Annotated in this window: 111 protein-coding genes and 6 pseudogenes (2 of these 117 cut by a window edge); 64 read left to right on the forward strand and 53 right to left on the reverse strand. The window is 61.1% G+C overall.

Translation table 11 applies throughout. From position 1 onward, the window contains the following. A protein-coding gene (locus tag BN1800_RS02870; protein ID WP_027508357.1) for an ABC transporter ATP-binding protein crosses the window boundary here: on the reverse strand, nucleotides 1–1418 show its 5' portion. The gene continues 472 nt to the left of window position 1, outside the view; the window shows 1418 of its 1890 coding nt (coding positions 1–1418); its start codon is at nucleotides 1416–1418; its stop codon lies off the left edge, out of view. A gap of 163 nt (nucleotides 1419–1581) precedes the next feature. Here BN1800_RS02870 and BN1800_RS02875 point away from each other — a divergent pair, with 163 nt between their 5' ends. Both BN1800_RS02875 and BN1800_RS02880 read left to right on the forward strand, forming a co-directional pair. Further along, nucleotides 1582–1806: a ribbon-helix-helix domain-containing protein gene (locus BN1800_RS02875; protein WP_027508356.1), complete on the forward strand. Its 225-nt coding sequence runs from the start codon at nucleotides 1582–1584 to the stop codon at nucleotides 1804–1806. Nucleotides 1807–1825: 19 nt separating this feature from the next. Further along, nucleotides 1826–1954: pseudogene (locus BN1800_RS02880) on the forward strand (IS3 family transposase); the annotation flags it as partial. Nucleotides 1955–2006: 52 nt separating this feature from the next. Here the strand turns inward: BN1800_RS02880 and BN1800_RS02885 are convergent. Further along, the gene (locus BN1800_RS02885) at nucleotides 2007–3863 is read right to left on the reverse strand and encodes an ABC transporter ATP-binding protein (RefSeq protein ID WP_027508355.1); all 1857 of its coding nucleotides are present in this window, start codon (nucleotides 3861–3863) and stop codon (nucleotides 2007–2009) included. A 382-nt stretch (nucleotides 3864–4245) separates the two neighbouring features. Between BN1800_RS02885 and BN1800_RS02895 the strand changes: the two genes are divergently transcribed. Both BN1800_RS02895 and BN1800_RS02900 read left to right on the forward strand, forming a co-directional pair. Next, nucleotides 4246–4707 (forward strand): tRNA (cytidine(34)-2'-O)-methyltransferase, encoded by a 462-nt coding sequence (locus tag BN1800_RS02895; protein WP_027508354.1) that lies wholly within the window; start codon nucleotides 4246–4248, stop codon nucleotides 4705–4707. 204 nt (nucleotides 4708–4911) lie between these two features. Next, entirely contained in the window at nucleotides 4912–6558 is a 1647-nt protein-coding gene (locus BN1800_RS02900; RefSeq protein ID WP_086994236.1) for a Na/Pi cotransporter family protein, read from the forward strand. A 3-nt stretch (nucleotides 6559–6561) separates the two neighbouring features. Here BN1800_RS02900 and BN1800_RS02905 read toward each other — a convergent pair whose 3' ends face one another. After that, nucleotides 6562–6822 carry a hypothetical protein gene (locus tag BN1800_RS02905; RefSeq protein ID WP_022714201.1) on the reverse strand — a complete coding sequence of 87 codons (261 nt, stop codon included), beginning with the start codon at nucleotides 6820–6822 and terminating at the stop codon, nucleotides 6562–6564. Nucleotides 6823–6993: 171 nt separating this feature from the next. On the opposite strand from BN1800_RS02905, the gene hemF reads away from it, so the two are divergent. From hemF to BN1800_RS02920, 3 genes are all read left to right on the forward strand, one after another. After that, nucleotides 6994–7908 (forward strand): oxygen-dependent coproporphyrinogen oxidase, encoded by a 915-nt coding sequence (gene hemF / locus BN1800_RS02910; RefSeq protein ID WP_086994498.1) that lies wholly within the window; start codon nucleotides 6994–6996, stop codon nucleotides 7906–7908. 116 nt (nucleotides 7909–8024) lie between these two features. Then, complete coding sequence (locus BN1800_RS02915) at nucleotides 8025–8306, forward strand: hypothetical protein (RefSeq protein ID WP_027508351.1); 282 nt, start codon at nucleotides 8025–8027, stop codon at nucleotides 8304–8306. 112 nt (nucleotides 8307–8418) lie between these two features. After that, on the forward strand, nucleotides 8419–8604 hold the full coding sequence (locus tag BN1800_RS02920; protein ID WP_086994240.1) for a DUF1059 domain-containing protein: 186 nt from the start codon (nucleotides 8419–8421) through the stop codon (nucleotides 8602–8604). On the opposite strand, the gene BN1800_RS02925 is transcribed toward BN1800_RS02920, so the two are convergent. From BN1800_RS02925 to BN1800_RS02935, 3 genes are read right to left on the reverse strand one after another with little or no spacing between them, the layout of a single operon-like run. Beyond that, entirely contained in the window at nucleotides 8605–9858 is a 1254-nt protein-coding gene (locus BN1800_RS02925) for a CCA tRNA nucleotidyltransferase (protein WP_086994243.1), read from the reverse strand. Continuing rightward, nucleotides 9855–10505 carry a CoA pyrophosphatase gene (locus BN1800_RS02930; RefSeq protein WP_027508348.1) on the reverse strand — a complete coding sequence of 217 codons (651 nt, stop codon included), beginning with the start codon at nucleotides 10503–10505 and terminating at the stop codon, nucleotides 9855–9857. The genes BN1800_RS02925 and BN1800_RS02930 overlap by 4 nt, the downstream gene beginning before the upstream one ends. Further along, a complete protein-coding gene (locus tag BN1800_RS02935) occupies nucleotides 10502–11125 on the reverse strand; it encodes a DUF1285 domain-containing protein (RefSeq protein ID WP_086994501.1) in 624 nt (207 codons plus the stop codon). The genes BN1800_RS02930 and BN1800_RS02935 overlap by 4 nt, the downstream gene beginning before the upstream one ends. Nucleotides 11126–11283: 158 nt before the next feature. On the opposite strand from BN1800_RS02935, the gene BN1800_RS02940 reads away from it, so the two are divergent. From BN1800_RS02940 to BN1800_RS02960, 5 genes and pseudogenes are all read left to right on the forward strand, one after another. Then, entirely contained in the window at nucleotides 11284–12294 is a 1011-nt protein-coding gene (locus BN1800_RS02940; protein WP_027508346.1) for an AAA family ATPase, read from the forward strand. 13 nt (nucleotides 12295–12307) lie between these two features. Then, the gene (locus BN1800_RS02945) at nucleotides 12308–13228 is read left to right on the forward strand and encodes a DUF58 domain-containing protein (protein WP_027508345.1); all 921 of its coding nucleotides are present in this window, start codon (nucleotides 12308–12310) and stop codon (nucleotides 13226–13228) included. Further along, complete coding sequence (locus BN1800_RS02950) at nucleotides 13225–16038, forward strand: DUF4159 domain-containing protein (RefSeq protein ID WP_086994246.1); 2814 nt, start codon at nucleotides 13225–13227, stop codon at nucleotides 16036–16038. The genes BN1800_RS02945 and BN1800_RS02950 overlap by 4 nt, the downstream gene beginning before the upstream one ends. Before the next feature lies 1 nt (nucleotide 16039). After that, nucleotides 16040–18109 (forward strand): membrane protein, encoded by a 2070-nt coding sequence (locus tag BN1800_RS02955; RefSeq protein WP_027508343.1) that lies wholly within the window; start codon nucleotides 16040–16042, stop codon nucleotides 18107–18109. Nucleotides 18110–18113: 4 nt separating this feature from the next. After that, a pseudogene (locus BN1800_RS02960) lies at nucleotides 18114–18534 on the forward strand (GNAT family N-acetyltransferase). Here the strand turns inward: BN1800_RS02960 and BN1800_RS02965 are convergent. Then, the gene (locus BN1800_RS02965; protein ID WP_086994248.1) at nucleotides 18531–19844 is read right to left on the reverse strand and encodes an MFS transporter; all 1314 of its coding nucleotides are present in this window, start codon (nucleotides 19842–19844) and stop codon (nucleotides 18531–18533) included. The pseudogene BN1800_RS02960 and the gene BN1800_RS02965 overlap by 4 nt on opposite strands. 73 nt (nucleotides 19845–19917) lie before the next feature. Then, on the reverse strand, nucleotides 19918–20418 hold the full coding sequence (locus BN1800_RS02970) for a GNAT family N-acetyltransferase (protein WP_086994252.1): 501 nt from the start codon (nucleotides 20416–20418) through the stop codon (nucleotides 19918–19920). Between the two features lie 275 nt (nucleotides 20419–20693). Between BN1800_RS02970 and BN1800_RS02975 the strand changes: the two genes are divergently transcribed. Further along, nucleotides 20694–21683 carry a glutathione S-transferase family protein gene (locus tag BN1800_RS02975; RefSeq protein WP_086994254.1) on the forward strand — a complete coding sequence of 330 codons (990 nt, stop codon included), beginning with the start codon at nucleotides 20694–20696 and terminating at the stop codon, nucleotides 21681–21683. Between the two features lie 3 nt (nucleotides 21684–21686). On the opposite strand, the gene BN1800_RS02980 is transcribed toward BN1800_RS02975, so the two are convergent. Then, nucleotides 21687–22166 carry an NUDIX domain-containing protein gene (locus BN1800_RS02980; RefSeq protein WP_027508338.1) on the reverse strand — a complete coding sequence of 160 codons (480 nt, stop codon included), beginning with the start codon at nucleotides 22164–22166 and terminating at the stop codon, nucleotides 21687–21689. Nucleotides 22167–22237: 71 nt separating this feature from the next. Between BN1800_RS02980 and BN1800_RS02985 the strand changes: the two genes are divergently transcribed. The 4 genes from BN1800_RS02985 to BN1800_RS03000 all read left to right on the forward strand — a co-directional run bounded on the left by BN1800_RS02985 (nucleotide 22238) and on the right by BN1800_RS03000 (nucleotide 25375). After that, nucleotides 22238–23146 carry a metallophosphoesterase family protein gene (locus BN1800_RS02985; protein WP_027508337.1) on the forward strand — a complete coding sequence of 303 codons (909 nt, stop codon included), beginning with the start codon at nucleotides 22238–22240 and terminating at the stop codon, nucleotides 23144–23146. 144 nt (nucleotides 23147–23290) lie between these two features. Continuing rightward, a complete protein-coding gene (locus tag BN1800_RS02990; protein WP_027508336.1) occupies nucleotides 23291–23851 on the forward strand; it encodes a tetratricopeptide repeat protein in 561 nt (186 codons plus the stop codon). 168 nt (nucleotides 23852–24019) lie between these two features. Next, a complete protein-coding gene (locus BN1800_RS02995; protein WP_086994257.1) occupies nucleotides 24020–24526 on the forward strand; it encodes an RNA polymerase sigma factor in 507 nt (168 codons plus the stop codon). Between the two features lie 3 nt (nucleotides 24527–24529). After that, on the forward strand, nucleotides 24530–25375 hold the full coding sequence (locus BN1800_RS03000) for an anti-sigma factor family protein (RefSeq protein WP_086994260.1): 846 nt from the start codon (nucleotides 24530–24532) through the stop codon (nucleotides 25373–25375). Nucleotides 25376–25377: 2 nt separating this feature from the next. On the opposite strand, the gene BN1800_RS03005 is transcribed toward BN1800_RS03000, so the two are convergent. After that, a complete protein-coding gene (locus tag BN1800_RS03005) occupies nucleotides 25378–26343 on the reverse strand; it encodes a quinone oxidoreductase family protein (RefSeq protein ID WP_086994263.1) in 966 nt (321 codons plus the stop codon). Nucleotides 26344–26345: 2 nt separating this feature from the next. On the opposite strand from BN1800_RS03005, the pseudogene BN1800_RS03010 reads away from it, so the two are divergent. Further along, nucleotides 26346–26829, forward strand: a pseudogene (locus BN1800_RS03010) (winged helix-turn-helix transcriptional regulator); the annotation flags it as partial. Nucleotides 26830–26873: 44 nt separating this feature from the next. Here the strand turns inward: BN1800_RS03010 and leuA are convergent. From leuA to BN1800_RS03025, 3 genes are all read right to left on the reverse strand, one after another. After that, nucleotides 26874–28589, reverse strand: coding sequence for a 2-isopropylmalate synthase (leuA, locus tag BN1800_RS03015; protein WP_086994269.1), 1716 nt, complete (start codon nucleotides 28587–28589; stop codon nucleotides 26874–26876). 325 nt (nucleotides 28590–28914) lie between these two features. Next, nucleotides 28915–30099 carry a benzoate/H(+) symporter BenE family transporter gene (locus BN1800_RS03020; protein ID WP_086994272.1) on the reverse strand — a complete coding sequence of 395 codons (1185 nt, stop codon included), beginning with the start codon at nucleotides 30097–30099 and terminating at the stop codon, nucleotides 28915–28917. A 253-nt stretch (nucleotides 30100–30352) separates the two neighbouring features. Then, nucleotides 30353–30940, reverse strand: coding sequence for an ATP-dependent Clp protease proteolytic subunit (locus tag BN1800_RS03025; protein WP_086994274.1), 588 nt, complete (start codon nucleotides 30938–30940; stop codon nucleotides 30353–30355). A gap of 157 nt (nucleotides 30941–31097) precedes the next feature. On the opposite strand from BN1800_RS03025, the gene BN1800_RS03030 reads away from it, so the two are divergent. Both BN1800_RS03030 and BN1800_RS03035 read left to right on the forward strand, forming a co-directional pair. Further along, a complete protein-coding gene (locus BN1800_RS03030) occupies nucleotides 31098–31820 on the forward strand; it encodes a hypothetical protein (RefSeq protein WP_086994277.1) in 723 nt (240 codons plus the stop codon). 105 nt (nucleotides 31821–31925) lie between these two features. Then, on the forward strand, nucleotides 31926–32684 hold the full coding sequence (locus BN1800_RS03035; RefSeq protein WP_086994280.1) for a DUF2076 domain-containing protein: 759 nt from the start codon (nucleotides 31926–31928) through the stop codon (nucleotides 32682–32684). A gap of 16 nt (nucleotides 32685–32700) precedes the next feature. Here BN1800_RS03035 and queF read toward each other — a convergent pair whose 3' ends face one another. Next, nucleotides 32701–33165 carry a preQ(1) synthase gene (queF, locus tag BN1800_RS03040; RefSeq protein ID WP_086994282.1) on the reverse strand — a complete coding sequence of 155 codons (465 nt, stop codon included), beginning with the start codon at nucleotides 33163–33165 and terminating at the stop codon, nucleotides 32701–32703. Beyond that, nucleotides 33165–34079, reverse strand: coding sequence for a CDF family cation efflux transporter EmfA (gene emfA / locus BN1800_RS03045; protein WP_027508325.1), 915 nt, complete (start codon nucleotides 34077–34079; stop codon nucleotides 33165–33167). Before emfA ends, queF begins: the two co-directional genes overlap by 1 nt. A gap of 214 nt (nucleotides 34080–34293) precedes the next feature. Here emfA and BN1800_RS03050 point away from each other — a divergent pair, with 214 nt between their 5' ends. Beyond that, the gene (locus tag BN1800_RS03050; RefSeq protein WP_027508324.1) at nucleotides 34294–34788 is read left to right on the forward strand and encodes a MarR family winged helix-turn-helix transcriptional regulator; all 495 of its coding nucleotides are present in this window, start codon (nucleotides 34294–34296) and stop codon (nucleotides 34786–34788) included. Further along, entirely contained in the window at nucleotides 34785–35465 is a 681-nt protein-coding gene (locus BN1800_RS03055; RefSeq protein ID WP_086994285.1) for a GNAT family N-acetyltransferase, read from the forward strand. The genes BN1800_RS03050 and BN1800_RS03055 overlap by 4 nt, the downstream gene beginning before the upstream one ends. Before the next feature lie 45 nt (nucleotides 35466–35510). Here BN1800_RS03055 and BN1800_RS03060 read toward each other — a convergent pair whose 3' ends face one another. Together BN1800_RS03060 and BN1800_RS03065 are read right to left on the reverse strand one after the other, a co-directional pair. After that, a complete protein-coding gene (locus BN1800_RS03060) occupies nucleotides 35511–37700 on the reverse strand; it encodes an anthranilate synthase (RefSeq protein ID WP_027508323.1) in 2190 nt (729 codons plus the stop codon). A gap of 261 nt (nucleotides 37701–37961) precedes the next feature. Next, the gene (locus BN1800_RS03065; protein WP_086994289.1) at nucleotides 37962–40097 is read right to left on the reverse strand and encodes a TonB-dependent receptor domain-containing protein; all 2136 of its coding nucleotides are present in this window, start codon (nucleotides 40095–40097) and stop codon (nucleotides 37962–37964) included. Between the two features lie 288 nt (nucleotides 40098–40385). Between BN1800_RS03065 and BN1800_RS03070 the strand changes: the two genes are divergently transcribed. From BN1800_RS03070 to BN1800_RS03080, 3 genes are all read left to right on the forward strand, one after another. Next, nucleotides 40386–41231: an extensin-like domain-containing protein gene (locus BN1800_RS03070; RefSeq protein ID WP_425298955.1), complete on the forward strand. Its 846-nt coding sequence runs from the start codon at nucleotides 40386–40388 to the stop codon at nucleotides 41229–41231. A 69-nt stretch (nucleotides 41232–41300) separates the two neighbouring features. Then, the gene (locus tag BN1800_RS03075; RefSeq protein ID WP_086994293.1) at nucleotides 41301–41579 is read left to right on the forward strand and encodes a CopG family ribbon-helix-helix protein; all 279 of its coding nucleotides are present in this window, start codon (nucleotides 41301–41303) and stop codon (nucleotides 41577–41579) included. Then, the gene (locus BN1800_RS03080) at nucleotides 41551–41796 is read left to right on the forward strand and encodes a type II toxin-antitoxin system RelE/ParE family toxin (protein ID WP_244564429.1); all 246 of its coding nucleotides are present in this window, start codon (nucleotides 41551–41553) and stop codon (nucleotides 41794–41796) included. The genes BN1800_RS03075 and BN1800_RS03080 overlap by 29 nt, the downstream gene beginning before the upstream one ends. A gap of 80 nt (nucleotides 41797–41876) precedes the next feature. Here BN1800_RS03080 and BN1800_RS03085 read toward each other — a convergent pair whose 3' ends face one another. The 3 genes from BN1800_RS03085 to putA form a co-directional block, all read right to left on the reverse strand. After that, nucleotides 41877–42113, reverse strand: a complete 237-nt coding sequence (locus BN1800_RS03085) for a hypothetical protein (RefSeq protein ID WP_037141036.1) — start codon at nucleotides 42111–42113, stop codon at nucleotides 41877–41879. A 23-nt stretch (nucleotides 42114–42136) separates the two neighbouring features. Then, a complete protein-coding gene (locus BN1800_RS03090; RefSeq protein WP_086994299.1) occupies nucleotides 42137–43813 on the reverse strand; it encodes a formate--tetrahydrofolate ligase in 1677 nt (558 codons plus the stop codon). A gap of 172 nt (nucleotides 43814–43985) precedes the next feature. After that, nucleotides 43986–47105: a bifunctional proline dehydrogenase/L-glutamate gamma-semialdehyde dehydrogenase PutA gene (gene putA, locus BN1800_RS03095; RefSeq protein WP_086994303.1), complete on the reverse strand. Its 3120-nt coding sequence runs from the start codon at nucleotides 47103–47105 to the stop codon at nucleotides 43986–43988. Between the two features lie 112 nt (nucleotides 47106–47217). On the opposite strand from putA, the gene BN1800_RS03100 reads away from it, so the two are divergent. The 3 genes and pseudogenes from BN1800_RS03100 to BN1800_RS03110 all read left to right on the forward strand — a co-directional run bounded on the left by BN1800_RS03100 (nucleotide 47218) and on the right by BN1800_RS03110 (nucleotide 49045). Beyond that, a complete protein-coding gene (locus BN1800_RS03100) occupies nucleotides 47218–47679 on the forward strand; it encodes an Lrp/AsnC ligand binding domain-containing protein (RefSeq protein WP_027508315.1) in 462 nt (153 codons plus the stop codon). Nucleotides 47680–47823: 144 nt separating this feature from the next. After that, nucleotides 47824–48549: a helix-turn-helix transcriptional regulator gene (locus tag BN1800_RS03105; RefSeq protein ID WP_027508314.1), complete on the forward strand. Its 726-nt coding sequence runs from the start codon at nucleotides 47824–47826 to the stop codon at nucleotides 48547–48549. A 45-nt stretch (nucleotides 48550–48594) separates the two neighbouring features. Further along, nucleotides 48595–49045: pseudogene (locus BN1800_RS03110) on the forward strand (PAS domain-containing protein). A 3-nt stretch (nucleotides 49046–49048) separates the two neighbouring features. Here the strand turns inward: BN1800_RS03110 and BN1800_RS03115 are convergent. From BN1800_RS03115 to BN1800_RS03125, 3 genes are all read right to left on the reverse strand, one after another. Then, entirely contained in the window at nucleotides 49049–50179 is a 1131-nt protein-coding gene (locus BN1800_RS03115) for a DUF2333 family protein (RefSeq protein ID WP_086994306.1), read from the reverse strand. 117 nt (nucleotides 50180–50296) lie between these two features. Next, nucleotides 50297–51367 carry a hypothetical protein gene (locus BN1800_RS03120; RefSeq protein ID WP_086994309.1) on the reverse strand — a complete coding sequence of 357 codons (1071 nt, stop codon included), beginning with the start codon at nucleotides 51365–51367 and terminating at the stop codon, nucleotides 50297–50299. 52 nt (nucleotides 51368–51419) lie between these two features. Beyond that, nucleotides 51420–52022, reverse strand: coding sequence for a thymidine kinase (locus BN1800_RS03125; protein ID WP_086994503.1), 603 nt, complete (start codon nucleotides 52020–52022; stop codon nucleotides 51420–51422). 234 nt (nucleotides 52023–52256) lie between these two features. On the opposite strand from BN1800_RS03125, the gene BN1800_RS03130 reads away from it, so the two are divergent. The 9 genes from BN1800_RS03130 to ade all read left to right on the forward strand — a co-directional run bounded on the left by BN1800_RS03130 (nucleotide 52257) and on the right by ade (nucleotide 62401). Further along, nucleotides 52257–53210 carry a choline ABC transporter substrate-binding protein gene (locus tag BN1800_RS03130; protein ID WP_027508309.1) on the forward strand — a complete coding sequence of 318 codons (954 nt, stop codon included), beginning with the start codon at nucleotides 52257–52259 and terminating at the stop codon, nucleotides 53208–53210. Between the two features lie 78 nt (nucleotides 53211–53288). Next, on the forward strand, nucleotides 53289–54134 hold the full coding sequence (gene choW / locus BN1800_RS03135) for a choline ABC transporter permease subunit (protein WP_027508308.1): 846 nt from the start codon (nucleotides 53289–53291) through the stop codon (nucleotides 54132–54134). Then, a complete protein-coding gene (choV, locus tag BN1800_RS03140) occupies nucleotides 54131–55180 on the forward strand; it encodes a choline ABC transporter ATP-binding protein (RefSeq protein ID WP_027508307.1) in 1050 nt (349 codons plus the stop codon). The genes choW and choV overlap by 4 nt, the downstream gene beginning before the upstream one ends. Nucleotides 55181–55212: 32 nt before the next feature. Next, nucleotides 55213–55968: a HugZ family pyridoxamine 5'-phosphate oxidase gene (locus tag BN1800_RS03145; RefSeq protein WP_086994506.1), complete on the forward strand. Its 756-nt coding sequence runs from the start codon at nucleotides 55213–55215 to the stop codon at nucleotides 55966–55968. 107 nt (nucleotides 55969–56075) lie between these two features. Beyond that, on the forward strand, nucleotides 56076–56393 hold the full coding sequence (locus BN1800_RS03150) for an ArsR/SmtB family transcription factor (RefSeq protein WP_022714154.1): 318 nt from the start codon (nucleotides 56076–56078) through the stop codon (nucleotides 56391–56393). Nucleotides 56394–56656: 263 nt separating this feature from the next. Further along, entirely contained in the window at nucleotides 56657–57982 is a 1326-nt protein-coding gene (gene aptA / locus BN1800_RS03155; RefSeq protein ID WP_086994313.1) for an omega-aminotransferase AptA, read from the forward strand. 150 nt (nucleotides 57983–58132) lie between these two features. Continuing rightward, nucleotides 58133–59194: an alpha/beta hydrolase family protein gene (locus BN1800_RS03160; protein WP_086994315.1), complete on the forward strand. Its 1062-nt coding sequence runs from the start codon at nucleotides 58133–58135 to the stop codon at nucleotides 59192–59194. Nucleotides 59195–59464: 270 nt separating this feature from the next. Then, on the forward strand, nucleotides 59465–60571 hold the full coding sequence (locus BN1800_RS03165) for a branched-chain amino acid ABC transporter substrate-binding protein (protein WP_027508303.1): 1107 nt from the start codon (nucleotides 59465–59467) through the stop codon (nucleotides 60569–60571). 132 nt (nucleotides 60572–60703) lie between these two features. Further along, complete coding sequence (ade, locus tag BN1800_RS03170) at nucleotides 60704–62401, forward strand: adenine deaminase (RefSeq protein WP_086994318.1); 1698 nt, start codon at nucleotides 60704–60706, stop codon at nucleotides 62399–62401. A gap of 6 nt (nucleotides 62402–62407) precedes the next feature. Here ade and BN1800_RS42190 read toward each other — a convergent pair whose 3' ends face one another. After that, nucleotides 62408–62542, reverse strand: a complete 135-nt coding sequence (locus BN1800_RS42190; protein ID WP_425298957.1) for a helix-turn-helix domain-containing transcriptional regulator — start codon at nucleotides 62540–62542, stop codon at nucleotides 62408–62410. Between the two features lie 9 nt (nucleotides 62543–62551). Beyond that, nucleotides 62552–64189, reverse strand: coding sequence for a beta-galactosidase BglA (bglA, locus tag BN1800_RS03180; protein ID WP_086994320.1), 1638 nt, complete (start codon nucleotides 64187–64189; stop codon nucleotides 62552–62554). Nucleotides 64190–64458: 269 nt separating this feature from the next. Between bglA and BN1800_RS03185 the strand changes: the two genes are divergently transcribed. From BN1800_RS03185 to BN1800_RS03235, 11 genes and pseudogenes are all read left to right on the forward strand, one after another. Continuing rightward, nucleotides 64459–66039, forward strand: coding sequence for a peptide ABC transporter substrate-binding protein (locus BN1800_RS03185; RefSeq protein WP_086994323.1), 1581 nt, complete (start codon nucleotides 64459–64461; stop codon nucleotides 66037–66039). Nucleotides 66040–66087: 48 nt separating this feature from the next. Continuing rightward, entirely contained in the window at nucleotides 66088–67011 is a 924-nt protein-coding gene (locus tag BN1800_RS03190; protein WP_086994326.1) for an ABC transporter permease subunit, read from the forward strand. After that, nucleotides 67008–67925, forward strand: coding sequence for an ABC transporter permease subunit (locus tag BN1800_RS03195; protein ID WP_086994329.1), 918 nt, complete (start codon nucleotides 67008–67010; stop codon nucleotides 67923–67925). Before BN1800_RS03190 ends, BN1800_RS03195 begins: the two co-directional genes overlap by 4 nt. Nucleotides 67926–67927: 2 nt before the next feature. Then, on the forward strand, nucleotides 67928–68920 hold the full coding sequence (locus BN1800_RS03200; RefSeq protein WP_086994332.1) for an ABC transporter ATP-binding protein: 993 nt from the start codon (nucleotides 67928–67930) through the stop codon (nucleotides 68918–68920). Next, entirely contained in the window at nucleotides 68913–69896 is a 984-nt protein-coding gene (locus BN1800_RS03205; RefSeq protein ID WP_086994335.1) for an ABC transporter ATP-binding protein, read from the forward strand. Before BN1800_RS03200 ends, BN1800_RS03205 begins: the two co-directional genes overlap by 8 nt. Nucleotides 69897–70036: 140 nt before the next feature. Further along, entirely contained in the window at nucleotides 70037–70372 is a 336-nt protein-coding gene (locus BN1800_RS03210; protein ID WP_086994337.1) for a hypothetical protein, read from the forward strand. A 160-nt stretch (nucleotides 70373–70532) separates the two neighbouring features. Next, entirely contained in the window at nucleotides 70533–70874 is a 342-nt protein-coding gene (locus BN1800_RS03215) for a hypothetical protein (RefSeq protein ID WP_027508293.1), read from the forward strand. 157 nt (nucleotides 70875–71031) lie between these two features. Next, complete coding sequence (locus BN1800_RS03220) at nucleotides 71032–71943, forward strand: sugar kinase (RefSeq protein WP_027508292.1); 912 nt, start codon at nucleotides 71032–71034, stop codon at nucleotides 71941–71943. Between the two features lie 164 nt (nucleotides 71944–72107). Then, the gene (locus BN1800_RS03225; protein ID WP_086994340.1) at nucleotides 72108–73286 is read left to right on the forward strand and encodes a glycosyltransferase family 4 protein; all 1179 of its coding nucleotides are present in this window, start codon (nucleotides 72108–72110) and stop codon (nucleotides 73284–73286) included. A gap of 65 nt (nucleotides 73287–73351) precedes the next feature. Next, a pseudogene (locus BN1800_RS42195) lies at nucleotides 73352–73642 on the forward strand (MarR family transcriptional regulator); the annotation flags it as partial. A gap of 279 nt (nucleotides 73643–73921) precedes the next feature. Next, entirely contained in the window at nucleotides 73922–74359 is a 438-nt protein-coding gene (locus tag BN1800_RS03235; protein WP_027508290.1) for a hypothetical protein, read from the forward strand. A 105-nt stretch (nucleotides 74360–74464) separates the two neighbouring features. Here the strand turns inward: BN1800_RS03235 and der are convergent, their stop codons facing one another. The 3 genes from der to BN1800_RS03250 all read right to left on the reverse strand — a co-directional run bounded on the left by der (nucleotide 74465) and on the right by BN1800_RS03250 (nucleotide 77268). Beyond that, the gene (der, locus tag BN1800_RS03240; RefSeq protein ID WP_027508289.1) at nucleotides 74465–75883 is read right to left on the reverse strand and encodes a ribosome biogenesis GTPase Der; all 1419 of its coding nucleotides are present in this window, start codon (nucleotides 75881–75883) and stop codon (nucleotides 74465–74467) included. Nucleotides 75884–75898: 15 nt separating this feature from the next. Beyond that, complete coding sequence (locus tag BN1800_RS03245; RefSeq protein ID WP_086994346.1) at nucleotides 75899–76582, reverse strand: tetratricopeptide repeat protein; 684 nt, start codon at nucleotides 76580–76582, stop codon at nucleotides 75899–75901. A 101-nt stretch (nucleotides 76583–76683) separates the two neighbouring features. Beyond that, entirely contained in the window at nucleotides 76684–77268 is a 585-nt protein-coding gene (locus BN1800_RS03250) for an NnrU family protein (protein ID WP_027508287.1), read from the reverse strand. Nucleotides 77269–77386: 118 nt separating this feature from the next. On the opposite strand from BN1800_RS03250, the gene BN1800_RS03255 reads away from it, so the two are divergent. Further along, complete coding sequence (locus BN1800_RS03255; protein WP_086994349.1) at nucleotides 77387–78385, forward strand: polysaccharide deacetylase family protein; 999 nt, start codon at nucleotides 77387–77389, stop codon at nucleotides 78383–78385. Nucleotides 78386–78663: 278 nt separating this feature from the next. On the opposite strand, the gene bacA is transcribed toward BN1800_RS03255, so the two are convergent. Further along, nucleotides 78664–79929: a bacteroid development protein BacA gene (bacA, locus tag BN1800_RS03260; RefSeq protein ID WP_027508285.1), complete on the reverse strand. Its 1266-nt coding sequence runs from the start codon at nucleotides 79927–79929 to the stop codon at nucleotides 78664–78666. Between the two features lie 122 nt (nucleotides 79930–80051). Next, on the reverse strand, nucleotides 80052–81233 hold the full coding sequence (locus tag BN1800_RS03265) for a YbfB/YjiJ family MFS transporter (RefSeq protein ID WP_027508284.1): 1182 nt from the start codon (nucleotides 81231–81233) through the stop codon (nucleotides 80052–80054). A gap of 157 nt (nucleotides 81234–81390) precedes the next feature. Here BN1800_RS03265 and BN1800_RS03270 point away from each other — a divergent pair, with 157 nt between their 5' ends. After that, entirely contained in the window at nucleotides 81391–81975 is a 585-nt protein-coding gene (locus tag BN1800_RS03270) for a PadR family transcriptional regulator (RefSeq protein WP_086994352.1), read from the forward strand. A gap of 234 nt (nucleotides 81976–82209) precedes the next feature. On the opposite strand, the gene map is transcribed toward BN1800_RS03270, so the two are convergent. From map to BN1800_RS03315, 8 genes are all read right to left on the reverse strand, one after another. Then, nucleotides 82210–82968 (reverse strand): type I methionyl aminopeptidase, encoded by a 759-nt coding sequence (map, locus tag BN1800_RS03275; protein WP_027508282.1) that lies wholly within the window; start codon nucleotides 82966–82968, stop codon nucleotides 82210–82212. 41 nt (nucleotides 82969–83009) lie between these two features. Further along, on the reverse strand, nucleotides 83010–84071 hold the full coding sequence (locus BN1800_RS03280) for an LLM class flavin-dependent oxidoreductase (RefSeq protein ID WP_086994355.1): 1062 nt from the start codon (nucleotides 84069–84071) through the stop codon (nucleotides 83010–83012). A gap of 178 nt (nucleotides 84072–84249) precedes the next feature. Next, entirely contained in the window at nucleotides 84250–84588 is a 339-nt protein-coding gene (locus BN1800_RS03285) for a PIN domain-containing protein (protein WP_244564425.1), read from the reverse strand. Nucleotides 84589–84903: 315 nt separating this feature from the next. Beyond that, nucleotides 84904–85371, reverse strand: coding sequence for an SRPBCC family protein (locus BN1800_RS03295; protein WP_027508280.1), 468 nt, complete (start codon nucleotides 85369–85371; stop codon nucleotides 84904–84906). A gap of 103 nt (nucleotides 85372–85474) precedes the next feature. Next, a complete protein-coding gene (locus tag BN1800_RS03300) occupies nucleotides 85475–86734 on the reverse strand; it encodes an RNA polymerase sigma factor (RefSeq protein WP_027508279.1) in 1260 nt (419 codons plus the stop codon). After that, nucleotides 86731–87105, reverse strand: coding sequence for a YciI family protein (locus BN1800_RS03305; RefSeq protein WP_027508278.1), 375 nt, complete (start codon nucleotides 87103–87105; stop codon nucleotides 86731–86733). Before BN1800_RS03305 ends, BN1800_RS03300 begins: the two co-directional genes overlap by 4 nt. Nucleotides 87106–87236: 131 nt before the next feature. Next, nucleotides 87237–87791, reverse strand: coding sequence for a TetR/AcrR family transcriptional regulator (locus BN1800_RS03310; RefSeq protein ID WP_086994359.1), 555 nt, complete (start codon nucleotides 87789–87791; stop codon nucleotides 87237–87239). A 16-nt stretch (nucleotides 87792–87807) separates the two neighbouring features. After that, entirely contained in the window at nucleotides 87808–88269 is a 462-nt protein-coding gene (locus BN1800_RS03315) for a nuclear transport factor 2 family protein (RefSeq protein ID WP_086994362.1), read from the reverse strand. 165 nt (nucleotides 88270–88434) lie between these two features. On the opposite strand from BN1800_RS03315, the gene BN1800_RS03320 reads away from it, so the two are divergent. Continuing rightward, nucleotides 88435–89457 (forward strand): acyltransferase family protein, encoded by a 1023-nt coding sequence (locus tag BN1800_RS03320; protein ID WP_086994365.1) that lies wholly within the window; start codon nucleotides 88435–88437, stop codon nucleotides 89455–89457. A 34-nt stretch (nucleotides 89458–89491) separates the two neighbouring features. On the opposite strand, the gene glpK is transcribed toward BN1800_RS03320, so the two are convergent. Then, the gene (gene glpK, locus BN1800_RS03325) at nucleotides 89492–90985 is read right to left on the reverse strand and encodes a glycerol kinase GlpK (RefSeq protein WP_027508274.1); all 1494 of its coding nucleotides are present in this window, start codon (nucleotides 90983–90985) and stop codon (nucleotides 89492–89494) included. Nucleotides 90986–91202: 217 nt separating this feature from the next. Here glpK and BN1800_RS03330 point away from each other — a divergent pair, with 217 nt between their 5' ends. The 4 genes from BN1800_RS03330 to xdhC all read left to right on the forward strand — a co-directional run bounded on the left by BN1800_RS03330 (nucleotide 91203) and on the right by xdhC (nucleotide 97226). Continuing rightward, the gene (locus BN1800_RS03330) at nucleotides 91203–91979 is read left to right on the forward strand and encodes a 3-hydroxybutyrate dehydrogenase (RefSeq protein ID WP_027508273.1); all 777 of its coding nucleotides are present in this window, start codon (nucleotides 91203–91205) and stop codon (nucleotides 91977–91979) included. Nucleotides 91980–92008: 29 nt separating this feature from the next. Beyond that, complete coding sequence (xdhA, locus tag BN1800_RS03335; protein ID WP_086994368.1) at nucleotides 92009–93475, forward strand: xanthine dehydrogenase small subunit; 1467 nt, start codon at nucleotides 92009–92011, stop codon at nucleotides 93473–93475. 354 nt (nucleotides 93476–93829) lie between these two features. Then, the gene (gene xdhB / locus BN1800_RS03345) at nucleotides 93830–96169 is read left to right on the forward strand and encodes a xanthine dehydrogenase molybdopterin binding subunit (RefSeq protein ID WP_086994375.1); all 2340 of its coding nucleotides are present in this window, start codon (nucleotides 93830–93832) and stop codon (nucleotides 96167–96169) included. A gap of 244 nt (nucleotides 96170–96413) precedes the next feature. Next, nucleotides 96414–97226: a xanthine dehydrogenase accessory protein XdhC gene (xdhC, locus tag BN1800_RS03350; RefSeq protein WP_027508269.1), complete on the forward strand. Its 813-nt coding sequence runs from the start codon at nucleotides 96414–96416 to the stop codon at nucleotides 97224–97226. On the opposite strand, the gene BN1800_RS03355 is transcribed toward xdhC, so the two are convergent. Continuing rightward, the gene (locus tag BN1800_RS03355; protein ID WP_027508268.1) at nucleotides 97202–97405 is read right to left on the reverse strand and encodes a hypothetical protein; all 204 of its coding nucleotides are present in this window, start codon (nucleotides 97403–97405) and stop codon (nucleotides 97202–97204) included. The two genes, xdhC and BN1800_RS03355, sit on opposite strands and share 25 nt — an antisense overlap. 102 nt (nucleotides 97406–97507) lie before the next feature. Here BN1800_RS03355 and BN1800_RS03360 point away from each other — a divergent pair, with 102 nt between their 5' ends. Further along, on the forward strand, nucleotides 97508–98404 hold the full coding sequence (locus BN1800_RS03360; protein ID WP_179213736.1) for a LysR substrate-binding domain-containing protein: 897 nt from the start codon (nucleotides 97508–97510) through the stop codon (nucleotides 98402–98404). 7 nt (nucleotides 98405–98411) lie between these two features. Here the strand turns inward: BN1800_RS03360 and BN1800_RS03365 are convergent, their stop codons facing one another. Continuing rightward, nucleotides 98412–98744 carry a hypothetical protein gene (locus BN1800_RS03365; RefSeq protein ID WP_027508266.1) on the reverse strand — a complete coding sequence of 111 codons (333 nt, stop codon included), beginning with the start codon at nucleotides 98742–98744 and terminating at the stop codon, nucleotides 98412–98414. A 267-nt stretch (nucleotides 98745–99011) separates the two neighbouring features. Here BN1800_RS03365 and BN1800_RS03370 point away from each other — a divergent pair, with 267 nt between their 5' ends. The 4 genes from BN1800_RS03370 to BN1800_RS03385 all read left to right on the forward strand — a co-directional run bounded on the left by BN1800_RS03370 (nucleotide 99012) and on the right by BN1800_RS03385 (nucleotide 102580). Then, nucleotides 99012–99452, forward strand: a complete 441-nt coding sequence (locus BN1800_RS03370) for a hypothetical protein (protein ID WP_143533875.1) — start codon at nucleotides 99012–99014, stop codon at nucleotides 99450–99452. A 69-nt stretch (nucleotides 99453–99521) separates the two neighbouring features. Next, the gene (locus tag BN1800_RS03375; RefSeq protein WP_086994384.1) at nucleotides 99522–100763 is read left to right on the forward strand and encodes a urate hydroxylase PuuD; all 1242 of its coding nucleotides are present in this window, start codon (nucleotides 99522–99524) and stop codon (nucleotides 100761–100763) included. Beyond that, on the forward strand, nucleotides 100760–102094 hold the full coding sequence (gene guaD, locus BN1800_RS03380; protein WP_086994387.1) for a guanine deaminase: 1335 nt from the start codon (nucleotides 100760–100762) through the stop codon (nucleotides 102092–102094). Before BN1800_RS03375 ends, guaD begins: the two co-directional genes overlap by 4 nt. A 96-nt stretch (nucleotides 102095–102190) precedes the next feature. Continuing rightward, nucleotides 102191–102580 carry a helix-turn-helix domain-containing protein gene (locus BN1800_RS03385; protein WP_244564426.1) on the forward strand — a complete coding sequence of 130 codons (390 nt, stop codon included), beginning with the start codon at nucleotides 102191–102193 and terminating at the stop codon, nucleotides 102578–102580. 4 nt (nucleotides 102581–102584) lie between these two features. On the opposite strand, the gene BN1800_RS03390 is transcribed toward BN1800_RS03385, so the two are convergent. Beyond that, nucleotides 102585–103433 (reverse strand): LysR family transcriptional regulator, encoded by an 849-nt coding sequence (locus BN1800_RS03390; protein WP_086994390.1) that lies wholly within the window; start codon nucleotides 103431–103433, stop codon nucleotides 102585–102587. A gap of 95 nt (nucleotides 103434–103528) precedes the next feature. Here BN1800_RS03390 and BN1800_RS03395 point away from each other — a divergent pair, with 95 nt between their 5' ends. From BN1800_RS03395 to BN1800_RS03410, 4 genes and pseudogenes are all read left to right on the forward strand, one after another. Beyond that, nucleotides 103529–104494 (forward strand): quinone oxidoreductase family protein, encoded by a 966-nt coding sequence (locus BN1800_RS03395; RefSeq protein WP_086994515.1) that lies wholly within the window; start codon nucleotides 103529–103531, stop codon nucleotides 104492–104494. Between the two features lie 76 nt (nucleotides 104495–104570). Continuing rightward, complete coding sequence (locus BN1800_RS03400; protein ID WP_086994393.1) at nucleotides 104571–105713, forward strand: alpha-hydroxy acid oxidase; 1143 nt, start codon at nucleotides 104571–104573, stop codon at nucleotides 105711–105713. A 45-nt stretch (nucleotides 105714–105758) separates the two neighbouring features. Beyond that, nucleotides 105759–105948: pseudogene (locus tag BN1800_RS03405) on the forward strand (type II toxin-antitoxin system HicA family toxin). A 2-nt stretch (nucleotides 105949–105950) separates the two neighbouring features. Continuing rightward, entirely contained in the window at nucleotides 105951–106355 is a 405-nt protein-coding gene (locus tag BN1800_RS03410) for a type II toxin-antitoxin system HicB family antitoxin (protein ID WP_086994396.1), read from the forward strand. Here the strand turns inward: BN1800_RS03410 and BN1800_RS03415 are convergent. The 11 genes from BN1800_RS03415 to BN1800_RS03465 form a co-directional block, all read right to left on the reverse strand. After that, a complete protein-coding gene (locus BN1800_RS03415; protein ID WP_086994399.1) occupies nucleotides 106352–107098 on the reverse strand; it encodes a metallophosphoesterase family protein in 747 nt (248 codons plus the stop codon). The two genes, BN1800_RS03410 and BN1800_RS03415, sit on opposite strands and share 4 nt — an antisense overlap. A gap of 3 nt (nucleotides 107099–107101) precedes the next feature. Further along, entirely contained in the window at nucleotides 107102–107458 is a 357-nt protein-coding gene (gene uraH, locus BN1800_RS03420) for a hydroxyisourate hydrolase (RefSeq protein WP_027508255.1), read from the reverse strand. Next, the gene (locus BN1800_RS03425; protein WP_027508254.1) at nucleotides 107455–107955 is read right to left on the reverse strand and encodes an ureidoglycolate lyase; all 501 of its coding nucleotides are present in this window, start codon (nucleotides 107953–107955) and stop codon (nucleotides 107455–107457) included. The genes uraH and BN1800_RS03425 overlap by 4 nt, the downstream gene beginning before the upstream one ends. A gap of 3 nt (nucleotides 107956–107958) precedes the next feature. Next, on the reverse strand, nucleotides 107959–108321 hold the full coding sequence (locus tag BN1800_RS03430; RefSeq protein ID WP_027508253.1) for a HepT-like ribonuclease domain-containing protein: 363 nt from the start codon (nucleotides 108319–108321) through the stop codon (nucleotides 107959–107961). Next, a complete protein-coding gene (locus tag BN1800_RS03435) occupies nucleotides 108318–108611 on the reverse strand; it encodes a nucleotidyltransferase family protein (RefSeq protein ID WP_086994518.1) in 294 nt (97 codons plus the stop codon). Before BN1800_RS03435 ends, BN1800_RS03430 begins: the two co-directional genes overlap by 4 nt. A 57-nt stretch (nucleotides 108612–108668) precedes the next feature. Then, a complete protein-coding gene (gene alc / locus BN1800_RS03440) occupies nucleotides 108669–109691 on the reverse strand; it encodes an allantoicase (protein ID WP_027508251.1) in 1023 nt (340 codons plus the stop codon). Then, nucleotides 109692–110189, reverse strand: coding sequence for a 2-oxo-4-hydroxy-4-carboxy-5-ureidoimidazoline decarboxylase (gene uraD, locus BN1800_RS03445; protein WP_027508250.1), 498 nt, complete (start codon nucleotides 110187–110189; stop codon nucleotides 109692–109694). It lies immediately after the preceding gene. Continuing rightward, on the reverse strand, nucleotides 110189–111112 hold the full coding sequence (puuE, locus tag BN1800_RS03450) for an allantoinase PuuE (RefSeq protein ID WP_086994402.1): 924 nt from the start codon (nucleotides 111110–111112) through the stop codon (nucleotides 110189–110191). The genes uraD and puuE overlap by 1 nt, the downstream gene beginning before the upstream one ends. A 115-nt stretch (nucleotides 111113–111227) precedes the next feature. Next, a complete protein-coding gene (locus BN1800_RS03455) occupies nucleotides 111228–111530 on the reverse strand; it encodes an AzlD family protein (protein WP_086994404.1) in 303 nt (100 codons plus the stop codon). After that, nucleotides 111527–112192: an AzlC family ABC transporter permease gene (locus BN1800_RS03460; RefSeq protein ID WP_051336453.1), complete on the reverse strand. Its 666-nt coding sequence runs from the start codon at nucleotides 112190–112192 to the stop codon at nucleotides 111527–111529. The genes BN1800_RS03455 and BN1800_RS03460 overlap by 4 nt, the downstream gene beginning before the upstream one ends. Nucleotides 112193–112297: 105 nt before the next feature. After that, a protein-coding gene (locus BN1800_RS03465; RefSeq protein ID WP_027508246.1) for an AraC family transcriptional regulator crosses the window boundary here: on the reverse strand, nucleotides 112298–112518 show its 3' portion. It continues 637 nt past the right edge of the window; 221 of the gene's 858 nt are visible here — the last part of the coding sequence; its start codon lies off the right edge, out of view; it ends in the stop codon at nucleotides 112298–112300.

Here is a 112518-nt window from a genome sequence, read left to right on the forward strand (position 1 = left end):
TCGCCCGCATCGGGCCGGCCGAAGAGGATGTTGTCCTTGACCGAGCGGTGCAGCAGCGACGTATCCTGGCTGACGACGCCTATCTGCATGCGCAGCGACTCCTGGCTGACGGCGGCGATATCCTGGCCATCGACAAGGATGCGTCCGCCTTCAAGGTCGTAAAGGCGCAGCAGGAGGTGGACCAGCGTCGATTTGCCGGCGCCGGAACGCCCGACGATCCCGACCTTCTCGCCGGCCGCGACGGTGAGCGAGAAATTCTCGATGACACCCTTGCCCCGGCCGTAATGGAAGGAGACGTTTTCGAAGCGGATGCCGGGCTCCCGGACGACGAGATCGGAAGCATTGGGCCGATCGACGAGGGCGAGTGGCTGCGAAATCAGCTCGGCGGCGTTCTGGATCGTGCCGAGATTGCGCATGATGCCGTTGAATTGCGTCATCAGACGCCCGAGGAGGAAGTTGAGGCGCAGGACCAGCGCCAGCGAAAAAGCCACCGAACCGGAACTCACCAACCCGCGCAGCCACAGATCGACGCTCAACCCGGCCATCGTCACGATCATTAGGCCGGAAAGCAGCGCCATCGAGGCGCGCACACCGGTGATGAACCGGGTAAAGCGCAGCACGGTATCCTGATAGATGTCGAAGCCCTGGCGCATGTAGCGGTCGGTCTCCTCGTGACGAGCGAAAAGCTTCAGCGTCTGGATGTTGCTGTAGGAATCGACCATGCGGCCGTTGAGCATCGAGGCGGCTTCCGCCGTTTCGCGTGAGTGATAGCGGATGCGCGGCACGAAATAGCGGGCAAGCACGCCGAAGGCGCAAAGCCAGAACAGCACCACGGCGGCAAGCGAAAGATCGAGCCGCGCGACCAGCACCAGTGTCGTCGCTGCGTAGATTCCGACGAACCAGACGCTCTCCATGAGAGAGGTGGTGAGATCGCCCACCGCCTGGCCGGCCGACCAGACCTTCGTCACGATCCGCCCGGAAAAATCGCTCTGGAAGAAGTGCAGCGACTGGCGCGACACATGCAGATAGGACTGCCAGCGTGCGAGATTATAGAAGCCCGGCGTGATCACCTGCTGATCGACCAGCGCGATGAGAAAGGCAACCACGAAACGAACGAGGCCGATCAGCGCCAGCATGCCGAACAATTCGCCGCCGTGCGCAGCAAGCAGTTCGCTCCAGCCAACGCCCGGCTTGACGGCGCCTAGTATATCGACCAGCCGTCCGACGAACCAGAAAAGCGCGGCCTCGATCGCCGCCGACATGCCGCCCAGAACGAGCATCGCGACGAACGGCCATTTTGCCTGGCCGATGTAAAACCAGATGAAGCCCGCGGTCGAACGCGGCGGCTGGATATTGCCGCGCGGTCGGAACGGATCGATCCAGTGTTCGAACAGATTGAGTATCGGGCGCAGGAGCATCATTGCGTTATAGTCCGGGACAACCCTGCGGCAAAGGCAATGGAGGAGGGGCAGAACCTTATATTTTGGCAATTTTCGGTAACATCGGCGGCATCCATGTTGAATGTCGCTGACCTCGTCACGATCTCAGAGTACAATCGCCGTTTAACGGAGAAATACCGTCATGGAAACGAGGGTGCTCGCGTCGCATATTCCGCTTCCGCTTGCGAAAAGACTCGATGAAACCGCAGCCCAACTCGGCATATCGCGCGACACCATCGTCAGCGAGGCCGTTGCCGCATGGCTCGACAACGAGGAAGAACGCCGCCTGACGGCACTCCGCACGATGGCGGGCGCCATCGTCGTGGTCGAACGTCATAGGGTACGGGATTGGGCGGACAGCCTGTGAACAGGCTCTTTTAGGATTCGTTCAGAGCCTGCAGTCCGCCATTACCGACTATACCCACTACTACAATCACGACAGGATCAAAATGAAACTCAAAGGGCCGAGCCCTGTACAGTACAGAACCCAGCCCTTAAATCTGCCGCGCCTTTAAACCGTCCACCTTAATGGGGTCAGTTCACTTTCACCGGGAGGGCCTTTTCGCCTTATTCCGCCGCTTCCTCGGCTTCTACCGAATGATCGGCGAGGAAGCCGCCGGACTGTCGGGTCCAGAGGTCGGCATATATGCCGCCCTGGCTGACGAGATCGGCGTGCGAACCAGCCTCGATGATCCGGCCTTTGTCGAGCACGATCAGGCGGTCCATCTCCGTCAGCGTCGACAGGCGATGGGCGATCGCGATCACCGTCTTGCCTTCCATCAGCGCAAATAGGTTCTCCTGGATCGCCGCTTCCACTTCGGAATCGAGCGCCGAGGTCGCCTCGTCGAGCACCAGGATCGGCGCGTCCTTCAGGAACACGCGCGCGATCGCAACGCGCTGGCGCTGGCCGCCGGAGAGCTTGACGCCGCGCTCGCCGACCTGCGCGTCGAGCCCCTTGCGGCCCTGCATGTCGACAAGCCCGTCGATGAATTCCCAGGCATTTGCCCGCTTCGCCGCCTCGATCACGTCCGTATCCGTCGCGTCCGGACGGCCGTAGGCAATGTTGTCGCGGATCGAGCGATGCAGCAACGACGTATCCTGCGTCACCACGCCGATCAGCGACCGGAGGCTTTCCTGCGACACTTGCGAGATATCCTGCCCGTCGATGGTGATGCGGCCGGCTTCCAGATCGTAAAAGCGCAGCAGCAGGTTCATCAGTGTCGTCTTGCCTGCCCCGGACCGGCCGACGAGGCCGACCTTCTCACCCGCCTTGATATCGAGCGAAAGGCTTTCGATGACGCCCTTGCCCTTGCCGTAGTGGAAGCGGATGCGGTCGTAGTGGATCGCACCTTTCTTCGCCTGCATCGGCGGTGCACCGGGCTTGTCGGTGATGTCGTGGCTCTTCGTCATCATTTCCATGCCGTCATAGACGGTACCGATGTTTTCGAAGAGCGCCGACACCTCCCACATGATCCACTGGGACATGCCGTTGACACGCATCGCAAGGCCGATCGCGATGGCGATCGCGCCGACCGAGATCTGGCCATTCAGCCAAAACCAGATCGACAGGCCCGAGATGACGAAGAGTGCCACGCAGTTGTTGATATAGACGCACACATGGAACAGCGTGACGCGGCGCATCTGCTGGTGCACCGTCTGCAGGAATTCGTCCATGCCGGCCTTGGCATAGCCTTCCTCCCTGCCCGCGTGCGAGAACAGCTTGACGGTCGCAATGTTCGTGTAGCTATCGACCACCCGGCCGGTCATCATTGAACGCGCATCGGCCTGACGTGCGGCGATCCTGCGAAGCCGCGGGACGAAATACGACACGATGCCGACATAGATGCCAAGCCAGACCAGGATCGGCATCATCAGCCGCCAGTCTGCCGCGGCGATTACGATGATCATCGTCAGGAAGTAGGTGACGACATAGACGAAGACGTCGAGGATCTTCATCGTTGTTTCACGAACTGCAAGCGAGGTCTGCATCACCTTGGTCGCAACGCGTCCGGCAAATTCGTTGGCGAAGAAGGTCATGCTGTGGCGCAGCAGGAAGCGGTGCATCTGCCAGCGCGCGCTCATCGGGTAGTTGCCGAGCAGAACCTGATGCATGATGAGCGAATCGAGCCCGGCCGCCAGCGGCAGGCCGATAAGGATCAAAGCCGCCATCCAGGCAAGCTTGTGCCACTCCGTCTGCAGGAACGTCGCCTTGTCAGCATTCGTCAGCCAGTCGACGACATCGCCGAGGAACTGGAAGAGTGCCACCTCGCCGATCGCAATCAGCGCCGTCAGCACCGCCATGGCCGCAAGCCAGGGCGCTGCAGGCTTCGTATAGTGCCAGCAGAAGGCAAAAAGGCCTTTCGGGGGAACGACGGGCTCCTCACTCGGAAAGGGGTTCAGTCGCTGTTCGAACCAGCTAAACATGAAAAGTGCTCCGGAACTTTGCCGTTCCGCCTCCCGGCCTGCGCAAAACGCACTGAGGCACATATGGGAACCGGACGTTCGAGGGGCGAGGCCACGACAGCCGCGCAATGGATCAAAAATGGGAATTTTAGGAAGTTTTGCGCTCAGGAGCGCGAGATCGCCACGCTTGGTATCACGGCTGGAAGGCGCGTAAGCATCAGAATATTCATGTCGGCCCTCCCTAGCTGGCGATTGAAGATGCGCACCAATAACGCGAAAATTGCGAAATTTCCAGTCCAAAATCGGCGGAAATTGAACAATTCAGGGCCAAGATGCGTCCTGTTGCACCGAAATCACAGTTGATCTAGGTCTCTTTGCCTTAAGCAGCAAAATGGTATTTCGGATGACCGATCTCAGACTGGCGCTCTATCAGCCCGACATCCCCGGCAATACCGGCACGATCCTGCGTCTCGCCGCCTGTCTCGGAATTGCCGTCGACATCATCGAGCCCGCCGGCTTCGACATTTCCGACCGCAACCTGAAACGCGCCGGCATGGACTATATCGCAGCCGTCGCGCTCACCCGTCATGTCAGTTGGGATCGCTTCGAGGAATGGCGGGCTCCGACGGGCCGCCGCATCGTGCTTGCCTCCACCAAGGCATCGGGCCGGTACACGGACTTCGCATTCCGACCGGACGACATTTTGCTGTTCGGCCGCGAAAGCGCGGGCGTTCCGGACCATGTTCACGAAAAAGCCGACGGGCGTATTCTGATCCCGATGGTCGAAGGCCAGCGGTCGATCAATGTCGCGGTCTCCGCCGCGATGATCGCCGGCGAGGCCATACGCCAGACCGTCTGGCGTTGATTTCGTCTCCGAGCGGCCGCGCGAAGCCTCGCCAAGATATGTCGCGAACGACGTTGTGATATCCCGAAACAGGCGTATTATATTTAGCCGGACAATCAAAGAAGCCAGAATCCAGGCCGCGATTTCAAAGAGATGGCAATGCGCTGAACGTCAGATTGCACAGCATTGCGCCGGCCGCGAACGAGAAGAAAAGACCCGCAGAGCATGAAATCCACGATCGTCATGATAAACCTGTTCGGCGCAGTAGCCCTGTTGCTGTTCGGTCTCGCGCAGGTGAAGGATGGCGTATCGCGGGCCTTCGGTGCACGGCTGCGGACGGGTCTTGCGACAGGCACGCGCGGCGGATTGCGCTCCTTCATTTCGGGCTTCGTCGCGACGCTGGCATTGCAAAGCTCCACGGCGACGGCGCTGATGGTCGCCTCCTTCGTCGAGCGCGAACTGGTGAAGCCGCGCATGGCGCAGATCGTCTTGCTCGGCGCCAATGTCGGCACGGCGGTCACGGCCTGGATCGTCGCGACCGGCATCGAGTGGCTGTCGCCGCTCGTCATCCTCGCGGGTATCATCCTCTATCGTAGCGGCTCGACCGCACGCCAGGGCGGCGGCACCGCCCTGATCGGCATCGGTCTCATGCTCCTGTCGCTGCACCTCCTGAGCGGCGCAACCGAGCCGATGCGCCAATCTCCTGCCCTCGCCGCCTTCATCGGCCTGCTCGACAACGCCTGGCTGGTGGCGCTTGCCTTTTCCGCCGGCATTGCCTTCATCTCCTCGTCGAGCCTCGCCGCCGTGGTGCTGATCCTTTCGTTGGCGTCAACCGGTATTCTTTCGGCCGGCCTCGTGATCGTGCTCGTTCTGGGCGCCAATCTTGGCGGCGCAATTCCGCCGGTTGTCGCTTCGCTTGCGGGGCCTGCCTCCGCAAAACGCGTTGCGCTGGGCAACCTGATCGTGCGCGCCACCGGCTGCGTGATCGCGCTGCCGCTTGCCGGCTATGGAGCTGAACTTCTGGAAATGCTGCCGCTTGCGCCCACCAAGCTGCCGGTCGACGCGCATCTCGGCTTTAACCTGATCCTCGCTGCTCTCGCCTGGCCGTTCTCGCGCCTCTTGTCGCAGCTGATGCTGCGCCTCGTTCCGGAGGAAACACAGACCGATAATGCGCCGAAATATCTCGACCAGCACGAGTTGTCGACGCCCGTCGTGGCGCTTGCGAGCGCCACTCGCGAAGTCCTCGGTGTCGGTGACATCATCGAACGTATGCTGATGCGCGCCTCTGACGCCTTCGAGCAGAACGACCTGACGAAGCTCAAGGAAATTCCCACGCTCGAAAAGCGGGTCGACAGCCTGCAGCAGGAAGTGAAGGTCTACCTTTCCAAGCTCGGTCGCAAGGGCCTGAGCGAGGAGAACGGCCGCCACTCGATCGTCATCATTGACTACGCCATCAACCTCGAGCATATCGGCGACATCATCGAAAAGGGCCTGCTGCCGCAGATAGGCAAGAAGGCTTCGCTCGGCCTGCGGTTCTCCGACGACGGCTACCAGGAGCTCAAGAAGCTCTTCCATCTGACGATCGACAACCTGCGGATCGCACAAACGATCTTCGTGACGCGCGACTTCAATCTCGCCAAGCAGATGATGGAAGTGAAGGTCGAGGTGCGCAGGATGGAGAAGCAATCCGCCGAACGCCACCTTGAACGCCTGCGCGAGGGCTACGCCGACAGTCTGCAGACGAGCTCGCTACATCTCGACATGCTGCGCGACCTGAAGCGCATCAACGCCCACATTGTCTCGGTGGCGCACCCGATCCTCGACGAGAGCGGATTGCTCATCGAGAGCCGGCTGCGCACGCCTGTGGAGTGACGGTCAGTCGGCGGAAGGAAGCCGGCGCATGGTGAATTCGATCTGGTCGTTGTCGAGCTGCCGCCAGCTTTCCACTTCGGTCCAGTAGGCCGCCTTCGGGTATTCGGCGAACCATTCGCGCGCCTTGGCCCGCGCGTCGAGCAGGCCAAGGCGGTATGTCTGGCGTACGAAATGGTCGCCCTTCCGGGCAGTGCCTTCCGCCCGATGCCGTTCGATCCTTCGCTTCAAGCCGTCAAACGACGGAGGTCCCGGGATTTTAGTCATGAAACCTACCTCTGACCGAAAAGGTAGTATTGAAAATTTCAATTTGCGAGTCGAATCTTTGCCGCCTCGACTGCGTCCTTCCGCCCGCTGGCAAGCCACCGATGCACCTGATACCACGAAGCCATAATTAGCGATGATCGAGTCGTGTTGTGTTGTAATGTGGGGGTAATGATGGAACGACCAGACCTGCCGGTCGGCCTGCCGGACGATATCGAAGACAAGAAAACCGCCGCCCGCACGTGGTTCGAAGGCTTGCGCGATACGATCTGCGCCTCCTTCGAAGCTCTGGAAGACGAGTTGACCGGCCCGCTTTCGGATCAGCAGCCAGGCCGTTTCGTCGGCAACGAATGGTCGCGTGAAAATGGTGCCGGCGGTGGGGGCTGCATGTCGATGATGCATGGCCGCGTCTTCGAAAAGGTCGGCGTGCATACCTCCACCGTCTACGGCGAATTCGCGCCCGATCTTCGTGCCCAGATGCCGGGCGCCAGCGAAGACCCGCGCTTCTGGGCCTCGGGGATTTCGCTGATCGCCCATCCGGTGAACCCCAACGTGCCCACAGTGCACATGAACACCCGCATGGTCGTCACCTCCAGCCGCTGGTTCGGTGGCGGTGCGGACCTGACGCCGGTGCTCGACCGGCGCCGTACGCAGGAAGACGACGACAGCCGCCTCTTCCACAAGGCGATGGAAATCGCCTGCCGCAGCCATTCAGGCGTCGCAGACTACGGTGCTTACAAGAAATGGTGCGACGAGTACTTCTTCTTGAAGCATCGCAACGAGCCGCGCGGCATCGGCGGCATCTTCTACGACTGGCTGCATTCGAGCGAGGAAGCTGGCGGCTGGGAGGCCGATTTTGCATTCACGCGCGATGTCGGCCGGGCCTTCGCCATGGTCTATCCGAAAATCGTCCGCTCCAACTTCAACAAGGAATGGACGGAGGCGGACCGTGACGAGCAATTGATCAGGCGCGGGCGCTATGTCGAGTTCAATTTGCTCTACGATCGCGGTACAATTTTCGGACTGAAGACAGGTGGCAATATCGAGTCAATTCTCTCATCGATGCCGCCGGTCGTCCGGTGGCCATGACCGTACGACAGCGTACGGGTAAAAATACATTACATGGCCTTCAAGAAGCGTGAGCGTGCGCTAAACTAACGTGCTAAACTGAGCTTGTGTTGCCTAACAATCGGAGGAGGATTGTCATGATGATACAGAGCGGTTCGCCGGCGCCTTCGGATGTTCGGGAGGCATCCCGTGCAATCGATACCCCGGACTTCCTGAACCGCATCGCCGAAGAAATGCGAGCAACGAGCGGCTCCGATCTGCCCCTGTCCTGCTTCATCGAACAGGTGAAGTTGCAGCTCGCTGCCGGAAAATCGCCCGAAGAACTGCGGGGACAGGCACGAGAAAGTGCAAATTCGAATGCCCCGTACCAGTCGTCCGAGTGCTTCCGTGCTTGGGCGATGCCGGAATATCGCAGGTGACTTGCCGGCCGATGTGCATCATCGGCCGGAACCTTCTCCCCGTTTAGCACATTGAAGAGAAACGCGTGTCAGCGCGATTATTCCGTCATGTTCCGGACAAAGGAGTTAGACAATGCGACTTTTCGAATGCGGTACGCTCGTACCGGGCTGCGCTTGGCATACACGCGCCGATGAAGACGCCGAGGTCGTCCGCCGCGTGGTCGAGCATTTGAAGTCCGCCCATGGTGAAACGGTCATTCGCGAGAACATGATCGACAACATCAAGGCCCGCATCCGCGACGAAGCGACCGCGGCCTGATCACTTCGAAAGTTCATTCAGCCGGGCGAGCAGCGCCGCCCGGTCGGCGGCAAAATTCTCGTCCACCCATTGGCTCTCGAGTTTCGCAAGCGTCTCGCCGACACGTGGACCTGCCGGGATTCCGGTGGAAATGACATCGCCGCCGCCGATCGGAAATTTCGGCTTCCTCCACGCGAGTGCCTGGGCCAGCAGCTTGCCGAGCCTGGCCGATCGGCTCATCTCCTCCATATTGCCTTCCGCCTTGCCGCGGGCAACGGCGAGCGCGAGCTTCAGGCGCGTGGCGATGCCTTCAGCTCCGTTGCGATAGAGCAGCCGGTCGAAGGCCGCGGCAGACATTTCGTCATCGACCGGGCGGGCCGCCGCCCAGGCCCTGAAATAGGCCGCTTCGGCATTCGAAAATCTCAGGCGGACTGCCATCCTCTCCAGCCGTTCGGCATCGGGCGGAACGATCGAAGCAAGCCGCAGGAGCGGGTCGGGCTTCCAGCTGAGCGCCTTTTCTGTCGCAACCAACGCCGGAATGGCGTCTATGCCCCATTTCTCGGTCTCCGGCAGAACCTCGCTGAGCACCGCGACCTGCCGCATCCAGAGCAGCGCCCTGCCCGGGTCTTCGGCAGCAAGCAGCTTGCGAAGTTCGGACCAGACCCTTTCGGATGAAAGGGTGCTGAGTTTCGAGCGTGCCGCCGAACAGGCCCGCAGTCCTTCCGCGTCAGGCCGGCCGGAGCCGTAATGAGCAAAAAAGCGGAAGAACCGCAGGATGCGCAGATAGTCTTCGGCGATCCGCGCGGTCGCATCGCCGATGAAACGGATATTGCGTTTCTCGATATCGGCAAGCCCGCCGACGAGATCGACCACTTCGCCCTTGGAATTCATGTAAAGCGCATTGATCGTAAAGTCGCGTCGCTCCGCATCCGCCTGCCAATTAGTACTGAAGGCGACCTTGGCGCGGCGCCCGTCAGTTTCGACGTCGGTGCGCAGCGTCGTCACTTCGAACGGCTTTCCTTCGATCACGAGCGTCACCGTGCCATGCTCGACGCCGGTCGGGATCGCCTTGATGCCGTCTGCTTTCGCCCGTTGCGTCACGGTGTCCGGCGTCAGCGTCGTCGCGACGTCGATATCGCTGACCGGGATCCCCATCAGGCTGTTGCGCACGGCGCCGCCTACGACGCGCCCTTCGCCGCCGTCCGCATTCAAGAGCGCGAAGACGCGCTGAAGGCGGAGATCTTGGAACCATGCTTCATCAGCAAGGCTGGTCATACATAAAGCCTCTCGTAAAGGGTGCGAACAATGCCCGCGGTGATGCCCCAGATCATCCAGCTTTCATAGGGCATGCGGTAAAAATGCCGGTCGATGCCTTCGACAACGCGCCTGTCGCGGGTGTGGTTGTCCGGATTCATCAGGAACGATAGCGGCACCTCGAAGACATCGTCGACTTCTCGCGGATTGAGCTTTAGCTCGAAACCCCGCTTAACGATGCCAAGCACCGGCGTGATGCGAAAGCCGGTGGCGGCGAGATAATGCGGCAGGCGGCCGACCGTCTCCACGAAGGAGCCGGCAATGCCGATCTCCTCCTGCGTTTCCCGTAGAGCTGCCATCTCCGGAGAAATGTCCGTAGAGTCGATCGCCCCGCCCGGAAAAGATATCTGCCCGGAATGCTTGCGCAGGTTTGTCGTGCGCTTGGTGAAGATCACCCGCGCCTGGTCGCCGTCGTCGACCACCGGCACGAGGACCGCGGCGTCGCGTAGACGGAAGCCCTCGACCATCGTGACGATATCCGGATTGAGGACGTGATCACCGTGATCCCGCCAGGAATGATCGACCGGCCCGCCGCTCTGATTGAGCGCCCGGCGGCGGAATTCGGCGGCGGAATAAAGTGGATAACGCTGGTTCAGGGTATTGCTCATCGGGAAAGCGCATCCAGTTCGTCGGCCGGCATGATGGGAAAGAGCGAACCGCCGGAGCGGACGCAGAACATCTCCTTGCCCTCCATGTCGGCAATCTCGCCGACGTCCGCCAGCTCGTACATCACGGCACGCGATACTAAGGCCTCGAGACGCCCGCGCACATGCAGATAGGGCTTCAGTTCGCGGTTTGCGCCATGGATCACGAAACGCAACGGATGCTCCTTGCCGGCTTCGACGACATCGCCGGTATTGGTGCGGAATGTCAGCACCTGCTGACCGCCGCGATTCGTAGCGATCATCTCGACTGCGACGAACGGCGCGTCGGCGACCTGGATCCCGACTTTTTCCACAGGAGTTACGAGATAGGTCTTTCCGTCCTCGTCCTTGCGCAGGACGGTCGAAAACAGGCGAACCAAGGGCGCGCGGCCGATCGGCGTTCCCATGTAGAACCAGGTGCCGTCGGCGCGGATTTCCATGTCGATATCGCCGCAAAACGGCGGATTCCATTTCTCGACGGGCGGAAGTCCGCGCTTTTTGCCTCCGTCTTCGCCCGCAGCACGCGAAATCAGCGCGGCAAGCCCTGCGGCATCTTCGCTCGCTCTTATCTCTTGCGCTGCCATTCTTCTGTCCCGGTTTGCTTTTAACGAAAGGGTAGTCACGAGATAGTCATTTGGAACGAACTTGTCAGCCCGCAACATCTCCATAACTCTATAGGGTACGGGCCAGAGGCGTAAATCCGCCGATTCGCGACGAATGATTCAGCCGTTGGAGATACCTGATGGGTATGATGAAGACCGAAGACAGCCTCGATGAACGGGAAGTCATCGCCGCTGCGGAAAAGGCGCTCGCCGATATCGCCCTTATTCGCGAAGAAGTCTCGAAGGTGATCTTCGGCCAGGAAAGCGTCGTCGAAAACACCCTGCTCGCCGTCCTTTCCGGTGGCCATGCGCTTCTGGTCGGCGTTCCCGGCCTTGCAAAGACCAAGCTGGTGACCACGCTCGGAGAAGTGCTGGGCCTCGGCGCCAACCGCATCCAGTTCACGCCGGACCTGATGCCGTCCGACATCTTGGGCTCCGAAGTGATGGACCAGGACGAGAACGGCCGCCGCTCCTTCCGCTTCGTCAAGGGCCCGGTCTTCGCCCAGCTGTTGATGGCCGACGAGATCAACCGCGCCTCGCCGCGCACGCAGTCGGCGCTGCTGCAGTCGATGCAGGAGTATCACGTCACCATCGCCGGCCAGCGCTACGACCTGCCGACGCCGTTCCACGTTCTCGCGACCCAGAACCCGCTGGAGCAGGAAGGTACCTACCCGTTGCCGGAAGCCCAGCTCGACCGCTTCCTGCTGCAGGTGGACGTGCACTATCCGGAGCTTGCCGCCGAACGCCAGATCCTGCTGGAAACGACCGGTATCAGCGAAACGAAGCCGCAAGCCGTCCTCGATGCCGGGCGGCTGATGGAAATCCAGAGGCTCATCCGCCAGATGCCGGTGAGCGACAAGGTGGTCGACGCGATCCTCGATCTCGTGCGCTCCGCCCGCCCTGGCCAGGGCAACGCCGCGACCGACAAGAATGTCGCCTGGGGGCCCGGCCCGCGCGCCGGCCAAGCCATGATGCTCTGCGCCCGCGCCCGTGCCCTCTACGAAGGTCGGCTCGCGCCGTCGCTCGATGATATCCATGCGCTTGCCGAACCCGTTCTCGAACACCGCATGGCGCTCACCTTCGCTGCCCGCGCCGAGGGCATGTCGGTCCGCGATGTCATCGCCGGCCTCGTCAAGCAGGCCAAAGGATAAGGAATCCGGACGCGTGGCATCTATCGGACAGATCGTCAATCCGACCCCTGGCAGCGATGCCCTTGCCCGCGCAAGGCAGCGGGCTTCCCTGGTGCCGGACTGCCTGGTCGAAGCCAAGCGCATCGCCAACAACGTGATTGCCGGCTGGCACGGCCGCCGCAAGCGCGGCATCGGTGAGAACTTCTGGCAATTCCGCCCCTATACCGAAGGGGAAAGCCTGTCGCGCATCGACTGGCGCCGTTCTGCCCGCGACGACCATACCTATGTCCGCGAGCGCGAATGGGAAGCCGCCCACACCATCTGGCTCTGGGCCGACATGTCGCCCTCGATGATGTACAAGTCGACCTTCGGCAGCGTCTCGAAGGAAGGCCGCGCGCTCGTCATCATGCTGGCGCTCGCTGAAATCCTGGCGCGCTCCGGCGAACGCATCGGCTGCCCCGGCGTCATGGAACCGGTCGCCGCCCGCAACGCCGCCGAGCGGCTTGCGACCGCGCTGATGCATGCGCCGCTGCCCGGCGGACTACCGGAAATCGCCATGATCCGCGGCTGGAGCGATCTCGTGCTCATCGGCGACTTCCTAGACGATGCACCGGCGATCATGGCCCGCATCACCCCGCTTGCCCGCCGCGGCCTTCGCGGCCATATGGTCGAGATCGCCGATCCCGCCGAGGAGCTTTTTCCTTACACCGGCCGCACCGAATTCACCGATCCGGAAACCGGTTCGAAGCTCGTGTCCGGCCGTGCGGAAAACATCCGCGAAGCCTATGGCCGCGCTTATCTGGCACGCCGGGACGATCTCGGCCAGTCGCTTCGCCACCTCGGCTGGACGTTCGTCACCCATCGCACCGATCACCTGGCATCCGAAGCGCTGGTCGCCGTGCACATGTATCTTTCCGGCATGCCGGCCAAGGCGACGCATGGAGGGCTGTTATGAGCACCCTTCCCTTTGCTTTCGCCTATCCTGCAATCCTCGGCGCGCTTGTCGCCCTGCCGGTCATCTGGTGGCTGCTGCGGCTCACGCCGCCGCGTCCGAAGTCCGAAGTCTTCCCGCCGCTGAAGATTCTGGCGGCCGTGCTGAAGCGTGAGGAAACACCTGCCCAAAGCCCTTGGTGGCTGACGCTGCTGCGTATGCTGCTGGCCGCTGCCGTGATCCTCGCCATTGCCGACCCGGTCTTCAATCCGCGTACCAGTTCGCTCGCCGCAGGCGGCCCGCTGGTGCTCTTCGTCGACAACGGCTGGGCGACGTCGCCGGATTGGGAACGCCGCGTGCAGACCGCCGAAGCGCTGATCGACGATGCCGAATCCGCGGGCACGCCCGTCGCGGTCGCCTTTGCGGCCGATCCGACCAACAATGCCGTGCCGGGCACCGCGACAGCAGCCCGCGATATGCTGCGCGCCGCCGAGCCGCAGCCGCTCGTTCCGGATCGCGAACGCGCCTTCGAGGCATTGCGCGCGGCCCTCAACGGCACGAAACCCGGCACCCTCGCCTTCCTTTCTGATGGCGTTGCCGCCAAGGAAGACGATGCCACCGTCCGCCAACTCGCCGACCTGCAGCCTGCCGAGCTCCGTCTCATCGAAGGCGATGCCACACGAACGGTCGCGATCACCGGTGCCACGAATGCCGCAGACGCCATGAGCGTGACAGCGACGCGCGTTGACAGCACGGGCGCTGCCTCGCTGCCGCTGACGGCGCAGGATGCCCAGGGCCGCGCGATTGCCGCAGGCACGGTCGATTTCCAGCCCGGACAGTCTGTTGCCTCAGGCTCGATTCCCGCCCCCTTCGAGATGCGCAACGATTTCGCGCGCGTCAGCATCGACAATCATGCCACGGCAGGCTCGGTCCATCTGCTCGACGATGGCTTCAAGCGCCGCCGCGTGGTGCTGCTTTCCGGCGAAGCGGGCGATGAATTCCAGCCGCTGCTTTCGCCTCTCTATTACATTCAGCGCGCATTGCAGCCTTATGCCGATCTGATCCAGCCGAATACACCGGATCTCGCGGCCTCCATTCCCGACCTGCTGTCGCAGAACCCGTCCGTCATCATCATGGCCGATATCGGCCGGCTGCCGCAGGAGACCTATGAGCCGATGCAGCGCTGGATCGCCAATGGCGGCACGCTGATCCGCTTCGCCGGTCCGCGCCTTGCCGCCGCGCCGGCGGATGACCCGCTGGTGCCGGTGACGTTGCGCCAGGGCGAGCGTGCGCTTGGCGGCGCGCTCTCCTGGGCCGAGCCGCAGCCGCTCGCGGATTTCCCGAATTTCGGTCCTTTCGCCGGCATGGCCAAACCGACAGATGTGACCGTCAAGCGCCAGGTTCTGGCCGAGCCGACGCCCGATCTTGCCGAGCGCACCTGGGCAAGCCTTGCCGACGGCACGCCGCTGGTAACGACCAAGCCGATCAATGCCGGCCGTATCGTGCTCTTCCATGTCAGCGCCGAGGCGACCTGGTCCAACCTGCCGATCTCCGGCAATTTCGTCGAGATGCTGCGTCGCATCGTTCAACTCTCCCGCTCGGGCGGCGTAACCTCCGAGGCCGGTGCTGCAACGACCGCCGAAGCCCTGCCGCCCTTCCGCCTGCTGACCGCGAAGGGCGTGCTGACGACGGAGACCGGCACTGCGCGGCCGCTGATCCCGAACGCAAAGGCCGAGCCCGTTTCCAATTTCGACAATCCGCCCGGACTCTATGGTTCAGAAGACGGCTTTACCGCATTGAACGTATTACCGAATAACGCCGAGCTGAGGCCGCTCGACACGGCTGGCATCAATGTCCTGCGCGAAGGCCTGATCGGCGGTGAAACCTGGTCCGCCAAGCCCACTCTCTTCCTCATCGCCTTCCTTTTGCTCCTGGCGGACAGCCTCATCGTGATGTTCATGGGCGGCGCCTTCTCCCGGTTGCGTTCGGCCGCGCGTCCTGCGGCGATCATCGCAGTTGCCGTCGGTGCGGCCTTCTTCCTGCAGCCGTCGCAATTGCGCGCCGACGATTCCAAGCCCGGCGACGACCAGATATTCCAGCGACTGGACAATACTCACCTCGCCTATGTCGTCACCGGCGAGCAGGACGTCGACAATATTTCCGAGCATGGCCTTGAAGGCCTGACCGAGTTCCTGACCTTCCGCACGACACTAGAACCGGCGCCACCCGTCGGCCTTGATCTGACGAAGGACGAGCTGTCCTTCTATCCGATCATCTATTGGCCGGTTTCGGCCTCCGCGCCGATGCCGTCTGCGGCTGCGATTAACCGCATCGACGCCTATATGCGCGCCGGCGGAACGGTACTTTTCGATACGCGAGACCAGTTCGCCTCGCTGGACAATAATGGCGGTGCGTCGAGCGCCAATGGCGAGCGTCTGCAGCAGATCCTCGCCAATCTCGACATCCCTCCACTGGAGCCGGTTCCTTCGGACCACGTGCTGACGAAGTCCTTCTACCTGCTCTCCAGCTTCCCGGGCCGCTATTCCGGAAGCCCTCTGTGGATCGAGTCGCGACAGGACGACCGCGCGTCGGACGCCAAATCCACCGCCTCGGCCGACGGCGTTTCGCCGATCCTGATCACCGGCAACGATTTGGCCGGGGCCTGGGCGGTCGATCAGAACGGTTCACCAATGCTGCCGACAGTTCCGCCGGATGAAATGCAGCGCGAATACTCCTATCGCGCCGGCGTCAACATCATGATGTATATGCTGACGGGCAACTACAAGACCGATCAGGTCCACATCCCCGCGCTCCTCGAACGGCTGGGACAGTGACATGACGGTTGATTTCTCGCCCTTCATTCCCTGGCCGGTTCTTGCGGCGCTTGCGGCCGTGGTCGCCGTTGTCGCCGCCTTCGCCATCTGGCGCGGCATCCGCGGCGCCTGGATCCGCACGCTCGCCGCCTTCGCATTGCTGGCAGCGCTCGCCAATCCGCTGCTCATGCAGGAAGACCGCGAGCAGCTTTCGACGGTCGTTCCCGTCATCGTCGACCGCAGCCAGAGCCAGCAGACGCCGGAACGCATCAAGATGACCGACGAGGCGCTGGCGCAGCTGAAGGATCGCCTCTCGCGCTTCCCGAACATCGAACCTCGCTATGTCGATGCGACCGAGCCGGAAGATTCTGATACGCCGTCCACACGCCTCTTCACCGCGCTTTCGGCTGCCGTTGCCGACGTGCCTCCTGCCCGCATCGGCGGCGCGATCATGCTGACGGACGGCGAAGTGCATGACGCGCCGGGCGTCACTCAGGCGCTCGGCTTCGAAGCGCCGGTCCACGGCCTGATTACCGGTAAGGCCAACGAATTCGACCGCCGCATCGAGGTGATCAAGGCGCCGCGCTTCGGCATCGTCAATGAAGAGCAGCAACTGGTCCTGCGCGTCTTCGACGACGGCCCGAGCCCCGGCAGCGCGGCCGATGTCACCGTGAAGCTGAACGGCGACGTGATCGCCACGATGCAGGCGACGCCGGGTCAGGATACGCCGTTTTCCTTCAGGGTCCCGCGCGGCGGCAGCAACGTGCTGGAATTCTCGGTGGCTGGTTTCCCCGGCGAAGTGACCGAGGCAAACAACCGCGCCGTTCATGTCATCGATGGTATCCGTGAGAACCTGCGCGTGCTTCTGGTCTCCGGCGAACCGCATGCCGGCGAGCGCGCCTGGCGCAATCTCCTGAAGTCCGACGCCTCGGTCGATCTCGTCCATTTCACCATTCTGCGCCCGCCCGAAAAGCAGGACGGCACGCCGATCAACGAGCTTTCGCTGATCGCCTTCCCGACGCGCGAGCTTTTCGTCGACAAGATCAAAGACTTCGACTTGATCATCTTCGATCGGTACCAGCACCGCGGCGTGCTGCCGATCCTTTACTACGACTACATCGCCCAATATGTCGAAAACGGCGGCGCGCTGCTGATCGCCGCGGGTCCCGAACATGCCGGCCAGGATTCGATCGCGCTGACGCCGCTTTCGGCCGTTCTTCCCGCCGAGCCGACCGGCCAGATGATCGACAAGGCCTTCTATCCCCGCCTTTCCGAGGAGGGCCGCAAGCATCCCGTCACCCGCGGCCTCGACGGCTCCGTTGATGAGCCGCCGCATTGGGGCCGCTGGTTCCGCAGCGTCGATGTCGCCTCTCCGCATGGCCAGACGGTGATGGTCGGCGCCGACAATCATCCGCTGCTGCTTTTGAACCGCGCCGGCCAGGGGCGCGTCGCCATGCTGCTCTCCGACCAGGGCTGGCTCTGGGCCCGCGGCTTCGAGGGCGGCGGCCCGCATGTCTCGCTCTACCGCCGCATCGCGCATTGGCTGATGAAGGAACCGGCGCTGGAGGAGGAAGCGCTGACGGCACGCGCCTCAGGCCGCACGCTGGAGGTTACCCGCCAGACGATCGGCGACAATCCGGGCGAGGCTACGGTCCGATATCCGTCAGGCAAGATGGAAAACCTTCCGCTGGCGCAATCCGAGCCCGGTCTCTTCAAGGCCGAGAAGAAGATGGATGAGATCGGCCTCTTCGAAATCCGCAACGGCGACCTGACGACGCTCGTCCATGTCGGTGCCGTCGATGCGCCCGAATTCAAGGCGATGATCTCGACGACGGACGTGCTGAAGCCGATTTCCGACAAGACACGCGGCCTTGTCACCCGCGTTTCAGATACTAATGGCGCTGTCGAGGTGCCGCCGATCCTGCCGGTTCGCGGCCAGATCCGCGTGGTCGACAACGATCGCATGCAGATCAAGCTGACTAACGAGACAGTTCTGAAGGGCATCAACACCTTGCCGCTCTTTGCCGGTTTTGCCGGCGTCGGCGTGCTGCTGCTCGCCTTTGGCGCCATGTGGTGGCGCGAAGGACGGTGACGCCATGCCGGAATTCGAGCTGACAGCATCGCCCTCCCCAGAAGACCTTGCCATCATCCAGGATGCGCTCAACGCCTTCAACACGGAGGATGTCGGCGCTTGGGAACGCAAGCCGCTCGCCGTCCTCATCCGCGATACCGACGGCAAGGTGACAGGTGGACTTTCGGGCTACACCGCATGGGGCTGGCTCTTTACGCAGACCCTCTACATTCCGGAAACCCAGCGCGGCAAAGGCATGGCCGGAAAGATCCTCGCTGCGGCAGAGGAAGAGGCAAAAGCCCCGCGGCTGCCACGGCGCATGGATCGATACGTTCAATCCGCAGGCGCTGCACACCTACCCGCAGGCGGGCTATGAAATCTTCGGCGAACTGCCGCAGTTTCCGAAAGGCCGGACACGGAGCTTCCTGCGCAAGAACCTTGGTTAGGCGAGCGAGACTCGCCGTGTTTCCGCATCGATCACCAGCGCTGCGATGGCAGCGATGACCAGCAGCGCTGCAAACAGCCCGATGGCGACGCCGAGCCCCAGCGACACGACGAATGCCATCAGCGACGGTGCGGCAAGCCCGCCGAGCCGGGCCATTGCGCCTGCGGCTCCCATCCCGGTGGCGCGCGATCCCGTCGGGTAAAGCTCCGGCGTATAGGCGTAGAGCGCGCCCCAGGTACCGAGCAGTGCGAAACTCATGATCAGCAGCGATGCACCGATCAACGTATCGTCCGGCGAAAGCACGAAGAGCAGGCATCCCGCCGCCGAAAGCAGGCAGAAGCCGATCAGCGTCGGCCGCCGTCCCCACTTTTCGACGCCATAGGCAGCAAGCGCATAGCCCGGTATTTGGGCGAGCGCCACGAAGACGAGAAAGCCGTAGCCGCGCACGAAACCGAAGCCCTCGCCGGCAAGCCTGGCGGGCATCCAGGTGAACACGCCGTAATAGGACACCGAGACGAGGAACCATATCGCCAGGATCATCAGGCTACGGCGGCGAAGCGAGGCGGAGAAGATGCCTTCCGAAGCCGCATGCGTAACCGGCACAATCTGCTCGGCGGCGGCAAGCTGCGGCCTGCCGTTGCGCTTTAGCATGCGGTTGACGATCGCCTTGGCTTCTTCCGTATGGCCGGTCCGCAACAGATAGAGCGGCGATTCCGGTACGAAGAAACGGAGCCCGATGCCAAGGATGGCAGGCAACGCCGTCACGGCGAAGATGTAGCGCCACGCATCGGCAACGCCGGCGACGCTCGCAGCCCATGCGGCAAGCGCGACGATCAGCGTGCCGACCGCCCAGAAGCCTTCGAGCACGACGAGCCAGCGGCCGCGGTTCTTTGCCGGCAGGAACTCCGCCATCATCGCATAATCGACCGGCAACGTGCCGCCAACCGCCATCCCCGTCAGGAAACGCAAAACGAGCAGGCTGGTGAAATCCGGCGCAAAGATCGAAAGCGTGCCGAACAAGGCATCGCAGCCGACCGTCAGGATCAGCACGGAGCGTCGACCCACCTTGTCGGCAAGCCGACCGAAAACGACGGCACCGATCAGCATGCCGAGGAAGAAAAGCGTGCCGGTCTGCAGCGCCTGCGGGACCGTCAGCTGGAACGTGGCGGCGATCGAAGCGGCCGTAAAGCCGACGGCGAGCACCTGCATGGCGTCGGCCGCCCATACAAGCCCAAAAATCGCCATCAGCCCCCGCTGAAAGGCGCCTGTCCCGGCGCGATCCAGCGCCTCGTCCATCGAAATTCCACTCATATCGCCCTCCACCAAGCTGCCGAAATCTCGCGCCAAGTGAGGTTCCGGGGTAATCAGCGATAGAACATATGGCCTATGCACGCCAGCCGATTATACCCTTGAGACGCTGATGCGCATCTTCGGCAATCGGAACGGCGAGAACGCGGGCGGGATCGACCGGACCCGGAAAGGCGAGCGCGTTGTAGGCGACCCTCTCGAAGCCGAGCGGGCGATAGTAAGGCGGATCGCCGACGAGGATGACGGCCTCGGAGCCCTTGCTCCTTGCCGCCTCCACCGCGATCCGCACGAGTTCGCGCCCGATGCCCATATTCTTGTGCGATGGCCGGACAGCGAGCGGCCCGAGCAGGTGCCCCTTCACCTCGCCCGCCATGACCGGCGTCATTCTGACGGAAGCGATCGTTTCGCCATCATCGGTGCAGATGAAGGAGAGCGACAGATCGTGCGGTCCCTGTTCGCGGATGCGGGCCGCGGCACGCGTATGCCGGCCGGGGCCGAATGCTTCTTCGTTGATGTGTTCGATAGCCGCGTCGTGAGACGCATCCTCGGTGAGGTAGACCAGATCGTGCTTGTGCATGATGAGACAGAAACCGGATAGACGGAAGTGATGGATTCTCGAGCACGCCGTTCAGGCGTTCGGGAGCATCAGCGTCGTCGCAGGTTTCTGGTTGCGGGCATCAAGTCGGATCCTGAGAAAATGTGAAAAGGCCGATAGCAGGAAAAATTCCCCCCGTCCAACGCAAAATGCGGCCGTCGAAAAACTGCAGGACGCACTGTTCAGCGTTTGCACCCTGCAAAGAAGGGCCGCCTGCGATATGTTGCCGCCAACGACGAATTTGAAGGAAGCACACCATGGGCATTCTGGTTGACGGCGTCTGGCAGGACGTCTGGTACGATACGAAGGAAACGAAGGGCCACTTCAAGCGCGCGGCCTCGCAGTTCCGCAACTGGATCACGGCCGATGGAGAGGCCGGCCCGACAGGCATCGGCGGCTTCAAGGCCGAGGCGGACCGTTATCATCTCTATGTGTCGCTCGCCTGCCCCTGGGCACACCGTACGCTGATCTTTCGCAAGCTGAAGACGCTTGAGAACATCATCTCCGTCTCCGTGGTCGATCCCCTGATGGCCGAGAACGGCTGGGAATTCAAATCCGGCGACGGCGCTACCGGCGATCATCTTTACGGAGCAAAGACCCTCTGGGAGATCTACGTGAAGGCCGACCCGCATTATTCCGGCCGCGTCACAGTTCCCGTGCTCTGGGACAAGAAGACCGGCACGATCGTCAACAATGAATCGGCCGAGATCATCCGCATGTTCAACAGCGCCTTCGACGGCCTGACGGATTCGAAAATGGATTTCTATCCCGTCGATCTTCGCGCCGATATCGATGCGCTGAACGCAATCGTCTACGACACTGTCAACAACGGCGTCTACAAGGCCGGTTTTGCAACGACGCAGGAGGCCTACGAAGAAAATGTCGTCAAGATTTTCGAAACGCTGGACATGCTGGACGAGCGCCTCGGCAAGACCCGCTACCTCTTCGGCGACCGGCTGACGGAAGCGGACTGGCGCCTGTTCACGACGCTGGCGCGCTTCGATGCCGTCTATGTCGGCCACTTCAAATGCAACATCCGCCGCATCGAAGACTACAAGAACCTTTCGGGCTACCTGCGCGATCTCTACCAGACGCCGGGCGTCAAGGAGACGGTGAACCTCCACCACATCAAGCAGCACTATTACCGCAGCCACAAGACGATCAACCCGACGGGTGTGGTGCCGGTCGGACCGGCGCTCGACCTCGACGGCGCGCACGGGCGCGCCAAGCTTGCCGCTGCGGCCTGAATCCTACCAGTAGTGAGCGGCGGGCTCTTCGCCACTCAGTTCGCGGAGCCTCCGCCTCGTCGCCGCGGTCGCACCCTCCGGCAGATCGTCGAGCGCGAAGAAACCGCATTCGACGATCTCCATGTCCGGCTTGCGCGGCGCCGTCTGCTCGACCTCGGCACGATAGAAGACCACATGGTCGCGCCGGCTCGCCGATGCGTTGAAATAGACATGGAAGAGCTGCGGCCTGCCGATGATCCTGAGGTTGCCCTCCTCGCGCAGTTCCTTGATCAGAGCCTCTTCTGCCGTCTCGTTGCGCTCGAGCCCGCCGCCCGGCATATGCCAACCGGGAATATAGCTGTGACGCACCAGGAAAATCCGCCCCGACGAATCGAAGCAGGCGGCCCGCACACCCATCGTCATGCCGCGTGCGAGCGCGAAATAACCATGCACGATCCGCATCAGCAGCTTGGATTGCCAGGGCCTGATTTCCTTGGTCGTCATGGTTCTGTTTTCACTATTTCGTTCAATCGGATGTGTTTGATTTGTAACTATCCTGGTCTATGTGTCGTAGCATGTTCAAGCTCGCGCATATCTCGGATATCCACCTCGGTCCGCTTCCCAATCTTTCATTCCGCGAGCTTTTCTCGAAGCGCATCACCGGCTTTGTGAACTGGCATCGCCATAGGCGCAAGCATCTTTTCGGCGGCACGCTGGATCTGCTGTTGGACGATATCCGCGCGCGCCATGCGGACCACCTCGCGGTGACCGGCGACCTGGTGAACCTTGCAAGCGGCATCGAGATCCGCTCCGCCGCCGCCTGGCTGCGCGCGCTCGGAGAGCCAGCCGAAACCTCCGTGGTTCCCGGCAACCACGACGCCTATGTGCCGGGCGCTTACGAAAAATCCATGCGCGCCTGGTATGACTATGTGCGCGGCGATCTCGCCCCAGTTGAATGGGAGGAAGACAAGCACATCTTTCCCTATCTCCGCGTCCGCGGCAAAGTCGCGCTCGTCGGCTGCTCGACGGCCGTCGCCACGCCGCCTTTTGCCGCCAGCGGCTTCTTCAGCCAACGGCAGGCCCGCGAGACCGTCAACATGCTGCGCGCGGCCGGCGAGGCAGGCCTCTTCCGCGTCGTCATGATCCATCATCCGCCGATCCGCGGCGCGACCGCCTTCTACAAGCGGATGATCGGCATCCGCCGCTTCGCCGCCGTCGTCTCGACCGGCGGGGCAGAACTCGTGCTCCACGGCCATACGCACCTCAATACGCTCCACTGGCTGCGCGGTCAGACCAGCCCCGTGCCTGTAGTCGGCATCGCCTCCGCCTCGCAGGGACCGGGCGGCCTGAAGCCCCGCGCCGCCTATAATCTCTTCAGCATCGACGGTTCGCCGGGCGCCTGGGAACTGCAGGGCGAGCGCTTCAGCTTGAACGATATGGGTGACGGCGTCACGCCGGAAAGTGTCGATATTTTCAAGCTTTAGACAGGAAAGCGGAATCGGTTTCGCCGCCTCTTGAATCATTTTCTGAAGCCGTCACGATTTTCCGCTGCGCGATGCTTCTCCCCTTGGTATTTCCAAATCCCGCGGTACAATCCGGCCGCAACTGCCGCCGACCAGGAGCAATCCATGCGCACCGCAGCAAACCGCATCTGCCGTCTCATCCTCGCCTTCGGTCTTGCAGCCGGGCTCTCGGCACCGGCCTTCGCTGTCGGTGACGAAAGCGACGAGACCAAACCACCTCCGAAGACCGAAACCACCACGAAATGCGCCGACGGCAAGGTGTGGGACAAGAAGAAGAAGGAATGCGTCGCGCCGAAGAAGAGCAGCTTCAACGACGATGACCTCTTCAAGGCTGCGCGCGAATTCGCCTATGCCGGCCAGTATGAGAACGCCATCACCGTCCTGAATCTCGCCAGGAATCAGAAGGATCCGCGCATCCTGAACTATCTCGGCTACGCAAACCGCAAGGCCGGCCGGACCGAGCTCGGAATGTCGTATTACCGCAAGGCACTGCAGGCCGATGGGAACTACATTCTCGCGCGGTCATATATGGGCCAAGCCCTGGTCGAAGAAGGAGACATCCAAGGCGCCCGCGTCCAGCTCGTCGAAATCCGGGACCGCGGCGGCGAGAACACTTGGGCTTACCGGGCGCTATTGCAGAGCCTGAACGGCTACCGGACCTATTGAAACGGGAGCCGCGCCGGCGTCCAATAGAAAAACGTTTGGGAATTCTTCGGCCGCGCCGTCTTCTTCTTGCGCGGCAGTGCAAAATTGTTTCATAAAGGTCACTTCCACGATATAAAAAGCTTAGCCCACATTGGGTGCTTCGCCCGAACACATTCATGAAATGAGACTATGCGTCAGCCTGTAACGACCATCGATATCCGACGCGACCTGGTGGGACTGCTCCCGCGGCTGCGGCGCTTCGCGATGACGCTTGCCGGCGATGCAGCAGCTGCCGACGATCTGGTGCAGGCGGTCTGTCAGCGCGCGGTGGCGAAAAGCCACCAATGGAGCGGCGAAGGCAGGCTCGAAAGCTGGATTTACACGCTCGCCCGCCAGCAATGGAGCGACGATGGCCGCAAGCGCAAGGCGCGGCCGGCTTCAAAGGGCAACGTCACGGACATCCGCGATGCCGTGCGCGACCGCGCAGCCGTCGCTGATACGGATGCCATACACCGCATGCTCGCCGAAATGCCCGAGGGCATTTCGAGCGTCTTCCTGCTCGTCGCTGTCGAAGGCCATACCTATCAGCAGGCCGCCGACATCATGGGCATATCGGATGGCAGCGTGCCCGCGCAGCTCGCCGCGGCGCGGTTGCACTTCGCAAGCCTCGCCGACGACCATCCTCACAGGTACTGAACCTTGCCCGATTTCAAGAAACTGACGCTTGACGCCCAGCTGACCGCCCTTCTCGACGGGGAAGCGACGCCGGAGCAGAAGCATGAGCTGGAACAGCGTCTCGCCACCGACGAAGGTGCACGCCGGCTTTACGACAAGTTGCGTCACGGCGCCGATTTCGGCCGCCACCGACTGGACGATATTCTGAAAGAGCCGGTTCCGCTGGCGCTCGTGCGCTCGATCAAGAGCGTTCAGCCGCCCAAGGCGCCGATCGCCCCGCGAACCAGCCGCCCATCGATGAAGCTTGCGCCCAGCGGCACGCAGGCGCTGGCCGCGGCGATCATCCTTTTCATCGTCGGCTGCGGCATCGGCTATCTCGCCGGCACAAGCCCCGGCGCTCCCACGGGCAATGGCACAACGCAAGCCGTGGATGACAACGCCGGCAGCAAGAACTGGCTGAACGACATCACCGCCTACCAGCGCCTGATGATCCGCCAGCCACGGCATATCGTCGAGGTTCCCTCGACGCAGGCCGAGGAGATTTCCAACTGGCTGACGTCAACGGTCGGCGTCGCCTTCCGCGTGCCTGACCTGTCCGCCGACGGCTGGACCTTTCAGGGCGCCCGTGTACTTCTTGGCGACGGAAAACCGGTCGGCCAGCTGGTCTATACGAGCGCTGATGGCGATCTCATCTCGATCTGCTTCCGCAAGGATCCCCAGCCACCCGAGTCCGAGGACTTCAAGGAAACGATCAGAGACGAAATCGGCCTGATCACCTGGCACAATGCCGGCACATCCTACGTTCTGGCAGGCCCTTCCGCCGAAGCCTCGCTCAGCCAGATCGCCATGGAAGTCGCAACCGCGATCTGAGCTTACGGCACCAGCACGACCTTGCCGCTGACGCTCCGGTTTTCGATGGCGCGATGCGCGTCGGAAGCTTTGTCCAGCGGGAAACTTGCGCCCTCCGCGATGGTCAACGCGCCGGAGACAGCAAGTGAAAACAGCGTCGAGAGATCGTCCGACAGCGTTTCGGATAATAGAGGCAGCAGGGCAAATCCCTTCAGCGACTGGTTCTTTTTGAACATGGCGTTGAGGTCGGTCGCCTCAAGCTGGAAGCGGCCCAGTGCGGCAAAGACAAGCTCTCCGCCCGGCGCAAGCGTTGCAAGAGAGGCACGCGTCACCTCGCCGCCAATCGTATCATAGATCAGATCGACGGATGCCTGCTCACGGATGGTTTCCTGCCAGCCGTCGGCCGTATAGTCGATCGCCGAATCCGCGCCGAGCGCGCGCGCCAGCGATCTCTTCTTCGCGCTGCTGGCTGTCGCAATGACCGATCCTGCACCCTCGCGCTTCGCCAATTGCACCAGCAGCGACCCGACGCCGCCGGCAGCAGCATGGACAAGAACGGCTTTGCCCCGCGGCGGCGCCTGGCGCACCATATGCAGCGCCGTCAGCCCTTGCACCATCAGCGCTGCGGCCGCCTCGAAAGACAATTGATCCGGAATCGGGATCACTGAGCTTCCTGGCACGGCGACGTACTCCGCGTAGCCCTCGCCCCGTCCAAGCGCAAAAAGCGGAACGGCGACGTGTGCACCGATGAGAGCGGCATCAGCTTCCTCGCCCACCGCCTCGACGATGCCTGCAACCTCGACACCCAGGATCATCGGCAATTCCGGCGTCACCTCATACCGGTCGGCACGCATCAGCACCTCGAAGAAATTGACACCCGCAGCACGGACACGAACAAGAAGCTCCCCTTCACGGGCCACCGGTTTCGGAACCTCGACAATTTTCAGGACCTCAGGCGGACCGAAATGGTTGAAGCGGACGGCTCTCATGGGCAGACCTCACGTTTGAATGGCGTGAGCAGCGATTTACCAGTAAGCTTGGCGGCAGGAATACACACTCTTTCGTGCCATACCCACCAGGAAGTGACCATGGCTGAACCCATCAAAAAACTGCCGAAATTGCCCGTCGAACGCGCCCTGAAGGTGATCGCGGGGCGCTGGAAGCCAATCATCCTCTATTACGTTTTCAGCGGACCGAAGCGCCTCTCGAAGCTGAAACGCCTGATGCCGGAGATCACGCAGAAGGTGCTGATCCAACAGCTGCGCGAGATGGAAGAGCACGGTTTGGTGAGGCGCGAGGTCTTCGCCGAGGTTCCCGCACGCGTCGAATATACCGCGACGGAACTTGGACTTGGGCTTGAGCCGGTGCTGCTGGCGCTCTGCCAATGGGGACAGCGCCATGCCGAAGCGCTGAACGAAGTCGCCGATATTGCCGACTGCATCGTCCGTCCGCGCGATGAAAATATCGCCGCTTGAGCGGCGAAAATGCGCAGCGGACAGAACCCGCTGCGCGATGCCGATCAGTTCTTCCCGGCTCTCACATCAAGCACCCGGTTCGCCGCCGAGACGATCGCCTCGAGCGAGGCGCCGACGATATTGGTGCTGATGCCGGCGCCGAAGAGCTTGCCACCGGGATAGGCGGTTTCGACGTAGGAGATGGCCGCCGCGTTCGAGCCGTGCTGCAGCGAGTGCTCGGAATAGTCTTCGACCGACATCTCGATGCCGAGATAGTGCGAGAGCGCGTTGATGAAGCCGTCGACCGGCCCGTTGCCGCGGCCCTCGATACGCTTCGTCTCGCCATTGTCGGTAATCTCCGCTGCAACGACGCGCACGCCCTTGCGATCGGGATCGGCGAAAGTGTGGTGATCGACGAATTTGATACGGCCCTCGGGCTGCGTCACGTAGCGCTCGATGAAGCGGTCGTAGATGCGGCGCGACGGCAGCTCCTTGCCTTCTTCGTCGGTGATGCGCTGGATCTCCTCGCGGAACTCGACCTGGAGATTGCGCGGCAGGTTCAGCCCGTAATCCTGCTGCAGGATATAGGCGATGCCGCCCTTGCCGGACTGCGAGTTGATGCGGATGATCGCCTCGTAGGAGCGGCCGACATCCTGCGGATCGATCGGCAGGTAGGGTACTTCCCACAGCGGATGGTTGGCGACCTTGATCGCCTTCATGCCCTTGTTGATCGCATCCTGGTGCGAGCCGGAAAACGCGGTGTATACCAGTTCGCCGACGTAAGGATGGCGTTCGCCGATCGTCATCTGGTTCGAATATTCGAAAACGCTCTTTATGCGCTCGATATCCGAGCAGTCGATTTCCGGATCGACGCCCTGGGTGAACATGTTGAGCGCCATCGTCACGACGTCGACGTTGCCGGTGCGCTCACCGTTGCCGAAAAGCGTGCCCTCGACGCGGTCGGCGCCCGCCAGCAGGCCGAGCTCGGCTGCTGCAATGCCGGTGCCGCGGTCGTTATGCGGGTGCAGCGAAACGATCAGGCTCTCGCGATTGTCGAGATTGCGGCACATCCATTCGATCTGATCGGCATAGACGTTTGGCGTCGCCATCTCGACGGTGGACGGCAGGTTGATGATCAGCTTGTTGTCCGCCGTTGGCTTCATGACGTCGATGACGGCGTTGCAGATCTCCAGCGCCACTTCGAGCTCGGTGCCCGTGAAGCTTTCCGGCGAATATTCGAAGCGGTAGCCGCCGCCGGCCTTGGCCGCCATGTCAGTGATCATCTTCGCCGCATCGACGGCGATCTGCTTGATGCCCTGCACGTCTTTGGCAAAAACCACGCGGCGCTGCAGCTCGCTCGTCGAGTTGTAGAAATGCACAATCGGCCTGTTGGCGCCCTGCAGCGCTTCGAAGGTGCGGGTGATGAGTTCGGGACGGCACTGAACCAGGACCTGCAGCGAAACATCGTCCGCGACGTTTCCTTCCTCGATGCACCAGCGCGCGAAGTCGAAGTCCGTCTGCGAGGCGGACGGAAATCCGATCTCGATTTCCTTGAAGCCCATGTCGAGCAGCAGATTGAACATGCGGGCCTTGCGGTCGTGACCCATCGGATCCACCAGCGCCTGATTGCCGTCGCGAAGGTCGACCGAGCACCAGACCGGCGCCTTGGTGATCACTTTCGTCGGCCAGGTGCGATCGGGAATGCTCACCTGCGGGTACGGGCGGTATTTCACGCCTGCGGATTGCATGCCTTTTGCGGGAATTTGCGTCGTCGCGTCCATTGTCTTCTTCCTCGTCCCGGCAATTTGCCTCGCGTCTTAGCCCATCATAGCAGGCTTTGCGACAGCAAATACGGACCTTGTTGCTCTATCTTGGTATTCAGGGAAATCGTCGCGAGGAGCGATGGGCCAGCGGGCTTTCGGCCGCCGGGCGCTCCTCAAAGGACCCGGCAACCGCGCGTAAGGCCGAGGAGAAGAAGCGACGTCAGGGCGCGCGTATTGTCACGCAGGGCAACGCGGCCGCGGACAATCGTGTCGGAAATCTTTGCGCCAGTCGTCTTCATAAGCGCGCTTATAGCCGCCGAACAAAAAACTGGCAAGCCCCCGCCTATTTTCTTGCCGCTTGCACAAAACGCGACAGCGCCAGCATCAGGCCGCCGGCCACCAGTCCCCAGAAAGCCCCGGAAATTCCGCCGAAGGAAACACCCGACGCAGTGACCAGGAAGGTGATCGCCGCGGCCTCCCGCGATTCCGGCGCCTGGAAGGCGGCCATCGCCGAGCCCGAGAAGGCGCCGACGAGCGCAAGGCCGGCGACCGCCTGGATCAGGATCGGCGGTGCCAGCGCCACGAAAGTCGTCACGACGCCGGCGAGCGGGCCGACAATGAGATAGCAGACGCCGCAGATTAGCACCGCCCAGTAACGCCGAGCGGGATCCGGATGCGCGTCCGGACCGGCGCACATCGCCGCGGTAATCGCAGCCAGATTGACCGCATGGCCGCCGAGGGGCGCCGATACGACCGAGAACAGACCGGTTACCGAGAAGAGCGATCCGGGTTTCGGCGCGTAGCCATTTACCTTCAGCACGGCGATGCCCGGAATGTTCTGCGACGCCATGGTGACGATGAAGAGCGGCAGCGCGATGGAGATGAAAGCCGGCAGGTTGAAAACAGGCGTAACGATCTCGACGGTTGGCAGCAGCGCCTGCCCGATCGAGCCCAGCGCTCCCTCGGGAATGTCCACGCCGAAGGCAAGAATCAGCACGAAAGCCCCCAGAGCCGCCGGCACCGCCCAGAGCCGCTTGAACGCGCCGACGACGATCCATGCAAGCACGATAGGCAGTCCGAGCAGCGGATCGAAAGCGATCGCCTTCACCGGCGCGAAGCACAACCCGATCAGCACGCCCGCGAGCATGGCATTGGCGAGCGGCGCCGGAATGGCGGCAACCGCCCGGCCGAGCGGCTTGAACAGGCCGGCGATGACGATCAGCAGCGCGCACATAAGAAACGCTCCTACCGCCGCATTGAACCCGCCCTCGACCACACCGGTACTGGCAAGCAGAGCCCCGCCCGGGGTGGACCATGCGGTGCTGATGGGCATCCGCGTCACGGTGCTGAGCACGATCGCGCAAAGCCCCAGCGAGATCGACAGCGCCATAAGCCCCGACGCCGCCTGGGCGTCCGTCGCGCCGACGCCATGCAGCCCTTGCAGGACAACCGCAAAGGAACTGGCGAAGCCGACAAAGGCAGTGAGGACTCCCATGAACAGTGCCTGGACGGAAAAGTCTTTGAGCATGGCGGGACTCAGGATGAACGGGAAAGCCGCATGGAGCCCTATTAGGTGGAGTCGCGCAAGTGCGGATGCCCGCGTTCTGGTTTCGCCCTCTCTCCGGGGAGAAGATGCCCATCATGGCATATGAGGTCGGCGAAGCCGGGCAGTCGATCCTCAGGATCGATTGCGAACTCCAACTTTGATCAGAAAAAGGGGCGACGCTTGCCGCGCCGCCCCTCATCAGATCCTTCGGCCTCCCTAATGGGAGAGGAGAAAATCAAATCTCGCTCTGCGAAGTGATGATTCGCGAAACCAGGCCGTAGGTCTTGGCTTCTTCGGCCGAGAGCCAGTAGTCGCGGTCGGTGTCGGCGGCGATCTTTTCGATCGGCTGACCGGTGGCAGCCGCCATGATCTTGTTCAGGCGCTCGTTCATCTTGATGATCTCGCGCGCCTGGATCTCGATGTCGGAGGCCATGCCGCGCGTGCCACCGGAGGGTTGGTGCAGCAGGAAGCGCGTGTTGGGCAGGCAGAGACGCCGTTCCTTCGGTACCGCGACGTAGATCAGCGCGCCGGCGGAGGCGACCCAGCCGGTGCCGATCATCCAGACGTTCGGCTTGATGAATTTGACCATGTCATGGATCGAATCGCCGGATTCGACGTGACCACCGGGCGAACTGACATAAATACGGATGTCGTCGTCGCTGGCTGCAGCAAGCGCCACGAGCTGCGAGCAGACCTTCTGGGCGATTTCCTGGTTGATAGGCCCGTAGATGAAGATCGAACGCGACTTGAAAAGATTCGCCTCCGTTTCTTTGCTGAGCGGCAGTTCCTTCGTCTTGTCGTCGTCTTGTTCGTCGTCGTTCATTCGAATCTCTCTCACGTGAACTCGCGTTCCTCGCACATAGTGCGACTCAATGGGTAAAACAATGCGGGAAAAAGGCAAGGCACGGAACGGGTGAAGATATTCTTATGACAAACCGACGATATGGTCGCATTCTGCCGAGCTCGAAGCGGAGGAGAAAATGGCATCGGAAATGTTACGCGCGGCCGTCCGCAACAATGCGCTCTGGTGCAATGCCGTCTGCGAGGCGCAGGGCGCGCCCGGCGAGTTTTCCGCAACCCTCTGGCTCCACCGCCAGGGCACGCCGCGCTTTTATCCGGACGCCATAACGCTGACGGGCGGCGATACCGCGCGCGAGCAGGAGGAAGCGATAGCGGTGCTGATCCGCTCGCGAAAGGGCGGCTGGGGCGTCAAGGACAGTTACGCCGCGCTTAACCTTGCCCCTCTCGGTTTCGAAATCCTGTTCGAGGCCGAATGGCTCGGCATCGAGGCGGACAAGATTCATGCGCCGGAAGATCCGTCCCTGACATGGAAGCGGATCGCAACGGCGGATGAATTGGACCTCTGGGAAAAAGCCTGGGGCGCAGGCGACCCGCCACAAGCAACGCCGATCTTCGCCGAACCGCTGCTGCGCAATCCCGATATCGCCTTTTTCGCCACCTTCGAGGGCAAAGCGCTCGAAGGCGGCGGAATTCTCAACCGCCAGGCGGATGTGGTCGCCCATTCGAACGTCTTTGCCATCAAAAGCAGGAAGCGAGCCATTCGCGCGGGGCTCGTGCAGAAGGCGGCGGAGATCTTTCCCGGCACGCCCGTCGTCGGCTATGAGCATGGTGATGATTTGAGCGATGCGCTGGAGCTCGGCTTCACATCGCTCGGCCCGCTGCGCGTCTGGGTCCGGTCCTGAGCGCCTTACCGAAATGTAACGCGCCGCGGCTTTGAAAAGCCAAAATCCGTTCCTACCTCATCCTCACGCGGCCATGTCCGCACGAAAGACACAAGGAAGACAGCCATGTCACCGGAAGAACGCCAATTGCTGGCCGGGCTTTTCGACAGGGTCCGCACCGCCGCCGCGACACCGCGCGATCGCGAAGCGGAGACCTTCATCGATCAGGCCGTGCGCGAGCAGCCCTATACTACCTATTATCTGGCGCAGGCCGTCATCGTCCAGGAAAAGGGTCTTGAAGCGGCCGCCAATCACATCAAGGAACTGGAAGAACGCATCCGCCAGCTCGAGGCCGGCGAAAGCGAACATCACCAGGCCGAACAGGGTGGCGGGTTCCTAAGCTCGATCTTCGGCACCGGCCAGGCGCAGCAGCCAGCGCAGACTTCCGGCCCCTGGGGAAATGCGCCCCGCCAAGCCCAGCAGGATCGCGGTTATGATGAGCCCGTCCGCCCGATGCGGCAGCAGCAGCCGAGCGGTCCTTGGGATCCGCAGCCCGGCGCACCCTCTGCCGGCGGCAGCTTCCTTCGCGGCGCGCTCGGCACGGCTGCCGGCGTGGCAGGCGGCATGCTGCTTGCCAATTCGCTGAGCGGCATCTTCGGCAATCATATGTCGTCGCTCGGATGGGGCTCGCCTTTTTCCGGCAGCAATGCCAGCGCTCCCGCCGAAGAGACCGTCATCAACAATTATTATGGCGATCAGAAGCCACAGGCTGACGACGACAACAATAACAATGACAACGATATCCGGCAGGCCGATTACAACAGTGACGACAATGATGACGACGTCGCAGACGATCAGTCCGGCGACGATAGTTTCGACGTCTGACCGATCGGCCTAAGTGTCAGCCGCGGCCGCGATACGTCGCAACACCCTGATCGGGCAACCATACGCCTTCCGGCGGCTTGCCCGTCTGCCAGAAGACATCGATTGGAATACCGCCGCGCGGATACCAATAGGCGCCGATCCGAAGCCACTTCGGATCGAGCAGTTCCACGAGACGCTTGGCGATATAGATCGAGCAGTCCTCATGGAAGGCGCCGTGATTGCGGAAGGAATGCAGGAAGAGTTTCAGCGACTTCGACTCAACCAGCCACGCGTTCGGGATGTAGTCGATGACGATATGGGCGAAATCCGGTTGGCCGGTCATCGGGCAGAGCGAGGTGAACTCCGGCGCGGTGAAGCGCACGACGAAGTCGGTGCCCGCATGGTTTGACGGCACCTTCTCCAGCACCGCCTCTTCCGGCGACTTGGCTGTTTCGGTCTCTTTTCCCAGCATCGACAGGCTGGAAACATCGGTTTTCGGCATTAGACGTCCTTTACAACTTTGACGCGGATCCCATGGGCCCTTTCGCCCTCGGGCTCGACGTGAATGGCAATGCTAGCGCCCGGATGCACCGCGCGGATGGCATCTTCAAGGCGGTCGCAGATATCGTGCGCCTGCCTTACCGGCATTGCGGCCGGAACGACAAGATGAAAATCGACGAAGGTGACCGAACCCGCCCGGCGGGTTTTCAGGTCGTGAACGCCGATCGACCCCGCCGCATGCGTGGCGATTGCCTGCTTGATGGCCTCCTCTTCCTCCGGTTCCACCGCCTGGTCCATCAGCCCGCCGATCGAATGCGAGATCACCTTCCAGCCCTGATAGAGAATGTTGACGGCGACGAGGATCGCAAGCATCGGGTCGAAGATCGGATAGCCCGTCGCGATCGCCAGAAGCAGGCCGATCAGCACGCCGACGGAGGTCACGACGTCCGACATGATATGCTGGCCGTCGGCGGCAAGCGCCGCCGAGCGGTGTTTTCGGCCGGTGCGGATCAGCAACTGCGCCCAGACGGCGTTGATCACCCCTGCCCCGAAATTGATCGCAAGGCCGAGCGCCGGCGCATCGAGCATGCGCGGCGCCGCCAGGTGACCGATCGCCTCGTTGACGATCAGGAGCGCAGCAACGACGATGAGCACGCCTTCGATCACCGCCGAGAGGTACTCGGCCTTGTGGTGCCCGAACGGATGGTCGTGATCCGCCGGCCTCTGCGCGTAGCGGATGACGAAATAGGCAATGAGGGCGGCAACGACGTTAACGGTCGACTCCAGGCCATCCGAAAGCAGCGCGACCGAGCCGGTGACCCACCAAGCCACCATCTTCAGTCCCATGACGCCGAGCGACAGCGGAATGCTCCAAAGCGCCAGCCGCTGAACCGCGAGATTGCCCTGTCCGTCCATGTCGATCCCTCTTGCCAACCTCAGTGCGGATGCGAATGAATTGCAGCATTTGGCCCATTCAAACGCAAAACCGCCCACGCGAAAATCGCGCAGGCGGCCAATCCGGGTGATATGGGGGATTACCGGCATTTTGTCAAATTGGACGGCCTGCGGCATCAATTGACCAAGTTGCATAACACGTTATATAATCTCTGATTGATTGTGGAGATTTCGCGTGGTTGACGACGTGGTGCGATCCCTCGGTTTTCTGTGCATGGGCAGCCGCTTTCGCCGTATTGGGGAGCGTCTGCAGGCCGACACGCAGCAGATCATCGAAGAATACGGCATCGCCATACAGGCCGCCCAGTATCCTTTTCTGGCGGCTCTCGACCGTGCCGGCCCGCTGACGATTGGCGAGCTTGCGCAGGCGGTTGGCATCACGCAACCGGGCGCGACACGGACGGTGGGCCAGTTGCTGGAACTGGGCTTGGTCGACATGCGGGCAGCCCCCGCCGATCAGCGGCGGCGGTTGATCTCGCTTTCCCAAAAGGGACAGAGCCTCGTCGATTACTCGAAGCAAACTGTCTGGCCGCGCGTCGCCGCAGCCGTCGCCGAGCTTTGCAGCGATCTAGGCGGACCTATCCTCGAACAACTCGCGGCGATCGAGGACGGTCTTGCGGAAGCTCCCCTCGCCCGACGCGGTTCAATCGTGAAGGAGGAAACGAGGTGAGACATATTCTCGACCGTCCGATTTGGAGCGCGCTCGACACGGTGCATGCGGGCCTCGCCGAAGGCAGCGAACGAGCCCAGCGATACCCGCCGTCGATCGTTCCCTTCGCAGCCGCCGCCGACACTACTCCTGAAAGTCTCGAGGCATTGGAAGACCTCCCGGAAGCCGACGAAACCATGCTGCTTGTCGAAGCCGGCCCGATCTCCATTCCACCGGGACTGGTTGTCGTTTCCGAGGCTTTAGCCGTTCAGATGGTTGCCGAGCGTCCCCACGAGCGGATCGAGGATAATCGCATCCAGCCTCTCGATCAATCCGATGCGGAGGAGATGCTGGCACTTGCAACCTTGACCAAGCCCGGGCCGTTCACATTACGCGCCCAAAGCCTCGGCCCCTTCTGGGGGATCAAGACTGAAGGCAGGCTCATCGCCATGGCCGGCCAGCGGCTGCGCCAGACCGGCTTTACCGAACTCAGCGGGCTTTGCACGCATCCGGAATTCCAGCGGCGCGGGCTCGGCACTTTGCTCTTTCGTTTTGTCGCCGGCGAAATCGCCACCCAAGGCGAAACGGCCTATCTGCACGCCTATGCGAACAATACGCCGGCAATCGCCCTCTACAAGTCGCTCGGCTTCAGGCTGCGCTCCGAAATGAACCTGCGCATCGTCAAACGCCGGGCATAAACGGCCGATCCACGGCAGCGGACCGGCCGAAGTACGGGCGCCGGCTCAAGCCGCCTTGGTCTTCACCTTGCGCGCCAGATGCGCCACGACATTCTCGATCATCCGCATGCCGGCGTCGCCGCCGAGCGTCATGATCGATTCCGGGTGGAACTGCACGGCGGCAACCGGCTCCTTGGCGTGCTCGATGCCCATGATCGTGCCGTCCTCGCTCTCCGCCGTAATGATGAAGTCGCGCGGCAGGGTCGAGGGATCGGCGAAGATCGAGTGGTAGCGGCCGACGGTGACTTCCCTGGAAAGCCCGGAGAAGACGATGCCCGGTTCCAGCACGCGGATGCGCGACGGCTTGCCGTGCATCGGCAGCGCCAGATGCCGCAATTCACCGCCATAGGCTTCGGCGAGCGCTTGCAAGCCGAGGCAGACGCCGAAGATCGGCAGGTTGCGGGCGCGCGCCCTCTTGATTGTCGCCTTGCAATCGAAATCCTTCGGATTGCCGGGGCCTGGCGACAAGACGACGAGGTCAGGATTCAGGCGGTCGAAAATCTCCTCCGGCACCGGCGTGCGCACGGTCGAAACCGTCGCCCCCGTCTGGCGGAAATAGTTCGCCAGCGTATGGACGAAGCTGTCCTCATGGTCGATCAGCAGGATGTTGACGCCCTTGCCGACGGCAGCGACGTCGCGGCTCACCTTGCCGGCGTTGCCGGCCTTTGCATCGCGGATGGCGGAAAGCATGGCGGAGGCCTTCAGTTCGGTTTCGGCTTCTTCTTCATCAGGAATGGAATCGTTGAGCAGCGTCGCCCCTGCCCTCACTTCGGCAATTCCGTCCTTGATACGGACGGTGCGCAGCGTCAGGCCGGTATTCATGTCGCCGTTGAAGCCGACCATGCCGATCGCCCCGCCATACCATGCGCGCGGGCTCTTCTCATGGCTTTCGATGAAACGCATCGCCCAGAGCTTCGGCGCGCCGGTGACGGTCACGGCCCAGGCATGCGACAGGAAGCCGTCGAAGGCATCCATGTCGTCCCGCAGCCGCCCCTCGATATGGTCGACGGTGTGGATGAGGCGCGAATACATCTCGATCTGCCGGCGGCCGATGACCTTGACTGAACCCGGCTCGCAGACACGGCTCTTGTCGTTGCGGTCGACATCCGAGCACATGGTGAGCTCGGACTCATCCTTCTTGGAGTTGAGCAGCTTCAGGATCTGTTCGCTGTCGGCGATGGGATCGTCGCCGCGCTTGATCGTGCCGGAGATCGGGCAGGTCTCGATGCGGCGGCCCGAGACGCGCACGAACATTTCCGGCGAGGCGCCGACGAGATATTCCTGATTTCCGAGATTGATGAAGAAGGAATAGGGCGACGGATTGATCGCCTTCAGGCGCTTGGAAATGTCGGAAGGCTTGCTGTCGCAGCGCTCCATGAATTTCTGCCCCGGCACGACCTCAAAGAGGTCGCCCTTGCGGAAGCTCTCCTTTGCCTTGACGACGAGTTCGGCATATTCGCCCGGCCGGTGATCGCTCTTCGGCGGAATGGCGTCGGTCTGCTTGAAGGGTTCCGGCGCGATATCACCTTTCTTGCCCTCGGTCGTCACGCCGCCCTTCTCAAAATCGTAGCGGTCGATCCAGGCCTTGGCGGAATAATTGTCGACCACCAGAATTTCGTCCGGCAGGTAGAGCACCATGTCACGCTGGTCGGAAGGGCGCGTCAGCTTCAGGTTGATCGCATCGAACTGGAAGGCGAGATCGTAGCCGAAGGCGCCATAAAGGCCGAGGCTCGCATCCGCCTGCGAATGGAACAGGTCGGTGACGGCGCGCAGAACCGTGAACACCGTCGGTATCTTCGAGCGTTCCTCTTCGGTGAACACCCGGTCCGGCATCTTCACCTTGAGATCGAGGCGCCGTGCGGTGGCAGCGCCGAGTTCCAGCTCGACAACTTTTTTCAGCCGCTCCGCCACGAAGCCGAGCAGCACTTCGCCGCGCTCGTTATAGGCTTCGATCCAGACATCGCGCCCGAAGGAGGAGATGCCGAGCGGCGGATCGACGACGGCAGTGTCCCAGCGCGTGTAACGGCCCGGATATTCGTAGTTGGAGGAAAAGACCGCGCCGCGGCGCTCATCGAGCTTGTCGACATAGGAGACGACCGCATCGGCATAGGGGATCGCCCTGCGCTGTCGCGTGACGGTAACGCCGCCCCTCGTCTCGTAAATTTCCGCACCGTCGTCCCGAAGGATCGTTACCATTGTTCCACTCCGTTATCGGGGCCCGGACGACAGGCGGCCTTGAAAACAAAAAAGCCGCCTCGAAGTCTCGGGCGGCTCACTCGTCGTCTTTGAACACGATTGATCGAGGCCGCCTCAGCGAGCCCACCACCAAACAGCAATGTTCAAGGACCTCTTCATGGGCGGAATTGTTAGCGTGAGATTGGGAGAAGCGCAAGAGCGGTTTTAGCGGGTTCGCTTTCACCGGTCGGAAACGGCTGAAACGAACCCGCTAAAACCAAATTACCAATCGAGCTGCTTGCTCAAGGTAATCTTGAACGTGCGCCCCTTGGCGTAATCGTTGGACGTGTTTTCCCGATAGTATTGATCGAAAAGATTGTTGACGCTGGCCAGAACCTGCCATCCCTGCATTTCGCCGCTCTGCGGCCTCCAGGAGGCGAACAGGTCCACGGTCGTCCAATCGGGCGCCGGAACGACGAGATGGTCCGGCGTGGAACCGGAGGATGCGGCCGTTCCGCGGACGCTGTTCTGCGCCTCGAAGGCATGCGTGATACGCGTGCCGTATTCGATGTCCCGCTCGGGAAGCCGGCCGCCCAAAGTGAAGGCTATCTTGTGGGCTGGTACGGTCGGCAGCGGCTTGTTGTAGTTCACCCCATCGCTGCGGTCTTGGCCCTGCGTGCCTGTGTAGGCAAGCTTGGCGAAAACGTAATCCGATTCGTACGCCCCTTCGACTTCGACGCCATAAATGCGGGCCTTGCCGACATTGTAGAAATAGGAGGATGCTCCCGTGCCGGTAGTTGCAATGAGGTTCTCCAGGTCATTGTAGAAGGCGGTCGTCTTGAAACTGATATTGTCGCCCGCCTGAAATATGTCGTCCCGTGTTGCTGTAAAGCCAATTTCGTAGTTGTTGGATTTTTCTTTCTTGAGATCCAGGCTGGTTCCCTTGCTCCAGGTGTAGAGCTCATCCAACGTCGGCAGACGTTCCGTATGGGCAATCGATCCGAAAATGCCGAACTCATCGGTCAGCTTGTAGTGTGCAGCGAGCTTGGGGGAGAAAGCTTGATCGTTGACATCGACAGCATTGCTGAAGGCCGCCGTTGAGTCGCCAGGCTGTCGCCAGACGAAGTCGCCGCGAACGCCGCCGATGATTGTCAGCCGCTCATCATAGACGAACTCGTTCTGCACGAAGAGACCGACCTTGTTGTCAGTGCCTTCGGGATGCGTGGCGATCGCACCGGGCGTCGGGCTGGTCGCAAGCGGCGAATCCGCGGTGCGATCCTGATGGCTCAGTTGCGTGCCGTAGGTCAGGTAGTTTACCCAGCTATCGCCCGAGAACTCAGAGGTATTTTGAAGATTGGCCTGCCAGGTCCGATAGCCATAATCAGCTTCGATGATATTCGAAAACCCGCCAAGCGTTCCGTCGCTCTGGTCGACCGAAGTGTCGGAGTATGAAAGGGTTGCCTTGAAGTCGAGCCAGGGATTGTCGCTGACTGGATTTTCGTAGCTCAAGACCGCGGTATCATCAATCACATGGCGGTCGACGGTACCGAATGCGGCCTGCGTGCCGGTCTGAGCATAGTCCTGATCGTTCGCATCGCTGTCCCAATGCTGATAGGACAAGCGCACTGTCTGCTCGTCGCCATCACCAAAATGGAAAGTTCCCTTGGCCAGGCCCGACCACGACTGAAAGTCCGAGCCCGACAAGTCGCTGCCATCTCCCAACTCGAATTCGCTGGACCCGCGCTTGTTCAACATACCGAGGAATTCAGCACCCTCGTTGAAGCGATGTGCAAAAATAGACGAACCTAGATAGCCATTCCCGTTTGTTTCATAGCTGCTCTTGAGCCTGAGAGCATTGTCGTAGCCCTCCAGCAGAAACTCTGAGGCATCCTTGGTGGTGAAGTTGATGACGCCACCGAGGGCACCGGCGCCGTAAAGCGTGGAAGAGGCCGGACCGCGCAGCACTTCGACGGACTTGTAAAGCTCAGGGTCCGAGAAGAACGATCCCATCCGGTACTGCTCGTAGAATTTCTGGGCTCCGTCCACATTCACCACGATGCGCGAGCCGTCGGCGGAATCCTCGGTGGAGCCGATACCACGGATATTGAACGCCTCACCGAAAACACGGTCGCTGCCGGCAATGGAGACGCCGGGCACATCCTTGAAGATATCGCCGATCGTTTCAGCCTGGGCGTCATCAATATCCTTTTGGTCGAGAACAGTAACGGCCTGCGGCGTATCGATGGCGATCTTGCGCTGTCCCGCACCGACGACGATCTTCTTCAGCGGCGTTACGCGATCCGTCTTTTGGGAAGCCGCCTCCTCTTCCGGGCTTTGCGAATATGCCGGAAAACCGGCGCCAAAAACGACCAATGCAGTGCAAGCCAAAAGAACGGCGCGCGAATTGCGGACAATCATTAAACCAACCCTCTAGGATGAATAAATACCGGGCTGGCTGGTCGGGGCGCGTCAGGCGCTCGAGGGGCTGGCTAGGCGTTTCGGATTTGCGGCGGGACCCAACATTCCGCCTTCTTTCTGCCGCATAAAAAACATGAGTGTAATTGTCAATATAAACGCCCGTCTTATGTTGAATTAAATCGTCAAGTTTTAACGATGCCCACGAACGTTGCGAAATTGCAACGAAATCCGCCCTCGTGCGTTGCCCTTTTCTCATCAGCAGCCACGGACGGTTGAAGCTTGAAGAACATCGCAGTTGCAGCGGCGACGACAGCCCTGATCATCCTCACCGGCGCAAGCCTCCCCTACAAAGGTCCCTTCCCTCAGGAAAAGCCGCGGATTGACGGAGAAGCCGAAGCACCCGCAGAGACCGCACCTATCCCCGAACCGAGGCCCTCAACCGCAAACGGGACCGAACCAACCCCTCCGAATGAGAAGCCATTGGACACGGCAAAACCGGAGGAAAAGCCGGAGAAATTCGGGCCGCCGGCGCCGGGTACGCTGGAAGCGCAGAACCTGACCATCGAGCCGGAAAGCGACGCCGATCATGCGGAATGCGTGAGGGAGTTGCAGGCCCTCGGCGCCGTCTTCAAGGACATCCCGCGCATCGATGACGGTCACGGCTGCGGCATCGACAAGCCGATCAATCTCGTCGAGGCACTCCCAGGCATCGCGGTGAAGCCGCAGGCGACGCTGCGCTGTCCGGCGGCTCTGGCACTTGCGCGCTGGATGAAGGAGAGCGTCATTCCGGCAGCCGCCGTCGCCGCGAAGGAACACGGGCAGATCACGACCATCAACCAGGCCTCTTCATACATCTGCCGCCTGCGCAACGGTGCGTTTGCCGGAAAGATCTCCGAGCACGCCCGCGGCAACGCCATCGACATCGCAAGCTTCAGTTTCGAAAAGGGCGAGGCCATTGCGGTGAAGCCGCGCCGGGAAGATTCCACCCTCACCGGCGCCTTCCAGCGCACGGTCAGTGCGTCCGGCTGCCTCTATTTTTCCACCGTGCTCGATCCTGAGAGCGACGCCGCGCACGAAAAACACTTCCACATGGATGTGCTGCAGCGGAAAGGAGGATATCGTTATTGTCATTAGACAGAGGCCATAGCTTTCAACAGGTTATGCTTGCCTATTGAATCAAGACGTGGACAGACTAGAATTCTCTTGCACGCTGCAGGGGCCCTTGATGACTGTTTTAAGTTTTCATTGAAAAAATCGATAGCTTCGCGCTTCGACCGCCTTGCCGAAAAACGCAAGCTATCGACGGAAGAAACCGCTTCCTTGTTGAGAGAGGAATTCGTCGAGCGAGAAGAATGGCAGGTCGCGGAAATCGAAGCGGCGGTCCGTGAAGCCAACGCAGGCGAATTTGCATCTGACGATGAAGCGAATGCATCATCTCAAAATATCTCCGCAAATGAGCTTTCAGCTCCGCTGGACGCATAGCGCCTTGGCTCGGCTCGATCATATTGGAGCCTATATCGCAAAGCATGATCCGAACGCCGCTCGCGTGATCGAGCGGGTAGCAACGAGTGCCGAAGCATTGACAGAGCATCCCTGCTGGGCCTGGTGGCGCGCGTGCCTGGCACTCGGGAAATCGTGTTCGCTGATATTCCCTAAATCATTGCGTACCGGATATCAGGAGAAAACATCGACCTCCTGACAATCCTCGATATATCGTAAAAATGGCCAGAAAGACTTTGACTTTTCTTCATGCCGGAAAATCCGTCGGCTTCGCCACCCTCAATTGTCCGCGCGCCGCGTGCAGACATAAGGCTTCTTGACGCAGGCGATCTCGGGCGTGGAACACTCGGCCTTGCCGTCAGTCACGGCGCAGATCGAGCACTGATCGTTGAACTCTTTGCAGTCGGGATTGCTCTTCATGAAATCGGCCATGCTCTGCTGCACAGACGCCTGCGCATCGGCCGCAGAGCCGTTCACCATGAGCGCAAATACTGCGGCAGCGGCGAAAACATACATTCGAGGATACCTGAAGAACGGCATCAGAAAAGCCCCTCGATATACCCTTGATCATTCAGAAATATCCGCTCGGCGGATGGCGATTTCGGCAACCCCGGCATCGTCATCATTTCGCCGGTGATGACGACGACGAACCCGGCGCCTGCCGAAAGCCGCACTTCGCGTACGGACACGATATGGCCCTCCGGTGCGCCGCGAAGGTTCGGGTCTGTCGAAAACGAATATTGCGTCTTCGCTATGCAGACCGGCAGGTTGCCGTAACCCTGCTCTTCCCAGGTGACGAGCTGGTCGCGAACAGCCTTGTCGGCCGTCACCTCGCCGGCGTGGTAGATCTTCGAGGCGACGATCTCGATCTTTTCGAACAGCGGTACGCTGTCGGCGTAAAGCGGTTCAAATTTCGCCTGGCCGGATTCCGCCAGTTCCACCACCTTGTAGGCAAGATCCTCTATGCCGGCCGAGCCTTCCGCCCAGTGGCGGCAGAGGATCGCCTCGGCGCCGTGGCGCGCAACATATTCCTGGACGGCCGCGATTTCCTTGTCCGTGTCCGAAACGAAATGATTGATCGCGACCACCACCGGAACGCCGAATTTCCGCACATTCGCGAGATGCCGCCCAAGGTTCGAACAGCCCTTCACAAGCGCTGCGACGTTCTCGGCTCCCAGATCCTCCTTGTTCACGCCACCGTTCATCTTCAGCGCGCGCACCGTGGCAACGATCACCGCCGCATCGGGCTTCAGCCCCGCCTTGCGGCATTTGATGTCGAAGAATTTCTCTGCGCCAAGATCGGCCCCGAAACCCGCCTCGGTCACGACATAATCGCCGAGCTTCAGCGCAGTCTCCGTCGCAATCACCGAGTTGCAGCCATGCGCGATATTGGCGAACGGACCGCCGTGGACGAAAGCCGGATTGTTCTCCAGCGTCTGGACGAGGTTCGGTTGCATCGCGTCTTTCAGAAGCACGGCCATTGCGCCGTCCGCCTTCAGATCGCGGGCATAGACCGGCATCTTGTCGCGGCGATAGCCGATGATGATGTTCCCGAGACGGGCTTCCAGATCCTTGAGGCCAGTCGCCAGGCAGAGGATCGCCATGACCTCCGAGGCGACGGTGATGTCAAAGCCGTTCTGCCGCGGAAAGCCATTGGCAACGCCGCCGAGCGAGGAGACCATTTCGCGCAGCGCCCGGTCATTCATGTCCATCACGCGGCGCCAGGTGACGCGGCGCAGGTCGATGTCCAGCTCGTTGCCCCAGTAGATATGGTTGTCAATCATAGCGGCGAGAAGGTTGTGCGCCGAGGTAACCGCATGGAAATCGCCGGTGAAATGCAGGTTGATGTCTTCCATTGGAATGACTTGCGCATAGCCGCCGCCGGCAGCCCCGCCCTTCACGCCGAAACATGGCCCGAGCGACGCTTCGCGGATGCAGACGATGGCTTTCTTGCCGATCCGGTTCAGCCCGTCGCCGAGACCGACGGTGGTTGTCGTCTTGCCCTCGCCCGCCGGTGTCGGGTTGATGGCGGTGACGAGGATCAGCCTGCCTTCCTTCTTCTCCATCTGTGCGGCGATGAATTCCGCACTGACTTTCGCTTTGTCGTGGCCATAAGATGCGAGGTGTTCCGCCGGAATGCCGAGCTTCGCGCCGATCTCGAAAATAGGCTTCTTCTTTGCCTCGCGCGCGATTTCGATATCGGATTTGATGGCCACGCTGGTCCCCCGGAGCTTTGTCTCTGCCGGAACATGACGCCATCCGCGGGCCGGAAACAAGAGGCGACCGCTTGGCCAAGGCGGCCAGCAGCGTTGAAGCACAGGAAAATCACAACGCTCTGCAAAACCGGAAGGCGCTCCCCCGGCTAAGGGAGCGCCGTCAACCTCGGTTTCAACCGTCGCCCATGGCGATCAGGCTGGCGTTGCCGCCGGCCGCCGCCGTGTTCACCGAGATCACCTGTTCGAGCGCAAAACGCAGCAGATAAGCCGGACCGCCGGCTTTGAAGCCGGTCCCGGAAAGGCCGGAGCCGCCGAAGGGTTGGGTTCCGACCACGGCGCCGATCATGTTGCGGTTGACGTACACGTTGCCGGTATCAAGCGCGTCGGTGACGGTGCGGATCGTCGCTTCGATGCGGCTGTGGACGCCAAGCGTCAGGCCGTAGCCGGAAGACTGGATGTCTTCCAGCACCTTCGGCAGGTCCTTCGCCTTCCACTTCACGATATGCAGGACCGGGCCGAAGACTTCCTTCGTCAACGCCGAGGCCTTGTCGAGCTCGACGATGTGCGGCGCAAAGAAGCTGCCGCCGCCAGGCGCCTTGCCCGCATAGCGTACCTTCTGTGTCTTCTGCATATCGGTGATGTGTGCTTCCAGCATGGCCTTCTGCTTGTCATCGATGATCGGGCCGACATCGGTCGTCTCCAGGCTTGGATCGCCGAGCTGAAGCTCCTTCGCCGCACCTTCGATCATCCGCGTCATGTCTTCGGCGACGTCCTCCTGCAGGAAGAGAAGACGGAGCGCCGAGCAGCGCTGACCGGCGGAGCGGAAGGCCGAGAGGATGACGTCGTCTGCCACCTGCTCCGAGAGCGCCGTCGCATCGACAATCATGGCATTGAGACCGCCGGTTTCGGCAATCAGCGGCACGATTGGGCCGTCCTTGGCGGCAAGCGCCCGGTTAATCGCCCAGGCGGTCTTGGTCGAGCCGGTGAACGCAACGCCCCCAAGTGCCGGATGCGCAGTAATCGCAGAACCGACCTCCGGGCCACCCGGCACGAAGAGCAGCGCATCCTGCGGGATGCCCGCCTGATGGAACAGCTTGACGGCCTCAAAGGCGATCAGCGGCGTTTGCGGCGCGGGCTTGGCGATCACGGCGTTACCGGCCGCGAGCGCTGCCGAGACCTGGCCGAGGAAGATCGCCAGCGGGAAGTTCCAGGGCGAGATACAGGCAAAGACGCCGCGACCGCGCCAGAGATAGCGGTTGTCCTCGCCGGTCGGCCCGGGCATCTTGGTGATGGTGCCGAACTGGCGGCGCGCTTCGGCTGCATAATAGCGGCAGAAATCCACCGCCTCGCGGATTTCGGCAACGCCGTCGTCCAGCGTCTTGCCCGCTTCCGCCGAAAGCAGCACCAGCAGCCGGTCGCGGTTTTCCTCCATGAGGTCCGCCATACGCTCCAGCGTCACGGCGCGCTCCTCCACCGGCCTGCGCGACCAGCTCTTGAAACCCTTGGCGGCAATGGCAAAGGCCTTGTCCACATCGGCAGCCGTCGCGTCGCGAACTGAGCCGACCTTATGCGAATGATCGGACGGCGAGAGCACCGCCATTTCCGCGCCGGTCGCGGAAACACCGGGGATCAGCGGGGTGGCAGCGATTGCGGCGTCGCCCCTGCGGATATTCGACATAAGCTTCTCCAGGGTTTCGCGATGGCCGAATTCGAGGCCCGTGCTGTTCTTGCGCTTCCCGTAAATGGCAAGCGGCATCGGGATCCTGCTGTTGCGGGCGCTCGTGCCGGTATTGAGTTGCAGCTTGTCGGCGGGGCGCTCCAGCAGCGCCTTGATCGGCGTGTTCTTATCGCCGGCCATGGCGACGAAGGAGGAATTGGCGCCGTTTTCCAGAAGACGGCGGACGAGATAGGCAAGGAGGTCGCGATAACCGCCGACAGGGGCATAGATGCGGCAGGCGATGCGATCGTTGCTGTCAAGCAGCTGATTGTAGAGCGTCTCGCCCATGCCATGCAGGCGCTGGAATTCGAAACCGGTCCGGTCTTCGCCCGCCAGCTCCAGAATGGTCGAAACCGTCAGCGCATTGTGCGTTGCGAACTGTGGGAAGATGCGGGCGCGCTTGTCGAGCATCTGCTTGGCGCAGGCGAGATAGGAAAGGTCCGTCGCCTGCTTGCGCGTCCAGACCGGATAGTCGTCGAGCCCGCGCTCCTGGGCGCGCTTGATTTCCGTATCCCAGTAGGCGCCCTTCACGAGACGCACCATCATCCGGCGGCCGAGCTTTTCGCAGAGCGCATCAATGTAGTCGATCACCGCCGTCGCGCGTTTCTGATAGGACTGGATCGCAAGGCCGAAACCATCCCAGCCGTCAAGCGAGGGGTCGCTGAACACGGCGGCGATCACGTCGAGCGAAAGCTCCAGGCGATCGGCCTCCTCGGCGTCGACGGTGAAGTTCAGCTTATGTGCCTTTGCCATCTGCGCGAGCTTCAGGAGGTCCGGCACCAGTTCCTTCATCACCCGGTCGCGATGGGTGGCGAGATAGCGCGGATGCAGCGCCGAAAGCTTGACCGAAATGCCCATGCGGTCGGGCAACTGCTTGGACTTGGCGTTCTTCCCCATCCAGGTGCCGATCGCTTCGATCGCCATTGCATAGGACTGCCAGTAGCGCTTGGCGTCTTCCGCCGTTCGCGCTCCTTCGCCCAACATGTCGAAGGAGTGGCGATAGCCCTTCTCCTCATTCTTTGAGGCGCGGTTCAGCGCATCCTTGATCGTTTCGCCGAGCACGAAGTGGTGGCCGAGAAAGCGCATCGCCTGTTTTGTCGCATTGCGCACCGTCGGCAGGCCGAGGCGCTTGACGAGGCCGCGGACCACGCCTTCCGGAGTATCCCCGGGGCGCAGGATGCGGGCAGAAACACCGAGCGCCCAGGCGGAAGCCGAGACGAACCAGCTTTCGGCTTTGCCCTCATGCTCACTCCAACCGCCTTCCTTGAGCTTGTCCTCGATCAGCTTGTCCTGCGTCAGCGCGTCGGGCACGCGCAGCAGCGCTTCGGCAAGAACCATGAGCGCCAGCCCCTCGCGCGTCGAAAGCCCGTACTCGCGCAGGAAATCCTCGACGCCGCCCATCGCGCCGGAATTGTCGCGGATCGCCTTGATCATGCCGCTTGCGCGTTTGTCGATCGCCTTGTCCTCTGCGGCGCTGAAGTGCAGCTTCTCGCTGAACGCATGCAACAAACGGTCATCGTCACCGGCGAATGGAGCGTTGAACGCGGGATATTGCGTGGAAATCTGGTGGTTCATAAAGGGTTCTCCGTGATATCCGCAACATAGCTGGTCATCCGTAGCGTTTTTCACTAAATTGATGGATCATCAAATTTTCTTCAGCTACCGATTGCCCGAAAGGCCGTGGAAAATGAAAGAACTGGACCGTCTCGACCGCAAGATTCTCCGCGCCCTGCAGAAGGAAGGCCGCCTTACGAACATCGAGCTTGCCGAGCGCGTCAGCCTCTCCCCCACCGCGACGGCCGAGCGGGTCAAGCGCCTTACCCGCGACGGCTATATTACCGGCTACATGGCCGTCCTGTCGCCGGACAAGCTCGGGCGCACCCTGCTCGTCTTCGTCCAGGTCAAGCTGGACCGCACGACGCCCGACGTCTTCGATGCCTTCGCAGATGCCGTAAAACGCTCGGACGACGTCATGGAGTGCCACATGGTCGCCGGCGGCTTCGATTACCTCGTTAAGGCCCGCGTCGCGGGCATGGAGGCTTACCGGCAATTTCTTTCAGAGGTGATTCTGCCGCTGCCTGGCGTAAGGGAAACTCATACTTATGCAGTAATGGAAGAAGTAAAATCAGCCGGGCTGCTACCTGTATAACATACAAAGCAACCTAAGAGGGTACCTGTGCGATTAATTTTTAACAGTATGACTTAATCAGCGTGTACTAAGCCAATTCAGGCTAGCGTGGCTGGCAATTAACGTATTTGATAGCGGTAACATGAAGGCAAGGCGGGGCGCATTATGTCTTACATGACTACCTCCGAAAGGCAGTCACTTTTATCAACGGAATTGGCATCTGCGCGGACGCGCGCTCTTTTTGTCCAGGTCTTGCACAGGATTGCAGATGCTTTCGGGTTAACTCACTATACGTTGATGAATACGCCCTCTTCCGAGGACTTGTTTCTTAAGCCACTGGTCGTAGAAACGTCATTGACGGGCACATACCTCAGAGAGTTCGATCGCGCTCATATGCTGCGCGCCTGTCCGTTTACGGCAAAGCTGAGAGAATCTGTCGCCCCGCAGAGCTGGCATCTCTCCGACGCCGCAACGGCCCAAATGTTTCGCTGCGAACTTCGCAGCCTGATGCTTCAGCATAAAATGCCGGCGGGCATCGTTTTGCCGGTCAATGCCGTAGACGGCAAGCGGCTGGCTTTCTGGTTTTCAGGCGAGCGCGCATCGCTCAGCCAGAGCGAAATCAACGAACTCACGGTAATCGTGCTTCACGCCTTTGACGCCTACAGTGCCGTCAAGCGAAACGAAGACAGCACCTACAACGCGCTCTCCGCGCGCGAGCTCGAAGTCGTCCGCTGGACGGCCCAGGGCAAGACGTCAGTTGAAATCGGCCAGATCCTCGCTCTCTCCGACCATACGGTGAACGCCTATATGACGAACGCGATCAAAAAACTCGATTGCGTCAACCGCACGCAATTGGTAGCAAAAGCTATCCGATTGAAGCTGATCAGCTGAGAAATCAGAAGAGAATCAGTGCGAAGACCTTACGCGGGAAGAAACGTGCCTCTTCGATTCGAAGCAGCCGGAACTCCACAAGAACGAGCAATCACGCGATCATATTGGCATCAGCGATGCCGAAATCGTCCAGCTTGTTTCGGCCCAACGGCTATTCGGCTTCTAGCGCATGGAACTCGAAACAGGTCACTTTTTTGCTACCGAGGACGTCCATGCCATCTTCGGGCTGCCCTACACCACCGGCCCGGCAAATCTCGTAGAGCTGCTTTCACGGATTCACGACGAGGACCGCATCCTGATAACGCAGACCTTCGAGCATGCGAGCCGGCACAAAGTGGGCTGTCACGATGTTTATCGGGTCGACAACCGGCGCGGCGGCTACAAGATGGTCCAATCGGTCGGCCGTTTCCGCAACAACGAGATCTTTGGCGTCGCATATGAATTCGTCGAGCCACTCCGCATCGTCGGGGTAGAAGACAATTCGCTCCAGCCCTGACGGTCAGCGGTCGAGGACAGAACGCATCTCCACGAGGTTCGACCGCACCCGCAGGATGTAGAAACCCATGGTCGCCAAATGGCTCGGCATGATCCAGCCGTCCTCACGGCCATTGGAAATGATCGCCGGCTGGATGCGCAGGGCGGCTTGAAATTGCCTCGTCGTGCCGCTCCAGATGGCGCCCAGATTGCGCTCCGCTACCACCTGCGAAAAATCCGACTGTGCCGCCGAGAGAATGGCGTAATAGGCATAGAGTTGCCCGTAGGCGAACCAGAAGCGGTCGTCGGCGCGCGTATCGAACCAGCCGCGATTGTGGTTCTCCGAGCGCTCCGCCAGCATGTCGGACGTGCCGCCGAGATCGTTCGCGATCCGGTCGATGAATTGGACGAGGTTGTCCGCGCGGCCGTCAAAGACGGCGTTGCAGCTGGCAAGGTCGGTATTGAACTTGCGCAGGCTGCCGATCGCCGAACGATAGTAGCTCGGCGTCGGGGTCTTCGGCCCGAACGGATTGAGCCCGAAATACCAGCTGTATTCGTCGAATTGCAGATTGCCGCGGGCGTTTTGAAGATCGTTGTTGATGCCGGACGTGCCGCGTACGCGCCCGAGCGTATCTACAAGCTCGGCCGAGGTCCGCCGGGCCGCCTGATTGACGCCGCGCTGGAAGGACGCCTTGTTGTCGAGGAACGGCGTGTGGTCCCAGGCGATACCGAAAAACCCGAGCCGGTAGAGCAGCATGGAGGAGATCCATGCGTTCTGGTTGACGTTGAAGTCCGTCAGGTCGGCGGCGACGTCGACGATCGCAGAACGCTGGCAGGTCTTGGCCGCCGGTGCTGCCACGCCGCCGGCAACCGGCAGTTCCTGGCCTGCCGGAACCTTGCGCTCGGAAAGACGGTACTGGTTAACGAAGGACGGATTGAAATTCGACCAGACCTGCGTCTGCCAGAAGAAGTACGCGTAAAGGATGACCAGCAGTGCCGCGAACGCAATGATGGGGATCCGGATCATCCACGTCCGGCGCTGGTACCAGCCATGGGCGGCAAGGAGGGGCCAGAACGCCCAGGCGGCAAAAAGACTGAACCAGCGGGCGATCGTGCGGCCGATCAGCCTGAAGAAACCGGCGATCCGGTCGAGCATGCCCTTCTCCTAAACCCTAGCGAACGTCAGAAAGTCCTGCATTTCACATATGTGTTTGCTCGATCGAGCACAACATGAAGGAGAGATTTTTAGAAGATCACGCAGGCCGCCGTTTCATCAAAAACGGGCAAAGCGCAGCCTGAACCTGGAGGATCTTTGCGTCAGGTCGATGATCGGAGCGTCGGTCGCGTCGTGGCTTTCGGCGAATGCCGCAAACTTCTTGCCGAAGGCCGCATCCGCGGCCGCCTTGCGCAATCCGATGTCCTGCGGAACGAGCATGCCCCTTTCGAAGAGCGAGATCGGGCCGGCGATATGTGGATACCGCTGCTGGGTTATTTTCGCTTTCGATCCCGGAACGTCGGTATCTACCTGCGCCTGATAGATGATCAGCCGTTCTTCCGTACCGATCGACAGCTTGCGGAGCAACGCATTGCAAAGGCCGATCTGGCTGTTCAATGCATCGACGAACTCTTGGAACATCGTAATGAAGCCTTCGCGCCGCTGGCTTTCGTCGCGCATCTTCAGTTCTTCTTCGGCAATCTTCTCAGCCTCGGCCTCAAGCGCACGCCGCTCCTCTTCCATTCGCTCCCATTCGGCCCTGCCGCCGTAAAGACCGATGCGTCCCTGTCTCGTTAGCGCCTTCGCCTTCATCTCCTTCATTCGCAACCGCGCAATATCGATGGCACCGACAAGGCGCCCGCGTTGCTCGACGATCGTGACAACATCGCTCTCTGCCGCCTTATGGCAAGCAAGGGCGAATTCGCGATGGCCGCTGACCAAACCGGTAATGGCGTTGGATTTCGACAGCAGATCGAGCAGCCGCTCGATCACCGGCGCTTCGTGCACCCGCTGACGGTGGAGGCGCCACATGCGCTGCCTCGAAAACCAGCCGGTCAGCCTCTCGCGTGCGGTCAGCCCGCGGAAGCTGTCCATATCCGCGGAGACCTCCGCTGTCATCCGGTCGAGGCCGGCCACCATTTCGCCGAGAAGTCCGTCGAATCCCAAGCGCGCCGTCGCAAAAGCCTGGAACCGGTCGCGCTGCGCCAGAATCGCCTCATCGTCCGATTGCGCTCCTTTGCGCGCAAAGTCCTCGATGAAGGCAGCGCATGCGGCCGCGTCGGCGCGCAGGGTTGAGACAAGCGCGTCGGCTGCTTCGAATTGACTGTCGAACGAGGGAGCTTTGCGCACCGGCCTCTCCAGAGAATCTCCGTGCTTAGCCTAGCCGCTCGCAGGCCGAAGCTCAAACGGCCTCGGCGCACCATTCGCCATTCATTGCATCGTCCCAGTGCCTGCGGCAGAGCGATACGTATTTCTCGTTGCCGCCGACCTCGATCTGCGCGCCCTCGCGGACAACCTCTCCATCGGCATTGAGCCGTACGACCATCGTCGCCTTGCGGCCGCAATGGCAAATGGTTCGCACCTCGCGCATCTCGTCAGCAATCGCCAGCAGTTCCTCGGAAGCGGGAAACAGCTTGCCTTGGAAATCGGTCCGAAGGCCATAAACCATGACCGGTATGTTCAGCCGGTCAACCACGCGGGCGAGCTGCCAGACATGCTGGCGTGTCATGAAATTCGCCTCGTCGACGAAGACGCAGGCGACCGGGCTTCCCTCGCCGCTCAGTTCCTTGATGAGGGCGAAGAGATCGGTATGACCTTCAAAAGCGATCGCGCTTGCTTCCAGCCCGATACGCGAGCCGATGACGCCCTTGCCGGTGCGTTTGTCGAAGGCTGCGATCAAGAGCACGGTGCGCATGCCGCGTTCGTGGTAATTATAGGACGCCTGCAGCAGCATGGTCGATTTGCCGGCGTTCATGGTAGAGTAGTTGAAATAGAGCTTCGCCATCATTTTCTCCGTGTTTTGCTTCTTGAAAGCTCGAATCGGCAAAGAAAAGACCGCAGAATCGATAATCACAGGAAATCCGGAGGCAAAAATCGCAAAAGCCCGGAAATCCGGGCATATCCTGAGAAAAGCGGCACGTCGCATTCGGGGTAGCCAATCCGGCGCAAACACACGCAGGTCGCTTGTAAATGTCGTCTATTGATGCTTGGCTTGGGAACTTAAGACTGGGAGTCTAAAATGAAAATGACAAGCGCATTCAAACTGACCACCGCCACTGCAGTTGCAGCACTTTCAATCGCAACCGCATCATTTGCTGCAGAACCCGAAAGCTGCTCGACCGTCCATTTCTCGGACGTAGGCTGGACGGACATCACGGCAACCACCGCCGTTGCCGCGGTCGTGCTGAAGAGCCTCGGCTACGAGCCGGACGTCAAGGTTCTCTCCGTACCGGTCACCTATCAGTCGCTGAAGAACAAGGACATCGATGTGTTCCTCGGCAACTGGATGCCGGCGCAACAGAAGGACGTCCAACCCTATCTCGACGACAAGTCGGTTGAATCCATCGCAGCCAATCTCGAAGGAGCCAAGTACACGCTTGCCACCAACGCCAAGGGCGCCGAACTGGGCATCAAGGACTTCAGCGACATCGGCAAGCATAAGGATGCCCTCGATGGCAAGATCTACGGGATCGAGCCGGGCAACGACGGCAACCGCCTTGTCATGACCCTGATCGAGAAGAACGAGATGGGAATGGGCGGCCTTGAAGTCGTCGAGTCCTCCGAACAGGGCATGCTGGCGCAGGTTGCTCGTGCCGAAAAGGACGGTAAGCCTGTCGTATTCCTCGGTTGGGCCCCCCATCCGATGAACGAGAACTTCAAGATGACCTACCTCACGGGTGGCGACAGCTCCTTCGGCCCCAACTTCGGCGGCGCGACGGTCTACACCAACACCCGCGCAGGGTTCGTCACCGAGTGCCCGAACGTCGGCAAGTTCGTGTCCAACCTGAAGTTCACCCTGGAGATGGAAAACCAGATCATGGGCAAGATCCTCAACGATGGCGAGGACCCGCAGGACGCGGCAACCGAATGGCTGAAGGCAAATCCGACAGCAGTCGAGCCATGGCTCGCAGGCGTCACGACCAAGGACGGCAAGGACGCCGCCGCGGCCGTCAAGTCCGGCCTCGGCCTCTGAACCTGATGAACGGGGCGGCCCGCACGCCGCCCCTTTTTGTTTCATCCTGATCTCTGCTCTTTTGGATAGGCGCGCTTCTTGAACTGGATCACCGATTACAAAATCCCTATTGGCCCCGTCGCCAAATCCACCGTCGATTGGCTGACGACGAGCGGCGAATGGTTTTTCGACAGGCTGGCCTTGACTCTCTCGCATGTGATTGGCGCATTGCTCTTCATCCTGCAGGCGCCACATCCGCTGATCGTGCTCCTCGCCATTACGGCGATTGCCTATTGGCTCCGCCGCTCGATCGGCGTTGCGGTCTTCACCTTGCTCGGTTTGCTGCTGATCATGAACCAAGGCTACTGGAAGGAGACGACGGAAACGCTGGCCCTTGTCCTCGCCTCGACATTCGTCAGCATGGCGATCGGCATTCCGCTCGGCATTGCCGGGGCAAGACGCGCCTGGGTCTTCTCCATCATGCGCCCAGTGCTCGATCTGATGCAGACGATCCCAACATTCGTCTATCTGATCCCCGCACTCATTCTCTTCGGTCTCGGCATGGTGCCAGGCCTAATCGCAACCGTGATCTTTGCCATTCCTGCACCGATCCGTCTGACCCGCCTCGGCATCATCTCGACACCGCCCTCCCTCGTCGAGGCAGCCGAGTCCTTTGGCGCAACCCCGACGCAGGTACTGCGCAAGGTCGAGCTGCCTTTCGCGATGCCGCAGATCATGGCTGGCCTCACGCAGACGATCATGCTGTCGCTATCGATGGTGGTCATCGCCGCGCTCGTCGGCGCCGATGGCCTTGGAAAGCCCGTTGTTCGCGCACTTAACACGGTGAATGTCGCCATGGGCTTCCAGGCCGGTCTCTGTATCGTCATCCTGGCGATCATCCTTGATCGCATGTTCCGCGCGGCAGGTGAAGGAGACGGCGCATGACCTCAGTCCGCTTCGACAATGTCAGCATCATCTTCGGCGACAAGCCGCAAACCGCCCTCGCCCTCGTCGATCAGGGAAAGACCCGTGACGAGATCGGCGCCGAGACCGGTCTCGTGCTCGGCGTCGCCGACGCCTCGCTCACCGTCGAGGAGGGCGAAATCCTGGTGCTGATGGGCCTTTCCGGCTCCGGCAAGTCGACGCTGCTGCGCGCCGTCAATGGCCTTGCCCCAGTCGTTCGCGGCGAGGTTTCGGTCGCCACCGCCGATGGCCCCTGCAATCCCTACAAGACAAGCGCCAAGGGTCTGCGCGACCTGCGCATGCACACCGTTTCTATGGTGTTCCAGCAATTCGCCCTGCTGCCCTGGCGGACCGTCGCCGAGAATGTCGGCTTCGGCCTCGAACTGGCCGGCATGCCGGACGCCGAACGCAAGAAGCGCGTCGAAGAACAACTCGAGCTCGTCAACCTGACGAAGTGGGCCGACCGCAAGGTCAACGAACTCTCCGGCGGCATGCAGCAGCGTGTGGGCCTCGCCCGCGCCTTCGCCACCGGCGCGCCGATCCTGCTCATGGACGAGCCGTTCTCCGCGCTCGACCCGCTGATCCGCACCCGCCTGCAGGATGAGCTTCTCGAATTCCAGCGGCGCTTGAAGAAGACGATCCTCTTCGTCAGCCACGATCTCGACGAGGCCTTCCGCATCGGCAACCGCATCGCCATCATGGAAGGCGGGCGCATCATCCAGTGCGGCACGCCGCAAGATATCGTCAAGAACCCTGCCGATCAGTATGTCGCCGATTTCGTCCAGCACATGAACCCGATCAGCATGCTGACGGCGCAGGACGTGATGCAGCCGGGCCTCGGCCATGCGGCGGGGGCGAGCGTCAGCGCCACGGCACGCGCCGAAACGCCGCTAATCGATATTCTCGACGCGCTCTCCCGGCAGCCGGGCAGTATCGGCGTCGTCGAGAACGGCGCCATCATCGGCACGATTTCGGCTCAGGATGTCGTTGCCGGCCTGACCCAGCACCGGCGCAAAGAACAGGCTTGATCCCGCCGCCCGCTTCCGTCAAGAAAGTGGACATGAAAGATCAGGCTTCCGTACTCAGGGAAACGGACGAAGAAGCGCGCAAGCTCGCGCGCATTCTTCTGCGTTCCGCCCGCTATGGTGCTCTTGCCGTTCTCGATCCAGCGACCGGCTTTCCCTTCGCGAGCCGAGTTCTGCTCGGCACCGATATTGACGGCGTGCCGGTGATCCTGGTTTCGGCGCTCTCGACGCATACGAAGGCGCTGGAGGCCGATCCGCGCGCATCCTTGCTGACAGGCGAACCCGGCAGAGGTGACCCGTTGGCGCATCCGCGGCTCACCACCCAATGCATTGCCGAAACGGTCGAGCGGGGAAGCTCCGTTCACCAGCGCATCCGCACCCGTTTCCTCGACCGGCATGCAAAGGCGAAGCTCTATATAGACTTCCCGGACTTCCGCTTCTTCCGTCTCATGCCGCAGTCGGCAAGCCTTAATGGAGGGTTCGGCCGCGCATATCTTCTGGAAGGCGCCGACCTCATGATTCTCTCGCCAGCGAACGATGCCGTTGCCGCACAGGCGGCGCAGGTAGTGCGAGATTTAGTAGATAAGCACCCCGACCTGTCCGGGGCGCTCGCAAAGCTCTTTAATGAGCCAAACGGTGCGGCATGGCGCGTATGTGGGGTGGACTGCGCGGGGTTCGACGCTATTTCCGGCGATTTGATCAACCGTTGCGAATTTGAGTCACTCATCGACAATGCGGCGGACATTACGTCACATATATCTAAAATAGCATACTCAGTACGTGAAATTTAGGTATATACAATCTTCCAGACCAGTTGCTACTTTTGACTGTCCGCCAACCCCCCGTCTAACGCCCTGTGCCTATACGGATGTACGATTCGCTTAGGAAGATTGGAAATATGGAAACCACTGACTTGTCAGACCACTCTAATGTGGCGGCCGCCCTCTTATCAGCGATGGCGAATCCCAAGCGCCTCCTGATCCTCTGCAGCCTCGTCAAAGGCGAGGTCCCCGTCGGCGTACTTGCAACCCAGGTCGGGCTCAGCCAGTCCGCGCTTTCGCAGCATCTTTCGAAGCTGCGGGCACAGAAACTGGTGAAGACCCGCCGCGATGCGCAGACCATTTATTACTCGAGCAATTCGGAACCGGTGATGAAGATCCTGGCGACGCTCGAGGATATTTATGCAGTCCAGGGCCGCAGCAGATCTGCAGCATAATAACGCAGACATAAAGTTTGCTAAAAAGCCGTGCTGCCAAAGGGATGTATCCGGAATGGCACGGTGAGCAGTATTTCAGCACGATAAAATAACTTTGGCCGGCAAATCTCTCGATTTGCCGGTTTTGTTTGTTTGCGGGAAGGCTGCGCCGCCATCGATGACGTCCATGGCTTGACGCCCCAAGAAGCCCTGATAATTTGACCGAACAGTAAAAATTGGGCGCAAAGCCCCGGGAACGGCCTCGCGACGGCCAGGAGAACAGCATGTCCAATCGCCTCAATGCACCAAACGATCTTCGCGCCTTCTGGATGCCGTTTACGGCAAACCGGCAGTTCAAGAAGGAGCCGCGCATGTTCGTCGGCGCCAAGGACATGTACTACACGACGCATGACGGCCGTCAGGTTCTCGACGGCACCGCCGGCCTCTGGTGCGTGAATGCCGGCCACTGCCGGCCGAAGATCACCGAGGCGATCCGCGAGCAGGCCGGCGAGCTCGACTACGCCCCGGCCTTCCAGCTCGGCCATCCGAAGGCCTTCGAACTGGCAAACCGCCTCGTCGATATCGCACCGGAAGGGATGGATCACGTCCTCTACACCAACTCGGGTTCCGAGTCGGTCGAGACCGCGCTCAAGGTGGCGCTGGCCTATCACCGCGTGAAGGGCAACGGCTCCCGCTTCCGCCTGATCGGCCGCGAACGCGGCTACCACGGCGTCAATTTCGGCGGCATCTCGGTCGGCGGCATCGTTTCCAACCGCAAGATGTTCGGCACGCTTCTGACCGGCGTCGACCACATGCCCCATACGCATCAGCCCGGAAAGAACAACTTCACCCGCGGCGAGCCCGAACATGGCGGCGACATCGCAACCGAGCTGGAGCGCATCGTGACACTGCATGACGCTTCCACGATCGCCGCCGTGATCATCGAGCCCGTCGCAGGCTCCACCGGCGTTCTCATTCCTCCGAAGGGCTACCTGCAGAAGCTCCGCGAAATCTGCACCAAGCACGGCATCCTGCTGATCTTCGACGAAGTCATCACCGGCTTCGGCCGTCTCGGCGCTCCCTTCGCCGCGCAGTTTTACGACGTGAAGCCCGACATCATCACCACTGCCAAGGGCCTGACCAACGGCGTCATCCCGATGGGCGCCGTCTTTGTCACCTCCGAGATTCACGACGCATTCATGAATGGACCGGAGCACATGATCGAGTTCTTCCACGGCTACACCTATTCGGGCAATCCGATCGCCGCCGCCGCCGCGCTTGCCACCCTCGACACCTACAAGGAAGAAGGCCTGCTTACCCGCGCCGCCGATCTCTCGGATTACTGGGCCGACGCCCTTCACTCGCTGAGGGACTGCCCGAACGTCATCGATATCCGCAACACCGGCCTGATCGGCGCCATCGAACTCGACCCGATCGCCGGCGAACCGACGAAGCGCGCGTTTACGGCCTTCCTGAAGGCTTACGAAAACGGCCTGCTGATCCGCACCACAGGCGACATCATCGCCCTTTCCCCGCCGCTCATCATAGAGAAGAAGCACATCGACGAGCTCTTTGGCAAACTGCGCGAAATTTTGCAGAACAACATCTGAGACTGCATTGACGGTTCACGCTGAGATTTGAAGTCCAAGGGTCGAGGCTTTTGTCTCGACCCTTTTTGTTGCGACCTCGATCGCGTTGCGGGTCGCAGCCCGCACAAATTCCCTGCAGGAAGGACGAGTTCATTTCCAACCGGAGATTCCATGCTCAAGTTCATGCCTTTCATCGCCTTGCTCGTCTCATTCTCGGCCCAGTCGGCATTCGCTGCGGTTGGGTTCCGCGAGATGACCTTGCCGGACATCGAAAGCGACCGGCCCATGCATGTCAGCATCTGGTATCCTACGGACACCGACCGGGAACCGGTGCTGCTCGGCGAAACTCCCACCTTCAGCGGCCAGCCTGTCGTTAAGGATTCCGAAGCCAGGACCGGCCCTCACCCGTTGGTGCTCCTTTCGCACGGCTATGGCGGTAGTTGGCGCAACCTCGCCTGGCTCGCGAGCGAACTTGTTCGCAAAGGCTATGTCGTCGCAGCACCTGACCACCCCGGCACTACCACCTTCGATATGCGCCCACCTGGAGCCGTAATGCTCTGGAAGCGCCCGCGCGATCTCAGCCTCGTTATCGACGCGTTGCTTTCTCGTCGGGAACTGACTGGCGGCATTGCAATCGACCGCATCGCTGCCATCGGTCATTCGCTCGGCGGATGGACGGTCATTGAACTTGCGGGCGGTCGCTTCGATGCCAACGATATAATGAAGAATTGCATGGCGCAGTTCGGCTCCCTCTATTGCAAGATATTCAAAGCGTTGGGTGTAGGACGGGATGCAGCCTCCACCGCAGCGATGGGCGCCGATCTCAGCGACCGGCGGATCCGCGCGGTCGTCATGCTTGACCTCGGCCCAGGACGCGGCCTTACGCCGCAAAGCCTCGCGTCCGTCCGCGTGCCAGCGCTCGTCTTAGGTGCGGCCGAGGATGTCGACAAGGAGACTGCCTCCAAAGCGGACATCGCCGCCACCAACAAGGACTCTGCCTACTTGGCCCAGTATCTGCCTTCTGCCACGACCTCCTATGCCCTCGTCCCTGGCTCCCTGCATTTCAGTTTCATGCAGCCTTGCAAACCGGGAGCGGCAGCGCTGATTGAGGAGGAAGTACGGGGCGAGAGCATCGTCTGCAAGGATGGTCAGGGCGCCGATCGAAGCACCATTCATCGGCAAATTGCAGACATGATCGTCGCGTTCCTGCAAAGAGCCCTTCCAACAAGATAGATCGCGAAAACCTCCAAGAAAATCGCGATCGACGCCTGTTCCCTACCGGATTTGCCAAGGACGGGCCTCGTTTTGTTATCTCCTTGCGGAATCGCGGCAAAATTCATAGAAAATTACTCTGTGCCTTCCGAAGCCAAAAGTGGCCGGAAGGCGCGTTGACCGCACCGTAGCCGCCGTCCTTTGGCGCATCCCTTTGGGGTGTTGAACGAGCGGGTTTCGCTGTCGCGGCAGTCGTCGCGGGCCGGAAGGCCCCACCCAAGGAGAACGAAAATGAGTCTTAAGACTTTGACTGGCGCGACCCTTGTCGCATCGCTGGCCTTTGCGCCGTTTGCCTATGCCGACATCACCATCGGCCTCATCGCACCGCTGACCGGCCCGGTTGCCGCCTATGGCGACCAGGTGAAGAACGGCGCGCAGACCGCTGTCGAGGAGATCAACAAGAAAGGCGGCATCCTCGGCGAGAAGGTTGTCCTGAAGACTGCCGACGACGCGGGCGAGCCGAAGCAGGGCGTTTCCGCCGCAAACCAGCTCGTCGGCGAAGGCATCCGCTTCGTCGTCGGTCCGGTCACGTCCGGCGTCGCCATCCCCGCTTCCGACGTGCTTGCCGAAAACGGCATTCTGATGGTGACCCCGACAGCGACAGCACCTGATCTCACCAAGCGCGGCCTCACCAATGTACTGCGCACTTGCGGCCGCGACGACCAGCAGGCCGAAGTCGCCGCCAAATACGTGCTCAAGACCTTCAAGGACAAGCGCGTCGCCATCGTCAACGACAAGGGCGCCTATGGCAAGGGGCTTGCCGATGCATTCAAGGCGACGCTCAACGCTGGCGGCCTCACCGAGGTCATCAATGATGCAATCACCCCCGGCGATAAGGATTTCAGCGCGCTCACAACCCGCCTCAAGGCCGAAAATGTCGACGTGATCTATTTCGGCGGCTACCATCCGGAGGGTGGACTGCTCGCCCGCCAGCTCGCCGACCTTTCCGTCAAGGCAACGATCATCGGCGGTGACGGCCTGTCGAACAGCGAATTCTGGAACATCGGAACGGAAGCCGCAGCAGGTACGGTCTTCACCAATGCGTCCGATGCGACCAAGAGCGGCGACTCGAAGGCAGCGTCCGATGCGCTCGCCGCCAAGAACATCCCGGCCGAAGCCTTCACGCTGAATGCCTACGCCGCCGTCGAGGTCCTGAAGGCAGGCATCGAGAAGGCGGGCAGCGCCGAAGATTCCGAAGCGGTTGCAGCCGCCCTCAAGACCGGCGAACCGATCCCGACCGCGATAGGCAAGCTCACCTATGGCGAAACCGGCGATCTCACCTCGCAGAGCTTTGCGCTCTACAAGTGGGAAGGCGGCAAGATCGTCGCCGCCGAATAAGGCCTGATAACCGGCACTCCATTGACCGGGCGTGTTATCGGCGCCCGGTTTTCATTTGCGGAGCAGTCTCGCTTGTAGCGCTTTGTCCGGCACTTCAGTTATAACGGACGGATAGCCAGAACGAGGATGCCCATGACCACCAAGCTTGAACGCCTCATCGACCAGGGCATAGGCCGCCTGCCGGCCGATATCGTCTTGAAAGGCGGACGTTTCTTCGATCTCGTGACCGGCGAACTCGTCGAATCCGACATCGCCATCGGCAGCGACCGCATCGTCGGCACCTGCGGCACCTATGAGGGCGAAACCGAGATCGACATCTCCGGCAGGATCGTCGTTCCGGGCTTCATCGACACCCATCTCCACATCGAATCCTCGCTTGTTACGCCGCATGAATTCGACCGCTGCGTCCTGCCCTACGGCGTCACCACCGCCATCTGCGATCCGCACGAGATCGCCAACGTGCTCGGCACCGAAGGCATCCAGTTCTTTCTCGATTCGGCCCTCGAAACGATCATGGACATCCGCGTCCAGCTCTCCTCCTGCGTGCCCGCCACGCATCTTGAGACATCGGGCGCGGATCTGCCCGTCGAAAGGCTCCTTCCCTTCCGCGATCACCCGAAGGTCATCGGCCTTGCGGAGTTCATGAATTTCCCCGGCGTGATCTACAAGGATCCGGTCTGCATGGAAAAGCTCGCAGCTTTCCAGGGCGGTCATATCGATGGCCACGCACCGTTGCTGCGCGGCATGAACCTCAACGGCTACCTCGCCACCGGAATCCGCACCGAGCATGAATGCACGACCGCAGCAGAGGCCCTCGAAAAGATCAGCAAGGGCATGCACATCCTTGTGCGCGAAGGCTCGGTCTCGAAGGATCTGAAGGCCTTGATGCCGATCATCACCGAACGTCTGTCGCCCTATCTCGCGCTTTGCACCGACGACCGCAATCCGCTCGATATCGCCGAACAGGGTCACCTCGACTACATGATCCGTACCGCAATCGCGAGCGGGGTCGAGCCGCTCGCGATCTACCGCGCCGCCTCGATCTCCGCCGCCCGCGCCTTCGGGCTGATGGACCGCGGCCTAATCGCGCCCGGCTGGCGCGCCGATCTCGCCGTCATCGACAGCCTGGAGCGCTGCAAAGCCGAGATCGTCTTTTCCGCCGGCCGCCCCGTCACGGATGCACTCTTCGCCACCCGCAAACTGGTCGCGCCGGTGGGTCTCGACAGCGTCAAGGCCCGCCCCGTCAGTGCCGCCCATTTCAGCGTGCCGGCCAACGAGGACGAAACGGCGGTCATCGGCGTCACCCCCGGCAAGATCATCACCGAATTTCGCCGGCAGCGCCTGCCAACAAAGGGCAACGAGATCGGCATCGACCTCGAAAACGACATCATCAAGGTCGCCGTCATCGAGCGCCACGGCAAGAACGGCAACCACGCCAACGGCTTCGTCCAGGGCTTCGGCCTGAAGAAAGGAGCGATCGCCTCCACCGTCGGCCATGACAGCCACAATATCTGTGTCGTCGGCGTCAACGAGGACGATATGGCACGTGCCGCCAACCGTCTCGGAGACATCAAAGGCGGGTTCGTGGTCGTCGAGGACGGCAGGGTCACCGGCGAAATCGCCCTCCCCGTCGCCGGGCTGATGAGCCTCGAACCTTACGAAAAGGTCCGCGACACCCTCCATCATCTCCGAAAGGCAGCCTACGCGCTCGGCGCCACGCTAGAAGAGCCTTTCCTCCAGCTCGCCTTCCTGCCGCTGCCCGTGATCCCGCATCTAAAGATTTCGGACCGGGGAATGGTCGATGTGGACCGTTTCGTGCTGATCGGGTGAGATTCGTTATCCGGCATTCGGCTTGGCGGTAAGCTCAAGACCGATGGCTTTTAGAACCGCCAATGTGGTCTCCAATGTCGGGTTCCCGTTCTCGCTCAGCGCCTTATATGGATGTGCGCGCGCAAGGCCGGTATTTGTAATTTACAATTGTCAAATCCGGCCACAAAACGCACTTAGCGCTTCAAGTTGGATCGACTCTCTGCCGATCGAACCGCCAGTTCCCGGCATATCGACTGGCTTGCCAAGTATCATTCCCGCGGGCAATCTGAACTCCGCCGCCTCTCGCGTCAGGTTGAACACGAAAAGCAGCTTCTCTTCGTCCTTCCCGCGCGTGAACGCCAGAAGGTCCTGATTTGTGTCTATGAATTCCATGTCGCCGTCGACGAGCGCCAGATACCGCTTCCGGAGGTCCAGCGTTCGCCGGTAGTGGGTGAGTACGGAATTGGTGTCCGCTATCTGCGTGTCGGCGGATAGGGCGGCCTGCTCATAGGGTACCGGCAGCCAGCTTTTCTCCGCCGAGGTGAAGCCCGCATGCGCTTTGCCGGCCTCCCAGGGCATCGGCGTGCGGCATCCGTCGCGGCCCTTGAACGCTGGCCAGAAGCGAATGCCATAGGGATCGCGCAGGTCCTCGAAAGCCAGTTCCGCTTCGGCAAGCCCCAGCTCCTCACCCTGATAAAGGCAGATCGAACCGCGCAGCGCCGCGAGCACGGAAATCGCGAGCTTGGCAATCACCGGACACTCCTCCTCGGTCCTTGCGAACCGGCTCACATGGCGCTTGACGTCATGGTTGGAGAAGGCCCAGCACACCCAGCCGTCGACAACCGTTTTCTGAAAGCTCTCGACGCAGTTGCGAATATGCGCGGCGGTGAAATCCGGTCCGAGCAGATCGAAGGTGTAGCACATGTGCAGCTTGTCGCCCCCGGTCGTATAGGCCGCAACAGTCTTCAGCGACCGCGCCCCGTCTCCGACCTCGCCAACCGTCGCCCGCCCTTCATATCGATCGAGAAGCGCCCGCAAACGTCTCAGGAAATCGAGATTTTCCGGACGCGTCTTGTCGTAGAGATGGTTCTGCATCCCGTAGGGATTGGTATCGGGCGCATCCAGGCCGCCGTCGCTCACGCCGGGCTCATGAGGTGGATTGTCGCGAAGCTGCTTGTCGCAGAAGTAATAGTTGACCGTATCGAGGCGGAAGCCGTCGACGCCACGGTCGAGCCAGAACTTTACCGTCTTCAATACGGCATCCTGGACATCCTCGTTGTGAAAGTTGAGATCCGGTTGCGAGGTCAGGAAATTGTGCTGGTAGTATTGGCGCCGCACGCCATCCCATTCCCAGCCCGGGCCGCCGAAAATCGAAAGCCAGTTGTTGGGTGCCGTGCCGTCGGGTTTCGGGTCGGCCCAGACATACCAGTCCGCCTTGGGATCCGTGCGGCTCAAGCGGCTCTCGATAAACCACGGGTGCTGGTCGGACGTATGCGAAATCACCTGGTCGATGATGACCTTTATCCCCAGCGAATGGGCGGTAGCCATCATCTCGTCGAAATCGTCAAGCGTGCCGAAAATCGGATCGACGTCGCAATAATCCGAGACATCGTAACCCATGTCCGCCATCGGCGATTTGAAGAACGGCGAGAGCCAGATCGCGTCGACGCCGAGGTCGGCGATATGCGAAAGGCGGCGGGTGATGCCCTTGAGGTCCCCAAGACCGTCGCTGTTCGTATCCTGAAATGACCGTGGATAAACCTGATAGATGACCGCACCCCGCCACCAGTCCGCTGCCTTTGTCGCCATTTGCCGGATTCTCCGCGCCACTCGAAATGCGCACAGACTAAAGCCCGGAAAACAAAAAACAACTGCGCCGATAACCTCTTTTGGGCGGGACGCTCATGGCAAAGAAAACGCCGCTTACGGGCTTGTCCACACCTTGAGCAACCCTCCTTCATTGGGGGTTGCAACGCCAAACCTTTGCGATAAGGTGCGCGTTGACTTGCACGTAACAGGTCAAAAACCGGGAACAAACGACTAAGAATAGGCAAAAAAGCCTGGAAAGGTGGCCCAATATGAACCATACAACGAAAAAATTTCTAGCCTCAGCAATGCTTGGCACATTACTGGCTTTCTCGGCCCACGCGGCCACCCTCAATATCCATAATGGCGGCGATCCGGCATCGCTCGATCCGCAAAAGCTCTCCGGCGATTGGGAGAATCGCATTGCCGGCGACATCTTCGAAGGACTCGTGGCTGAAGATGCCAAGCTCAATCCGATTCCGGGCCAGGCCCAAAGCTGGACCGTTTCGGATGACGGCAAAGTCTACACCTTCAAGCTGCGAGACGGCATCAAGTGGTCCGACGGCCAGCCGGTAACGGCCGGAGACTTCGTCTTCGCCTTACAGCGCCTCATGGACCCGAAGAATGCCGCCGACTACGCCTATCTGCAGTTCACCATCAAGAATGCCGAAAAGATCAACAAGGGCGAGATCACCGATTTCAACCAGCTCGGCGTCAAGGCAATCGACGATAAAACGCTCGAGATCACGCTCGAGGCCCCGACGCCGTATTTCATCGGCGCGTTGACCCACTACACCGCATATCCGCTGCCGAAGCATGTCGTCGAAGCCAAGGGCGCGGACTGGGTCAAGATCGGCACCATCGTCACCAACGGCCCCTACAAGCCGACGGAATGGGTGCCCGGCTCGCACGTTACGACCGTCAAGAATGACCAGTACTATGGTGTCAAAGATCTGAAGATCGACGGCGCGAAGTTCTTCGTGCTTGAAGACCAGGAAGCCGCGCTGAAACGTTACCGCGCCGGTGAGTTCGACATCCTCACGGACTTCCCGACCGATCAGTACGAATGGATGAAGAAGAACCTGCCCGGCCAGGCGCACGTGGCTCCGTTCTCCGGCCTCTATTACTACGTGATCAACTCGAGCAAGCCGCCGTTTAGCGACAAGCGCGTCCGCCAGGCTCTTTCCATGGCGATCAATCGCGAGGTTATCGGCCCGCAGATCCTCGGAACGGGTGAACTGCCCGCTTATTCGTGGGTACCACCGGGTACGGCCAACTACGGCGAGCCGGCCTATGTCTCCTGGAAGGATTTACCCTACAACGAGAAGGTCGTCGAAGCGAAAAAACTGCTCACGGAAGCAGGTTTCGGCCCGGATCATCCGCTGACGGCACAGCTCAAGTACAACACCAATGACAACCACAAGCGCATCGCCGTGGCGATTGCCGCCATGTGGAAGCCGCTCGGCGTGAATATCGAACTCGTCAATGCCGAGACCAAGGTGCACTACGATCAGCTGAAAAGTGGCGAAGTGGAAATCGGCCGCGCCGGCTGGCTTGCGGATTACAACGATCCGGACAACTTCCTGAACCTGCTCGTCACCGGCGTTCAGATGAACTATGGCCGCTGGTCCAGCCCCGAATACGACAAGCTGATCAAGGAAGGCAACGCGCAGACGGATCTGACCAAGCGCGCCGAGATCTTCAAGAAGGCCGAGCAACTGGCGCTGGATGAGTCCGCCGCCTTGCCGATCTACTACTACGTCTCGAAGAACGTCGTCTCGCCGAAGATCGAGGGCTTCGTCGACAACGTGCAGGACATCCACCGCACGCGCTGGCTGTCGATGAAAGAGTAAGGGAAAACGGCCCTTCCCGCGGCTCGCGGGAAGGGCCGGTCCACGATCATGATCAAATATGCACTCCGTCGATTGCTGTCGACGATCCCCGTTCTCTGGATCGCCGTCACAGCCTGCTTTTTCGTTTTGCGCCTTGCCCCCGGCGGCCCCTTCGATGGCGAAAGGCCATTGCCGCCGGTGATCCTGAAAAACCTTGCGGCCCACTACAATCTGGATAAGCCGCTGATCCAGCAGTATCTGATCTATGTCGGCGACCTGCTGAAAGGCGATCTTGGCCCTTCCTTCGCCAGCGAGGATTTCACCGTCGCGCAGCAGATCATGATCGGCCTGCCCTACACCTTCACGATCGGCACCGCCGCCTTCCTGCTCGCCATCATCGTCGGTATCGCTGTCGGCTGTCTTGGGGCGCTCTACCAGAACAAGACGCCCGACTACGTTCTGGGGGCGCTCATCCTGGTCGGCGTCGTGCTTCCCAACTTCCTGATAGCCCCCATCCTGCAGCTCGTCTTCGGCATCCGCCTCGCCTGGCTTCCGGTCGGCGGCTGGGGCGACGGCTCCCTCAAATTCCTCGTCATGCCGGTCGTCGTCCTGGCGCTACCGCATGCCGGCCGCATCTCGCGCATCACCCGCGGCTCGATGATCGAAGTCATGAACCAGAACTTCATCCGGACCGCCAAGGCAAAAGGCATCGGCCCGCGCCTGACGGTCATGCGTCACGCGCTGAAACCCTCTATGATGCCCGTCGTCTCTTATCTCGGACCGGCGGCAAGCTATCTTCTCACCGGCTCGCTGGTTGTCGAGAGCGTCTTCGGACTGCCTGGCATCGGCCGCTACTTCATCACCGCAGCGCTGAACCGCGACTACGGCATGGTTCTCGGAACGGTCATCTTCTACATGGTGCTGATCGTCTTCCTCAACCTTCTCGTCGATATCGCCTATGCGTGGCTCGATCCGAAAGTGAGAAACAGATGATCCTCAACCCCGCAAAACGCGAGCTGCTCGCCGCCGAACTGCTGCAGGCCGAAGGCCTGGCCCCCGAAGGCCGCTCGCTCACCAAGGATGCACTCCGCCGCCTCTCGCACAACAAGGCGGCCGTGCTTTCAATCGCGGTGCTGGCGCTGCTCGTCCTCGCAGCCTTCCTCGGCCCTTATTTCATTCCTTTCAACTATGAAGATCCGGACTGGGCCGCCTTCCGCACACCGCCGGACTTTGCAAGCGGCCACTATTTCGGCACCGATCCGAACGGCCGCGATCTTCTGGCCCGCGTGCTTTACGGCACCCGCGTCTCGCTCGCCGTCGCGCTGACGGCAACCGTCGTCTCCGTCGTCATCGGCGTTCTTTACGGCGCCGTCTCCGGCTATATCGGCGGCAGGCTGGATTCGGTCATGATGCGTTTCGTCGACATTATGTATGCGCTTCCCTACATCCTCTTCGTCATCCTGCTGATGGTGATCTTCGGCCGCAACGTCTACCTGCTCTTCGCCGCGATCGGCGCGCTCGAGTGGCTGACCATGGCTCGCATCGTCCGGGGCCAGACGCTGTCGATCAAGCAGCGAGAATTCATCGAGGCCGCGCGCGCCTCGGGGCAGAGGCCCTTCAAGATCATCCTCAAGCACGTCATTCCGAATCTCATCGGTCCGGTGGTCATCTTTGCGGCGCTCACCGTTCCCGAAATCATCGCCACGGAAAGCTTCCTTTCCTATCTCGGCTTCGGCGTCCAGGAACCGCTGACCTCGCTCGGCACTCTCATCGCCGAAGGCACCGACGCCATGGAGAACATGCCCTGGCTGCTGGTCTTCCCTGCAAGTTTTCTGGTCGCCCTGCTGCTCAGCCTGCTCTTCATCGGCGACGGCCTGCGCGATGCGTTCGACCCGAAGGACCGCTAAGGATGACCGACACCCTTCTCGAACTCAAAGACTACTCGATCACCTTCGAGACGCCGGACGGTCAGGTAAAGGCCGTCTCCAACATGAACCTCTCGATCAAGCGCGGCGAGCGCATCGCGATCGTCGGCGAGTCCGGCTCCGGTAAAAGCCAGACCTTCCTGGGCATCATGGGGCTGCTCGCCAAGAACGGCAAAACCAGCGGCCAGGCGCTGCTCGAAGGCAGGGATGTGCTGTCGTTGAAGCCGCGCGAACTCGATCGGGTGCGCGGCAAGGACATGGCCATGGTCTTCCAGGACCCCATGACCGCCTTGAATCCGTCTCTCAGGATTTCCCGGCAACTGACCGAACAGCTTGAGGTTCATCGCGGCTTCACCGCACGCGCGGCCTCTGCCGAAGCGCTCGACATGCTGAAGCGCGTCGGCATCCCCGACCCCACGCGCCGCTTCAACCTCTATCCGCACGAGCTGTCCGGCGGCATGCGCCAGCGCATCGTGATTGCCATGGCGTTGCTCACCAAGCCGAAGCTCCTGATTGCCGACGAGCCCACCACCGCGCTCGACGTCACCATCCAGGCGCAAATCCTCGATCTCTTCAACGATCTGACTGCTGAGATGAATACGGCGCTCGCAATGATCACCCACGATCTCGGCGTCGTTGCCGGCCTCGCCGACCGCGTCGCGGTCATGTATGCCGGCCGCATCGTCGAGGAGGCGCCGGTCGACGAGCTCTTCGAGAATCCGGCACATCCGTATACGGCGGCGCTGCACGCGGCGATCCCGCGCCCGGATCAGGATGTCGATCAGCTCGTCGTCATTCCCGGACGGCCGCCGAACCTGCAGCACCTGCCGAAGGGCTGCAACTTCTCGCCGCGCTGTCCCAAGGTAGAAGACGACTGCATCGATCGTCCGCCGCCGCTCGAAACGCTGGCACCGCGCCATTGCGCAGCCTGCTTCCATCCCTTCCCGCGAATCGAGGAGCTCTTGAACCATGGCTGAACGATCGCTGCTGAGGGTCGAGAACCTGACGACCCAGTTCGAACTGCCCGCGAAAGGCTTCTTCAAGCCGCCGGTGATGCTGACGGCGGTCAATAATGTCAGCTTCGACCTGAAGGAGGGCCGCACACTCGGAATCGTCGGCGAATCCGGTTGCGGAAAATCCACGCTCGGCCGCTCCATCCTGCGGCTCCTGCGCTCGCAGAAAGGCCGAATCCTCTGGCAAGGCCGCAACCTGCTGGACCTGTCGGACGAAGAGATGCGTGCCGCACGCCGTGACATGCAGATCATCTTCCAAGATCCGATCGCATCGCTCGACCCGCGTATGACGGTCGGCGACATCATCGCCGAACCGCTGACGGTCTTCGAGCCGAAACTTTCCAAAGCGCAGCGCCTCGAACGTGTACGCGAGATCATGAGCGCCGTCGGCCTCGTGCCGGAAATGATCAACCGCTACCCGCATGAGTTCTCTGGCGGCCAGGCACAGCGCATCGGCATTGCCCGCGCGGTTGTGACAAGGCCGAAGCTCATCATCTGCGACGAGCCGGTGTCGGCGCTGGACGTGTCGATCCAGGGGCAGGTCATCACGCTCCTGCGCAAGCTCCGCAAGGAGTTCGGCCTGACGCTGATCTTCATCAGCCACGACCTTTCCGTCGTGCGACTGATCTCGGACGACGTGCTCGTGCTCTATCTCGGCAAGGTGGTGGAAGCTGGCGATTGCCAAACGGTCTTCGAACATCCCGCGCATCCTTATACGCAGGCACTGTTTTCGGCCGCCCCCATCCCCGATCCGAAGCTTGCCCGCCAGCGCACACGCATCCGCCTACAGGGCGATCCGCCCTCGCCGCTGAACCCGCCGAAGGGCTGCGTCTTCTCGCCCCGCTGCTGGAAGGCGACGGACATCTGCCGGACGGAAATGCCGCCGACCGAGCATGTGCGCGCGGGCCAAACGGCAGCCTGCTACCACATGGATCGGTAATTCGCGTCTGTCCTGGGTCAGATCGCGGGCAACACGCGGGCTGCCGGGACCTGCCTCGGAGCGGAACAATTCGCGCTCCGAGGCAGTTCACCCCTACACAAGCATGAGGGTCACTGCAGGGGCTCCGAAAGGAGGAGAAAATGCTCAAGCTGTTATCCAATGCCGGCCTTGTGCTGGCGCTTACGCTCGGAGGCGCTGTCGCGCCCGCGTCCTTTGCCCAGGCTCAGGATCTTGAGTTCCGCATCGGTCCGGACGGCGCACGCATCTACGAACGCGATCGCTATGATCGTTATCGCGACGACTACCGCCGGGGCTGCAGCCCGCGCGAGGCACAGATAGCCGCTCGCGAATCCGGCTTACGCCGCGCTGAGGTCGTCCGCGTGACGAACCGTAGCGTCACGGTGCAAGGCTGGACCCGTTACGGCCCGGACCGCATCGTCTTCGCGAACCGCCGGGGCTGCCCGGAGATCGGATAGGCGATCTGCGACATGAGCCCGCCGTCGCCGGCGGGCTTTTTGCGTCAGCCATTTTTGGGTCGATTGCCCGGTTTGGCAAAACTGCAACTTCCTGATGATTGTCCTTTCACAAGCTTCAGCTAGGAGGAATCGGCCCAATCATGGGCGGGGGATTCTTTTCATGAAACACACAGGCTTAAACGTTGCCGCAGCTGCTGCAGCGGTGCTTTTTGCCGTTGCCTTTCCGGCGCAGGCTGAAGATCTGACATTCAAGCTCATCAACGGCACCCAATCCGAGCTGACGCGCTTCTACACCTCCCCGACAGGCGTCGATGAATGGGAAGACGACGTCTTCGGCGAGCAGGTCCTGAATCCGGGCGAAACGATAAGCATCACCATCGCCGACGGCCGCGATGTCTGCAAATACGACATGCGCTTCGAATTCGACGAGGCATCCGACCTCGACACGACCGAGGACACGCAGGACCTCTGCCAGCTCGGCAGCTACACGATCCACGAATAGCAATGCGCCGTTGATCAAACCTGCTTCGCAGACAGAGCGAAGCAGACTTTCTTGCGGCCGCCGCCCGGCAAACGTGCCGGAACCAGCCATACCGACGCTTGCCTCCCAGCGCCTCTCCGCGTTATCAGCAAACGAAGGAAATTTTCGGGAGGCAGTTTTGAGCGGACGGTTCTTATCGATCGGTGAGTGCATGGTGGAGCTTTCGCAGGCAGGCGGCGGCCTGCTGAGAAAAGGCTTCGCCGGCGATACGCTGAACACCGCCTGGTATGCCCGCGCCTGCATGCAGCCGGCCTGGAGCGTCGACTATTTCACCGCGCTCGGCGATGACCCCATGTCGGACGAGATGATCGCCTTCTTCGAGGAAGCTGGCATCGGCACAAAGCTCATTCGCCGCATCAAGGGCAAGGCGCCTGGCCTTTACTTGATCAACCTCAGGAATGGCGAGCGCTTCTTCAGCTACTGGCGCGAGAACTCCGCCGCCCGGCAGCTCGCCGCCGATCCCGATCGGTTGCGCGAGGCGATCGAAGGCTCGGACGTCGTCTATTTCTCGGGCATCACGCTCGCCATCCTGCCGCGCGAAGATGCCGACACGCTGCTGGCCGAAACCCGCCGCGCCAAGGCCGCGGGAAAGTTCGTCGTCTTCGATCCGAACATCCGCCCGCGCCTCTGGGCGAGCTATGACGTCATGCACACGACGATCAGCGAAGGCGCCCGCTCCTCCTCTCTCGTCATGCCGAGTTTCGAAGACGAGGCCTTGCATTTCGGCGACGACTCCATCGAAGCCACGGTCCACCGCTACCGCGCGCTCGGCGCGCCGAACGTCGCGATCAAGAACGGCGCAGAAGGCGTTACGCTGAACTTCGCCGGCCAGCAGAACTTCGTGCCGGCCGAAAAGGTCAAGGAGGTTGTCGACACCACCAGCGCCGGCGACAGCTTCAACGGCTCATTCCTGGCCAAATATCTCGAGACGAAGGATCCGGTCGCCAGCGCCCATTTCGCAGCGAAGGTTGCCGCGCGCGTCGTCAGCGAACATGGTGCGCTGGTCGCGAAGGACAAGCTCGGACTGTAGCCCCGGGTGTGGCAATCGTGCATCGATCGCCAGCCGAAATCCGCCTGTAATAAATCCATCATGGAGAGGCCTCAAAATAGGGCATGCGGGAATCACGTTCCTCACGCCCGCCTGGGGTTGTCCGCTGCCGTCCGGTACGGCGCGGCGTGGATGGAAAACGGGAAATGCTGCAACATTCGTCGAACAGCCATAGCGGCGAGAGCTGCGCCAATGCCGCGCTTGGAAGCGTGCCGGAGAGGCTGGTGATCGTCACCGACGCCTGGCATCCGCAGGTAAACGGCGTTGTCCGCTCGATCGAGAACACCAACCGCGAGCTTGCGAACCTTGGGGTCGCCGTGTCCATGGTGACGCCCGAGCGTTTCAGCAGTTTCCCCTGCCCGACCTATCCGGAAATTCGCCTCTCGATCGCCAATTACCGCCGGGTCGCCCGCGAGATCGAAAAACACAAGCCATCCTATGTGCATATCGCCACCGAAGGCCCGCTCGGGCTGACGGCGCGGCGCTGGTGCCTCAGGAACCGCATGTCGTTCTCCACCAGCTACCACACGCGCTTCCCGGAATATGTCTCGGCCCGCCTGCCGGTGCCGAAGAGCTGGCTCTACGCATTCGTGAGGTGGTTCCACAATTCCGGCGCCGGCTGCATGGTGGCAACGCCGAGCCTTGCACGCGAACTGTCGGAAAAGGGCATCCGCAACCTGATGCCCTGGAGCCGCGGCATCGACGCCGCGCAATTCCGCCCTATGAAGCTGGAGGAAAAGCCCTTCGGCCTGCCGCGCCCCATCTTCATGTCGGTCGGACGTGTGGCGCTGGAAAAGAACCTGCCCGCCTTCCTCGATCTCGACCTGCCCGGCTCCAAGGTTGTGGTCGGTGACGGCCCTGCCCGCGCGGAGCTGGAAAAACGCTATCCGGACGTGCTGTTCACCGGCCTGAAATTCGGCGAAGAGCTTGCCAGGATCTACGGGCAAGCCGATGTATTCGTCTTCCCATCACTGACCGACACGTTCGGCAACACGATCCTGGAAGCGCTCGCCTGCGGCGTTCCCGTTGCCGCCTACCCCGTCACCGGCCCGCTCGATATCATCGGCGAGGATGGCGAGGTCGGAGCCTTGGACGAAGACTTGCAGACGGCCTGCCTCGGCGCATTGTCCGCCTCACGCGAGAAGGCACGGGACCTTGCACTGCAATACTCCTGGGAAGCAGCGACGCAGCAGTTCATCAACAACATCCGCGCCGCCAACGGCGTCATTACGCCGAAATGGAAGAAGGCCTGGCAATATGCCAAGACCTTGCCCAAAAGCAGAAAGGCCAGCGATGCCGTCGGCCCGATGAAGTCGAGCGCTTGACCTGATTATGCGGTTGGCAAGCGTGATGGCGCTGTGGACGGTCGCGGTTTTGCTGATGGCCTTCAAGAGACAGCCAGGCCGTCGGCAGTCTTGGCGAAAAGCTCTTCCTGGAACCGAGCACGCCTACCCCTGCTGAGGTCCTCGAGGCCACCGGCTATCTTCGCCGAGAGCGCTACAAGGAAGACGAACGCGTCGTTATCGTCCGCCTGAGCGGCGAAGGATCAGGCTGAAGGAAAAAGCCGCCGCGATCCCCAATTGCGTCGCCGGCGCCACCGGCCGGGGCGCCGCCGGTTTCGCGCTTGCAGGCCGAGACCGTGGCTCTTGGCGAGGCGTTGAGCAGGAGTGTGACAGCATAGAAGAGCGAATGTGCTGTTAGCCCAGCGGACACACTGCATCGACTGCGGCCGATCAATGGCGGGCAGTGACTGCTTCTCGCGCTTATCGGTCGCCTACAATTCACCGGCAACCCTCGTACCCGGCTCTCCAGCACCAAAGCGCCCGAAAACGCTGCCAATGACGCAAAAAGCCGCCTCGATGAGCATCGTGATTGGACTTCCGCGCCCGCAAGAGTCAATCTTATCTTAGGGCAAATGAGCAAGGGGGCGGAGCAGCCATCGTCTGAATCGGAGGCTAAAATGAAATATCAAGCACTTGACCAACTGCGGACCGTCGCAAACGTCAACCCGGATCAGCCACGCCGGCCGATGTCGCGCAGCGAGCGCCTGCAGCGCTGGGCAGAAGTTCTCGAGCAGTTCCCAAACCGGCACCTCTCGACGCTGCACCAGACAGAATATCAGCCGGAAGCAGGGCGCGACATCATGCGCGCCGACAATTCGCCGATCTCCGTCGCGTTCAAGGATCCTGTGCTGCGTGCAGCCGGGATGGAAAACGACACCTATGGCGAGGCAAAGCGTTTCTTCGAGTTGACCGACAGGGAGTTGCATAAGGTCATCTGCTACTGCCACTTCGGCGCTACGGTGAACGCTGCAACCGCTGCCCGGCAAATCCGCTCCTTCTTTGCTGAAGGAAAGCGCGGCGTGCTCCATCGGCTGCGCGCGGCGTTCCTCGACTAGGAGCGCCAAGGTTTCGTAGGGTCATTGCTGGAGCGGCCATGTGGCAGCTCCAGCTTTTCAGCGCGCCGTGCGGCGGCGCATATCCCGAACAGGAGTGAAAGGCGGCTACCGCTTCTTCTTCGACTCGTACGGATTGTCCGGCGAGCGGTAATGGATGCGGATCGGCACGCTCGGCATGTCGAAATCTTCGCGCAGACCATTGATCAAATAGCGCGTATAGGATTCCGGCAGAGCGTCTGAACGCGTGCAGGAAATCATGAAGGCCGGCGGGCGGGCCTTAACCTGCGTCATGTATTTCAGCTTGATGCGGCGGCCGGAAACGGCCGGCGGCGGATGCTGCACCTGCGCCTGCTCCAGCCAGCGGTTGAGCCTCGCCGTCGAAATGCGCTTGTTCCATATCTTGTCGGTATCTATGATCGCCTGCATCAGCTTGTCGAGCCCTCGGCCCGTCTGGCCGGAAATGGGCACGGCGCGGATGCCGCGCGCCTGCGGCAGCAGCCGCTCGGTCTTTTCGCGCAGATCGGAGAGAACGGCCTGCGTGTCCTCGATCATGTCCCATTTGTTGAAGGCGAGCACGGCAGCGCGGCCTTCGCGCAGCACCAGATCGACAAGGTGCAGATCCTGCTTCTCGAAGGGGATCGTCGCATCAAAGACGATGACGACGAGCTCGGCGAAACGGATGGCGCGCAGCGCATCAGCTACGGAGAGCTTTTCCAGCTTCTCGATCACCCTCGCCTTGCGGCGCATGCCAGCGGTATCGAACATCTTGATGGTGCGGCCGCGCCAGTCCCACTCGACGGAGATGGAATCGCGCGTGATGCCCGCTTCCGGCCCGGTCAGCAGCCGGTCCTCGCCGAGGAAGCGGTTGATGAGCGTCGACTTGCCGGCATTCGGCCGGCCGACGATCGCGACGCGCAGCGGCTTTGTATCGTCGTAGGCGGGCTCTTCGTCTTCCTCGCCCTCGACCTCCGACGGCCGCACGTCGACGTCGGTAACGGCGACGTCCTCCTTCGGCGGATAAGCGCGCTCCTTGCCGAGTGCCGCGACGATCGCGTCGCGCAAATCGAGCATGCCCTGTCCGTGCTCGGCCGAGATCGGCGTCGGCTCCCCAAGACCGAGCGTATAGGCGTCGTAGAAGCCACTGTCGGAGCCCTTCGCTTCGGCCTTGTTGGCAACGAGGACGACGGGCTTGCCGCGGCGGCGCAGCATCTCGGCCAAGGCGGTATCGACCGGCGTCAGACCGGTCTTGGCGTCGACGACGAAGAGAGACAGATCGGCCTCGTCGATTGCCGCTTCCGTCTGGGCGCGCATGCGCCCCAGCAGGCTTTCGGCATCGGCCTCTTCGAGGCCGGCGGTGTCGACGATCGTGAACTTGAGGTCCATCAGCCGCGCATCGCCCGGCCGGCGGTCGCGGGTGACGCCGGGCGTATCGTCGACAAGCGCCAGTTTCTTCCCAACCAGACGGTTGAAAAGCGTCGACTTGCCGACATTCGGGCGACCGACGATCGCGACCGTAAAGCTCATTAGAAATCCTTAGATTCAGCCCTGTGCGGCGGGCGCCTTGCCGGATGCGGTGATGTTATCAAGCATGATCTGGGCGCGGTTTGCAATGTTGCGCGGGCTTGCGGCATCGTCGGCGATCGCCTGATACCACTGGCGGGCTTGCGCCATGTTGCCGGCCTTGTAGGCGGCAAGACCGAGCGCTTCGCGGGCCGAGTGACGGAAGGCATTCGCCGGAATGGCCATTTCCTCGACGGCGGCGGAAACCTGCTCGTAAGTACCGTTTTCGATCAGCAGCCAGCCGGCACGCATCTTGGCAGCATCGCGGACAGCTTCCGGCACGGACTGGTCCTTGCCGATCGCTTCGAAGGCGGCGATAGCCGCGGTATTGTCGCCATTCTGCGCCTGGACCGAGGCTGCGCGCATGCGGGCGAGAACCGGATACGCGCCATGTCCTTCCTTTTCGAGCGTGGCGAGCGCGGCAAGCGCCTCGTCGCTCTTGTTCTCGTCGGCAAGCTTCATCGCCGCCAGAAACTGATCGCCGGTGCCGGACGAGCGGTTGTCGTCCCAGTAGTCAAAGGCAACTTTGCCTGTTGTGCCGACCACGATCAGAACGGCGACGGCGATGACATAGCGGCCGAAACGGCGCCAGGCGCCCTTCATCTGGTCGGAACGGAGTTCCTCGTTGACTTCACGGATGAAGCTGTCGTCGTTGAATGCCATTCTCGTCTCCGGCACGGATAAGCCCATTGCATGCGTTGCCGCATATTGTGGGGCCTTCTACTCCATTTTGCGGCACTTGTAAGGGGGATCGCAAAGATTCGTCACACGGCGAGCGGCGAAACGCCGATCAGCCATTCGTGCAGCCTGAAGGTGACCAGCGCCCAAGCGACCACGCCGATTACGGCGGCGTAGAGATCGTACTTCGCCGAGACGAAGGGCCGCAGCTTCAACTCGCCCGCCCGCTCGCGCCGCTTCAGGGCGATGCGGAGGACGACGCCCCAGGCGAGAAAGGCCGCAAACAGCAGCACCGACGAGGTCTCGCCGTTGGCCAGCAGATGCGAGAAAGCCCAGATCTTCACCGAGAGCACCATCGGATGCTTGGTCCGAACCGCAATGTGCCCCGCCGGCAGCAGCGAGGCGGCAAGACAGATGAGCGCAATCAGCATCAGCGTCACGGCGATATGCGCCATCCAGACCGGCGGCGCATAAAGCAAGCCGGTGACCTGCCGCGCCTGGCCGAAACCGTAGATCAGCAGGATCAGCGAAAGAAGGCTCGCGATCGCATAACCGGCCTTCCAGCGGCGCTCGCCCAAGCTTGCGATCATCGACTGACGAAAGCCGGGCGCGACGACGCGCACCAGATGGAGACCGAGAAAAAGTATGATGCCGACGATGAGCAATGCCATAGCGCGTCTCCTGTCCGTTTCCCGAGGATTAGCGGCAGCCACCGGAAAATGCCAGTGCCACCGCAGCTTCGCCGCAATTCTGTAACAGGAAAGCCGCAAACAAATTGTCGCGGTGTCCATGTTTCATTCCATTTTTCCTGCCTCGCTGGCCCTTTGCCTTGTCGCTTCCCTCCCCGCCCAGGCAGCCGATCAGCCGCCGAAGCAGCTCGTGATCGTTTCCTTCGACGGCGCCCATGACAACGCGCTGTGGCAGAAGAGCCGCGAGATGGCGGCAAGGAACGGCGCGCACTTCACCTATTTTCTCTCCTGTACCTTTCTGATGAATCAAGCCACGAAGAACGCCTACCAAGCCCCTCACCAAAAACGCGGAAAGTCCAATGTCGGCTTTGCGCAGAGCGACGAGGAAATCCGCGAGCGGCTCGGCAATATCTGGCATGCGCACCTCGAAGGCCACGATATTTCGAGCCACGCCTGCGGCCATTTCGACGGCCGCCAATGGAGCGAGGCCGATTGGTCCGCCGAATACGCGACCTTCAACGCGACGCTGAAAAACGCCTGGAAAAGCGTCGGTCTTGAAGAGCCGCAGGGCTGGCAGGGCTTGGTCGAGCACGGCATCAAGGGGTTTCGCGCACCGTATCTTTCCGCAACACCGGGCGCCGACATGATCGCCGCGGAGAAGAAGGCGGGCTTTTCCTATGACGCCAGCTTGGTGACCAAAGGTCCGGCGATGCCCGTCGTCGAACACGGCGTGATCCGCTTCGGCCTGCCGCTGATCCCAGAAGGCCCGAATGAAAAACCGGTGATCGGCATGGACTACAATCTCTTCGTCCGCCATTCCAAGGGCGAAGAAGACAAGACCGGCAGCAAGGTTTTCGAGGAGCGCGCCTACGCGGCCTTCAGGCACGCTTTCGATAGGCAATATGCGGGCGACCGCATTCCCCTCCAGCTCGGCTTCCACTTCGTGGAAATGAACGGTGGCGCCTATTGGCGCGCGCTCGACCGCCTGGTGAGCGACGTCTGCCGCCGCGCCGATGTGGCTTGCGTCAGCTACGCGGAAGCGATCCCGATGATCGAAGCACGCGGGACGCTGAGGGAACAGGAGACTTCGGGGCTATGAGGTCGCTTCTACGCGTCCATTGAAACTCATACCAGGCGGCCCCCTCATCCGCCCTTCGGGCACCTTCTCCTCGCTGGGGAGAAGGTGAAAGTGGCACGCCCGCCAACTTTATCACTGCCCTCACCATTGATCAGCGCCACCACAATCATTCCACCTTTCGAGTGGCGCAAACGCCGCCGCCACGAGGCCCTTCTCCCCTCGGGAGAAGGTGCCGGATGACGGGGGCGCCGCAAACCGGAACGTTCGAGTTAGCGGAAATAAAATCCGCATACCATGCCTCAACCGTCGGCGTGAACGACGCCTGCTTCACGCTCCAGATAGCGTTGGTCGATTTCCGGCAGCGGTTCGCCCTCAATCGCCGATTCAAACGTCCGCAGGCGCTTATAGATCGACAGCAACTCAACGATCGTCGTCCACGAATTGACGAGATACTGGAACGAGCCGCGCACCTGATCGAATACATTGTTGATCTGTGTCATCAGGCCGAGCGTCAGCTTGCCGGCGACAATCGAGGGAATGAGCACGATCAGGCTGAAGAGGTTGTCTGCCTGCAGGTAGAAGATGCGGGCGACGTTGAAATACATGTAGTGGAAATAGAGGCGGAAGTAGTTCCGGCGGACGTTGGCGAAGAGCTCGGCGACAGTCGGAGGCGCGGCACGATCGGCATGGTCCTCGCCGTAGACGAGTTCTTTTCGATAAGACGCCTCAACGCGCTGGTTGCGAAATTCCAGTCCCGGCAGCTTGATACCGACTAGGCCGAGGAACACTGTGCCGAAGATCGACCAGAAGATAGCCGCCCACACGAGCGCATGCGGCACCTCGCCGATCAGCGGCAGTTCGGTGATGCTTGCACCGATCTTGAAGAGCACCGGCAAGAAGGCGATCAGCGTCATGACAGAGCTGACGAGGTTGACGCCGAGGCTTTCCATCGTAGTGGAGAAGCGCATCGTGTCTTCCTGAACGCGCTGGGAGGCACCTTCGATATGGCGGAGCTTCGGCCAGTGTGCCATGTAGTATCCATTCATCGCTGTGCGCCAGCGGAATATCCAGTGGCTTACGAAGAACAGGTTCAGCACGCCGACAGTAATCGCTACAAAGGCGATGCCGGCAAAGCCCAGCATGCCAAAATAGAACTCTGAGGCCGGAACGGATCCGACTGTGGTCAGTGCCTTCTGTATCAAGTTGTAAAAAGGGCCATACCAGGCATTAACTGCCACACTGACTTGAACCGAAAAGTAGGTATTGAAGATGATCAGCGCCGAGCCGAGCACGGACCACATCTGCCAACGATGGGGGCTGTAGGCGAACCAGAAGCCCGCAAAGAGCGCGACCGCGACGATGTAGTAGATATAGAACCACAGGAACGGCGTCGACCAGAACACTGAAACCCCGATCGGGGCCTCCTGCCCGGGCGGCAGCGGTGCCAAGCCAATGACAGCGCCTAGGCGGGAGCCGCCAAAATACCAGAGCAGAACGGCGAGAAGCGCCCAAACCACAGCTGAGGTGAAGAAGAGTTTCGGCTTGGGGAAATACGATACAAACACGGGTGACGTTGCTTTCCTGAACTGGAATCTTGGGAGTATCAGCTGACTGATTGTGCCGGAAACTATGGCAGTTCGAAGAAGGCAGCAATGGGTTTGGCCCATTGTTACGCATTTGTAACGGCTTATCCCAGTTTCTTGATCACCGGCAGCACGAGCGCGGCGCATAGGATGAGGGCTGCAGCGGCGATATAGGTCGGCAGGATGAAGCTGCCCGTTTGCTCGGCGATCCAGCCGGCGACGACGGGGCCGACGATCTGGCCGAGACCGAAAGCGGCGGTCATCGTTGCGAAGATGCGGCGCGCGCTTTCCGGCGCCAGCTTGCGGCCGATCTGAAGCCCGTAGGCGGTGATGGCGAGGAAGGTCGCGCCGAAGAGAGCCCCGCCGATCAGCGGCGCCAGCGAATGCGGCAGCATCACGGTCGCGAGAACGCCGAGCGCCTCTATGAGAAGAGCGGTGACATAGACCCAGCCGAGGCCAAGCGGATAGACCAGCGGCCGCCACGCAAAAAGCGCAACAGCTGCCGTCAGTCCGGCGATGAACCAGCAGAGGAATTCAACCATCTGCCCCGCCGCATCCATGCGCGCGATGGCAACGAGGAAAGTCGCGGTGATCACGTAGCCGAAACCGAAGATGCCGTAGGACAGCGTCAGCAGAGCCACCGGCGGCCTCCAGGCGATCGGCGGCTCCTTGCCGGAATTGCCCGCACGCACCGGAGCCGATGGCAGCAGAAGCCAGACGGCGGCGAGGCTGATTGCCGAAAAGACCGCACCGCCGATCCAGTCGGCTTGCCAGCCCGAGGCACCGGTAAAGATGAGGCCAATCAGCATCACCATGACCGAAGAAAGCGCAATGCCAGCACCCGGGCCGCCGAAATGCGCCGCCTGAACGTGGTCGTTGCCTGCCGCAGCACCATGACTCAAGACGATCGACGAGGTGAAGATCATCGCAAAGGCGCTCGCCAGTCCGGCCAGAAAGCGGATGACCGCAAAGGCGGCAACAGAATCGGTCGCGGCCATGGCCGCGAGCAGCACAGCATTCGCCAGAAGTGCCAACAGTGCGACCTTGCGTTCGCGACCCGTCGCCCAGCTGTAAGCAGCAAGCACGGCGCCCGCGAGGTATCCTGCGAAATTGGCCGAGGCGATAAACCCGGCATCGGCCGCCGAAAGCGGCACGCCGCTCATCATTCCGGGCAGGATGGGCGTATAGGAAAACCGCCCGAACCCCATCGCCGCCGACATCGCGATCATGCCGGCAAGGGCCGTCCGCAAGAGGTTCGCTGGTTCAGTATCGCCGCGTGCCAACATGCTCGCTTTATCGCGCTGCACAATGGCAGGGACAAACGAGAAAATCTGATCGATCGATCAATTCCACAAATCCTTGATGCCTCTCTTGAACGATATATCTTACGACATATATTTTACGATATATTTCTGGATATGACCAACGATAAAGGAGCAGACCATGAGAGGTTTCAGAGGTAGCGGCATGTTCGGCGAAGCGATGCGGATGGGAATGGGCCGCAAGTTTGCGGCCGCTGATCTTCAACTGGTGCTGCTGGCGCTGCTCGACGAGCGTCCGCGTCACGGCTACGAGCTCATCAAGACCCTGGAGGAGCGCTCGGGCGGTTTCTACGTTCCGAGCCCCGGCGTCATCTATCCGGCACTGACTTATCTGGAAGAGACCGAGTTGGCCGAAGTCGAGAACGAAGGCACCAAGAAGCTCTACAAGATCACCGAACGCGGCAGACAGAAGGTCGAGGAGAACCGCGCGATGATCCAGCACACGCTGAACAAGCTCGAACGCATCGGCGAGAAGATGGCTTTCGTCAACCGCATGTTCGATCCGGACCACCACGGCCGCCATCGCGACGCCGAGGACGAGGAAGAGTTGATGCGCGACAATGGCGACATCCGCGCCGCCCGTACGCTGCTGCGCGCCGCACTCAGGATGCGCTATCCATGGTCAAAGGCCGAAGCCGCCCGCATCGCCGGCATCCTGGAACGCGCCGCAACGGAAATTCTGCAAGGTGGCAAGCCGCAGACGTGAGGGTGAGGCAGGCTCCCTCCGATCCCCTCACCTGCAATTTCTAGCACTTAGCCTGCGGCTAAATGCTAAATGCCGAAATTGCTTCCTCTCCCACAGTGGGGAGAGGAACTCGCCGCACGCTCGGCGCCCCTACCTCTCCCTTTGTGGGAGAGGGTACGAACTCTTGTCCTTGGCCGCCGGCCAAGGCTTAGATTTCGCTGGTGAGGGGGTAACACTATGTCGCGAGACTTGCCGCTAGACCCCGCCATCCGGCAGCGTCAAAATCAGTGGCCCGTTCCGCGTCGCCACGACCGTATGCTCGAACTGCACGGTAGGCGCCTGCGGATCGGCGTAGAGCGTCCAGGCGTCGTCGCCGCCTTCGGCCCATGTCGCGCCGAGCGACAGGAAAGGCTCGACGGTAAAGACGAGGCCCTCGGTCATCATCCGCTTCTCGGAAGGATCGGGCCAAGTGGAAAGCTCGGCGGGCTCTTCGTGCAACGAGCGGCCGACGCCGTGGCTTGCGAGATTGGCGACCAGCGTATAGCGGTTCTTCACTGCGAATGCACCGACGGCCTTGCCGATCTTCGCCAGCGGCTCGCCGGCCCTCACTTGGTTGAGACCTACCCAGAGCGCCCGCTTGCCGTCGCGGCAGAGCCTCTCGATCTTTGGCTTGACCGGCGGCACGGTGAAGGAGGCGCCGGTATCGGCGAAGAAACCGTCCTTTTCGGCCGAGACATCGATGTTGATGAGATCGCCCGGGCGGATCACACGCGCTCCCGGAATGCCGTGGGCGATTTCCTCGTTGACGCTGATGCAGGTCGCACCCGGAAACTGGTAGCAGAATTCCGGCGCTGAACGCGCGCCCGCATCTTCCAGCGCCCTGCGGCCGATCTGATCGAGCTCCAGCGTTGTCATGCCGGGCTCGACTGCTGCCGCCATCACCTGAATGGCGTTGGCGCAGATGCGGCCGATCTCCTTGAGCTTTACCAGTTCGTCGTCGTTTTCGATTACCATAATTTTTTCCGGCCTGCCGCAAGGCGCAGGCCATCGCGGGTTCAGGCCGTGGCTTTCGCCCCTTCGCCAGCGTCAGTCAATGCCTTTCTGACAAGCGGGGCCACTTTCGTACCGTAGAGCTCGATGCCCCGCATGACCTGCTCATGCGGCATGAGGCCGATCGCCATCTGCAGCAGGAAACGGTCGTTCCTGAATATCCTGTGATGTGCGACGATCTTTTCGGCCACCACCTCCGGGTCTCCGACGAAGAGGGCCCCGGAAGGCCCGCGCGACATGTCGAAATGCGCCCGGCTCGTCGGTCCCCAGCCGCGCTCGCGGCCGATGCGGTTCATGACCTCCGCCTGCGGACCGTAGAATTGGTCGGCTGCCGCATCCGTCGTATCGGCGATGAAGCCATGGACGTTGATACTGGTCTTCAGCTTCGCCTGATCCTGTCCGGCCCGGCCCGCTGCCTCGCGGTAGAGATCGAAGAGCGGCGCAAAACGGCGCGGCTCACCGCCGATGATCGCAAGCGCCACCGGAAGGCCGAGCGCACCGGCGCGCGCCACGGATTGCGGCGTCCCGCCGACAGCGATCCAGAGCGGCAGCGGATGCTGCAGCGGGCGCGGATAGACACCGCGGCCGTTGACCGGCGCCCGCAGCTCGCCCTGCCATGTGATGGTCTCGCCTTCGCGGAGCGTCATTAGCAGATCGAGCTTCTCTTCGAAAAGCTGGTCGTAGTCTTCGAGGTTGTAGCCGAAGAGCGGAAAGGATTCGATGAACGAGCCACGCCCCGCCATGATCTCGGCCCGGCCGTTGGAAATCAGATCGAGCGTTGCAAACTGCTGGAACACACGAACTGGATCATCTGAGGAAAGCACCGTCACCGCGCTGGTCAGCCGGATATTCTTGGTCTTCACCGCCGCCGCAGCCAGCGCCACCGCAGGCGCGGAAACGGCATAATCGGGCCGGTGATGTTCGCCGAGCCCGAACACATCGAGCCCCACCTGGTCGGCAAGCTCGATCTCCTCGATGAGATGCTTGAGCCGCTCGGCTCCTTCGGCACCCTTGCTGCGCTCAGGGTTCGGATTGACGTCGGCGAAGGTATAAAGACCCAGTTCCATGCTCGGCATCCTGTTGAGTGTGCCCATGGAGATAAGAAGACGGGCAGCGGAGGGCAACCGGAAATTCTGGAACGGACCGTTCGATGAAATTGATGGGTGACTTAGGGTCGCCGCTCCCAGGGATTGATGATCTCGACGCCCATCCCCTGGAAGTCGCGGGTATTGCGGGTCAAGAGCGTCAGATTGCGCACGATCGCCGTCGCACCGATAAACGCATCCCGCGTCGAGCGGGCACGTGCAATGCGGCACAGCGCAGCGCAATCCCCTGGTCGATGTCGATAATACGGCCTTGCATCTGCGTCCTTGCTTTGACGAACCAATTCCGCAAGATCGAACTTTGATGCGCATCGCGCCGCTCCAGCCTCAATATCCCGTTCCCGATCTCGAAAAGCGTCACGACCGAAACATAGAGACGCTCGGAAGATACCGTCGAAAACCATTCGGCAAAGACAGAATCTGCCTTGCCGGTGAGCAGCTTGCGGAATTCCGACAGGACGTTCGTGTCGATGAGATACATCAGGAGAAATCGACGGACTTCAGCCCAAAATCGTCAATTCTCGGCGGCTCGAACTCGAACTCATCCGCGCCAGGAGAATAAAAAAGCTCGGCAATGCTCGCACCTTTTCCGGCAAGTTTGGTATATTCCTCGATCGTCAACAGAACATGCGAAGGCTTGCGCGATCGGTGATGAAGACCGGCCCTTTTGCAGCCTTCTTCGCGCCGCTGCTACATATATAAGGAACTGCCAATCCGAATCCAAAATCAAAGGATTGCGGGCGCCGGCGGAATCAAGATGAAACCGCTTCAGCACCCGCATGAACTGCCAAAACTATCAGATGCGGGTCAAAAGCTCGGCAAGCTGATCGGCAGCTTTGCCCCAGCCTTCGTGGAAGCCCATCTTTTCATGCTCTTCCTTGTCTTCGGCCCGCCAGTGCAGCGCTTTGGCCGTGTATTTGGTCCGGCCGTTGCCGAGGTCTTCGAGAAGCACCACCGCGGTCATAAAAGGTTTTTCGGATGGAACCCAGGCGCTGATATAGGCGTCCGTCAGGACGATCTTCGCGTTTTCGACGACTTCCAGATAGACGCCGTGGTTTGGAAATTCCTGACCTTCCGGACTGCGCATCACGACAAGACTCGAACCGCCCGGGCGGACGTCGCTCTCGACCTTGGACACCGTCCAGGGGCGCGGGACGAACCATTCCTTCATGAGTTCCGGATCGGTCCACGCCCTGAAGATCTTTTCGCGCGGGGCATCGAATTCACGCACGAGAACGAGTTCGTGTTTTGCATCAGCAATCATTTCAGCATTCCTCCTGTTGAGCAAAACCTGTTTTCCATCAGGTTGTTACAAGGACGTGTCGCCATTTGTCGTTCCGACATCGTCAGCGATTTTTTCTTCAAATTTATTTCGCAGCCGGGTGTGCATGCTCACTCTGCAGCTTGTCGATCTGCAGGCGGATATGAGCCGCTTCGGCAGCGGAATTCGCAAGCGCGATCGCACGGTCGAAGGCTTCGCGCGCCTCCCTCGCTCGGCCCATCTGCTTCAGCAGTCCGCCGCGCAGGCCATGATAGTAGAAATAGCCGTCGAGCTTTTCACCGAGCGTATCGACGAGCTTCAACGCTTCTTCCGGTCCTTTGAGTTTCGATACCGCAACCGCCCGGTTGAGCGTGACGACCGGCGACGGCTGCAGGCGCTCGAGCACGCCGTAAAGCAGATCGATCTCTTCCCAGTCCGTGTCCTTGGCGCGCTTCGCCCGCGAATGGAGGGCCGCGATCGCCGCCTGCAGCTGATAGGGTCCGGGCCGGCGGTGACGGATCGCCTTGTCGAGCAGGTTCAGCGCCTCGTTGATCAGCGCATGGTTCCAACGCGAGCGGTCTTGATCCTCCAGCAGCACCAACTCGCCATTGGCATCGAAGCGCGCATCACGCCGGGATATCTGCAGCAGCATCAGCGCCAGCAGTCCCATGATCTCCGGCTCGCTGGGAAAGATGCGAAGCAGGAGACGGCCGAGCCGGATCGCCTCGTCGCTGAAGGCGGCGGCCTCGCGTTTCGGATCGCCCTGCGAATAACCCTCGTTGAAGATCAGGTAGATCATCGTTGAGACGATCGCGAGACGTTCCGCCCGCTCCTCCGGCCCCGGCGTCTCGAACGGCACGCCGGCTTTCGCGACCCGTCCCTTGGCGCGGGTAATCCGCTGCTCCATGGCGCTTTCGCCGACGAGAAAGGCGCGCGCGATCTGCTGCACGGAGAGCCCGGAAACGATCCGCAATGCGAGCGCGATCTGCTGTGTCGCCGGAAGGTCCGGATGGCAGCAGATGAAGAGCAGCCGCAGGATGTCGTCGCGATAGTTGGAATCGTCCAGCCGGTCGGCGATATCGCTTTCGGCATCCTCTTTGTCGGAAATCAGATCTTCGTCCGGCAGTGCCTGGGTCTTCGCCTGCTTGCGCACCGCATCGATGCCGCTGTTGCGGCCGACGAAGATCAGCCAAGCGGTCGGATCGCGCGGCGGCCCCTTGTCCGGCCAGGTGCGGATCGCGCGCAGGCATGCTTCCTGAAACGCTTCCTCCGCAATATCGAGATCGCGGAAGTAGCGCAGCAGCGCGCCCAGCGCCTTTGGCCGGGCAGCAGTCAGCGCAACATCGATCCAGGCAATATCCGTCATGTCGAGGCTTCTCCGGGCCGGAAGACGTAGAACGGCCGAATTTCATAGGATGTCGAGCCTGGATTGACCGCCGACAGCTCCTTCGAAAAGGCGACCGCTTCGTCCAGGGTTTCAAAATCGACGACGTAGAAGCCGAGCAGCGCTTCCTTGGTTTCGGCAAACGGGCCGTCGAGCACAAGCGGCTCTTCCTTGCCCTTGCGAACGGTGGTTGCCGCAGTCGTCGGCATCAGCCGCCCGACCGGACCAAGTTTTCCGGCCTGGGCGACGGGAGCCTGTACGGCATGAAGCTTCGCCATGACGGCGTCTTCCTCCTCCTTGGACCAGGAGAAAACCGTCTCTTCATTGGCATAGCAAAGGATTGCGTAAAGCATCTCTCACTCCTCTTCCTCAATGACGAAGAAGTAACCCGGCAACCGACAGGACGCAGCAAAAAATTATCGTTCGGAGGATCGGCAAGCCACGGCAATGGGAGGACGCCAAGGAGCTGCAGCACCGGCTATGCTCAAGTGGCGCTCAACCGCTTCGCCATCTGATCCAGCGCGCGCTTGAACAAGGCCTTGTCATCCAGCGCGCGCGACAGCACAAGAGCCCCCTGGATGCCGAGCACCGCGTCCTCGGCCACCGCCCTCGCCTCGCCGGCCGGGCGGCCGCTGCGGACGAGTGCATCGGCGAGCGCATCGATCCACCGCTGGAAATAGCTGTTGATGACAGCCGCAAATCGCTCGCGGGTCTCGTCCAGCGCAAAGGCGCCGACTAGGCAGATCCGGCCGCCGGAGCGGAAATAGACATCGACATTCTTCCACATCGCGGCGATCGCTTCCGCAGGATCGTCGCGACGAAGCGGCTCGTAGACGAATTGCTCGAACCAGGTGTCGACATCGGCGAGTACGACTGCCGCCATCTCTTCCTTTCCGCCGGGAAAGAAGTGATAGAGGCTTCCCTTGCCGATGCCGGTCCGCTCGGTGATCCGGCTGAGCGTCGCGCCCTCGAAGCCCAGCTCGCGGAAGATTTCGGCAAGCAGCGGTACGACATCGGTGCGTTCGTAGAGCGTTTTCAGATCTGACGCCCTCCTTTCAAAGGCCGAGGTCGGATAGGCCGGGATGATCGTCCGGCCGCCGGCGGAGTGGCCAGTGGAATTTACGGTCCGATTCTTTGATCGGCAGATCGTTGATGCAGGCCAAACGCCGCTGCATCAAGCCCGCCGCATCGAATTCCCAGTTCTCGTTGCCATAGGAGCGGAACCAGTTGCCGCTGTCGTCATGCCATTCATAGGCAAAGCGCACGGCGATTCGGTTCCCGCCGAAGGTCCAGAGTTCCTTGATCAGCCGATAATCCAGCTCCTTTGCCCATTTGCGCGTCAGGAACGCGACGATCTCTGCGCGGCCGTTGATGAATTCCGCCCGGTTCCGCCAGCTGCTGTCCGGCGTATAGACGAGCGATACTCTTTGCGGATCACGGCTATTCCAGCCGTCCTCTGCCATGCGGACTTTCTGCGTTGCGGTTTCTAGTGTGAAAGGCGGGACAAGTGCACTCATGATCATCTCCTGTACCAACATGATTACATTGTACCTATCAGTACAGAATTGACAAGCGGCCTTGCTGCGGCATTCCGCCCCGATGAAGAGATTGGCTGAGCGCCCTCGTTTTTGACGAAATTCGCCTATTTATTGCTGTTGCGTTGCACAATTCGGGGAGCGGCTATGCAGCAAAAAACCCGCATCGCTTGGCTCGACATCGCCAAGGGTATGTCGATCATCCTCGTGGTCATCTACCACACGCTCCTCTACCACGACTTCCACGAGATCGCCCCGGACCTCTATGCCCGCCTCAGTAGCATCATGACGCCGATCCGGATGCCGCTGTTTTTCACCGTCTCCGGCTTTCTTGCGGCATCGGCCGTACAGGCGTCCTGGCGCGACTTTTTGCGCCGGAAAATCTGGCTGCTCGTCTATCTCTTCGCGATCTGGAGCACCGCGCGCTGGCTGTTCTTCCGCTATGTCCAGACCAACGCCCTGGTACCGGCCGAAGGCAGCGATCCCTACCAGCTGATCGAGATGTGGTGGGCGCCCAACACCGGCATCTGGTTCATCTGGGCACTGGCGATCTTCATGGTTGCCACAAAGCTCCTCTCCTCCGCCCATCATGCGGCGACGATCGCGATCGCCGCAGTGGTCTCGATCCTCGCCTTCGGCGAGCATCTGCCGGTCGACCTCTTCACCCATCGCAATGTGCTGCAGTATTTTGTCTTCTTCCTCTTCGGCTGCTGGTACGGAAAATCCGTGGTCGGCACGATCACGGAGCGCCCAGTTCTCACGGCATTCGGCGGCTTCCTGCTCTTTGCGGCACTCTATCTGTTGCGCTGGCGGCTGCAGGCCGTCGAGAAAGGCAGCTGGGCGCTGCTCTCTTCCATCGCTGGCCTGGCATGGTTCTGCGGAACCGCCGTGCTAATGTCTCGGCTGCAGCCAGTCCTGCATGCTTTCGCCTATTTTGGTCGCAATACGCTTCCGGTCTATGTGACCCACGTCATGATCGTTTCGCTGCTGGTGGCAGCGATGGCGGCGCTGGTGAAGGCGCATGCGGCAAGCGGCTATGTGACCGCACCGCTTGTCGTGGTCGTGGCGATCGGCCTGTCGCTCGCCATCAAGGCGGTCGCCCATCGCAGCGGCGCCGGCTGGCTCTACGCTCCGCCGGCAGGGCGGAAGCGGCAAGCAATTGCAGCTTGAAGCGGCCAAGCGGCATAGCTGCGCGAAAGCAATGCTAAAAGCCGCTCAGCGTCCGCTTCACCGCATTGCGCCACCCCTTGATCTTCGCGGCCCGCGTCTTCTCATCCATGTCCGGCTCGAAGCGCCGGTCGCGTTTCCATTTAGCCGAGAAGGTCTTGCGGTCGGGCCACACGCCTGCCCTGCTCCCGGCAAGCCAGGCAGCACCAAGAGCGGTGGTTTCGAGAATGGCTGGACGGTCGACAGGAGCTTCGAGCAGGTCGGCCAGCCGCTGCATCGTCCAGTCGGAGGCGACCATGCCGCCGTCGACGCGAAGCACCGTGTCGTCCTTGCCGTTCCTCCAGTCCTTTTGCATGGCATCGAGCAGGTCGCGGGTCTGGTAGCAGACGGCTTCGAGCGCCGCGCGGGCGAATTCGGCTGGACCGCTGTTGCGGGTGAGGCCGAAGATCGCGCCGCGCGCCTTCGGATCCCAGTGCGGCGCGCCAAGGCCGGTGAAGGCGGGGACGAGATAGACCTCTTGTGTCGGGTCGGCCCGTTCCGCAAGCTCGCCGGTCTTCGAAGCGCGGTCGACGATCCCGAGGCCGTCGCGCAGCCACTGCACGGCAGCCCCCGCAATGAAGATCGAGCCTTCAAGCGCATAGGTCGTCTCGCCGTTCAGGCGGTAGGCGATTGTGGTGAGCAGCCGGTTGTTAGAGCGCACCATGTCCGCGCCGGTATTCAAGAGCGCGAAGCAGCCTGTGCCGTAGGTCGATTTCATCATGCCGGGCTCGAAGCAAGCCTGGCCGATGGTCGCGGCCTGCTGGTCGCCGGCAACGCCGAAGATCGGGATCGCGGCGCCGAAGATCGAGGCATCGGCAACGCCGAAATCGTCAGCGCAGTCCTTCACCTCCGGCAGCATGGCGGCCGGCACGCGCAGGATATCGAGCAGGTCTTCGTCCCAGTTGTTCTCGGCAATATTGTACATCAGCGTGCGCGATGCATTCGTGGCGTCGGTGACGAAGCTATTGCCGCCGGTCAGCCGCCAGATCAGGAAGGTGTCGATCGTGCCGAAGCAGAGATCGCCCTTGACAGCGCGCGCCCGTGCCCCTTTCACGTTGGCCAGCAACCAGGAAAGCTTGGTGCCTGAGAAATAGGGATCGAGGATCAGCCCTGTCTTCTTGGTGAACGTCTTTTCGAGGCCCTGGCGCTTGAGATTGTCGCAGTAGTTCGCCGTGCGGCGGTCCTGCCAGACGATGGCGTTGTGGATCGGCTTGCCGGTCTCGCGCTCCCAGACGACGACCGTCTCGCGCTGGTTGGTGATGCCGAGTGCTGCGATATCCTTGGCTTCGATCTTCGCCTCGCGCAGCGCCATGTGGATGGTGGAAACCACCGAATCCCAGATTTCCTCCGGATCGTGCTCGACCCAGCCTGAACGCGGATAGAATTGCGTGAACTCCTTCTGGCCCGCGCCGGCGATCCTCATCTCGCCATCGAAAATGATCGCCCGCGTCGATGTCGTGCCCTGATCGATCGCCAAAACATATCCGCTCACGCCTGTCCCTCCCATGCGAGTGCTTTGTTGCAGAAATCAATAGGGCACCAAAGCGAACCTGAAAAGAAAATAAAACGAAAAAGAAGCAGCTCTCATCCGGCCTTCGGTCGTTGTCTCCGGCCTACAAATCGTCTCTCCCGCGCGATTGCCAGAAGCGCCGCTTTGGGCATAACCTTCGCGAGATTGCGTCGCGAAAACAAGCCATAGGGAGACGAGCATGAAGAGAACCGTTGTTGTCACTGGATCCACCAGCGGCATTGGGCTTGCGATCGCCACCGCCTTTGCCGGCAAGGGCGACAATGTCGTCATCAACGGCTTCGGAAATTCGGATGAGATCAAGGCGATAGTGGAGCGGCTTGAATCACTTTCCAAAGGAAGCGCGCTCTACCATCCGGCAGATATGACGAAGCCAGCGGAGATAGCCGACCTGATCGGCACGGTGGCAAAGACCTTCGGTACCGTCGACGTGCTAATCAACAATGCCGGCATTCAGCATGTCGAGAAGATCGAGGATTTCCCGATCGAGAAGTGGGACCAGATCATCGCCATCAACCTGTCGAGCTCGTTTCATACGATGCGTGCCGCCATCCCGCTGATGAAGGCGAAGAAACATGGCCGCATCATCAATATCGCCTCGGCGCACGGCCTCGTCGCCTCGCCGTTCAAGTCCGCCTATGTGGCCGCAAAACATGGTATATTAGGTCTGACGAAGACAGCCGCACTCGAACTTGCCGAATTCGGTGTGACCGTGAACGCCATTTGCCCCGGCTATGTGCTGACGCCGCTCGTCGAAAAGCAGATACCGGATACGGCCAAGGCCCGCGGCATGACCGAAGAGCAGGTAAAGACCGAGGTCATCCTTAAGGCCCAGCCGACGCACGAATTCGTCAAGGCCGAGGAGATCGGCGCCATGGCGCTCTACCTCGCCAGCGACGACGCCCGGCAGGTGACCGGCACCCACATCTCGATTGACGGAGGCTGGACCGCGGCATAACCATTTCAAAAACAAGAATAAGGAACATCATGAAAGACAGCATCCACTTCATCCTCAACGGCGAGGACATCGCGCTTACCGATGTCCACCCGACCGAGACGCTTCTTGATTTTCTGCGATTGAGGCGCCGGCTGACCGGCACGAAGGAAGGATGTGCCGAGGGCGATTGCGGCGCTTGCACGGTGCTCGTCGGCCGCCTGCTCGACGGCAAGCTCTTCTACGAGACGGTCAATGCCTGCATCCGCTTCTTGGGATCGCTGAACGGCACGCATGTCGTCACCGTCGAGCACCTGGCCGCCAGGAACGGTACGCTGCATCCGGTGCAGCAGGCGATGGTGGACTATCACGGCTCGCAATGCGGCTTCTGCACCACGGGCTTCGTGATGTCCCTCTACGGCCTGTGGCTCACAAACGAGAAGCCCGGACGGCCCGAGATCGAAAAGGCGTTGCAGGGCAATCTCTGTCGTTGCACAGGTTACGAGCCGATCGTCAAGGCGGCCGAAGCCGTCAGCCGCGCGCGCCCGAGCACGCTCTTCGACCCGCTCGAAAAGACTCGCTCCGAGATCGTCTCACGGCTCTGGGCGATGCAGACGCGCGAGACGATCACGATCGCATCCGGCGAGGAGCGGTTAATCGTTCCTGGTTCGGTCGAGGCGCTGGCGCGCATTCTGGCCGAGGAGCCGGATGCGACCGTCGTCGCCGGCTCGACCGATGTCGGGCTCTGGGTGACGAAGCAGATGCGCGCCCTGAACCCTGCCGTCTTCATCAACCACCTGAACGAGTTGCAGACGATCAAGGTGACCGATGGCGGCGTCACGATCGGTGCGGGCGTCACCTATACCAAGGCTTTCGAAGCCCTCGCCCCGAAAGTGCCGACGCTCGGCAATCTCATCAACCGCATCGGCGGCGAGCAGGTGCGCAACATGGGCACGATCGGCGGCAACATCGCCAATGGCTCGCCGATCGGCGACAGCCCACCGCCTTTGATCGCGCTTGGCGCGACGCTGAAGATGCGCTCGGCAGCGGGCACGCGCATGCTGCGGCTGGAGGACTATTTCGTCGAATACGGCAAGCAGGACCGCAAGCCCGGCGAATTCGTCGAAAGCGTCTTCATGCCCTACCCGGCCGAAGGCAGCCATTTCGCGGTCTACAAGATCACCAAGCGCCGCGACGAGGACATCACTGCCGTGCTCGGTGCCTTCTATCTGACGCTCGACGAGGCCGGCGACGTCAACGACGTGCGCATCGCCTTCGGCGGCATGGCCGCAACGCCAAAGCGCGCCCGCACCGTCGAATCCGATCTCATCGGCAGGCCGTGGAACGAGGAAACCGTCGACAGGGCACGTGGCGCCTTCGATGCCGATTTCCAGCCCCTCACCGACTGGCGCGCCACCGCCGAATACCGGCAGTTGACGGCAAAGAACCTGCTCAAGCGCTTCTACCTGGAAACGGTTGGCACGCCGGTGGAATTGAAGCGGTTCGAGGGAGTGGCGTGATGGTGATCAGCATTGGTGCAAGCCCACCCCCTCATCCGGCTGCCGCCACTTTTCCCCGGCTGGGGAGAAGGGGATGCCGCGCCGTCTCGGTTTCACCTTCTCCCCTTGGGGAGAAGGTGCCCATAGAGCGGATGGCAGTGCAGGCAGAAAAAACTCGCAAGCCTACCCTCTCCTCCTCATTCCTGTGCTTGTCACAGGAATCCAGTGCGCCCAAGCCCTTGGGCGCGAGAGACTCCCTTCGGGCGAATGATTCATTCACGGCGCAGACGCGCCGTGGCCGGATTCCTGTGACAAGCATAGGAATGAGGGAGGAGGCAAAGGTAGCGGCTCCCATATTCACCCGGGAGGTGCGCCATGGATAAATCCACCTTCGACACCACCAAAGTCATCATCAGCGGCCCCATGCACGCTTCGCTGAAACATGATTCAGCGCATAAGCATGTGACCGGAACTGCCGATTATATCGATGACATTCCCGAACCCGCCGGCCTGCTGCACGGCGCGCTCGGCACCTCCGACCGCGCCCATGCCGAGATTCTCAGCATGGATCTTTCGGAAGTCCGCAGACACCCTGGCGTCGTTTGGGTCTTCACCGGCAAGGACGTGCCGGGCGCCAATGACGTCAGTTCCAACGGCAGCCATGACGAGCCGCTGCTTGCCGACGCCAAGGTCGAATTCCACGGCCAGCCGATCTTTGCCGTGATCGCCGAAACCCGCGACGCCGCGCGCCATGCCGCGCAGAAGGCGAAGATCGAGTATCGCGACCTGCCGCATTGGAGCGATATCGACGGTGCGCTCGAAAACGGCAGCCCGCTCGTCACCACCCCGATGACATTGCAGCGCGGCGACGCCAAGGCCGAGATGGACAACGCCCAGCATCGCCTCAAGGGCCAGATGCGCATCGGTGGTCAGGAGCATTTCTACCTCGAGGGCCACATCGCCATGGCGATCCCCGGCGAGGATGACGATGTGACCGTCTGGGCCTCGACTCAACACCCGAGCGAGATCCAGCATATCGTCGGCCACGTGCTGAACATTCCGTCGAATGCCGTGACGGTGAACGTGCGCCGCATGGGTGGCGGTTTCGGCGGCAAGGAAACGCAAGGCAACCAGTTTGCAGCGCTTGCCGCCATCGCCGCCAAGAAGCTGAAGCGCGCCGTCAAGTTCCGTCCTGACCGCGACGAGGACATGAGCTCCACCGGCAAGCGCCACGACTTCCTGGTGGATTACGAGCTGGGCTTTGACGACGAAGGCCGCATCCACGCCGTCGACGCGACCTATGCGGCGCGCTGCGGCTTTTCTTCCGACCTCTCCGGCCCGGTGACGGACCGTGCCCTCTTCCACGCCGATTCCAGCTATTTCTACCCGCATGTGCATCTGACCTCGATGCCGCTGAAGACGCATACCGTCTCCAATACCGCCTTCCGCGGCTTCGGCGGGCCGCAAGGCATGCTGGGGGCCGAGCGCTTCATCGAAGAGATCGCTTACGCAGTTGCCAAGGATCCGCTCGAAATCCGCAAGCTGAACTTCTACGGACAGCCCGGTTCCGGCCGCACGACGACGCCCTACCATCAGGAAGTTGAAGACAACATCATCCTGCGCATCGTCGAGGAACTGGAGGAAAGCGCCGATTACCGGGCACGCCGCAATGCCATCATCGGCTTCAACCGCGACAGCCGCTACATCCGCAAGGGCATCGCGCTGACGCCGGTGAAATTCGGCATCTCCTTCACCATGACCGCCTTCAACCAGGCGGGGGCGCTGGTGCATATCTATCAGGACGGTTCGATCCACCTGAACCACGGCGGCACCGAGATGGGCCAAGGCCTCTACACCAAGGTCGCGCAGGTGCTGGCCGACAGCTTCCAGGTCGATATCGACCGCGTGAAGATCACCGCGACGACCACCGGCAAGGTGCCGAACACGTCCGCGACCGCCGCCTCGTCCGGCTCCGACCTGAACGGCATGGCCGCCCATGACGCCGCCCGGCAGATCAAGGAGCGGCTCGTTGCCTTCGCCGCAGACAAATGGAACGTCGATGCGTCGGACATCGTCTTCCTGCCGAACCGGGTGCGCGTTGGCGAGGCGGAAATCCCCTTCCCCAATTTCATAAAGGAGGCCTATTTCGCCCGCGTGCAGCTTTCGGCAGCAGGCTTTTACAAGACGCCGAAGATCCATTGGGATCGGGCCGCTGGCCGCGGCACGCCTTTCTATTACTTCGCCTATGGTGCCGCCTGCAGCGAAGTCTCGATCGATACGCTGACCGGCGAATATCTGATCGACCGCACCGACATCCTTCACGATGTCGGCTGCTCGCTGAACCCGGCGATCGATATCGGCCAGGTGGAAGGCGGCTTCGTGCAGGGCATGGGGTGGCTGACGACGGAAGAACTCTGGTGGGACGACAAGGGCCGGCTGCGCACACATGCGCCCTCGACCTACAAGATCCCACTCGCCTCCGACCGTCCGAAGATATTCAACGTCCGCCTCGCCGAGTGGTCAGAAAACACCGAGCCCACCATCGGCCGCTCCAAGGCCGTCGGCGAGCCACCCCTCATGCTGGCAATCTCCGTGCTCGAAGCGCTCTCCATGGCCGTCGCCAGCGTCGCCGACTACAAGGTCTGCCCACGGCTCGACGCCCCGGCAACGCCGGAGCGGGTACTGATGGCGGTGGAGCGGATGAAGCGGGTGTAAGAGTGGCTTGCTCACTAACGCCTCAAGTCAAGGGGAATGAGCGGGGAAGCTGGTGCAAGTTGTACCCGCCTCTGTCCTGCTGGACATCTCCCGAACAGGGGGGGAGATTGTCTAGAGGCGACGGCTCCCTGCGGCCAGCAGGCTGCGATAATTCGCATATTGTTTGGCGGCAAGCGCGCGTCATATCAATCTCCCCTCTTGTGGGGGAGATGTCCCGCAGGACAGAGGGGGGTGCTTTCGCGCCATGACTTCCTCTTTCCTTTCCTTCGCGTCCGCCCACCCAGCCATCATCCTCATCGACGTCGTCGGAACCCAGGGTTCGACCCCACGCGAAGCCGGCGCCTTCATGCTCGTCTCCGAAAACGCCGCCTGGGGCACGATCGGCGGTGGGCAGTTGGAGTTCATGGCGATCCGCAACGCGCGCGAACTGCTTGCGGGCGGCGGCAGCAAGGTCATGGATATTCCGCTCGGACCGGAGATCGGGCAGTGCTGCGGCGGGCGTACGCAATTGCGGTTCCGGCGGGTGACGGATGAACTGATGGCGGAACTGGGAGCACGGCAGGCCGAAGAAACAGAGCGCCGGCCGGAGGTCTATCTTTTCGGTGCAGGCCATGTCGGGCACGCGCTCGCTGCGGCACTTGCGCCGCTGCCGCTTTCCGTGATGGTGGTCGAGACGCGAACGGAAGAGCTTGCGAACCTGCCGGCGGAAACGAAGACGCGGCTTATGGCGATGCCGGAAGCGCTGGTGAAGGAGATGCCCGGCGGTTCCGCCGTCGTCATCCTCACGCACGACCATTCGCTGGACTTCCTGATCGCGCGTGAAGCGCTGGAGAGAACCGATCTTGCCTATACCGGCATGATCGGCTCGGCCACGAAACGCGCGACCTTCGCAAACTGGCTTATGCGCGAAGGAGGCGAGCGAAGCTTGCTCGACCGCCTCACGCTGCCGATTGGCGGTTCGGCGGTCAGGGACAAGCGGCCGGAAGTGATCGCCGCCATGACCGCCGCCGAAATCTTGACGGCGCTTTCCGCCTATCGCCAGAGATCGGCCTCGTAGCGCGGATCGCGTCCATCCAGGAAGCCGAGATCGCGCTTCACGCGGTCCGGTGTGCCCTCGAGATCGAGCCGCGACGGGTGGAATATCTTGCCATAAGCCCACGCCGCGATGCCTGAAACAAGCGCTGAAAGCGAGAGATTGACGGGTTTCGAGCTTTCCTCGATAGCGTGGCAGTCCATGACATCACCTTTGTTCAACTGATGCTATGGCTTGCAGAGTGCCGCTAAAAATGCTGCAATTCCAATCGAACAATCGTCTGAATGCATAAAGAGAAGTTATCCATGAAGCTGTCGAAACAGTTCCCGCTGAATGCGCTGCGCGTCTTTGAGGCTGTGGCGCCGCTCGGCAGCTTCACCAAGGCGGGCGAAGAGCTCGGCATGACGCAAACTGCCGTCAGCTATCAAGTGAAGCTGCTGGAGGAGAATATCGGCGAACCGCTGTTCCTGCGCCGCCCGCGCATGATTAGCCTTACCGATGCCGGTGAACGGCTGGCGCCAAGGGTCACCGAAGGTTTCGCGATGCTGGCCGAGGCGATGGAATCGCTTCGACAAGCATCCGAGGAGACTCTGACGATCCATTCGACGGCGACTTTTGCCCAACAGTGGCTGTCGCGCCATCTTGGCTCGTTTCAGCTAAAACATCCTAACGTTGCCGTCAGGCTGAAGACATCTGCAACACTCATAGATTTCAACAGGGAGGCGGCCGATCTGGCTGTCCGCTGGGGCGACGGCAATTGGCCGGGTCTCTGTTGCCATCGCATCATGCGCCTCGATTTTTCGCCGATGTTAAGTCCGGTGCTTGCTGCCAAGGTCGGCGGCGTTCATACGCCCGCCGATCTCCTCAAACTATCGATCATCAGCGCCGGGGACCATTGGTGGCGGATTTGGTTTGCCGCAGCAGGGATCGATAATCCGGGACTGGAGAAATTCCCCAGAAACGAACTCGGCACGCAAATCATGGACGCGAGTGTAGCCGCGGCGGGGCAAGGCGTCGCCATTCTGAATCCGGGGCATTTCGAAGAGGATATCGCCGCAGGCAGGCTCTATCAACCTTTCGAACTATCCTGCAACGACGGCCGCGATTACTGGCTGGCCTATCCCGGGAACCGCCGGAATGTGCCGAAGATCAGGGCCTTCCGGAACTGGATCATCGACGAGATGGGCGCGCACGATCTCTAAGTGGCGCTCAATAACCCATTTCCGGCGCGTAGAAGCAGCGCGGCGTATCCTCATTCGGGAACAGGCAGAGATGGTACTCACCATCGCCGGATTGCATCGCCTTCGTCATCGGCAGCATGAAGACATGAGCCCGCGTCACCAGCCGGTGGTCTCCAGGCAGCAGCGTCACGCGATATCCCCTGGGGGTCACTTTGACGCTCTTCGAAGGGATCATCTGGCAATCGCCTGTATGGTTGTCGCCATTGCAACAGAAAGGTTCGTAAGACCAACCCGCTGGCGCGTCGTGAGCACTCACACTCGACGCGAACGCAATCATCACACTTGCCAGAATGCTGCGCATGGGCATCTTCTCCGTCGATGAATGCGCCGCCCCAATGCGGTTTCCACCTCACCCCGGCGGCTACAATTGTAATTGTAACCGACTCGTGACATTTCAAGGATCACTAAATTTTGCGGCGCAACATATTCAAATGAGACGTGCCATCCTGATACTTTCTGCAACTTTTAGTAACATAAAGGATCGGGAAAAGTGCGGCGACGCAGACTGAATCGGAGACCTTTCGGGCGGAAATACGTCGCGGCAATTGCTATGCTCCCGGCATCAGCCTTGATCGCGGTCGCGACATATTACTATTCAGATCCTGTCGATTTTCAGAGACTTAAACCCGGTGAGCCACAGCCTGCACATCTGCTCATCGCAGAGCAGTTTGACCGCGTTTGTGTTCTTGGACCTTATGAAGACAGACTTCACGAAATGGTGACTGGTGGCGATCGCGCTAACGAGCATCTCGCCAATATCGGATATCGCGGCGACGAAGGCAGTTGGGCAATCATCCTTATTCAAGAGTCGAAGATCGGCGTTCTCCGCTTTAGCCGCTCTGCTAAGCTCGACTTTTTCGCGGCCCATGCCGCGATCGAGCTACCTCTTCCAAGCAAATTGCCAGGAAATTTCACAGCAATGAATTGCGCGGACAGCAAATCCGCGGCGTTCACGATAGTCGAGGGAAACGATCGCCGATACGTGGTCCTCGGCAAGATAGCCGACTGAGGCTCTACCCCTTCCCTCCCGCGGCAACTTTCTGCAATGTGGCGAGTCGGAGGAAGATAGGGGAACTCAATGTATGAATATGCCATAGCGTGGGAATGGCTGGCTTTCGCGGCGCGCTGGTTTCACGTCATCACCGCGATCGCCTGGATCGGCTCGTCGTTTTATTTCATCGCCCTCGACCTCGGTCTGGTGAAGCGGCCGCATCTTCCGCCGGGCGCCTATGGCGAGGAATGGCAGGTGCATGGCGGCGGTTTCTATCACATCCAGAAATACCTGGTGGCCCCGGCGCAGATGCCCGAGCACCTGACCTGGTTCAAGTACGAAAGCTACTTCACCTGGCTCTCCGGCTTCCTGATGCTCTGCATCGTCTATTACGGCGGTGCCGACCTCTTCCTCATCGACCGGCATGTGCTCGATATCAGCGCGCCGGTGGCGATCCTGATGTCACTTGCTTCGCTCGCCGTCGGCTGGGTCGTCTACGACCTGCTCTGCAAGTCGCCGCTCGGCAAGAACACCTGGGGACTGATGGCCGTGCTCTATGCGGTGATGGTCTTCATGGCCTGGGGCTACACACAGCTTTTCACCGGCCGAGCCGCTTTCCTGCATCTCGGCGCCTTCACCGCGACGATCATGTCGGCCAACGTCTTCATGGTCATCATCCCCAACCAGAAGATCGTCGTCGCCGACCTCATCGCGGGGCGCACGCCCGATCCGAAATACGGGCAGATCGCCAAGCAGCGCTCGCTGCACAACAACTACCTCACGCTGCCCGTCATCTTCTTCATGCTGTCGAACCACTATCCACTGGCCTTCGGCACCGCCTACAACTGGGTGATCGCCGCCCTCGTCTTCCTGATGGGCGTCACCATCCGCCACTGGTTCAACACGACGCATGCGCGCAAGGGACGGCCGACCTGGACATGGATCGCGACGGTCATCCTCTTCATCCTTATCATGTGGCTTTCGACCGTGCCGAAGGCGCTGACGGGCGAACGCGATACGACTGCCGCTGTTGCGCCCGCGTTCCAGCAATTCGCCGGCGATCCGCACTTCCCTGCCGTCAAGGAGTTGATCTCGACGCGCTGTTCGATGTGCCATGCTGCCGAACCCGTCTACGAGGGCCTTGCCCGCCCGCCGAACGGCGTCATCTTCGAAAATGACGCGGAAATCGCCGCCCATGCGCGCGAAATCTATATACAGGCAGGCCGCAGCCATGCAATGCCGCCCGGCAATGTGACGGATATCACGCCGGACGAGCGCAAGCTGCTCGTCACCTGGTTCGAAAGCGCAGTCGAAGGCAAACAGCAATGACGACAAAACTCCTGCGCGGGCGCCTGCTCTCGTTCAAGCGCGCTCCGCTCAGTCTCACCGATACGGAGAGCTATAGCTACGAGACCGACGGCGGCCTGGTGATCGAGGCCGGCAAGATCACCGCGATCGGCGCCTACTCCGGCATCAGGAAGAAGGCTCCGGCGGATGCGGTCGAAATCGACCACCGCCCGCACCTGATCATGCCGGGCTTTATCGACACGCACCTGCATTTTCCGCAGATGCAGGTGATCGCCTCCTACGCGGCCGACCTGCTCGAATGGCTGAACACCTATACCTTCCCGGAGGAATGCCGCTTCGTCGAAAGCGCGCATGCGCAGAAGATCGCGACGCATTTCTACGACGAGCTGCTCCGTCACGGCACGACGACGGCCGCCGCCTATTGCTCCGTCCACAAGACCTCCACCGATGCCTATTTCGCGGAGGCCATACGCCGGAACATGTGCATGGTCGGTGGCAAGGTGATGATGGACCGCAATGCGCCTCAGGGCCTGCTCGACACGCCTCAGATGGGCTATGACGAAACGCGGCAGGTGATTGCCGACTGGCACGGCAAAGGCCGAAACCACGTCGCCATCACGCCGCGCTTCGCGATCACCTCAACGCCGCAGCAGATGGAGGCGGCCCAGGCGCTCACCCAGGAATTTCCGGGCCTGCACATCCAGACGCACCTCTCGGAAAATCACGAGGAGATTAGGTTCACTTGCGAGCTCTATCCGGACGCGATCGACTACACCGATATCTACGCCCGCTACGGTCTGCTTGGGCCGAAGAGCCTCTTCGGCCACTGCATCCACCTCTCCGATCGCGAGGCCGGCGCCATGAATGAGGCGGGCGCCGTCGCCGTTCACTGCCCGACGTCCAACCTCTTCCTCGGCTCCGGACTCTTCCCGCTGAAGGCACTCGCGCGTCGCGAAAAACCCGTCAGGATCGGCGTCGCCACCGATATCGGCGGCGGCTCCAGCTATTCGATGCTGCGCACGATGGACGAAGCCTACAAGATCCAACAGCTCCTCGGCGAGCGTCTCAACCCGCTCGAAAGCTATTACTACATGACGCTCGGCAATGCCGAAGCACTCTCGCTTGCAGACAGCATCGGAACGCTGGATGAAGGCACGGACGCCGATCTCGTCGTCCTGAACGCAGCGGCAACGCCTGCCATGGCGCTGAAGATGGACGTCGTGAAGACTCTTCCGGAAGAACTCTTCCTGCTCCAGACCATGGGCGATGACCGGGCGATTGTGGAGACCTATGTGGCGGGCGAGGCAGCGAAGAGCAACCTCACCATTGAACCCAAAATGGGAGCATCATAGAACTTCCATGAGAGTGATCGCCCGGCGAACATTGCGCAATTTGTCGAAAGTCCGCAGGGTCAGAAAGGTCAAGCGGCCTTGATTACAACAAGATCGATGCTGCAGTGGTGGATTATGAGTGAATTAAGACCCATCCGGAGTAATGAAGACTACGAGAATGCGCTCACTCTTTTAAAGCAACTCTGGGGTGCGCCGGATGGTTCTCCCGAAGCAGACAAGCTGGACATTCTCGCGACGCTGATCGATGCCTATGAGGCGTCACACTATCCAATCGATCTGCCCGACCCAATCGACGCCATTCTGTTTCGCATGGAGCAACAGGGCTTGAGCCGCAAGGACCTTGAGCCAATCCTCGGCAGTCGGGGACGCATAGCGGAAATTTCTCAATCGCAGGCGATCCCTCTCGAAATGATACGCCGGCTGCATGAGCATCTCGGGATTCCGACCGACATTTTGATCCAGCCGATCCGTACCAACGCGGCATAGGATATTAGTAAGACCAGTTCCTCTTCAAAGTCTCCATCACCGCGCGGATGATCGGAACATTTCTGATATCCGAGTGAACGACCAGCCAGACTTCACGCGTCAGCGGCTTCGTCTCCCGAATGACCTCCACAAGGTCGTTCGCGCCGGCAAGGAGAAAATTCGGAAGGAGAGCGACGCCGCCGCCGGCTTTCGCGGCGGAAAGCTGGAATTCGAGCGTCGTGGCCCTGATGGACAGTTTTCGCCCATTCGCCACATCGAGCAGGCGCATCGACTGCGGCGAGCTCGACATCGTTTCGTCATAGGCGATGAAGCTCCAGGCCTCCTCAGGCACGGAAGCCAGATAGGCCGGGGAGGCATAGAAGCCAAAAGCCACGTCGCCAAGCTTGGTAACGGTAAAGTCGCCCTGCTCCGGCTTCGTCATTCGGACCGCAATATCCGCCTCCCGCCGGTCGAGCGAGGCGTAGCGCGTCTCGCCGACAATGGTGATGCCGATGTCCGGATAGTTGCGCCGCAGTTCGACAAGCGGCCCGGCAAGCAAGGCGGCCGCAAGGGTCGGCGGCGCGCTTACCGTGACGTCGCCCGCAAGGCCGCCGCCGGCAGCAAGACTCACGCGTTCGATTGCCCGCGCCTCCTCGCCCATGCGCTCGGCCATCACTGCGACCCGCTCCCCATCTGCCGTCAGCGACACGCGCCGTCCGCGCCGATCTATGAGTTTCACACCCATCTGCGCTTCCAGACGGGCGACGCGGCGGGCGACCGTCGCGTGCTCCACGCCGAGTAAGCGGGCCGCGCCGAGCAACGTTCCGGTCTGCGCCAGGGCTGCGAAGTAGCGGAGATTTTCCCAATCGAACATTGATCATTTTTTCCCATCGATTGGCAAACAATAGGGAATTTTCGATCAACAAGCCATCGGCCATGATTGCCGCAACAGCAAATCGGAGCACAGTCATGGACAAGATCGTTACACTTCAGACGCCGGGCGGCATCGAACAACTGCAGGTCTTGGAGCGCACGCCAAAGCAGCCTGGCCCCGATGAGATCCGCATACGGCACGAAGCGATCGGCATGAATTTCCTCGACATCTACCACCGCAAGGGCATCTATCCCCTGCCGGCCTATCCGGCCGTCCTAGGCGTCGAGGGCGCGGGCATCGTAGAGGCCGTTGGCACCGGCGTCATCGAACTGAAACCGGGCGACCGCGTTGCCTATGCCGGCGCGATCGGCGCCTATGCCGCAACACGCCTGCTTCCCGCCGCGCGCGCCATCCGCCTTCCGGATGAGATCCCGTCGCGCGTCGCCGCCGCCTCGATGCTAAAGGGCATGACCGCCTACATGCTGCTGACGCAAACCTACAAGGTCGGCCCCGGCACGATCGTCCTCGTCCATGCGGCCGCGGGCGGCCTCGGCAGCATTCTGGTGCGGTGGGCAAAACATCTCGGGGCGACGATCATCGGGACCGTCAGTTCGCAGGAAAAGGCCGGGCTTGCCGTCAAACACGGCGCCGATCACGTGATCGTCGGGCGCGACGCGGATGTGGTCGGCGAAGTGAAACGGCTGACGGGCGGCCGTGGCGTCGATGCCGCCTATGACGGCATCGGCGGCAGCATGCTTTCTAAGACCATCCAATGCGTGCGCCCGTTCGGCGTCGCCGCAACGATCGGACAGGCCGGCGGCCCGATACCTCCGGTCTCCGTCGAGGAGTTGCGTCCCGGAAAATCGCTCACGCATCCGAGCATCATGGCCCACATCGCAGACGGCGAAAATTATGCCGCCGCCGCCAAGGCAACAATCGAAATGACGCAGTCGGGCATCGCCGCAACGATCGCCGGCGAGTATGCCTTGGCATACGCGGCAAAGGCGCAGCAATTCCTCGAAAACGGAGGTGCCGCAGGGAGCCTGATTCTTGTTCCCTAGGCGACGAAAGATGTACCCTCTTGCCTGAAAATCATGTTAAGGGCCATGGCGTTATCCAGATGTGAAAGTCTTGTCCATGGCCACTCCTCTCACCATCGCCGACCTTAAGAAACTCGCCCAGCGCCGAGTGCCGAAAATGTTCTTCGACTATGCGGATTCGGGCGCCTGGACAGAGTCGACCTATCAGGCGAACGAGAGCGATTTTGCCAAGATCAAGCTGCGCCAGCGGGTTCTCGTCGACATGACGAACCGCACGCTGGAGACAACGATGGTCGGCCAGAAGGTCTCGATGCCGGTGGCGCTCGCGCCGACGGGTCTTACCGGCATGCAGCATGCCGACGGCGAGATGCTGGCGGCCCGTGCAGCGGAAGAAGCCGGCGTTCCCTTCACGCTCTCGACGATGAGCATCTGCTCAATCGAGGATGTCGCCTCGGTGACGACGCGACCCTTCTGGTTCCAGCTCTATGTGATGAAGGACAAGGACTTCGTCATGAACCTGATCAACCGCGCCAAGGCGGCAAAGTGCTCGGCACTGGTTCTGACGGCCGACCTGCAGATCCTCGGCCAGCGGCATAAAGACCTGCGCAACGGCCTCTCCGCTCCGCCGAAATTCACGCCGAAGCATATCTGGCAGATGGCGACGCGCCCCTTCTGGTGCCTCGACATGCTCAAGACCAAGCACCGTACCTTCGGCAACATCGTCGGCCACGCCAAGAATGTCTCCGACCTCTCCTCGCTGTCCTCTTGGACAGCTGAGCAGTTTGATCCGCAGCTTTCCTGGGCCGATGTCGCCTGGATCAAGGAAAAATGGGGCGGCCCGCTGATCATCAAGGGCATTCTCGATGTCGAGGACGCGAAGGCGGCAGCCGAGACGGGCGCCGACGCGATCGTCGTCTCTAACCATGGCGGCCGCCAGCTGGACGGCGCTCCCTCTTCGATTAGCATGCTCCCGCAGATCGTCGATGCCGTCGGCCACAAGATCGAGATCCATCTCGACGGCGGCATCCGCTCCGGCCAGGACGTGCTGAAGGCCGTGGCGCTTGGCGCCAAAGGCACCTATATCGGCCGCCCTTTCCTCTACGGCCTCGGCGCCATGGGCAAGGAAGGCGTGACACTGGCGCTCGGCATCCTCCGCAAGGAGATGGACATCACCATGGCACTCTGCGGCAAGCGCGACATCAACGACGTCAATTCGTCGATCATCGCCGGACGGCAGTAGCAGCACCGTTTACGAGATACACATAAGTGTGTATAATCGCATTTCATGAAGAGCGCAGACGTCATCGCGTTGCTGAAAAAGGATGGCTGGTTCGAGGTTTGCCCGTAAGGGCAGCCATAGGCAGCTGAAACACCCTACAAAATCCAGCCGCGTGACCGTTCCCCATCCAAGGCGCGACGTTCCGATTGGCACTCTTAAGAGCATCGAAAAGCAATCCGGTCTCAGCCTGAGGTGATTATGCGCAACTATATCGGACTGATCCATAAGGAAAGCGACAGTGACTATGGCGTGTCTTTCCCTGATTTTCCAGGCGTCGTGACCGCTGGGAAAAGCCTGGACGAGGCGCGGAAAATGGCAGAGGAAGCCTTGGCATTCCATGTCGAAGGCATTGCTGACAATGGCGAAGCCATTCCCGAACCATCCAGCCTTGAAAGCATCATGGCGGATCCGGAAAACGGCGGCGGTGTTGCAATTCTCGTGAGCCTCAAAACGCCAGCCCGCAAGGCGATTCGTATCAACATCACCCTTCCGGAAGACGTACTTGAACGCGTGGATGCATTTGCCGCGGCGCAGGGATTGTCCCGTTCCGGCTTTCTCGCGCGAGCGGCGAAACATGAAATCGATCGCGGCGAAGCAGCTTAAAACTGCGGCATTCTTCCCGTTGCCAGCGCGGCCGCCCAATCCGGGCGGCCGTTTGCTTTTGCAAGCGTCGACATCGCCATGTGATCGTAGGGGACGTTGCGGAAATAGGGCGTCCAGCCGGACGCGGATTTCTCCAGAATGGCGTAGCTTGCCATCGGATGGCCGGTCTCAACCTTGTGCGGATAGGGCTTTTCATCGTTGTAAGCCGGGCAGCCGACGCTGCCGGGATTGACGATGAGACGACCGTGCGAAAGGCGGACGGCGCGGGGGATGTGCGTATGGCCGCAAAGGATCAGCGGAAAGTCGATGCCTTCCGCGAGCGCCTCGATCTCCTCCTGCGGCTTCAGAAACACATGGCCCTCGGGTGCCACGGATTCCAGCCAGTACAGGTTGTCATCGCCAGGCGTGGCGTGGCAAAGATAGGCTTCTTCTTGATAGATCAGCTTGGTCGGCAGCGATCGCAGCCAGTCGAGATGATGCGGCAAAAGCTGCTCGTGGGCTACCTTATCTGACGCATGCATGGCTTCGGGTTTCTGCTCGATCAGGTAGCGGTCGTGATTGCCGCGGACCGTCGGCAGAGCGAACGGGATGAGCAGGTCGGCGGTCTTGCCAGCTTCCAGCGGACCGCTGAAGCAATCGCCGAGATCGACGATGTCCGAAATGCCCTGCGCGCGGATATCCGCAAGGACCGCCGCCAGCGCCGGATGATTGCCGTGGATATCCGCGATAGCCGCAAACTGCATCGCCTAGCTCCCGCGATAGGTGGAATAGCCGTAGGGCGAGATCAGCAGCGGCACGTGGTAATGCGCAGCAGTATCCGCAATGCCGAAGCGGATCGGCACGAGATCGAGAAAGGCCGGATGCGGCAACGGCGTGCCCGAAGCACGCAGATAGTCGCCCGCATGAAACAGCAGTTCGTAGGTTCCGGCCTGAAAACTTTCGCCGGAGAGAATCGGCCCGCCGTCCACGCGTCCGTCCGAATTGGTTTCGACCGTTTTGATGTGATGGCGAATATCCCCATCCAGGCGAAACAGGTCGATCCTCAGCCCTTGGGCGGGCTTGCCGGAGGCCGTGTCGAGAACATGGGTCGTCAGTCCGGTCATAGGGCTGGCTCGCTGATGATGTATGGCGTTTCGAAGAAGTGTTCTTCCAGATTATCGCCGGGTCCATCCCTGTCGACAACCAGAAAATCGCTCGGTTGCCCGAGCACCAACAACGGGTGATGCCAGACGTTGCGCCGGTAGTTCACGCCCTGGCCGCCCCGCGCGAGAAACACCTGCGGCCTGCCGGGTTTTCCGTCCTGATCTTCCGAAACCGCCACCAGAAACGGCCGGCCGGAAAGCGGCGAGAAGCTCTGGCTGCCGAACGGATGCCGCTCCATCATGCCGATCTCGTAAGGAAAGCTGCGCGGCTGGCCGCGAAAGAGATTGATGACGACGCGCGCGCCCTCGCCAGCCGCTTCTGCCGTCGCCAGCGCATGGAAACGTTCGGTCGTGCCGCTGTTGATATAGCGCATGGTCGACGGATCGGCCTCGATGACGTCACCGAACGGCACGAAGGTAGTTTTGGTGAGGGGCTGGATGTCGAGAAGGTCCGTCAAAAGTCATTCACCTTGGGCGTGCCAGTGACGCAATCCATGCAATTGATCGAGAAGATCGGGAATGGCTGTTTGCGCAGTATCCCAAACGGCGTCTAGGTTCATGCTCATGTAGCCATGAGCGATACGGTTTCTCATTCCGCGCATTTTTTGCCAAGGCACGTTGGAAAATTCCGCTGCAAACTCGGGATATTCCTCCATGATGCGCGAGGTTGCATCACCAATCATCAGGAGGTTCATTCCAACTGCGCGCTGTCTGACAAGGTCCTTCAGAAATTCATCCTTGCTCATGTCCTTGACGAAATCGACGGTTTCGAATGCGACCTGCTGCATCTCGTCGAGATAGGTTCGAAGCCGATCGATACTCATACAGGCTTGGCTTCCTGCAGGACCCGGCTGCGGACACGTTCGGGAAAATCACCTGGCGTCAGAACGTGGATTTCCGTCCCGGACATCAGCGTCTGCAATTCCTCCAGCAACCCGCCGAGATCGAATAGCGTCGTCCCCGGCAGCGCATCGACAAGAATATCGAGATCGCTGTCCGGCCTGTCCTCGCCGCGAGCGACGGACCCGAAGACACGCGGGTTCGCCGCGTTGAAGCGCTTCGTCGCGTCGCGGATCGCCTGCCTGTTCTTTTCCAACACTTCCGACGGCTTCATCGAGGCATCACTCCTGATGCCTTGAATATAGGCGAGCCGCAATAAAGAAGAAAGAACTCACCCCTTCACCCCGAAAAGCCTCAGACGCATGATGCCGCCGTCCGGATGCATCGCGATGCGCACATGCGTCACCGGCCCGACGTCGGCGATGGAGTCGGGGCCATATTCGTGGATGTGGTCCATCTGCAGTTTGGTGCGCGGCAGGATCGGCCTCCAGTTTTCCGAAGCCGCAATGTCCGCCTCGCTGAGCATATCGCCAAGATCGGGCAGATAGGCGCCGAGAAGCTCACACGTGTCGGGAAAATTGCCCTTGAAGAAGGCAGTGTCTACGATCACGCGCTTGATCCTGCCCGGATGGCCAAGCCGGATCACCGCCCAGTCGTGGCCAGGCCCGCGCCGCCGTTTGGTTTCCCAACCGTCGCCCATGTTGATGCCGCGACCGGGGCCAAGCATCTTGTCCGGGTGGCCGTAATGCGCGTCCGACCAGCCAAGCGACTTCGCGCCGTTGAAGATATAGGCAAGGTCGACTTCTTCATTCGCCTCGACTTTCGACCAGTCGAAATAAGCCGAACCATAAACGCGCAACCGGGCAACGCCGCCATCGGGATAGATATGCAGGCGCAGATGCGTCCAGATCTTTTCCTTGTCGGCGTTTTCGAAGACGTGATGAGCGCTCGGCCCCAGCGGCGACTTCGTGAGGATTTCGGTCCAGATGGTCGCCTCGGTCGGATCGCCGCCCTCGACGAAGGCAGCCTCGATCGAACAATGCGGCGGATAGTTGCCGGTGAAGTAGCTGGTATCGACATCGAAGCCGAAAATGCGGCCGGGCATCGCGAGCTTGACGATCGCCCAGTCGTGGCCGGGCACGCGCTTGCGGCGGCTTTCCCAGCCGTCCATGTATTTGCCGTTGTCGTCGTAAAGATCCGGATCGAAGCTCGCCGGCACATCCTGCAGCATGCGCTCCAGCGGCGCGAAGAACTCGTCCGTCGCATAAAGGCCCTTGGCGCCGAGGCGTGCGGAAGCAAGGTTGATCGCGCCGTTCGCGAAGGACGGCAGGCTCGCATTGGTATTCTCAGTCATTCACTTCTCCGGAAGCATGGATGTCAGGCGCAAAAGCGCAATCTTTTCGACCTCAGCGGCGGCGGTCGCAAACTCCTCGTCGCGGCTGTTACCGATGCGTTTCTCGAAAGCCGCGAGGATACCGTCCTTGTTCAGCCCTTTCACCGCGATGATGAAGGGAAAGCCGAACTTTTCGGTATATGTCTTGTTGAGTTCGGTAAAGCGGGCGTGCTCTTCGGCGCTCAGCCGGTCGAGACCGGCGCTTGCCTGCTCCTTCTTGCTGTCTTCCGTCAGTTCGCCGGCGATGGCCAGGCGTCCGGCAAGATCGGGATGGGCGCGAAGCACGCCAAGACGCTCTTCTTCGCTTGCGGCGCGGAAGACAGCGACCAATGGAATGTGCACTTTGTCCACAGTCAACTCATCGCCGATGAAACCATCGTCATAGGCGCGCTCGGCAATGAAGGGCGAATGCTCGAAGACGCCCCCGAAGCGCGACACGAATTCATCCCGCCGGATCATCAGATCACGTCCTGCTTGTGGTTCTTGTGCCAATGCTCGGCGATCTCGATGCGGCGGGGAATCCACACCTTGTCGTGCTGCAGCACATATTCGATGAAACGCTTAAGCGCCGCCGCACGGCCGGGACGCCCGACAAGGCGGCAATGCAGGCCGACGGACATCATCTTCGGGCTGCCGGCCCGGCCCTCTTCGTAGAGCGAATCGAAGGCATCCTTGAGATATGTGAAGAACTGATCGCCGGAATTGAAGCCCTGCGGCGTCGCAAAGCGCATGTCGTTCGTTTCAAGCGTATACGGAATGATGAGGAACGGCTTGCCGTCGACACCCTTCACCCAATAGGGAAGATCATCGGCGTAGGAGTCTGACGAATAAAGGAACCCGCCCTCCTCCTGCACCAAGCGCAGCGTATTGTCCGAGGGTTTGCCCTGATACATGCCGTAGGGACGCTCGCCGGTAAGCTCGGTATGAAGGCGCACGGCCTCGAGAATGTGCTTACGCTCGAGGTCTTCCGGAAAATCCTTGTACTCCAGCCAGCGGTAGCCATGGCTGGCGATTTCCCAGCCGGCTTCCTTCATCGCTGCGACAGCCTCCGGATTGCGGGCCATCGCAAGCGTCACGCCGTAGACGGTCGCCTGAACCTTGAGCTCGGTGAACATACGCCAGAGCCGCCAGAACCCGGCGCGCGAGCCGTATTCGTAGATCGATTCCATGTTCAGATTGCGCTGGCCTGGCCAAGGTGCTGCTCCGACAATTTCCGACAGCAGGTTCTCGGACGCCGGATCGCCATCGAGGATCGAGCTCTCACCGCCTTCTTCGTAGTTGATGACGAACTGCACGGCGAGCCGGGCCTCGTCCGGCCATTTCGGATCAGGCGTATTCCGGCCGTAGCCGATGAGATCGCGCGGATAGGTATCGGATGCCATCAAATCACCTTCTGAAGGATAGGAGAAACGGTAGCACCCGGAGACGGAATGTCGAGACGGAAATGCGAAACTGACTTTCGCCGCTACGGCACAAGTCACCACCTCTGCTGCCGAATCAGATGCCTACAGCCCGTAACAGCGCGACGCAGAAGACACCAAGCACGACGGAAACGAGCATCGGCAGACGGAGTGCGGCAACGGCTGTGACCGCGCAGGCGATCGTTTCCGCGATACCGGTGGCAAAGGCGGTCGGCGCAACGACCGCCATCAAAACCGCAGGTGGTATGGATTCGATCGCGTTGCGGCGGCTTCCCTCCAGGGATACATGCCGCGCGAGCAGAAGGCCGCTCAGGCGCGTGAGAACGGTCGCGACCGCCATGGCGACGATTGCGAGAAGAGTGGAGAAATCGACCGTCATTGCGTTACCTCCACACGCCGGCTGCCGCTGGCGACTGCCGCAAGCAGGCCGGCAACGGCACCGGCTGCGATATACCAGACGCCGGGCACGAAATGCTGGGTCGCCACCGCGGCCGCACCGCTTGCGAGCAGCACAGCACCGGTTTCCGGTCCCTTCCAGAAGCCCATGACCAGCACGATGAAGACGGCCGGAAAGGCGAAATCCAGTCCGAGCGCCGCGGGATCACCCAGGAAAGCGCCGAGCGTCGCACCCGCAAGGCTCGAAAGCACCCAGGCAAGATAGAAAGGTGCCGCAAGCCCCGCGAACCAGGCTGGTGTAAGCCGCGCAAGGCCGGCACGGAATTCCGCCATCGCCCAGATCTCGTCGGCAAGAAACAGGCATGCGAAATAGCGCTTGCGTCCGCCAAAGGCCTGCATCTTGGTGCCGAGCGAGGCACTCATCAGCACGTGCCGGATATTGACGAGCAGCGCTGCAAAACCGGCGCTCGTCCACGAGGCCGGATGCATCCAGATATCCATCGCCACGAACTGCGATCCGCCGGCAAAGACCAGCGCGCTCATCAGCGCCGTCTCCACCGGAGAAAGCCCTTTGGTGGCTGCAACCGCGCCAAAGACGACGCCGATCGGTATGACGGCAGCGATCAGCGGCGAAATGGCCCGCATGCCCCCCAGAAACTCCGCCCATTTTCCATTCCCGTTCACAATAGGATCTCCGATTTGCTGGGAGGTCTTAGAATGGAGATGAATGGCCGTCTTGAACGAAAGTGATTACCGCGCGCGGTATTGGCCGGGCGTCACTCCCGTGCGCGCCTTGAAATGCCGGCTGAAATGCGCCTGGTCGGCGAAGCCGCATTCGAGCGCAATCTCGGCCGGCTGTCCGCCCGCCTGCAGCTTGCGCCGGGCAACGCGAATGCGGATATCGGTGAGGAAGGCGTGCGGCGTGATGTGGAATTCCTTGCGGAACGCGCGGATCAGGTGCGCGCGGCTGA

The sequence above is a fragment of the Rhizobium sullae genome, assembly GCF_900169785.1.
GTDB lineage: Bacteria > Pseudomonadota > Alphaproteobacteria > Rhizobiales > Rhizobiaceae > Rhizobium > Rhizobium sullae.

Coding starts and splice junctions, on each gene's coding strand:
- BN1800_RS03185 (WP_086994323.1), top strand. CDS start 64,459: ATGAACCATACAACGAAAAAATTTCTAGCCTCAGCAATGCTTGGCACA.
- BN1800_RS03300 (WP_027508279.1), bottom strand. CDS start 86,734: ATGACGGATATTGCCTGGATCGATGTTGCGCTGACTGCTGCCCGGCCA.
- BN1800_RS03330 (WP_027508273.1), top strand. CDS start 91,203: ATGAAGAGAACCGTTGTTGTCACTGGATCCACCAGCGGCATTGGGCTT.
- BN1800_RS03400 (WP_086994393.1), top strand. CDS start 104,571: ATGGCCACTCCTCTCACCATCGCCGACCTTAAGAAACTCGCCCAGCGC.
- BN1800_RS03285 (WP_244564425.1), bottom strand. CDS start 84,588: ATGTATCTCATCGACACGAACGTCCTGTCGGAATTCCGCAAGCTGCTC.
- BN1800_RS03125 (WP_086994503.1), bottom strand. CDS start 52,022: ATGGCGAAGCTCTATTTCAACTACTCTACCATGAACGCCGGCAAATCG.
- BN1800_RS03130 (WP_027508309.1), top strand. CDS start 52,257: ATGAAAATGACAAGCGCATTCAAACTGACCACCGCCACTGCAGTTGCA.
- BN1800_RS02895 (WP_027508354.1), top strand. CDS start 4,246: ATGACCGATCTCAGACTGGCGCTCTATCAGCCCGACATCCCCGGCAAT.
- BN1800_RS02885 (WP_027508355.1), bottom strand. CDS start 3,863: ATGTTTAGCTGGTTCGAACAGCGACTGAACCCCTTTCCGAGTGAGGAG.
- xdhA (WP_086994368.1), top strand. CDS start 92,009: ATGAAAGACAGCATCCACTTCATCCTCAACGGCGAGGACATCGCGCTT.
- hemF (WP_086994498.1), top strand. CDS start 6,994: ATGGAACGACCAGACCTGCCGGTCGGCCTGCCGGACGATATCGAAGAC.
- BN1800_RS03365 (WP_027508266.1), bottom strand. CDS start 98,744: ATGCGCAGCATTCTGGCAAGTGTGATGATTGCGTTCGCGTCGAGTGTG.
- BN1800_RS03195 (WP_086994329.1), top strand. CDS start 67,008: ATGATCCTCAACCCCGCAAAACGCGAGCTGCTCGCCGCCGAACTGCTG.
- BN1800_RS03410 (WP_086994396.1), top strand. CDS start 105,951: ATGCGCAACTATATCGGACTGATCCATAAGGAAAGCGACAGTGACTAT.
- BN1800_RS03080 (WP_244564429.1), top strand. CDS start 41,551: ATGAGCTTTCAGCTCCGCTGGACGCATAGCGCCTTGGCTCGGCTCGAT.
- BN1800_RS02930 (WP_027508348.1), bottom strand. CDS start 10,505: ATGAGCAATACCCTGAACCAGCGTTATCCACTTTATTCCGCCGCCGAA.
- puuE (WP_086994402.1), bottom strand. CDS start 111,112: ATGGCATCCGATACCTATCCGCGCGATCTCATCGGCTACGGCCGGAAT.
- BN1800_RS03315 (WP_086994362.1), bottom strand. CDS start 88,269: ATGAGTGCACTTGTCCCGCCTTTCACACTAGAAACCGCAACGCAGAAA.
- BN1800_RS03200 (WP_086994332.1), top strand. CDS start 67,928: ATGACCGACACCCTTCTCGAACTCAAAGACTACTCGATCACCTTCGAG.
- BN1800_RS03115 (WP_086994306.1), bottom strand. CDS start 50,179: ATGCTCGACCGGATCGCCGGTTTCTTCAGGCTGATCGGCCGCACGATC.
- xdhB (WP_086994375.1), top strand. CDS start 93,830: ATGGATAAATCCACCTTCGACACCACCAAAGTCATCATCAGCGGCCCC.
- bglA (WP_086994320.1), bottom strand. CDS start 64,189: ATGGCGACAAAGGCAGCGGACTGGTGGCGGGGTGCGGTCATCTATCAG.
- leuA (WP_086994269.1), bottom strand. CDS start 28,589: ATGGACGCGACGACGCAAATTCCCGCAAAAGGCATGCAATCCGCAGGC.
- BN1800_RS03390 (WP_086994390.1), bottom strand. CDS start 103,433: ATGTTCGATTGGGAAAATCTCCGCTACTTCGCAGCCCTGGCGCAGACC.
- BN1800_RS03435 (WP_086994518.1), bottom strand. CDS start 108,611: ATGAAGCCGTCGGAAGTGTTGGAAAAGAACAGGCAGGCGATCCGCGAC.
- BN1800_RS03035 (WP_086994280.1), top strand. CDS start 31,926: ATGTCACCGGAAGAACGCCAATTGCTGGCCGGGCTTTTCGACAGGGTC.
- BN1800_RS03235 (WP_027508290.1), top strand. CDS start 73,922: ATGAAATATCAAGCACTTGACCAACTGCGGACCGTCGCAAACGTCAAC.
- BN1800_RS02915 (WP_027508351.1), top strand. CDS start 8,025: ATGATGATACAGAGCGGTTCGCCGGCGCCTTCGGATGTTCGGGAGGCA.
- BN1800_RS03360 (WP_179213736.1), top strand. CDS start 97,508: ATGAAGCTGTCGAAACAGTTCCCGCTGAATGCGCTGCGCGTCTTTGAG.
- emfA (WP_027508325.1), bottom strand. CDS start 34,079: ATGGACGGACAGGGCAATCTCGCGGTTCAGCGGCTGGCGCTTTGGAGC.
- xdhC (WP_027508269.1), top strand. CDS start 96,414: ATGACTTCCTCTTTCCTTTCCTTCGCGTCCGCCCACCCAGCCATCATC.
- BN1800_RS02995 (WP_086994257.1), top strand. CDS start 24,020: ATGCGTCAGCCTGTAACGACCATCGATATCCGACGCGACCTGGTGGGA.
- BN1800_RS02925 (WP_086994243.1), bottom strand. CDS start 9,858: ATGACCAGCCTTGCTGATGAAGCATGGTTCCAAGATCTCCGCCTTCAG.
- BN1800_RS03375 (WP_086994384.1), top strand. CDS start 99,522: ATGTATGAATATGCCATAGCGTGGGAATGGCTGGCTTTCGCGGCGCGC.
- guaD (WP_086994387.1), top strand. CDS start 100,760: ATGACGACAAAACTCCTGCGCGGGCGCCTGCTCTCGTTCAAGCGCGCT.
- BN1800_RS03305 (WP_027508278.1), bottom strand. CDS start 87,105: ATGCTTTACGCAATCCTTTGCTATGCCAATGAAGAGACGGTTTTCTCC.
- BN1800_RS03020 (WP_086994272.1), bottom strand. CDS start 30,099: ATGCTCAAAGACTTTTCCGTCCAGGCACTGTTCATGGGAGTCCTCACT.
- BN1800_RS03265 (WP_027508284.1), bottom strand. CDS start 81,233: ATGTTGGCACGCGGCGATACTGAACCAGCGAACCTCTTGCGGACGGCC.
- alc (WP_027508251.1), bottom strand. CDS start 109,691: ATGACTGAGAATACCAATGCGAGCCTGCCGTCCTTCGCGAACGGCGCG.
- choV (WP_027508307.1), top strand. CDS start 54,131: ATGACCTCAGTCCGCTTCGACAATGTCAGCATCATCTTCGGCGACAAG.
- BN1800_RS03250 (WP_027508287.1), bottom strand. CDS start 77,268: ATGGCATTGCTCATCGTCGGCATCATACTTTTTCTCGGTCTCCATCTG.
- uraD (WP_027508250.1), bottom strand. CDS start 110,189: ATGATCCGGCGGGATGAATTCGTGTCGCGCTTCGGGGGCGTCTTCGAG.
- BN1800_RS02955 (WP_027508343.1), top strand. CDS start 16,040: ATGACGGTTGATTTCTCGCCCTTCATTCCCTGGCCGGTTCTTGCGGCG.
- aptA (WP_086994313.1), top strand. CDS start 56,657: ATGTCCAATCGCCTCAATGCACCAAACGATCTTCGCGCCTTCTGGATG.
- BN1800_RS02900 (WP_086994236.1), top strand. CDS start 4,912: ATGAAATCCACGATCGTCATGATAAACCTGTTCGGCGCAGTAGCCCTG.
- BN1800_RS03190 (WP_086994326.1), top strand. CDS start 66,088: ATGATCAAATATGCACTCCGTCGATTGCTGTCGACGATCCCCGTTCTC.
- BN1800_RS02920 (WP_086994240.1), top strand. CDS start 8,419: ATGCGACTTTTCGAATGCGGTACGCTCGTACCGGGCTGCGCTTGGCAT.
- BN1800_RS03245 (WP_086994346.1), bottom strand. CDS start 76,582: ATGGCATTCAACGACGACAGCTTCATCCGTGAAGTCAACGAGGAACTC.
- BN1800_RS03215 (WP_027508293.1), top strand. CDS start 70,533: ATGAAACACACAGGCTTAAACGTTGCCGCAGCTGCTGCAGCGGTGCTT.
- BN1800_RS03460 (WP_051336453.1), bottom strand. CDS start 112,192: ATGCGGGCCATTTCGCCGCTGATCGCTGCCGTCATACCGATCGGCGTC.
- BN1800_RS03280 (WP_086994355.1), bottom strand. CDS start 84,071: ATGGAACTGGGTCTTTATACCTTCGCCGACGTCAATCCGAACCCTGAG.
- map (WP_027508282.1), bottom strand. CDS start 82,968: ATGGTAATCGAAAACGACGACGAACTGGTAAAGCTCAAGGAGATCGGC.
- BN1800_RS02970 (WP_086994252.1), bottom strand. CDS start 20,418: ATGCACAAGCACGATCTGGTCTACCTCACCGAGGATGCGTCTCACGAC.
- BN1800_RS02935 (WP_086994501.1), bottom strand. CDS start 11,125: ATGGCAGCGCAAGAGATAAGAGCGAGCGAAGATGCCGCAGGGCTTGCC.
- BN1800_RS02990 (WP_027508336.1), top strand. CDS start 23,291: ATGCGCACCGCAGCAAACCGCATCTGCCGTCTCATCCTCGCCTTCGGT.
- BN1800_RS03105 (WP_027508314.1), top strand. CDS start 47,824: ATGTCTTACATGACTACCTCCGAAAGGCAGTCACTTTTATCAACGGAA.
- BN1800_RS03210 (WP_086994337.1), top strand. CDS start 70,037: ATGCTCAAGCTGTTATCCAATGCCGGCCTTGTGCTGGCGCTTACGCTC.
- der (WP_027508289.1), bottom strand. CDS start 75,883: ATGAGCTTTACGGTCGCGATCGTCGGTCGCCCGAATGTCGGCAAGTCG.
- BN1800_RS03385 (WP_244564426.1), top strand. CDS start 102,191: ATGCTGCAGTGGTGGATTATGAGTGAATTAAGACCCATCCGGAGTAAT.
- BN1800_RS03005 (WP_086994263.1), bottom strand. CDS start 26,343: ATGAGAGCCGTCCGCTTCAACCATTTCGGTCCGCCTGAGGTCCTGAAA.
- BN1800_RS03270 (WP_086994352.1), top strand. CDS start 81,391: ATGAGAGGTTTCAGAGGTAGCGGCATGTTCGGCGAAGCGATGCGGATG.
- ade (WP_086994318.1), top strand. CDS start 60,704: ATGACCACCAAGCTTGAACGCCTCATCGACCAGGGCATAGGCCGCCTG.
- BN1800_RS03355 (WP_027508268.1), bottom strand. CDS start 97,405: ATGGACTGCCACGCTATCGAGGAAAGCTCGAAACCCGTCAATCTCTCG.
- BN1800_RS03255 (WP_086994349.1), top strand. CDS start 77,387: ATGTTTCATTCCATTTTTCCTGCCTCGCTGGCCCTTTGCCTTGTCGCT.
- BN1800_RS02950 (WP_086994246.1), top strand. CDS start 13,225: ATGAGCACCCTTCCCTTTGCTTTCGCCTATCCTGCAATCCTCGGCGCG.
- BN1800_RS02980 (WP_027508338.1), bottom strand. CDS start 22,166: ATGACGACCAAGGAAATCAGGCCCTGGCAATCCAAGCTGCTGATGCGG.
- BN1800_RS03025 (WP_086994274.1), bottom strand. CDS start 30,940: ATGAACGACGACGAACAAGACGACGACAAGACGAAGGAACTGCCGCTC.
- queF (WP_086994282.1), bottom strand. CDS start 33,165: ATGCCGAAAACCGATGTTTCCAGCCTGTCGATGCTGGGAAAAGAGACC.
- BN1800_RS03295 (WP_027508280.1), bottom strand. CDS start 85,371: ATGATTGCTGATGCAAAACACGAACTCGTTCTCGTGCGTGAATTCGAT.
- BN1800_RS02905 (WP_022714201.1), bottom strand. CDS start 6,822: ATGACTAAAATCCCGGGACCTCCGTCGTTTGACGGCTTGAAGCGAAGG.
- BN1800_RS03225 (WP_086994340.1), top strand. CDS start 72,108: ATGCTGCAACATTCGTCGAACAGCCATAGCGGCGAGAGCTGCGCCAAT.
- BN1800_RS03100 (WP_027508315.1), top strand. CDS start 47,218: ATGAAAGAACTGGACCGTCTCGACCGCAAGATTCTCCGCGCCCTGCAG.
- BN1800_RS02965 (WP_086994248.1), bottom strand. CDS start 19,844: ATGAGTGGAATTTCGATGGACGAGGCGCTGGATCGCGCCGGGACAGGC.
- BN1800_RS02940 (WP_027508346.1), top strand. CDS start 11,284: ATGGGTATGATGAAGACCGAAGACAGCCTCGATGAACGGGAAGTCATC.
- BN1800_RS03145 (WP_086994506.1), top strand. CDS start 55,213: ATGAAAGATCAGGCTTCCGTACTCAGGGAAACGGACGAAGAAGCGCGC.
- BN1800_RS03065 (WP_086994289.1), bottom strand. CDS start 40,097: ATGATTGTCCGCAATTCGCGCGCCGTTCTTTTGGCTTGCACTGCATTG.
- BN1800_RS03205 (WP_086994335.1), top strand. CDS start 68,913: ATGGCTGAACGATCGCTGCTGAGGGTCGAGAACCTGACGACCCAGTTC.
- BN1800_RS03455 (WP_086994404.1), bottom strand. CDS start 111,530: ATGACGGTCGATTTCTCCACTCTTCTCGCAATCGTCGCCATGGCGGTC.
- putA (WP_086994303.1), bottom strand. CDS start 47,105: ATGAACCACCAGATTTCCACGCAATATCCCGCGTTCAACGCTCCATTC.
- BN1800_RS03085 (WP_037141036.1), bottom strand. CDS start 42,113: ATGTATGTTTTCGCCGCTGCCGCAGTATTTGCGCTCATGGTGAACGGC.
- BN1800_RS03430 (WP_027508253.1), bottom strand. CDS start 108,321: ATGAGTATCGATCGGCTTCGAACCTATCTCGACGAGATGCAGCAGGTC.
- BN1800_RS02875 (WP_027508356.1), top strand. CDS start 1,582: ATGGAAACGAGGGTGCTCGCGTCGCATATTCCGCTTCCGCTTGCGAAA.
- BN1800_RS03320 (WP_086994365.1), top strand. CDS start 88,435: ATGCAGCAAAAAACCCGCATCGCTTGGCTCGACATCGCCAAGGGTATG.
- BN1800_RS03060 (WP_027508323.1), bottom strand. CDS start 37,700: ATGGTAACGATCCTTCGGGACGACGGTGCGGAAATTTACGAGACGAGG.
- BN1800_RS03160 (WP_086994315.1), top strand. CDS start 58,133: ATGCTCAAGTTCATGCCTTTCATCGCCTTGCTCGTCTCATTCTCGGCC.
- BN1800_RS03415 (WP_086994399.1), bottom strand. CDS start 107,098: ATGCAGTTTGCGGCTATCGCGGATATCCACGGCAATCATCCGGCGCTG.
- BN1800_RS03395 (WP_086994515.1), top strand. CDS start 103,529: ATGGACAAGATCGTTACACTTCAGACGCCGGGCGGCATCGAACAACTG.
- BN1800_RS03150 (WP_022714154.1), top strand. CDS start 56,076: ATGGAAACCACTGACTTGTCAGACCACTCTAATGTGGCGGCCGCCCTC.
- uraH (WP_027508255.1), bottom strand. CDS start 107,458: ATGACCGGACTGACGACCCATGTTCTCGACACGGCCTCCGGCAAGCCC.
- BN1800_RS02985 (WP_027508337.1), top strand. CDS start 22,238: ATGTTCAAGCTCGCGCATATCTCGGATATCCACCTCGGTCCGCTTCCC.
- BN1800_RS02975 (WP_086994254.1), top strand. CDS start 20,694: ATGGGCATTCTGGTTGACGGCGTCTGGCAGGACGTCTGGTACGATACG.
- BN1800_RS03165 (WP_027508303.1), top strand. CDS start 59,465: ATGAGTCTTAAGACTTTGACTGGCGCGACCCTTGTCGCATCGCTGGCC.
- BN1800_RS03030 (WP_086994277.1), top strand. CDS start 31,098: ATGGCATCGGAAATGTTACGCGCGGCCGTCCGCAACAATGCGCTCTGG.